This is a genomic window from Anoxybacillus sp. LAT27 (genome assembly GCF_022030075.1).
Taxonomy (GTDB): domain Bacteria; phylum Bacillota; class Bacilli; order Bacillales; family Anoxybacillaceae; genus Anoxybacillus; species Anoxybacillus kestanbolensis.
In genome coordinates, this window is sequence record NZ_JAIWYK010000445.1 from 228,844 (window position 1) to 344,186 (window position 115,343).

Genomic DNA, 115,343 nt, shown 5'->3' on the forward strand with positions numbered 1-115,343 from the left:
TCAAATAATTCAAACGCTGCTTCAACACGTGCTTTTGCTAAATCCATGCCACTATATCGATTCCAAGGACGAATAGCTGTTCCAACACCAAAAGGATCCGATCCATCTCCTACAAACGTATGCCAGTATGCCACTGAAAAGCGCAAATGCTCCTCCATTGTTTTATCCCCTATTTTTTCTTGAGGATTATAGAACTTAAAAGCAAGCGGGTTCTTCGATGTTGGCCCTTCATAAACTACCTTGTTAACGTTTTCAAAATAAACCATGTCGGATTCCTCCCCGATTTTTATAAAATCTTCAAGTTGAATTATAACAGGTTTAAGTTAGTTTGTCTATCTAATAAACAAAGTTGTCACAATTCTTTTTCCAATCGAAATTAATTGCGTCCAAAAAAGCTTGTGCAATAACCATATGCCCTGGTGCTGACGGATGAATACGGTCCCAAGCTAACGCAGCAGGATAAAAAAATTTTAGTAATCTATCAAAGGCCTCTTGTATATCGACGAATAGGCTATCTGTTTCTTTCGCGATTTTTTTTACAACTGAACCATATTGATCCATTGTACAACGCATGGCATCTAATTTGTTACTTTCTATATAAAATGGCGACATAAGAATGATCCCTTCGACTGAATGTCTTGTTTCTGTAACAAGTGTTCGCAATGTTTCTTCATATTCATCTAAGTACACATGCTTTTCTTTCATAAAAGGAGTATCGTACTGACGCCAAACGTCATTAATTCCAATTAAGATTGATAGCCAGTTCGGCCGCTCATGCATAACATCTTCTTGCCACCTCCCCTTCAAATCTCGGACATTATTTCCACTGACCCCTTTGTTAATAACACGAATCCCCATCTCTGGATAATTTACTTGCAGTAGAGCGTTTACATAAGAGACGTAACCCGCTCCTAATTCATTATCCTTGTCTTTTGTACGGTTACATTCGGTTATCGAATCACCGATAAATAACAGCTTATGCCCTCGTCCAATCTTCATTTTTATCCTCCTCCAAAATTCAAAAAACAGGAAAATAATTTAACTAAACTATTTGAAACACAGGCCTTTCACCAATAAAATGAACAGGGATATTAGGAAACGTTGACTGCAATTGCTCCGCCAAATATTTCATTCCTGGCTCTTCACTCTCAGAATGGCCAAGCACGATTAAAGACTTATGTTTATCTTGTTGTAAGGAATCTCTCACATACTCTGGAACCTCCCATTCTGGACCTTCTCCATAAATAATTAAATCTAACTTTTCTTGTTCAAATAAAGGGATGCATAATTCCCCACTCCCCCTATAACCTACTAACACTCCAATTCGTGTACAATACATAGACAAATCTCCAGTGACCCGCACAAATGGAATTTGCAACTGCCTCTTCACATATTCAACAATATCGCTTAATGTTGTAGGAGGAATGGAAATTATTGTTGTATGCAAGCGATGATTAGAAACATATTTTTCCCATCCTAAAGCACGGAGCAAGCCAAGCATTATGCCGTCGGGCTTTTGTCGATGCAAATAATCATGGAAACGATAAACCGCTATACCTGACTCTCGAATTAAGCGTAGCTTCTCTTGATATACTGAATCATTTTGGAACATTACCATATGATCACTATGACTATAAAATAATCCTTCATGTGTGATAAGAAGATTAGCCCTCCTCAGAATCGTTTGCTCTATGACATAATAAGTAGGCATAAAACTCACCGAAATCCCTTTTACTTCCATGTTGATTTTACCATACTTGAGGGAGTCTACAGTATTAGGAACTTTTTCTACTCCCTTCATTAATTGATCAACTACATGCTGAACAGTAATCCGCATACTCTTTTATCCTTTCGAAAAAATCACGTTGATTAATATCTCCGAACTATACTCCTGAATATGCTAAAAAACCGCCATCTACAGGTATAATCGTTCCTGTTACAAAACCACTCATCCGATCATCCACCAACCAAACTAATGTCCCTAACAAATCTTCTGGATTACCTAATCTTCTCATAGGGGTATGAGATATAATTTTCCTCGTGCGCTCTGTGTATGAACCATCCACATGTTTAAGAAGATGCTCATTTTGTTTTGTCAAAAAAAATCCCGGAGCTATCGCATTAACACGTACCCCCACCTCAGCCACATGTACAGCAAGCCACTTTGTGAAATTTTCGACTCCAGCTTTTGCTGCGCTATATGCAGGTACTTTCGTCATCGGCCTCGGAGCGCTCATTGAGGAAATGTTAATGATCGTTCCCCCTCTACCAATCATCTGTTTAAGGAACAGTTGCGATGGAATGAGTGTACCGAGAATATTTAAATTGAAAACATATTCAAAACCTTCCTTAGTCAAGTCAAAAAAAGTTATAATTTCTTTATTTCCTAAATCCCACAGTTCTAGAACTTCTTTTGACGTGATCCCTTTCGAATGATTACCACCTGCACCATTAATAAGTACATCACATGATCCATAAGTAGCGAGAACTTCTTCAGCAGCTTTAGTTACACTACCCACATCCAACACATTACATTCAATAGCTAAAGCTTCTCCACCACTTTTCATAATATCTTCTTTCACTTGCTCCGCCTTCTCAAGCGTTCGATTCAAAATAGCTACTTTCATACCTTGACGAGCCAACTCTTTTGCCATGTAACTACATAAAGTGCCTCCGCCACCTGTTACAACTGCTACTTTCCCTTTTAAATTTTGATGAATGGGTATCATCTATTTATCCCCTTCCCTGTCTCTCTTTTCTCGTTCTCCAAACTATCCCAAATACCTAACAAATACATAATGCCAAGAGCTCGATCATACAATCCATAACCCGGCCGTGCTTTCTCTCCCCATATTGTTCGACCATGATCTGGACGAATATAACCTTTGAAATCTAATTCATGCAAAACTTTCACAATCTCGCATATGTTTAATGAGCCGTCGCAGCTGCGATGTGACGTTTCTTCAAAATTTCCATTTTCGAAGGTTTTTATATTTCTTACATGAACAAACGGTACACGCTTTCTCTCTAAAAAATATCTAAATATTTCGACCACATCGTTATTTGGGCTTGCCCCTAATGATCCAGAGCATAGAGTCAATCCATTTGAATGGCTATCAACCATATTGGTTATTATTTCTAAATCTCTTTTATCCTTTACAACGCGAGGTAGGCCGAACACTGACCACGGTGGATCGTCCGGATGAATAGCCATTTGAACACCACATTCCTCTGCGACTGGAATAATTTGTTCCAAAAAGTAACGTAAGTGATCCAATAAATCATCCTCTGTTACCCCTTTATATAATTTGAGGAAATACTTTATTGTTTTCAATCGTTTCGGTTCCCATCCGGGAAGTAAAAAACCATTTGACCCATTCTCAATAAATCTTACTATTTCTTCTGGCTCTATTTCTTCAATCTTTTCCCTTTCATAAGCTAATACACTTGCACCATCTGGACGCACTTTCGCTAAATCAGATCGAATCCAGTCAAAAACAGGCATAAAGTTATAACAAATCACTCTCACCCCTGCTTTTGAAAGATTGCGAATCGTTTGTTTATAATTGTTAATGTACACCTCCCTAGATCGAAGGCCTAACTTAATATCTTCATGAACATTAACACTTTCAATTACATGAAGATGAAAACCTTTTTCGTTAACTCGGTGTTTTAGCTGTAATATATCTTCTAGAGGCCAAGTTTCTCCGACCGGAATATGGTATAGCGCGCCTACAATTCCTTCAACACCTGGAATTTGTCGAATGTCGTCTAGTGAAACTGTATCATTTTCTTCTCCAAACCATCGAAACGTCATTTTCATGATCTACCTACCCCTTCAATGATCGAAGTACTTTTTAGCATTGAAATAACATACATTTTGTACAATCTCCCCTAAAAAATCATAGTCTTTAGGAGCTATTCCCTCCTCAATCCAAGAGCCGAATAAATTACATAAGATTCTACGAAAATACTCGTGACGTACGTAAGATAAAAAACTTCTAGAATCAGTTACCATACCAATAAATGTACTTAATATTCCGACATTAGAAAGATCTTTTAAATGTCTTACAATTCCATCTTGATGATCGTTAAACCACCAAGCAGCCCCGAATTGGATTTTTCCTTGTATCCCTTCTGATTGGAAATTACCAATTGCTGACGCCACGATATAGTTATAGGACGGATTTAGTGTATATATGATTGTTTTAGGGAGCTGATCCACCTCATCCAAAGCATTTAAAAAATCGTTCAATGGCTTAGCCATAAAAAAGTCGTTAATCGAATCATAACCTGTATTCGAACCAATCTTCCGAAACATCTTCTTATTAGCATTCCGAACGGATCCAATGTGCAATTGCATAATCCACCCAAGCGAGTGATATAAACACCCTAGAAAATGAAGAGTAAATGTCTTATATTTTTGCTCCTCTTCATGACTCAAAATAAACCCGTCTCTCCTCTTTTGAAATAACGTACTAACCTCATAAAAATCACTCTCTACATAAGTCATTGATTCAAGACCGTGATCAGCCGCTTGACAACCAATTTCATGAAAATCATGCACTCGACTCTCAATAGCTTCCAGCAGTTGTTTATAATTCTCAATCGGTATGCCCGTAACCTCCCCTAATTTGTGCACATACTCTAGAAAATATCCGTCATTAATTTCTATAACAGCATCCGGACGAAAGGACGGAATTACCTTTACCGAAAATGACGGATCTTCATTAATCTTTTTATGGTGCACTAAATTATCGAGCGGATCATCCGTAGTTCCAATCCATTCTACATTCGACTTAAGAATGAGAGCTCGAGCAGAAAATTCTTCTTCCAGAAGCTGTTTATTACAATGATCCCACACAAATTTCCATGTTTTCTCATTTAAAAGATCGTCAACACCAAAATACCTTTTTAATTCTAAATGTGTCCAATGATATAGCGGATTGCCTATACAGTGTGGAACCACTTTTGCCCATTCCCGAAACTTTTCAATATCTGTCGCATCCCCAGTAATATATTTTTCCTCTATCCCCAACGCTCTCATTGCCCGCCATTTGTAATGATCACCTTCTAACCATAGCTCTGTCATGTTGTGAAATCGGCGATCTTCAGCGATTTCTTTTGCTTTCAAATGACAATGATAGTCTATAATTGGTAACATCTTAGCATAACCATGATACAACTCTTGAGCGTGTTTGTTTTGTAATAAAAAATCATCATGAATAAACATATTTACCCTTCTCCTTTTCACAATCCCCCAACTTCATAAAGTGTACCCCTTTCGTGTAATGGTTGTAAGTGTAAGCGCCCTTCGTGTAATTTCTTGTAATTCTCTATCGTTCAATAATCGCCTCGTGTTGACTAGGGAGTTGCCTATACCGACCGCATCTACCCCTGCTTTGATATATTTACAAATAGTTTCCTCATTTATTCCTCCCGTTACCATCAAAGGAATGTGTGGAAGGGGTTCTTTTATTTGTTGAATATACTTTGGTCCAAAAGTAGATGCAGGAAATACCTTTATCATATCCGCTCCGCACTGAAAAGCAGCGACAATTTCCGTAGGAGTCAATCCCCCGGCAACGCTAAAAATCTTCCGCTTTTTCGCTATTTGGATGACATCAACAGAGAAGGTCGGGGAAACGATGAATTGAGCTCCGGCTTCGATGACTCGTTGCGCTGTTTCGGAATCAATTACCGTTCCCGCACCAACAACCATTCCTTCTAACTCTAGCACTGCTTTTTCAAGTGCATATAATGCTCCTCTCGTTTCCATCGTGATCTCCATAATTGGAATTCCACCTTGCTGCAAAGCCAACCCTATTGGAATAATATTATCCACTGTTGCTCCTCGTATAACTGGGACAATTGTAATACTCCTAATGAATTCAAACAAATCCATGGAATCCCCTCTTCCTCATCTCGTTATATCTTCTCCTGATTGATTGACTAATCGTTCTACGTCTACGCGCTCTGGCATTCCTTCTACGTCTCCTTCCACCATCGTCACGAGTGCCCCAACCGCATTCGCTCGTCGCACAGCTTCGATTACTGGTAAACCTTCAATTAATCCAGATAACAGCCCGGCAGCAAAGCCATCGCCAGCCCCTACAGGGTCAACAACATGACTGACTGGAAAACTCGGAACGTATCCATTGCCCGTTTCTGTAAAATAATGTGCCCCTTTGGCTCCTAGTTTGATAGCCACGAGTGAAGCACCGCTTTCAATAAGCTTTCTTCCCCACTCTTCAATTGTCCCTTCCCCTAACAAAAATGAGGCCTCTTCAATTCCAGGAAGAATAATATCTGCCTGATCAATGAGACGAGACATCACCTCTTTCGCCACATCTAAATCAGGCCATAATTTCATCCGAAGGTTTGGGTCAAAAACAACTTTCACTTTGTAATATCGTGCTATCGCAATTGCAGCAAAAATAGTTTCTTGGCAGCTTCCGCTTAATGCAGGAGTAATTCCAGTAATATGCAAATACTTTGCCTTAGAAATGTATTCCTCATCTAAATCTTCAGGGGTTAACTGACTTGCTGCCGAACCATGGCGATAATAGTATACACGGATGTCATTGTGTCTTCTCTTTTCTTTGAAATAAATGCCCGTCTGTGCTTGATGAATTACCTTTGTTTGGCTAACATCTATTCCTTCCCCTTTTAAAAAGGATAAGATTGCTCTTCCAAATTCATCATCTCCTACTTTGCTAATCCATCCAACACGATGACCTAGCCGCGCTAGACCAACGGCAACATTGGACTCTGCTCCTCCAATTCTCTTTGTGAACGTACTCGCTTGTCTAATTAGTCCATCACTCGTTGGTGTAAATACAACCATTGACTCCCCAATTGTGATTACATCCATCTTATTCCTCCAACGACATTTTCTTTACATTTACAAAGGATACGAAGCTATCTCACTATCATCTAAATCGACATAACTTTCTGTCTCATCGCTCATGCATTCAATTTCAATGAGCGTCACTTCATTTTTCGTTAGAACAACCGGCAACTGAACGATGCCATTCAACCCTTTTTTACATTCTGTCAAGATATATGGATGTGCTATCTGCTTTAACGTTTCAATCTGCTTTTGACTTGGAAAACGAGGTCTCCCCATCTGCCTCCACACTCTCCACACATTCCCATGTTGTTCATTAACTATTTGACGCTTAATAAAAATATTTGAAAAAGGAACAGGAATATCGAGCTGTATCGTTCTCTCACATTCCTCTTTGCCCATTACTAAATTCCATAGTATCGCAACAATCGCTCCGTCTTTTCTTTTTGTAATAATCATTTCTGAATCCCGATAAAGCAATTCCTCTCCTAACGCCCGAAAAAATGTAAAAGCATGAAATGTTGGTTTCGGAATTAAATGAAATGCAACTAGCCCAAATCCACCATGAAATAATGATTTTGGAACGTCCATTTCTTCAAACACATCGCTAAATGTCCAATAAGAAAATGAGTCTACATAGTCTCCACCCTCGCTCAAAACGCGAGCAATATATGCCGCATTGAGCGGGGTATCGTGAATCGGATTAATGGGACTATACGATGTGTTATACTCTGTAATATGCAAAGGTAAGTGTGGAAATGGGGACTGACGAATCAAGTTGCGAACAGATCGAAATTGCTCAATCATTTCTTCAGGAGGATGAAGTTCTTGATAGTAATGTTCAAACGTTACTTTGTGTGGCGCCTTGGATGTATAGGCATGTCGACTAACAAAGTCAACTGGTACGTCCCGCTCCCCACAAAAGTTAAGAAAATCTACAATCCATTCATCACTTCCCCCACAAATTGCTGGTCCCCCAACTTTCAAATGAGAATCAACACTCTTTACAGCACGTGCTGTCACCTCATACAACTTAAAATATTCTTGTTTGTCTGCTCCCTTCCAAAAAACTTCTAAGTTCGGCTCATTCCATACTTCAAAAGGCCATTTTCTTACTTCCTCTATTCCGTATCTCTGTATGAAATGAGAAATGACTGCAACGATTAAATCTCTCCACTTGTTGTAGTCCTTTGGTGGAGTTACGTTACCCTTCCAATAAAAAACGGTCTGGTCTCCTGAAGCAAGGGCACTCGGCATGAATCCCAATTCAATAAACGGACGTATGTTTAGTGATAAATACGAATCAATGATGCGATCAATGTATGTGAAGTTATAAAACGGTCTCATTTCTCCTGCAACTTCGACCTCTCGATAAATTCCAACATCATCCGAAAGTAAGCCGTGTCCCCTAATGTGCTGGAACGATATTTTTTGTTGAACGAATTTTAAATGATCGATATATTCCTTTTGCAAAGCGAGTCCTAATCTCCCTGTTCCAACACAAAATCTCCACTTATCTTGAAACTTTTCATACCCATGTCTCGGTATTTTCACAACCTTCATAAACTTCCTCCTCATTGATAAATTTTTCGTCCGTATTGATCTTTAATGCCAGATTTACGATAAAAATAAGTATTAATAACATCACGCCACTCTTTAGCATGTTCAATTTGAATTGTTAATCGTTCTAATACGTCTTTATAACGTTTTTTATCAATTCTCCCCTCTAGCTGCTCCCACTTTTTTTTCAACTGCTTGGCTTGTTCCACCCCTTCAAAATGAGTGTCATAAATATGTTGAATGACAGTCTTTCCTGATTTCAGTCGGTGTGAATACGGTACATGGTGAAAAAACAGCAATAATTCATCAGGACAGTCCTCTAATGATTCGTATATTGTGGCGTTTTCCGGAAAGTATTGCGATGCATATCCTGTCCCACTCAATGTTGTCCGATCAACACCAATCCCATATCGATCTGCGTAATGATACGTTCCCCAATGTGAATATTCATACCCATCCACGTTTGGTCCATAATGATGTCCCGGATTTACCATCCATCCTATTCCAAGAGGAGAAGTGTAATTTTCATAAATCCTCCAGGAAGATAGAAGCATATCGCTAATCAGTTGGATGACTTGTGGATCATCTCCAAATGTTTGTATAATCCATTCCTTCGTAATTTCATCAGCTGATAAACTAGGATTCCAAGCAAGCCGGCCGAAACCGTATAAGTTCGCCTGCGCTAACGTATGACCGGTCCAATTCGGCTCATCACCAATATTAGATACTCCTGCCATACCGCTATAACGATAGTTGAATAAAGAACCATTGATTACTTTTTTAACCTCTGATCCCTTCCCTTTTGCAAACGTATCAAATTCCAATACCTCTTTCCATTGAGGAACGAGATAACATAAATGCTTCTGCTGTCCCGTATATTCTTGTGTAATTTGAACCTCCATCATTTGGTTCGTTCTCGGCATTGCACCAAACAACGGAGAAACAGGCTCTCTAACTTGAAAGTCCATTGGGCCGTTTTTAATTTGCAAGATGACATTATCGTGAAACTGTCCATCTAATGGTTTAAAGTGGTCATACGCTGCTTTTGCACGATCTGTCTTTCGATCTCTCCAATCTTGCTGACAGTTATATACAAAACACCTCCAAATAACAATACCTCCGAACGGTTCCAACGCTTCAGCCAACATGTTTGCCCCATCAGCATGACTACGTCCATACGTGAACGGACCAGGTCGAAATTCAGAGTCAGCTTTAACGATAAAACCACCAAAGTCCGGAATGAATTGATAAATACGATGAGTAATATTACTCCACCATTGTTTAACTTTAGAATCAAGAGGGTCTGCCGTTGGAAGCCCTCCAATTTCAATTGGACTAGCATAGTTGATACTCAAAAATGTTTTAACCCCATATGTCCTAAAAATACTAGCTACTTCCGATAACTCTGGTAAAAATTCATCGGTAATTAATTTTGTTTCCGTCTGATGAACATTTACATTATTAATTGAAATTGCATTAATTCCTACTGATGAAAGTAATCTTGCATAATCTTTCACTCGATTACTATTGTTTAAAAAACGACCATTATGAAAGAAAATAGATCTACCAGCATATCCACGTTCAACGCTACCATCCATATTATCCCAATGGTTAATCATACGCAGGGAATTGTTCGAATGTTCAACAATTGATAGATGATGTATATCTTCTTTCATTTGCAACAGTCGTAAAAAATGAAATACACCATACAATGTATTTGCGCTATTTTTTCCAGCAATATATATACGTAACATCCCTTTATCAATAAACGATCGGATGATATACACATCAGAACGAATACGTAATAATTCGTTATCACATAACAGTGTTTTCATTAACTCCTCATCATCAATCGTCCCAATCCAAATAAAACTTTTTGTAACAGGTCGCGATACAACATCTGGTTCGACACCAAACATTGATGTGATGCCAAATTTCAATTCTTCTAATGCGGCATATAAGATAGGATCCAATTCTTTCACAACTATTGTTTCAAAACATGCCTCTTTATAACGGTCATTTTTCTCATACCTTAGCCAACATGATTCATATCCCATCACCCAATTCACTTCCCTCTTTTTCTACTATGTCCATCAAAAAAAGAACACTCCAAAGAATAAATATTTTCACCTACGTTGGAACGTAATCCTATATTTTACTATCAAGAAGGGACTAGATAATTACTTAAACTAGCCCCTTTCATCAATTTAGTTATACAAGTTGACTAATTGCAAAGTTTTTAACAACACCTTTGCCATTTCCGCACGTGTCATTCGACCTGCTGGATCAAATGTACCGTCTGGGCGACCTTGTACGATCCCTGCTTGATATATTGCTTCAATAGATTGTCTTGACCATGCTGGCAATTGACTCGCATCACGGAAATCCGCTAGTTTCTTCGTTTCATCTTTTTCCGCCTTGTCAAAGTTGACGAACGAAAGGTTAAGAGCACGCTCGATCATGACAGCTGCTTCGGTGCGTGTAATCGGCTCATTTGGTGCAAACGTGCTTGGCGTCTTTCCTTGAATTATGCCATACTTCACCGCCGCAGCAAGTTCACCATGTTGGTTAAACCATTCTGTTCCTTTCACATCGGCAAATCGTCCATCATATGTTTCACTAGGCAACGCGAGGGCACGCACAAGCAATACGGCAAATTGTGCACGCGTCATCGGTTCATTTGGTCGGTACGCCGTCTCTGTTACCCCGCGAACGAGCTGTTTTGCTGCCAACGAATCAATATACGGCTTCGCCCAATGTTGACCGACATCCGCAAACGTCGTTGTTCCTTCGACAACAACATACGTCGAGTTCGTTAACGACTTCGCTACCGCTTTTTGATCGACGAACGTTGTCGGTACTGGAGTCAATGACCCATCATCGTTTACGCGCACAACTACCGCGCGATTTGGCTGAACAGGTTGTTTGAGCGCAATCTCTCGCTCGACATATTGAGTAAAGCGATCAATGGCTTGTTCCTTTCCATTTGCTTTTGCGACAACGTGGAACTGTACCGCATCAGACAACGTTTTAACCCGTAATTGTGGCGCATCTTTTACTTTCATCTCGATGGAAATGCTTACTTGATCTACCGTCGTTCCGAGCTGTTTAGCCACTTGATCTACTGCTTGCTTCACTTCTTTTGCCGGCAATTTATACACCGCTTGTTCACTCGCACTAACAATCGTCGCATCGGATTGTTTATTAGCTGCTTGAACAAACAACGCCGCAGGTACGTCCACTTTTGTTGCCACATCTTTAACGAGCGAACCTGTGGAAATGACGACTTGTTTCTTTTCATTTGAAAGTTCGTTGACAATCGTTGCGATATCGTTCGACGAAACGGTAGCAACTTTTTCAACAACTTTTCCATCTCTTTCTTTCACTTCCACTTTCGGCTCAACAACAACTGCACCTTTTTCTGGCGTTGTGCCACTTTCTGGTGTTGTACCGCTGCCCGGTGTTGTGCCGCTGTCTGGTGTTGTGCCGCTGTCTGGTGTTGTGCCGCTGCCCGGTGCTGTGCCGCTGTCTGGTGCTGTGCCGCTGTCTGGTGCTGTGCCGCTGTCTGGTGCTGTGCCGCTGTCTGGTTTATCTTCATTATCTAAAGTAGTTAAAAGAACAAGTGTCCCGAATACAGATGTATCCATATACGCAGTTCCAGTTGTATCATTCCAGGTTGCCACACTCTGACGCACACCATTTTTCCCATCGTTAATTTGAACATCAAACCCTATTTCGTAACCATCTTTTGGTTGTATACTTCTCAAAGGGATTTTCATCTCCACCGTATAATTAGTCCCAAATACATTAGTTTTGGACATAAATCCATTTTCAATGCTTGGTGGATTGAACGATGTTTCGTTGGCAAAATTTACTCTATATTGTCCGTCATCCTCTTGATAAAACGATGTTTTTGCATTATTTTCGTCCACAAACACCTCTACCGAATCCTGCTCCCAAGGATTTGTACTTGCCTTATCTAGCTGGTCGTCGTTAACTTGTACTAGCACATACAGATGCCCTTCATCCCAAAGAACTTTAGCAGTTCCGCTTGCACCTTGCCATGCCATTTGATAACGGTCAATAGAGATAGAAGGCACACCGTTCCAAATGGAATCGACGACTCCATCACCATCAATTACAGGTGTACCATACAAAGCAACTGCTTTCCGTGCCTCTTCCGTCACAATAGGATTTTCTTGTATAAATGTATCGGGATCAATTACAGCATAGTAACTCGGCTTGGCCTGTAAATTTCGATCAAATAACAATGGGCTTGTTGATGCACGCCAACTTGCCGCATCGTTTAATCCCCATAGCGTAACTCGGGAGATATATGGCGCTTTTTCTTTGAATATTTTGAATAATTTAGCGTATAAATAGGCTTGTGCTTTGGACTGTTCCTCCGTCAGATGATTATCCGTTCCAGCTTGAATATCGAGTTCAGTGATACTAATCTCCACACCAAGAGAAATAAATCTTTCCAACGACATTTTTACATTATCTGGATTTGTTCTTGTGTTGTAATGCCCTTGCATTCCAATTCCATCAATTAATTTTTTGCCAGGATGCTCTTGTTCAAATTTTTCATTAAGCTCTTTTACCATATGATAAATGGCTTGTGCTTTCCTTTGATTATCTTCATTGTAATCATTGTAATATAGCTTAATATCCCAACCATTTTCGTCTACAACTTGTCGTGCGATTCGGAAAGCTTGCTCAACATAATCGGAACCGATTGAATAGTACCATGGTGACTTCCTTAATGACTCCTCCCAATTATTTGGATTAGGTGGATTATCAATGATCGCTTCATTGACAACATCCCATGAAATAACTCTATTACCAAAATGTTTAATGACGGTTTCGATGTGGTTTTTTAAGTTTTCTAACGCCTCCTTCCTACTGAGAAGGCTTCCATCTTCTCTAGTGGTCATCCATTCGGGTGTCTGCTGATGCCATACGAGAACATGTCCATGTACTTTCATCCCTTCTTCTATAGCTTTATTTACAATACTATCTGCTGCTTCGAAGGTAAAGTTCCCTTTAGTGGGTTGTAAATAGCTAGGTTTCATAGCGTTTTCTGCTGTTATGCTGTTGTAATGCAACTTGAGAAGTTCGAGTCTCTCTCCATCCAAATCAGCAGCTGATACGGCACTACCAATTAAAAAGTCACTTTCATAAACGTTCTTGATAGGAAGAAGATCCTTTTGTACAGAGATAGGGTTTCCACTCTTTACTAAACGAACATCATCAATATAAAAAGATGCAGTACTACTGTTTGGGCTTTCCACGTAAATCGTTAAATATTCGCCTCCCGAACTATTGTAGCGATACTTTCCTTCAAACAGTACCCATCCATCATCAGCGCTAATTACCTTACTTAAAATATTGTTGTAACTCGCACCACTTCCACTTCCAACTTGAGTAGATAATTGAATTTGTGCATTTTCAGGTGAAATGAGTTTAACCCACAAGGAAATCGTATATTCATATCCTAGATCAATATATTTCTCGATGCGTAAAGAAGGACCATGCCAGTTTTGCGCTCTATTTTCTACCTTTAATGCGTACGTTCCCCCTTGGGTTTTGTTATCCTCGTTGGTTACAGTTAATTTCTCTGTTCCTGCACGCCCCTCAAATCCACCTAAACTTTGATCTTCAAAATCAATCATTTCAAAAGGTAAAGCCGATGGTCTTAAAATAGGAGTCTCACCATCTTCTCCTCCTACATCACTAGTTGAAATTGAAAAATACCCGACATAAAATGAAACTGTTTTACCATTATCGTTGGATTGTATACGAAGACGAGTATCTCCTTTACTCATGTCAAGAGTAAACGTTGTATTTATAGTGAACGATTCCCCGTTCTTTAAGTCGGCACTTGCTAACCATCCATATGTTTTATCTACAGTTTGCAAATACACTTGAGCTCCTGAAGGAACAACTTCACTTTCATCGACATATCCTGTAATGTTGATCGTATATGTTTTTCCATCTTGTAATCCAAGCTCTGAGAAATAGAAATCTACTCCGTCCCAGTTATTCGATCGATTACTAATATATAATGCAGTTCCATCTTCATTCCCTGTAAACAGTTTATTTTTTACTAGAGTGAGGGTTGCACCACCAGATTGAACATAGTTTCTTTGTTCACTAAATGTTTCCTCATAAACAAGGTTAGAATTCATTTGTGCATATGAGATAGGAAACGTCGGAACGATAAGCAAAAATGTAAGTAATACAAGGAAGACTTTCTTGACGCGACGCTTATACATTTTATCCTCCTCCTAATAAGTATAATTTTTTATAAAAATTATAAACATGTACAAACTTTCCAAAAAGCTGGCTTCGGCTGATGATTTTCATCAAACAAAAACGGCCAATTTTTTCTTTGCTTGACTGGAAAATTATCAAGCCATGTATAATCATCTGCAATGCCCCAAAATGTTACATTTCGAATGACATCGCTGTACTCCTTAAATAAAGAAAAAATTTGGTCATATCGCTCCGCTTGCTTATCAACCATTTGATCCGTCGGCTTTATTAAATCATTTCGATGATCATCAAACTCGAACATGGATATGTCCAACTCTGTAATATGTAGTTGGACACCAAGGGAGGCGTATCGTTCAATAGCTAAACGAATCTCTTCTAATGTTGGACGAGTCAAACTCCAATGTGCTTGCAACCCTATACCATCAACTGGTATGTGTTTTTCAAGTAGTGACTTCACTAACTTGTAAATTTTCTCCCTTTTTTCAGGAAATGACTCATTATAATCGTTGTAAAATAAAAGGGCATTTGGATCAGCTTCCCGTGCGTAGAGAAATGCCTTCTCGATGAATTCCATACCGGCTATTTCACTCCATCTAGAAATACGCAACAAATCGTTACCTTCATCCGCAACGGCCTCATTAACGACATCCCAACAGTACACTTTTCCCTTATATCGCTGTATAACAGTTGAAATATGTGCTTTCAACCGTTCAAATAACAATTCTTTTCCGACTACCTTTCCTTCTCCATCATAAAACATCCAAGGCGGAGTTTGGTTATGCCATACGAGGGTATGGCCGCGTACTACCATGTTGTTAGATAAGGCAAAATGAACAATTTCATCAGCCTGTTCAAACGTAAATTCCCCTTCTTTCGGTTGGAGATGTTCAAATTTCATATGATTTTCGGCAGTAATGCTATTCACATGGCTTACTAATAGATCTTTTTGCGTTTTAATTGTAATAGGGCTAACAGCGGCACCAATGCGAAAATGCTCTTTGTACACTTCACGTAACGACGGAATCATACTTATTTCCCTCCAAACTGTATATTTTTACTCCCCTTTTACTCCTCCTAAAGTTAATCCTTTAATAAAATACTTTTGTAAAAACGGATAAACTAAGATAATAGGCAAACTAGCAATAATTGTCATTGTGGCTCGAATCGATGCAGGGGTCACTGCGTTCGATTGTCCACTCGCATTTGCAAATGCGTCCGCTGCCGTTTTCCCTGACATTGTGGCATTCGTATTTTGTAAGATTTTCATTAATTCATACTGTAAAGTACTTAAATTGGGATTAGATGAATTATAGAGAAACACATCAAACCACGAATTCCATTGATACACAGCAACAAAAAGAGACACCGTAGCTAGAACCGGCAAGGAAAGAGGAAGTATAATTTTAAAAAATATAGTAAATTCCCCAGCACCATCAATACGAGCCGATTCAACTAAACTATTAGGAAGACCTTCAATAAATGAACGAATAACGATCAAGTTGAATACACCGATGATGCCAGGAATGATATAGACCCAAAACGTCCCAATCAAACCAAGGTCTCTCATTAATAAATACGTTGGAATTAACCCACCATTAAAATACATTGTTAAAACGAAAGCGATGGTCACAAATTTTCGAAATATAAATTCTTTCCGACTAATAACATACGCTACCATAGCTGTACAAAATACTGAAATGGCCGTGCCCAGAACGGTTCTCAACACAGAAATAAATAACGCGTTTAATAATGTATTTTCCTTCAACACATATTGATAGTTATATAATGTAAACTCTCGTGGCCAAAGATATATTCCACCTTTTATCGTGTCATTTGCATCGTTAAGGGAGATGGCCAATGTATTTAACATCGGATAAAGCATTACAATGCACAACATGATCATAAAACTGTAGTTAAATATGTTAAATAATATGTCTCCCCTAGACATGTAACGAACCTTACTCCTAAACGCTACATTGATTTTTTGCATGTCCATCTACTCCAATCTCAAAATAATCTTGCCTGTCCGAGACGTTTAGCAATATGGTTAGCACTAAACAATAAAATGAAGCTTACGACTGTTTTAAAAATTCCTGCTGCTGTAGCAAGTGAAAAATTCCCCATGGAAATACCATACTTAAGAACAAAAATATCGAGATTCTCAGAATAATCTAAGTTCATCGGATTTCCTAATAAGTACTGCGGTTCAAATCCTGTTTCTAAAATATTCCCTAAATTTAAAATGAGCAAAATAACAATGGTCGGTTTTAAAGAAGGGAGGGTAATATAGAAAATGCGTTGTAATCTCGATGCCCCATCAATTTCTGCTGCCTCATATTGCTCAGGATCAATCATTGCGATAGCAGCCAAATAAATAATTGTATTCCAACCTACATTTTTCCACACTTCGGAGACCCCGATAATGCCCCAGAAGTATTCACCGATCCCTAACCAAAGAATAGGTTCATCAATGATCCCCAATTTCTGTAGTACAATATTGACAATACCGTTCTCCAGCGATAAAGCATATGAAATGATCCCTGCTGCTACTACCCAAGAAAGAAAGTGAGGCATATAGCTAATCGTTTGTACAATTCGTTTAAACTTCCCATTATGCAGCTCATTAAACAAAATGGCTAAAGTAATTGCAGTAACAAAACCGAGGACGAGATTAATGACACTCATTGCCAATGTGTTGCGCAACACTCTTAAAAATGCTTCATCTTGAAAGAGAAACTTAAAGTGTTTCAATCCAACCCACTCTTGCTCACTAAATGGAAGTCCAGGACGATAATCTTGGAAAGCCATTGTCCAGCCCCACAACGGAACATATTTAAAAACAAATAACCAAATGAGAAACGGGAAACTCATCAAAATTAAAGCTCTTTGCTGAATAACTGTTTTCCAAAACTTCCTCTTCTTTTTCACTTTCTTCGGTAACATAGGAGGGGAAGTCTCTTTTCGAACGTTCTTTTCTAGCTCCAATTTTTAGCACCTCTTTTACTATGTTATTTACATTTGGAAAAGAAGGACCTAGTCAAACTATAAATAGTAGACCGGTCCATCTTTATCTTGAACTTTTTTTATTTTTTCCCCTTACTCTGTTCCACCTTCATTTTTACATATTTCGTAATCTCCTCTTCAAACGCCTTTATATCCAATTTGTTGTATTCTGTCACATAATCTTTCCAATTATCTTCGAATTTACTAGGTGGGTCTAAAACTAATTTCGGGAAATATTTTCTTTGTAAATCTTGTTTCTTTTGTTGATAAATTTGCGCTGGTGATCCTTGTTTAATAGGTGCACTCCATGCCGGATACCAAGGACGTTCATCAGGCTTTGCAAATAAGTCTGAGAATACTTTCGCACCGTAAGCCTCTAAAATCTTTTTATCTCCTTCGGTATAGCTTGCTTGAGCGACTTCAGGTTGCCTGCGCGGCTCCCATGCATTTCCGTCAGAAAACATACCGTTTCCACGTGGCCAATACCATTCAAAGTATGCAAATCCAAATTGTTCGCGAAATTGTTCATCCGACGTTTTTTGGATTTGCTCCTCTGTTCGATAGTAACGACCATTTTCATCAACTTCATACGTTTCCCCTTTAATTCCCCACGTCATTAATTTTTGATTTTCCTCTTTAGCCATATTATCGAAATATTTGATGATACGAATCGGATCTTTTGCACTAACTGTAATACCAATCCCTCGATTGGACGCAAAAGCCGGTGGATCTACATACTGGTCTTTGATGTTCTTGTCGAACACAATTGGAAGCGGCATATAGCGTAGATCATCATTTCCTGATTGCCTAAGGGAATTTAGTGCCTGATTTACTTGCCAACCGTAATCGAAAAAGCCTAGCACCCTTCCAGAAGCAATTTTTGCTAAATATTCGTCATAGTTAGAAACGAATGATTCTTTATCAAATAAACCTTTTGCATTAATCTCATTTAATTTTTTCAACCAACGTTTCGTATACTCCCCATTTCCATACACTTTAGCCTCGTGCGTTTGCATATCAACAATAACTTCCCCGTCGTTCGGGTAACCAGCTAAATGCGCTGGCGGGTTGGAAATAACGAAAAATCTCCAGTCATAAGTGAGTGCAGTAAAGCCAATCGTAGGCTTTCCATCTGTTTGCGGATACTTTTCTTTATATTTCTCAATCAAGTCGAAATACTCATCCAACGTTTTAATTTTTGGATATCCAAACTCTTTTAATACGCGTCTTTGAATCCAAAACGCCCCTTGGTCAATATCAGGATTCGGAACGTAACCGTGGTTGACGCCAAAAGGTAAGAAATAAATATTTCCATCCTCCGCCTTCATTTGTTCCAAATATGGTTCATATAATTTTTTTAAATTTGGAGCATGTTTTTCAATAAGATCGTTTAACGGAATAAACGCTTTGGCATCAATCAATTTATCAATAGCAGCATCAGGTACTAACGTATCAGGATACTGTCCACTGGCAATCATCGTACCAATTTTCGTATTAAGATCACCTACTAAATATTCCATTTTCACGTTAACACCAGTTTGCTCTTCGAAAATTTTTCCTATTCTCGTTTGATTTGCTTCAATATTTTTCTTCGCAGTCCCTCCGTTAAAATAAGTAAAAGTAAAAGGTGCTTTCTCATCGTTGTTTGTTGAAGATGACTCACCCTTATCGCTACCGACGTTCGCTTTTTCGTTACAAGCGGTTACTAAAAGAAGCAACAAACTTAACAGTAAAGAAACAAGTACATTCCTTCTCATTCTTCTCCCCCTTTTTCGTGTAATTGCTCTTTCACTCATCTTCTCTCCCCCTTTCTTGTAAGTGCTTTCATTATAACGTCTACACAAACGCTCGATTAACCATATAAAGTTAAGATTGTACTTAAAAAAGTTAAGTTCACCGCGATAAGTATATAAATAAAAAAGCCTCCAAAATGTGGGATTCCCCACCTTTTTCGGAAGGCTGCCATGTTTTATGTTACATACAATGTGTTAGTATGCGGATAATCTCCTCAACATATAGTCTCTATTCCTCCAGTTCCAGCGGCAGAAAAATTTTCACAACTGTTCCGTCATCATTGAAAATTTGAAAAATGAACCGATTTCCATACAACATTTTCAAACGATAATACACGTTTTTAATCCCTATATTTCCCCATTCCTCCTCCTTATTCAATGATTCAAAAAGCTTCATAAGAGTCTGTTCTTCAATTCCCGGACCATTGTCACGAATGCATATTTTCATCCACTCCTCTTCTTTTATTATTTGGACATTCACTTTTCCATTTTCTCTTTTAGTCTCCATTCCATGTTTAAATGCATTTTCAACAAAAGTGAGGATGATCATATTCGGAATTGTTTTCTCATATAACTCCTTATCTACTTGGATATCGTAGGAAATCTTATCACCAAATCTGTATTTCTGTAAATTAAGAAAAGACATCACTATGCGAATCTCCTCACGCACCGTTACCCAATCTCTTCCCCAACTAATTGATTTTCTTAAAATATTAGCCATATTTTCAATCATTTCAGCCGTTTCGTATTCTTTTTTAACTACACTTCTCATGCGAATAGTTTCTAGAACGTTAAAAAGAAAGTGCGGATTAATTTGATTTCGTAATGCTTCAAGTTGGGCTTGTTTCTTTTTTAATTCCAATTCCTTTTTTTGGATACCAACTACATACACATCTTTAATTAGTCTTTTAATTTTATATGACATATGATTGAATGCTTGAGTGAGCTGACCTATTTCATCACGATAGATGTCCGTTCGAATGGTTTCAAACTGCTCATTTTCCATTTTTTTTATATATTTAAACAATCTCTTAATACGAGCATTCAATGATCGGGAAATAGAAAAAATAATTAAAGAAGGAATAAGCAAGTTTAAAATCGTTAAATAAAAGACAAATGCCCCCGAATAATGGATCTCCTTATATATTTTCTCAGAATCAATTAATCCTATTACTTTCCAACCCTTAAAGTACTCTCCTTCCCCGTACTTATGTTCTACAATTATTTTTTCGTTCCCAACTTGAAAATGAGCAACGGTATCTTGGATGTCACTAGAAGTAGGTAAGTTTGTTGCATATTCGATTTTTCCTTTAGAATTAACCAAATAAACACTTCCTGGAAATGTTTTATTTTGAAATAAATAGTTTATTACATTTCTATCTAAATCTATTTTGACGAATTTTAATGTTTCATTATAAACCGTAAAATAATCCAATTTTCTCACAATAAAAAACTCGCCATTCACATGAATAAGGTTCGGTAACGAACTCATCTGTCGATACCATTCCGTTTGTTGTATATTCACTGTGAGTGGCTGAACTTGAGCCGAAAACATAACAGTAGGATTACTAGTGAAAAAGGTGATAGAGCGAATAAACGGATACATATAACGGTACTTATTAAACTGAGGTAGAATTTCATTGTAAGATTGTACGTATTCTGCTTCTGACTGATACTGCCGATCCAACATTTCATTAATTTGATTATCCATGTACAACAATGTTGAAATGCCCATAGCTTGCTCGACATGTTGCTTCCAATCATTTTTTATTTGCTCGATGACTAATGATGCATCGTGTATCCTTTGTTGCTTCAAATTTTGTGTGGTAACGTAGTAAAAAAGCCAATTCGTTACAACGACAGGGATAAATACTGCAAAAATATAAAGTAGCGTCAGCTTATCTTTTAACTTTATATTGTGAAAAAACTCCATGCGTCTTCTAAAAAAATTACGTGCGAATTGTTTGCTTACGATACTCAGTAGGTGTAAACCCTTCCATTTTTTCGAATTGCGTGACAAAATAATCAACACTCCCAAACCCTACTTGTTCAGCAATTTCATAAATCCTTAAATCCGTTGTCCGAAGAAGCTTTTTCGCTTGCTGAATGCGCAACTGTAGTAAAAATTTTTTAAAATAAACACCATATGTTTTTCTAAAAAGCTGTCCCAAATAAACTGGATTCATATAAAACCGCTGAGCGATATGTTTTAAACTAATATTTTTATGGTAGTTTTCTTCAATATATTTTTTTACTTTGTGAATTTCACACGTAATCATTTGTTCTCTTAACTGGGAAACTAAATTCGCGCATTCAACAACAAAATGACTAAATCGCTGTTCTAACTCATTCAAACTAACATTATAATTTCTACATTTCATTACATTTGAAAATGTTTTTAACTGTTCTGCATCCCCTCCGAACTGTTTTACAATATTAGCTACTTCTCTCACTAAATAAGTGATCGAAGATTTCACAGCCTCAACAGCAAAAAGCTTCATTCGAAATTCATCAAAAATATGATTTACAACACATAAAACGTCTGATATTCGCGATTCTTCTATATATTCAATCAATTTTTCACAAAGTTTCCCGTCAATATCACCATAATAAATGTCTATCCCTTCAATTCGTTCGTACAAGATCGGCCCTTCATCGATCACATATTTGTAACTCATCATATAGTATACTTGTTCAACAGCCTTCCGTAATTGATTAAAACCTAAAATGAAGTCGCTAGCGTACACAGTCGTGCTCAAACCTAATTGCTTCAACTGCTCATATAATATGCTTATGTTCTCAAACATTTCTGTTTCCTGTCCGGTCATTAATAACAATCCGTATCGATCTAACTCATGTTCATAAATAGGAAAGTGGAGAGGTTGTTTAATTTTCTTTTTGAAAAGATCCTCAATTTTATGCCTTGTGTAAATATTGTCCAAACATTCCACATCATTATCACGGTTAACTTCTACCATAACGTAACAGAATAAGGATGAGGCAGGAACACCAAAGCGTTGAACTTGCTCATACACGGTCCCACAGTCATTCTCTCCCTTAATTAACTTGTGAAACAATATTTTTGAAAGTTGCTCTTCCATCACTTTCGCTTGTTCCTTTTGTGCATCTAATAAACGAAAAATTCTTTCCAACGCACGTTCAAACTCCTTCTTAGAAATCGGTTTAAGAATGAAGTCGCAAACCCCATACTTAATGGCTTGTTGGGCGTAGCTGAATTCACTATGTCCGCTAATAACAATAAACTTAGGACTAATAAATTGATTTGAAGTTACGCACCGAATAAGCTCTAATCCATCCATCCCAGGCATGCGAATATCTGTAATGACCACATCCGGCTGTTCCTTTTCAATTATCTTCAACGCATCCTCCCCGTCACTAGCCTCACCACAAATCTCATATCCACAGCCTTCCCAATCGATCAACACCTTCAGTCCTTCTCTAATAAATACCTCATCATCTACAAGCACTACTCTGTACATCGCTTCTCCCCCACTTCACTTTGAACATTCCTTGAAAACAGCTGATCTCCTTACAACTTGATACAATGTATAAACTATTACGGGATGAGAAACTCTCATCTCATTTTTTCTAGCTGTGAGTAACATGGAGGACTTTATATTATTCTACTGCACATTTTCTTTTCTGTTGGACCTAAAAAATTTAATATTTACTTAAAAAACTCAAGATATTACCTATTGTTTATTTTAAAAAATATTAAAATTTTTTAAAAACATGAACTATGTTTCACTGTTAGATGAGCCCCATTTCTCTTGCTTTCTTTCAACCTTTTTAAAGACATGGAGGGCACCCGTCATCACTAGCAAGGCGAACAAACTCATGCTAAAAAAAGGAATAATTCCGGGTAAATAAAAAAATACAACGCATAATAATCCGATCGTAATTACCATCATACTCGTGATGAGCGGATTTGCCATTCCGATTAGGAACGCATATTTCAAGTATTGAAAAAACTTCAAATTATAATGAACGTAAACAGGGAAAATATATAGCAAAGTAACTGTATATAAAATAAAGCTAATGGATAGAGCAATGAAAAAAAGGGTGTGTATATTTGCTGACAAATTTGAAAGATATAACATATCCATATATAACACTATAAATATGGTAGTGAATATTAAACCTAAAGCATTCGCTTTGAAAAACTCTTGTTTATATACTTTGAAAAATGTTTTAAATATCGGAAAGTTGTGATCATGGAATAACAACCACTTCCTTACAATTGTAAAAAGAGCAACAGTTGCTGGGAAAAAACCGAGAAAGAGAACTCCTATCACTGTGAATAAAATCCATAGCACATTGATGTATGCAAGTTTTGTAATCCACTCACAAAAGCGATAAAACTTTCCTTCTAAAGTACCAAAGTTCATTGCGCATCCGTCCTATCTAAACTTTGTAACTAACATCATTATACAATAATGGGGGGATTTATCCCCCCATTATTGTAAGTTTTCTTTCCTTTCTTAAACGTCATCATTTTTATACAATTCTTTTTCCGATTGCAACAAATCACTAACAGTGACAAACTCATATCCTTGTATAAATAGCTCCTCGATAATCACTTCGACTGCCTCAACTGTTTGGGAACGATCCCCAAAACCATCATGGAAAAGCAAGATCACCCCGTTGTTTATACGCTCGCGCGTCTTAGTGATAATATGGTCTCGACCGGGCTGTTCCCAATCTAATGCATCTACATTCACCGCTCCAATCGTCTGATATTTGAAGCGACTAACAATAAGTTCTACATCCTCATTGTAACGAAAATATGGTGGCCGAAACACTTTAGGTTTTCTTCTTGTAAAATTTTCGATGATTTTATCAGCATATTGAATTTCGTGCAAACATTCATGACGATTTATTAATGTCAAGTCGGGATGTGAGTACGTATGATTTCCAATCTCATGCCCAAGAGCAACAACTGCCTCGACAATCTCAGGATACATGGCCATATGTTCACCAATCATAAAAAATGTCGCCTTTCCCGAAACGTTCTTAAATAAATCTAATATGTGTGGCGTATAGATCGGGTTTGGGCCGTCATCGAATGTTACCGCAACCATTTTACGAGAAGTTTCAACTTTCTCAATCATCCCGAATGCCCCTCCTTGAATTAATCATTCCAACGATTCAGAGAGACTTTTCACCCCCGAGAAGAGGGGAATTTGTTCCCCTCTTCTAACCATAAAATGCTCGTCACACCACGCGGATAGTATTTACTTCCACTAATCTCACCAGAAATAATTTGATCGCTCCAACTCCAGATCGAAAGCTCCGGATGGGTAAGCCATGAGACATGGGCCTCGTCGGCGCGTTTTCCTTGTTCGTTCCACTCCAAGCCTAGAAGATGGCGAGCAACGAATTGGCATAAATAAATTTTACTTAACCATGAGTTGTTACTTGTAGAGGAAATTTTCCATCCTCCATCTGAAAATAGACAAACTCCTTCCTGTAGCACATAGTTCAAGTGTGTTTTCAATGCTTGAATATACGATTTAAAACGCCCATTTTCATCCAATGCTTCATGGTTATTCGTAAAGTAAGGGAATACAAGTCCTTCAATCGCCGGAATAATTTTTGAATCATTCCCTTCACCCATTATTGCCGGAATATATCCCTCATCTGTGACATAGCTTATAATTGTTGCAGCACATCTTTCGGCTTGCTTTCCAGCTAGCATAGCCAATTGCTCGTTGCCAACATCCTTAAACAGCTTTTCTAATGCAACATAAGCTGCCCAACACTTTCCAGCTAAATATAAGTTGTTACGTGCTTGGCCAAGCGATACATCGAGACTATCATATGTCGTAATCTCTGCCCCACCCATCGTGCGGTTACTATCGAGTCCCATAATTCCATTTCGCTTTTCAGGATCCGGATGATCTCGATGAACCATACTTTCGAGACATTTCTCCAAAACCGACAGATGTTTATCGCGCCACGTCACATCTCCTGTTTGTCGAATGTATACTGCAGCACAAAGCACCCAGTTGACGAGTTGTTCGTGTGTCATATGAGAAAAACACCCGCTAATCCCATACAATTCATACGACGAATAATGTGGACGAGAAAATGTGTTTGCTACTCCCATATCGTGAGTAAAACTGATACCACCTGGGTACTCTAACTCTTCACCAGGAAACCGAACACAATCTTCATAACTATAGCGCTCGACGTATAAATCCAATACATTTCTTACAGTCCATGGATTCATCTTTAATTCAAAAAATAGCTGATCGACAGTGAGATCAAACGTGTTCATCATTCGGTACTCACCTTCATTAACAACCCAAATAGGTTTTCCCTCACATTCTAGTAGCTGCGTATTACCATAGTAACTGCGTATTGCATGAGCCATCATAAACTTTTGATCATCGGACAACCATTGTTTCTCGATGAGCGCGTTAGAGTGGAATGATTGTTCCTTTAACACTTCTACATGCTCTAACGCATAAAGAGCGACTTCTTCAATGTTTTTGAAGAAACGAGTATAAAGGTAAGAAGCATCCATTCCTGCCGTAACATAGCCACCCCGATAAAAGCAAATTGCGAATTGATATGTTTTCTTCTTCCCTGGTGGAACATCCATGATAAGTGCACCGACTTTTCCAAGACCAAATGTCCAGTTTTCTTTGAGCGGTGTTGTCAAAATATCTTCCATGCTGAAATGTAGCGCCGAATGCACATCGTCATTATTTGTAGCGATGCTAACGATTCGTCCTTGTCCGACACCCCGAATTCCAGGACACGTATCATCGATTCGCCGCATGGATGTATACGGATCGTTCCCCTCAAATCCAAAAAAAGCACGTCTTGTTCCTGTTCCTTTTGTATTATCAATCGTTATCTCAGCAATAATAGCTGGAACTATCGCCAATTTTAGCTCTTCATCATTCGCTTTTTCCGGATCAGGCACCGACTTAGCTGGAGAATAAATAGTAAGTGTCAAATCTTTTGCTTTCCATGTATCCGTTCCAACATGGAACTCTCTTTCAATTTGATCCTTCGCTATCGGAAACAAAATTTTTGGTTTTTCCGGACTCGGATCAGGATTTTCAATATCATACCTCTTACTTTCATCTTCATTCGCTATTTCTAAAAATGGCAACACATCATATATACCTGGTTCATTTAATGACTGTACACCTATAAATATATTTTGTTTTGGGGGACGGGCAAGCTCAAGATCAAATCCCCCACTTTTACCCGGGAAACCTAGTGTAAAACTCGCAAACGCTCCAACAGGTGAATGATGGGCGTTAAAGAACATGTTCGTCGGCATATTATTATTACCCCTTTCTTATCCTTTAATAGCTCCAGCAGTAATCCCTTCCATGATCTTATTACTTAAGAAAAAGAAAAGAATTAAAATTGGTAAAACACTAATCATTAAAGTTGCTCCAATTGCTCCCCAATCTGTTGTATACTGTCCAATAAAATTTTGTATTCCGACTGTGAGCGTTTTATATTCATCTGAACTGATGAAGGTATTTACAAACACAAACTCATTCCAATTGTAAATCATATTAATAATCGTTGTTGTGACAATTACTGGAGAAGTCATCGGTAAAATGACTTGGAAAAACATTCGATGAACAGAACAACCATCCATGACAGCAGATTCCTCTAGTTCTCGCGGTAACGCATTATAAAAACCTAACAAAATCATAATTGTAATGGGTAAATTAAAACCAATATTTGTTAAAACAATTGACATCGGGTGATCAATTAACTTTACTTTCATAAAAAAGTTAAACAGAGGAATGAGAGTCGAATGGATCGGAATCATTAATCCAACCATGAACAATCCAAGCACAACATGTTTTAATTTCCAATTCATTCGTGTGATTGCAAACGTCACGAAACTAGCTAACAATACAGTAAAAACAACCGATACGGTAGTAATCCATAAACTATTAAAGAAATAGCGACCAATATCCCCTTCAACCCATACCTTCACATAATTTTCCCAACGTGGAGGAGAAGGTAAAGAGAAAAGAGGGGTATTAAATACTTCATGATTATTTTTCAAAGAGAAAAATAACAGCCAGATAAGGGGGAGGATTTGTAGACCGGCAACTGCGAATAACACCATGTAAAATAGAAACATACCAGCTTTTTTTGCATATATAATCGTTCGTTTCATCGTATGAGCACCTCTTACAACGTTAGTATTGAACTTCTTCTTCTGTATGCGTTAACTTTCGAATTAACCATGTAGCAGCAATACAAAGAATCAACAGAGAAAAAGCAATGGCGCTTCCGTATCCGAAATTGAAGCTACGAAATGCTTTTTGATACATGTAAGAGGCAATCACTTCACTCGCCCCGTTTGGTCCACCACCAGTCATTACATAAATTAAATCAAAATATTTTAAAGAACCGACCACAGCTAATACGACTGTTACTTTAATCACGCCAGCAATGAGCGGCAATTTAATTTTATATGCCAATTGCCACGGATTAGCCCCATCAATAATAGCTGCCTCAATGATAGATGACGGGATATTTTTTAAAGCAGCATAGTAAATTAGTATATAGAACCCCGCATATTGCCAAATAATAGGAATAAAAACGGAGTACAGCACAATCGAAGGATCAGCGAGCCAGTTAGGCGTATCCTCCACTCCTAAGAATGAGAGAAGTTGATTCAGCATCCCGTTGGAAGGATGATAAATTCGTAACCATAGCTGAGCAATAGCTACTGAAGAAAGCAACATCGGGATTAAATAAATTTTCCGAAGTATATTCGCTCCTTTTACTTTCCCAGCAAGAATGAGAGAAACAACTAAATAGCCACCGAGACTGAAAACAGAAAAAACAGCTAGTAGAAACGAGTGATACACACTTTTCCAAAACATATTGTCTTTTAACAGTTGTCTATAGTTGTCTAACGCAATAAACGTTCTCTCTCCTATTCCATCCCATTTCATCAAGCTATAGTATCCTGTCATAACGATTGGGATATAAACTAGTATCACAATGAGCAATAAAGCGGGTAGCACGTATAATGCAATGACTCGTTTATCAGACATTACCTTGTCCATATTTTTTCCTCCTCATCCTTTTGAGGAAAAAGGACATATTATAGCAATATGTCCTTTTTCTGTTCTACATACCTAGCGTGTGCTAGAGAGCACCTCTTGATGTTGCTTTGCGAATTGCTCTGGTGTTATACTCTCGCCAAACAGTGACTGAATTAAATTTAAGTGCGTTTGGGCAGCTTCTGGATTCATTTGCACATCAGCAAACAACGTAATATTGCTTGCGTTCGCTAATTCATTTAACACGTCAATGTACATTTGTGGCAAATCGATGTTCTCAGTATTCACTTTCGTTGCTGGAATCACGCCCGCTCTTGTTACAGAACGTTCTCCCCATTTTTCAACAAAGAATTTCACGAATTGTTTCGCTTCTTCTTTATGCTTTGAATTTTCAGAAACAAATAGGCCTACTCCTGGTCCACCAACCCAACTATCGATATTCCCTTTTCCACCTTCAACAGTTGGGAATTTAAAAAATCCTACTTTTTCTCTGAATTCTTTTGGAACATCTTCATTCGTTGTAAATTGTGGCAAATCCCATGTTCCCATTAAATACATCGCAGCCTTTTCATTTGTAAATTCTGCTTTTGCCTCATCATTCGATAAGCCGTTAAATCCTTTAATAAATGCTTTCATTTTGACTAATTGTTGAATTTCTTCAGCTGCTTGTACTAAACTCGGATCTTCAAATGTACCGCTTCCATTGATCGCATTTTTTAACGTATCTGCCCCGCCAATACGATCAGCTAAATACATATACCACATTGATCCTGTCCAACGATCTTTATTTCCTAAAGCAATTGGTGCAACTCCGTTATCTACAAGTACTTGCACAACACGCTTAAAGTCTTCATACGTTTTAGGAGCTTCTAAATTGTATGTTTCAAAAATCCCTTTGTTGTAGTAAATAGGTGTGATGTTTAACTCTAAAGGAAGGGCATATGTTTTTCCATCTAATGCATAAGGCTCTGTCGTTCCTGATACAAAGTTGTTACGTAACCCACCATCCAACAAATCGTCTAAAGGAGCAAAGAGTCCTCCTTTTGCATAAGGCTCTAGAAACCCTGCAGCCCACGTCATCCCAATATCAGGAAGTTCGTTTGAAGCCCCTAACACTTTTAATTTGTTTTTATACTGTTCGTTTTCCAAAATTTCTTGTTTTACTTTTACATTTGGATTTTGCTCTTCAAACTCTTTAATAATTTCATTTACGATTATATTATGCTGTTTAGAGCTTCCCGCTGGCCAAAGGTGCATGAAAGTAAGTGTTATCTCCTCGCCCCCTTTCTCCGTCGAGCCTTTTTCGGTCGTTTTTTCCGAACACCCTGCTAATACAAGCATAAAAATTACCATCCACACTATTGTATGCGCTTTCTTTGTCATTTTCAAAATCCCCCTTTCGTTTTCTTATTTTTAATGTAGCACGATCAATTCCTATCGGTAAGGTAACGCTTATCATTTAAAATTCCATTTTCTTTAGGTACTCTTTCCGAAAACGATATGGGGTAATTCCTTCAAATTCTTTGAATATCTTAATAAAGTACTTTGTTGTCTGATATCCTGTCATCTCACTTATTTCGGCAATCGACAAGTTCGTATTCACCAGTAAATTTTTAGCTTTTTGCAATCGACATCTCGTTACATATTCGCTAAATGTCATCTTCGTCTCTTGTTTAAATAGAGCGCTAAAGTAGCTCGGATTCAAATACACTTGCTTAGCTACATCAGTTAGACTGACATGTTTATGAAGATTTTCATGAATAAACTGAATTGCATTTTTAACTGGCGAAGAAAGTTTATCCTCCTGTACTCCTATAATGTGATGATCTATAATTTGTTCAATCTTTTTTGCTTTTTCCCGACTTTCCGATATAGCAAGTGCTTGTTGCACTGCTTCAATGAGTTTATCTTTATCTACCGGTTTAAGCAAATAGTTGACAACCCCTAACGAAATAGCTTCCTGAGCGTACGCAAACTCAGAATAAGCGGAAATGATAATGACGACAGGTGCATCCTTTTGTTCTTTTAATGTTCGAATGAGCTTTAAGCCTGTAATCTGCGGCATTCGGATATCCGTTAATAACACGTGCACTTTTTTTCTTTGCAAAATAGTAATCGCCTCTTCACCACTGCTTGCACATATAATTTCGTATTTCCCCATAGACCATAGATCCAAAACTTTTTTCATTCCTTCGCGCGCCCTTGGCTCATCGTCAACAATTAAAATCGTTCTTACATCTTTCACGAAGCTTCACCTACTTTTAGGAATTTGAAATGATACGCACGTTCCCTTCCCTGCTTCGCTCTCTATACGTAACTCTCGATCCTCACCGTAGTAAAGTTGTAGCCGTCGATTTACATTCATTAGTGCGATCCCACTCCCCTTCATCGAAGAAATTGTTCTCTTTCCTAACTTTTCTTTTAATAGACGTAATTGTTTTTCATCCATTCCATTACCGTCATCTTTGACTTGAACAAGAAGTTCCTTTCCGTCTACACATTCTTTAATAATGATCCAAACGGTTCCTATCCCTGTTTTGTTTCCAATTCCATGTAACACCGCATTTTCAACAAGGGGCTGGATGAGCAGTTTCGGAATATGAACATGTAAGCAATGATTTGAAACATCTATTTCCCAAACAAATCGTTCTCCCCATCTTGCTTTCATCACTTCCATATAACGTTGAATATGCTCCATCTCTTCACGAATTGTGACCCACTCGTCTTGAGTCGAATGGCTAATTGTATAGCGAAACAGTTCAGCCATATTTAATACAAATTTCGCTAACTCTTCCTCGTTTTTTTCAATGAGGGACCAATATAGCGTATCAAGTGTATTAAAGAGAAAGTGCGGGTTAATTTGTGCTTGCAAAGCTTTTAATTCGGCTTGGCTTCGAATTAGCTCTTTTTCATAAACAACTTGTATTAAATGGTTAATGTCATTTACCAAAGAGTTGTAAGTCTCTATTAGCTCATCAATTTCGATAGTAGATGAAATCGGGGGGCTTAATTTTAACTTCCCGTTTCTGCCGCGCTGCATAATTTTTGTTAACTTTAAAATTGGTTGCGCAACGATCGTAGATAGAAAAAAGGAAAAAATAAAAAAAATGACAAAACCAAGAGCCCCCGAAAGAATGATCGCATTTTTTAAAATATCAGTGCCTTTTATAAGCGATTCTAAAGGAGTCACGATGATTACTTTCCATTTTGTAAGGGGCGATGCTTGTTTAACGACCATGTAATTTTTTTCTTCTTTTCCACCTCCATCAAGAATAGACGCGAGGTGTGACGGTAAGTTAGAAAATATTTTTTGATTACGCTCATCGATCACTACTGTATAACTTGGATTTTCCACTTTTTGATCAGAAAGGTCGTCCAGTTGAAAGTAATCGCTATGGATCCGAACTAATAAATAGCCTCCTGGTGAAAAGGAATGATCCGTCAGTCGAACTTGACGAGCTACGACGAAAAATCGAGAAGAGGTCGGATCTTTTCCAATCCAAATCATCTTTCCACGTTGGTTTTTTATTTCCTCAACCCATTGAGAACCAACACGTTCTACTAAATTCATTTCATTAAGCGGAAATACTCGTTTATAATCGTTTGTGTACAATTCAAACGATTGAACTCCATCAAAATACGTTTGATACGAGTTTACAACCTGCATTAAATATTGTCTCTCTTCAAACATCAAGCGCTCACCTTGTATCTCCTTAGAAAACGCACGCTGAACATACATATCGGTGACAATTTGAGCGGTCAATGAATTTAATTGTTTATACAAAGATTCTAATCTCCCATTTACTTGGATAATGGTCTGTTGTATTTGTTCCTCTGCATTTTTCTTTAATAACGATGAAACAATATGAAACGTAATAATTCCCACAAACAATAACACAAGTGTCATAACAAAAATGTAAATCGTTAAAATTTGATTTCGTAACGTGTTGAATCGTGCGATTTTCTGCTTAAAGCGAATGAAGGTCATTCAATCCCCCCTATCTTTCCATAGCAATAAAACATATGTTCACAATAAACAAAATCTCTTAAAATGCGAAGATGCTTTCTCTCTTCTTGCCTTACATTATAATTTCCTTTATTTTGTTTGTCTATAAAACAAACAAAGTCAACTAGAATTTTTCATACAATTATGATACATTGATAAACAGGGTGATGAACTTGACAAAAATAACTGGAAATCCACATTTAATAAAAAAAATTAATAAGGCGCTTGTTCTCGATATGGTGAAAAGCCAAGGACCGTTATCTCGGGCGGATGTCGCACAACGCTCAGGGCTAAATAAAGGTACCGTATCTTCTCTCGTAAAAGAATTAATGGATGAAGAACTTGTATATGAAATCGGACAAGGTGAATCAAGTGGCGGTCGTCGTCCTGTCCTGTTATTGTTCAATGAGAAAGCAGGATATGCAATTGGAATTGATTTAGGCGTTCATTACATCATAGGGATATTGAATGATCTACAAGGGAATATTATCCAAGAAAAAAAGGCGACATTTCATTACAAAGATTATCCAACTGTCCTCACACTTATCAAAGAGACGATTACTGATTTATTAGAACAAATGCCAAGAAGTCGCTACGGTCTCATCGGGATTGGGATTGGTGTCCCTGGGGTTGTCGATAAAGAAGGGAAACTATTGTTTGCACCAAATTTAGAATGGGTAAATATACCTTTGAAACAAGATATCGAGGAAGCTTTCCATGTGCCTGTAATCATCGATAACGAGGCGAACGCTGGGGCATACGGTGAAAAGCGAAAAGGATCTGGAGAAAATTATAACAATGTCATCTATATTAGTGCGGGCATGGGGATCGGTGTTGGTCTCATCTTGAACGGTGAATTATATCGGGGGACAAACGGCTTTTCTGGAGAGAGCGGGCATATGACGATCGAAGTTAACGGACTGCGATGCCGTTGTGGAAATATTGGATGTTGGGAGCTCTATGCGTCCGAACAGGCACTGTTAGAAAAGGCAAGGGTGACTATGAATAATGAAACATCCCTTGAAATGTTACTACAACTGGCTGAAGGCAAGAATGGGGATGTTCTACGTTTATTTGAGCACATTGGTCACTATTTAGGCATTGGTATCAATAATTTAATTAATACGTTTAATCCGGAACAAGTCGTTATTGGTAATCGTTTATCGATGGCAAAACCTTGGATCGAGCCATCAATCAAAAAAATCATTAACCAACGAACATTACCGTATCATCGCACACATGTCGTCATTGAATTTTCTAAGTTGTCTATTTATTCAACAGCATTAGGCATTTCCTTTTTTGCTATTGAAGAATTTTTAAAAAAAGGCGAAAAGGTAGAAGTATTTCTCTAAAAATCTAAAAGGCACCCAATTTTTGAAGTGACCCCTGTCAAGTAGACAGGAATAAAAAAGCACATTTAAGCAGCCTGAGTCCTATATTCATAAGGGCTCAGGTTGTTTAATTTCTTTTGGAAACGTTCGTGGTTATAAAATTGGTGTACGGCATCCTTTACCTCTTCGGCTGTGCGAAACGAGTACAGATGGAAACACTCTGCTTTGAAATGGCTAAAAAAGTTTTCCATGCAGGCATTGTCCAAACAGTTTCCTTTTCTGGACATACTGCCCTTTATATTGTATCTTTTGAGTAGTTGGTTGTATTGACGGGATGTATATTGGAATCCTTGATCATTATGTAGGAGGAGTCCATTTACATTCCGTTTTTTTATGGCCTTTTTTAATGTATCAAGCACCAGTTTGATGTCATTTCTCGAACTAATATGGTAGGCCACAATTTCATTATTGTATAGGTCTTTAAGGGCGGACAAATAGAGCGTTTGCCCATTAAAAATCAAATATGTAATATCTGTCACCCACTTCTCGTTTGGTTTGGACGCGTGGAACTCTCTGTTTAGATGATTATCCGAAATGACATAAGGCTCTTTCTTTCCGGAATAAGGCCGTTTCTTCCGAATCACAGCCCGCATTCCCATCTCCCTCATCAGCCGTTGTACTCGTTTATGGTTGATACTTAGCTTGTATTTCCGCTTCAGCCAGACTTGGACTCTCCGATACCCATAGATGCCTTTTCGTTCTTGATAGCACTCCTCGACGCTCGTCTTCTACTTGCTTCTGAGAAGGGCGTTCCTGTCGCTTGACCCACTTATAGTATCCGCTTCGAGATACACCTGCCATCTCACATAATTGTAGAATCGAACCATGACACCCAGCCATTTCTTGAATGATGGCGAATTTCTTGTCAGCAGGTACGGCTTCCATTCCCCCTTTCACATCTCTAAGAGCTTTTTTAGCATCACGACTTCCGCCTCCAGACGCTTGATTTTCGTTTCAGGATCTTCGGGACGAGTTCTTGGTCTTCCTTTGCCTGGTCCTTTGGCCTTTCCTCGTTTTTCTTCTAGACCTTGTATGCCTTCCTGTTCATAGTGTTTCACCCATCGACGTACCATGGCATGAGCAATTCCTAATTTTCTAGCCACTGTTTTGTAGCCCATGCCTTCTTTAAAATATAAATCTACTTCTTTCTTTTTAAACTTGACATCATATGTTTTTCGTATTTTTCCCATAGAAAAATCCCCTCCATAGTAAACAGAGTAGTGGACTTTCTTTTTTCTGTCTACTATAAGGGGATCATATCATTTCTTGGATGCCTCTTTTTATTTCAATACGCGCCCCTGATGAATGGATGGACTTGCTGCTTATAAAAAGCTTTTATTTTTTCTTTTTCTTCTTGGCTAAAAGATGGAACAGTCAATGCCTTTAAGTTGTCTTCTACTTGATCTGCCGTTTTGAAACCTGGAATGACACATGTTACTTCATCGTGATCCAAAATCCAACGCAACGCAGCTCTTGTCATATTCCCTCTTCCATTCGCAATCCATTTCAATTGCTCACTGAGTTCCACACCTTTTTGAAACTCAAGCCCAGCAAACGTCTCACCAACATTAAAATGACTACCATCACGATTAAAATAACGATGATCATTCTCTGCAAATACCGTATTTTTCTTAAATTTTCCTGTTAATAACCCGCTTGCAAGGGGCAATCGAGCTAAAATTCCTACTCCCTGAGCTTTCGCTTGTGGAAGTAATCTCTCTAACGGTTTTTGTCGGAAAATATTCAAGATGACTTGCAATGCTTTCACGTTTGGATTTGTTAAACAAAACAGCCCTTCTTCCACCGTCTCAACACTCACACCATAGTAACGAATTTTACCTTCTTGTTTCAGTTTATCTAACACTTCAAATACTTGACCGTCCTTCAATATTTCAAATGGCGGGCAATGGATTTGATATAAATCAATCCGTTCTCTTTGTAAACGCTTTAAACTTCCTTCGCAGTATTCCCGCACTTTTTCTTCCGAATACGTGCGGAAATCATAAATATCTCCAGCCCGACAAAATTTTGTGGCAATATAAATATCATCTTCTTTTCCTTTTGTTGCTTTGGCTAAAAGCTCTTCACTATGACCATCTCCGTACACATCTGCAGTATCAAAAAAATTAACACCCGCATCAATTGCATATTGTAATCCTTTTAATGCGTCTGTATCATTCGTCTGTCCCCAAGCTCCGCCGATTGCCCATGTGCCAAAACTTATTTCACTTACTTCCATTTCGGTATCCCCTAAGCGTCGGTAGTTCATCTATTATTCGCCTCCTGTACATAAAACGTATATTTTGTTGTCGATGAATACAATTGTCCTGCCTGCAATATACAAGACGGAAAATGAGGATGATGAACCGCATCTGGCAACGCTTGTGTCTCTAAACAAATGCCTAAATACTTTCGAGATTGTAGACCATTCATTTTTTCGCCATGAGGGATTTGGTTCCCAGTATATACGACGACACCAACTTCATCCGTTTCAACAACTAATGTTCGCCCACTTTCACGGTCAAATAAGACAATTTCTTCATCATGATGAGTATTTAAAATAAATGGATGGTCATATCCTTGTCCGACTAAACGAATTTGCGGATCAGTTGACTCAATGGCTTCTCTCAACTTTTTCCCTTGACGTAAATCAAAAGGTGTACCTGTCACATCTTTTATTTCCCCAGTCGGTATAAAATCATGATCTAACGGTAAAAAACGGTCACTTTTCATTTTTAGTTCGTGTTGCAAAATATCTTTTTTTACGTTACCGCTCAAATTAAAGTACGTATGATTCGTTAATGTAAACGGCGTATCTTCATCAGAAATGGCTTGATAAGAAATAATTAGTTCGTTTTCATTGTTTAATGTATATGTGACTTGCACATCGACGTTCCCAGGATATCCTTCTTCCCCATCAACACTCCGATGTGAAAAACGGACACCAACTTCTTCTTTTTTCGAAAATCCTGCTGCTTGCCAAATGATGTGATGAAACCCTTTCTCTCCACCGTGCAGATGGTTTCCATTTTCATTTGCATATAATCTATACGTTTTTCCATTTAACTCAAAACAACTATTTTTTATTCTCCCGGCTACCCTTCCGATGACAGCTCCTAAATACGGACGGTTTGTCAAATACGAAGAAAAGTCATCAAAAGCTAAGACAACATTTTCATATTTTCCATTTTTATCAGGAACAAGTATACTTGTAATGATGCACCCGTAGTTTAAACAAGTAACTTCCATTCCGTGATCATTCGTAAGTGTAAATGAAAAAATCGGTTGACCATCGACTTCTGTTCGCTTCTCCTGTACAATCCTCATTTTTCTCTCTCTTCCTTCCTTGTTTCAACTAATTCGATTACCTTCCCTGTTTTCGCTGAAAGGCGGCATACATCGAGCACTTTAGCTTGTTGAATGATTTCGTCATCTGAGTAGCTTGGCTTCGTTCGATCAATGACACATTGTGAAAAATGCTCCACTTGTAAACGATATTGATCGCCTTTGACAATTTCCTCCTTCACTATTCCTTCATCCGTTTGAATGATAATTAGACCGTCACCTTGTTGTATGTCCGGCCGATAAGCTCTCGGGACAACTAATTTCCCCTTTGTGCCAATAATTTCGTACTCATTGCGAGGGAACATATTAAAACTACAGTCGAATGAGGCGTGAACACCGTTATTCATTTGGAGCCACCCACTCGTAAGTGTATCTACACCATATTGATCATCATAAGTGGAACAAACAGATAGTACAATCGGCTCCGCTTGTAACAAAAATCGAATAGAATGAACACAATAACATCCCACGTCTAGTAAACTTCCGCCACCAAATGTTTCATTCATGCGAATGTTATTTTCCCGCTCAGCAAGATAGAAAGAAAAGCTTGATCGTATACTTTTTACCTCTCCAATTTCTCCTGAAGCAATCATTTCTTTTACCCGTCTGTGTTGTGGATGAAACTGGTACATAAACGCTTCCATCCAGATTACACCGTTTTCTCGACAAGCTTTCACTACTTTTCGAACATCCTCTTCACATAAGGCAGCTGGTTTTTCACAAAGAACGTGTTTCTTATGCTCTGCTGCTTTAATTGCCCATTCCATGTGCAAGTGGTTAGGTAATGGAATATATACTACCTCAACCTCCGGATCAACGAGCAATGCCTCATAAGTATCGTATACTTTCGGAATATGAAACTGTTGTGCAACGTGCCGGACTTGCTCATTGCTACTTGCAATTGCTACGATCTTGGCATTCCCTGCCCTTTGAATGGCTGGGATCATTGTCTCCCTTGCAATACGTGCTGTACTCAAAATCCCCCATCCAACCCTCTTCAATAGCTCTCTCACCCTTTCTTCAATTAAGTATAAAACGGAAGAAACAACATTCTTTACCTTTTATTATATCAATGTTTATTTAGTTCGTTCAATAAACAAACTAAATAAATTCTCGTAAGAAAAGAAATAGCCTTCGCCAATGCGGAAGCTATTTCTTTACTGTGTAGATACAACTACTTTCCCTCACAACAAGTTTTGTTGGAACAACAATTTTTTTCGGTATTTCTCTTTTCGTTTGAATTTGTTCAACAAGCAATTCAACGGCCGTCTCGCCCATAAATTCCGTATAAACTTGCACAGTCGATAACGGTGGCTGGACAAACTTCGATGTTGGAATGTCGTTAAAGCCTACGATAGCCACTTCATTTGGTACATCAACTCCAGCTTCATGAAGCGCTCGCAACGCCCCGATCGCCATCGAATCGCTGGCGATAAAGAACGCGGTTGGGCGATTTGGGAGCTGGAGTGCTTGTTTCATTAACATATATCCATCTTCTGCAATAAAGCGTCCCGTTAATACGTATTCTGGGATGAACATACCACGCAAATATAAATATTCATAAAATGTGCGTTCGCGTTCATCTTGAATGAGTTGACCGTCATCAACATATTCGCGCCCTCCGATGTAGCCGATATGTTTATGACCGAGATCAATTAAATATTGAAGAACGCGAGCTGTCGCTTTTCGAAAATCAACAACGACAGAATCAAAGCGATCTTCATCGGGTGAATAGTCGACAAATACAAGATGGTTCGTCACCGATGTAAAGAGATGAATATGTTGTTTTCCAAATTTCCCAACCGCAATAATTCCGTCCAACCCCGTTAACCACTCTGATTCGTACGAACCGTCTTTCTTAAATAACTTAACTAACTCGATTTGACGCCGAAAACATTCTTTCTCGACACCAAGTCGGATCGCCATATAATATGGATCGTCAAGCTCTTGAGATTCCGAGTACCAGTTCACAACCCCAAAGCGAAGTCGATCTTTGGCATGTAGTTGGTTACGTTCCCTCGGCGTTTTATAGTTAAGCTCTTGCGCAATTTCAAAAATGCGCTTTCTCGTTTCGTCCGATACAGATAACGTCATATCATAATTTAATACACGCGATACAGTGGCAACGGACACCCCTGCCTTCTCTGCGATTTCTTTCAATGTAGCCATTGATGCAACCCCTTTATTTATGCTAGATTTTAACGATTTGACTATCATACGGTTTGAGGGTCAAATTGTGAAACCGTTTTTCTTGATCTGTATGGTTTAAGATGAACATGTACTCACCATCATCACATACACGTCGATACACTTCGACACCTTCGTCGCTTTCTACATGCCATATGTTATGTTTTTGCACAATTTCCTTTGCAAGGTCATTCAGCACATCGTCATCTATGCCCCCACCAATATAATAAACGTTCCCATCACCATATTCATTTTCAGTTATCGCTGCGAGCGGATAAAATGGATCATCATATCGATATAACACAGTAGCCGTTGTTGGCTCAAGCAAATCGCGCCAAACGGAACACATAGCTTTTCGATCTTTCCATCGTCCTTCACCAACGATTGGAACACGACGATAAGCAAGCGACTCCACTTCGTGAATATGCGCACCAACAAGGTCGCTCACATATGCAGGTAATATATGTTTAAAATGGATGTTGTTTTGTTTATTTTTCAATCCCGTGCGGAAAGAAAATATAATCGTCCCACCGCATCGGGCAAACGTTTTCAATTTTTCGGACAACGTTTCATCGATGATTTGTAACACTGGGACGAGGAGTACTTTATATGTTGAAAAATCACGCGACACAGGAATAACGTCAATGTTCGCATTTAAACGATAAAACGGCTCATACAATCGAAGAAGCTCCGTTGTAAAATCAAACGCCTTGCTTTGTGGCTGAAAACGCCACGACCAAATGTTGTCGTAATCATATAAGACAGCTATATCTGCTTGAATAGGCGATTGTAACACATGTTCAAATTTCGGAACATGTGAAAAAACCGATTGTACTTCTTTGTATTTTCTGCCTCGTATATTACTATGATCTACAATCCCATAACAAAATTGCTCTGCCCCTCGATCCATTCCACGCCAACTAAAATATAACATATTCGTACATCCGTGGGCGAACGCCTGATACGACCACATTTTTGCTTGATTCGGCCGCGGTAAATATCCAATCATCTCATGCCCTTGCGCTCCCATAAGTTCTTCAACAATCCAATAGTTTCTCCCAAGCAATCCGCGATTAAAATCATGGCTCATCGCAATCGCTGCCGGGGAAATCGGCTCGTCTAGCCCTCCCCATACAGGGTAGTTATCATAAGACACGAAGTCCATGAGACGAACATTTTCCTCATGATCAAACCATTTGTTAAAGAAGCCACCGGATACGTTTGTTGTCACTTGCTGATGAGAACCTTTATGTTTTCTTACAATGTTTGTCATTTCATGAGCAAAACGGTTGACAGAAAATGAACGAAAACGAGCCCAATCTAACTGCAAAGATGGATTATGCGTTGTAATTGTTTTCGATGGCATTGGAATTTCTGAAAAATCGTTGTATGTCTGTCCCCAAAAAATTGTTCCGTACGCTTCATTCAACACATCAATTTGCTTATATTTCTCTTTCAAAAATTGTTGAAATTCTCGATGGCACTGTTCACAATAACACATATCACTTCCTTCATGTCCAAATTCATTATCAATTTGCCAAGCAATAATCGCTTCTTCACCTTTGTAATGTGTCACAAGCTGCTTCGTTATATTTGCCGCATATAAGCGATATGTTGTTGAATTAAAACAATATTGTCTTCTTCCACCAAAAACACGAATACGCCCAAACTCGTCTTTAGATAAAATGTCTGGATGTTTTTTTGCTAACCAAGCGGGAAATGTCGCGGTCGGCGTACCAAACATAATTGAAAGCCCATTCTCTTTCAACTTTTTCACTACTTCATCAAAAAAAGAAAAATCAATATCTCCTTCTGTTCGTTCCATTAAGTGCCAAGAAAATTCCCCGATGCGAACGATGCCGGGGGCGAAGAAAGTATGTACTTCTTTCCCTTCTTCACCGAATAATCGAGCAAAATCACGTACTAGCTCATCCATATATTTCTCCTCCTAATCGACTGCCTTTAACACCGCCAAGCAAGATACATAATCTCCAATCATGACTGTCTCCTCTGTTTTTACCGTCCCCATGTAAAACGGTGGGATAAAGAGACCGATATGCATAAGCTCATCTCCATAGAGCACTTGCGTCTGTTTCTCCATCTTTACCTCATATTTAAACGATACATCTAATCCTTTTAAGTGAAGCCTCACGAATGGAGGACTTGGTTTAGCTAAAAGACGATAAAAGACAACAATCGCCTCCTTTTTGTCATCTGAAACAACCATCCAAGCAGCATCCGTCCCTTCGAATGGACTAAGTAAACGGTAAAACGTACCGTATTGCCAAAGCTTTCGATGTTGTTTAAAAAACAAAATTTGTTCTTTCACCTGTTGTTTTTCCTGGGCGGTTAAAGCGGTGGCATCTAATTCGTACCCAAACGCTCCAAACATAGCAACATGCGCTCTTGTTTCCAAAGGGGTCACACGCCCTGTTTGATGGTTAGGTACAGCGAATACGTGTGCACCAATTGAACTAATTGGGTAGACAAGTGATGTTCCATATTGAATTTTGATACGCTCAAATGCGTCTGTATTATCACTTGCCCATAATCAATACGCGATAGCCCAAATAAACTAGAAAGCGCAACCGGGAACGTGTACATATCTGTTGACGAAACAGCAATGAGCGGCCATAAAAAACTATTCCATTGGTACATAAATAGAAAAATAGCTGTCGCTGCAAGCGCTGGTTTCATGGACGGCAATACGATGCGAAAGAAAATACGCCATTCTCCTGCCCCGTCTATTCTTGCTGCTTCAATGAGAGCATTAGGAAATGCCAACATGTTTTGCCTCATTAAAAAAATTGCAAATGGATAAGCCAAATTCGGAAAAATTAATGCTTTATACGTATTTAACCATCCAAACGCAGCCATCATTTTAAACAATGGGATAACGGTTGCATGATATGGAATCATCATCGACAAGAGAAAAATAGCAAAAATCGTATCTCTTCCTTTGAATTCGAACTTGGCAAATGCATATGCAGCCATGGTACAAACCAATAAACTAACGCATGTGTACGTTAGCGATACAAACAGCGAGTTAAACATGACCCGACTAATTCCGATGGATTCATTTAAATTTATGACATTTTCGATTAACTTCGTTCCAGGAGTAAATGAAAGCTGTTTCGAAAACAGTTTTCCACTTTCATTCGTCGCACCGATAAACGCCCAATAAAACGGAAATAACGAAATGAGCGCCCCAATGGTCAGCGTCACGTATAAACCTATTTTTTTCATCGCTCATCCCCCGATACTTTAAACTGAATAAAGCTCAAAATAGCAATTAAAACGACAATGACATATGCGATGGTTGAGGCGTATCCAAAGTCAAAATAACGAAAACCTGTTTGATATAAATACATTCCTATCGTTAACGTCTCATCGCTCGGTCCACCTTTTGTCAACGTATATGGTTCATCAAATAATTGGAGTGTCCCAATCGTTGACAAAATTGCTGTAAATAGAATGACTGGCTTTAGTTGTGGAATGGTAATTGGAAAAAATTGCCTTACCTTGCTAGCACCATCTATACTTGCAGCTTCATATAAATCTTCAGAAATATTTTGTAGAGCAGCTAAATAAATGACCATGTTATATCCAACCCAACGCCATGTCATCGCTAAAATAAGAGATGCTTTCGCCCAAAATGGATGAGATAACCACGGAATTGCTCCGATTCCTAACCACTCTAATAGCTGATTGATCAAGCCATCGTTCATTAACATAATTGAAAAAATAATTGAATACGCCACAAGCGACGTAACAGCTGGTAAGAAAAAAGATACACGAAACGCAGCTTTCCATTTCAAGAGCGATGAATGAAGAAGAACAGCTAAAATAAGAGCCAAAAAAAGCATAAGCGGCACTTGTATAAAAAAAAACTAACTCGAAACACATATGTGCTTCGAGTTAGTTTTTTGACTCTTGGAGAGAAAAGTTACAACCCTCACATCTTTATTAAACTGTTCACAAATAATCAAAAATCATCATACATTTGGAAAGAATCCTTTATTTAATGTTTAGCCAAACGAATGACGTTCCATGATAGCTTCGATAGCTTAGTTAGCAACTTTCCATCCAGCAATCGAGCATCACCATTTCGATGAGGAACAACAGGGAACGATTGTACTGAATTTGTTTGCTTTACATTGTCACACTCCAAGACAATATGTTCAATGACACAATAATTTTCAAAATTGCGAATGTCACATTCGAGTAATAATGGTGCTTCCATATCACGGTTAACCGCAAATATCGTTACTTCCTCTTTCTCTTCATTGTAAACAGCGATTGATTCTAGGTATGGGACGTCCGTAAAATCTTTACTATCATATTTCGGGCTAGAAACGATTGGATGAAGCGCTACTCCCCTTCCGTAAATAGAAGCATGCATAAATGGGTAATAAATCGTTTGCTTCCATGCTGGACCGTTCTTTTCCGTCATGATTGGTGCAATGACATTAACTAACTGAGCTAGACAAGCAATTTTCACTCGATCTGCATGTTTCATTAGTGTAATAAGCATACAACCAACAAGAAGTGCATCCTCAAAATTATAGATATCTTCCAATAAAGGTGGAGCAATCGTCCAAGGCTCAACCCGCTTATCATTTTCATTGGAATGATACCATACGTTCCATTCATCAAACGAAAGATAGATTGTTTTCTTACTGCGCTTTTTCGCCTTCACATAATCAGCAATCGCTACAACAGATCGAATAAAATCATCCATTTCCAACGACATGGCTAAGTAATTTGCCGTATCATTATCTCGGTTTCCAAAGTACTGATGTAAGGAAATATAATCAACATGCTCGTACGTGTGATCGAGAACAGTCGCCTCCCATTCCGCAAATGTCGGCATATTTCTTCCAGAACTTCCACACGCCACAAGTTCAATTGTCGGATCCACCCATTTCATCACCTTGGCTGCTTCACAAGCAATCCTTCCATATTCAACAGCTGTCTTATGACCAATTTGCCACGGGCCATCCATTTCATTACCTAGACACCATGTTTTAATTTTATGTGGCTCTTTATAGCCATGAGAAATACGCAAATCGCTGTAATACGAGCCCGATGGGTGGTTGCAGTATTCGACCAAGTTTCGTGCCTCATCAATGCCTCGCGTGCCTAAGTTGACGGCCATATTCACTTCGGCTCCGACCATCTTTGTCCAATCAATAAATTCATTCAATCCAACCTCATTTGTTTCGATCGTCTTCCATGCCAAGTCAAGCCGTCGTGGGCGTTTTTCTTTTGGACCAATTCCATCTTCCCAGTTGTAACCAGACACAAAATTTCCACCTGGATATCGGATAATTGGCACTTGCAATGCTTTCACCAATTCAATAACATCTTGACGAAAACCATTTTCATCAGCTTCGGGATGACCCGGTTCATAAATTCCTCCATATACAGCACGACCAAGATGCTCGATAAACGAACCATAGATACGTTTGTCGATTTCAGCGACTTTGAAATCTTTCTCTATGATCATCGTTGCTGTTTTTTCAGCCATCTGTCACTCTCCCTTTCTATTTTCAAACTAAAACAACATCAATAGCTATTTTGCTTAAATCTTTGTTAATGTCCCTATCCTCTGTTAAGTCTAACCTCGGATAACCATCTATATCAAAATGTACCCTCCGAATCCCAGAAGAACGAGGAGCTTTTATCCCTGGTCTTGCATGATACACGTTCCATATAACTCCATAATCATCTGATATATAGGAATTATGTCCTGGACCATATTCACCTACAACACTCATCGAGGTAAGCAATGGATAGTTACACTTTTTCCAAGAAGTAGGATCCATTAAGTCCGAACCTTTTTCAGCCGTCAACAGCCCTATAACATATGTTTCATCTATTAATGATCCAGAATATGTTAAAAATAACCTATTGTCCCTAATTAGAGCGAATGGTCCTTCAACCACAAAGACATTGTTATTTTCCCACCCATACTCAGGTTTAGTAAGTACTGTCGGATCGCAAACTAATTTCCAAGGTTCATTTGGATCAATTTTTGCAATATAGAGCCACGCTCCAAGATCCTGTGGTATAAACTCCCTCTGAGACCAGACTACATAGTACTCCCCATTCCAGGGAATTACGGTCATATCTAAAGATATTGTCCTTCCCGCTTCGCATAAATATGTGCCATCTTTCTTTAAAACACGATATGGCCTTGACCAATCATTTGCACAAGTGGGGTTACCGCCCCTTCGTAATTTCATGACATGTGATTGTTCATAGTAAAAGCCATCCGACGTTGCACCATGAAAAATGTAAAGGTCATTACCAATAATATGAAACTCTGGTGCCCACAATAAACCTTTAATATCTTCATATGTCTCTGAATCAAGTATCAGTATTTCTTCAGCATGAACTAATCCTGGAATCGTGTCTGCTTCCCTTATATATAAGGAGTGGTTTCCATCCGCATCATTCGTAGCTATAAAATAGTACTTTCCATTCCATTTCGTGATGCATGGGTCCGCTCTGTCAATGGCGATCGGAAATGGATAACGATCTTGGTGTACTGTACCGGTTACCCTATAAACCCCAGGTCTACTCCAGTCTATATCATTTTTATTCCATTTCACTCGTTTGATGTCAGTTGTGTTATCACTATATATCGCGATTGCTTTCACATTTTCCAAATCTCTTTCGGTTTTAACAATAACTTTTTCTGGAACTTCCATTTTAATGTTGACAGGTACTGTGAGCTTACAAATTAATCTGTGGGCTATTTCTTCAGAAACTTGTATAATATTCCTAGGAACAACTCCTTGTATTTTTGGTCGCATAGACCGTAGTTGAAAGGGTTCTACAGGCTCAGGATGGGAGACATCGCGTAGTTTCAAAATGTCTCCTATAAAATTCATATAATAATTTCCTAAGTGATCATTCCATTTGATTATATAGCCCTTTTTTTCATCGTCGTAATTACAAACTACATCGTTAACAAATGCGTCTCCCTTTAAATCAAGCAAGCCAATTTCTTCATATTGTAGTAAATCAGATGATGAAAAAACGAGAACTTTTCCTTTACTTTCTTCATCATTCGTACCATCTGACTCTGTACGAACAGCCACTACCCCAAAAGTCCCGTCTGCCAGGTAAAAAATATATGGATTTTTCAAACTTTTCGCATTTAGAGAGCCATTATCATTCTCGGTTGCCCTCGCAAACAAAATTCCGAAATTGTGGTTTAACGGTTCAAAATTTTCTCCATCGTCACTATAGGCAAGATGCATGCTATAGGCTAACTTTTCAGAGTAAATGATATCTTCTTCGGGTAATCTAGTATAGCAAAGTATATAATTATTTTTTTTATTTCTTTGCACAACCATTATTATCATCCTTTTTACTATGTTCTTGCATTCACCGATGGTCTATTTTATCCTTCTAACAAAATAAAATATTTTCCTTATATGTTAAAATTATAGTAAACCTTGTTTTCTACCCCAAAACACCTCATTCCATCTCAATTCATTTTTGAACGATGCGACAGAAGTATGTTCATTAATCACTACACACTCCACACCGATTATTTCCGCAAAGTCTTGCAATTGTTCTGTTGTAACCGCAAATGAGAAACACGTATGATGCGCGCCGCCAGCTAAAATCCATGCTTCAGCCGAATCGCGCAACGATGGGCGCGGTTGCCATAAAATGCGGGCAACTGGCAATTTCGACATGTTGTGTTTCGGTTTTACCGCATCGACTTCATTGACAATGAGACGGAAGCGGTGCCCTAAATCGATCAGCGAAGCATTGACCGCCGCGCCCTCGCCGCCGTCAAACACGAGGCGGGCTGGATCTTCTTTTCCGCCAATGGAAAGCGGATGAACTTCAATGCGCGGTCGCGTTGCCGCTATCGTCGGACATACTTCGAGCATATGAGCGCCGAGAATCAGTTCGTTGCCCGGCTCAAAGTGGTACGTGTAGTCTTCCATGAACGACGTCCCTTTGCCATCGGCCATCACTTTCATCAATCGGACGAGGGCGGCTGTTTTCCAATCTCCTTCGCCGCCAAATCCATATCCTTCTGCCATGAGCCGTTGAACCGCAAGTCCTGGGAGTTGCTTCATACCATGCAAGTCCTCGAACGTCGTCGTAAAGGCGGTGAAGTTGCCATCTTGCAAAAAGGCTTTTAACCCAAGCTCAATCCGAGCCTGTTCGCGGATGGATTCGCGAACAGATCCATCTTGACGGCCGGCAGGTACCATGTCATACAGTTCGACGTATTCATCAAGCAGTTCGTTAATGCTTTGTTCAGAAACACCACGAATCGATTGCACTAAATCCCCGACACCATAACCATTGACCGACCAACCGAATTGAATTTGCGCTCCCACCTTGTCCCCTTCCGTTACCGCCACTTCACGCATGTTATCACCGAAACGAGCCACTTTGAGCTGGCGGCTTTCCGCAAAGGCGATGGCCGTCCGCATCCATTTCGCCAGCCGCTCCCGGACTTCTTGGTCTTCCCAATGACCAACAACCACTTTCCGGGCCACTCCCATTCTCGCACCGATAAATCCGTATTCCCGGTCACCGTGAGCCGATTGGTTTAAGTTCATAAAGTCCATATCGATGCTGTCCCATGGAATATCACGGTTAAACTGCGTATGAAGATGCAATAATGGTTTTCGCAACTCCAACAGGCCGCCAATCCACATCTTCGCTGGCGAGAACGTATGCATCCAAGTAATGACTCCGGCGCATTGTTCGCTCGCATTCGCCTCAAGGCAAACGTTCCGAATTTCTTCTGGCGTTGTTACGACCGATTTGAAAACGAAGGAGAACGGGAACACGGAATCACGATTCAACTCATTGACGATCGTTCTCGAATGCCCTTCCACTTGTTGTAATACCTCTTCCCCATATAAATGCTGACTTCCTGTCACAAACCAAAATTCATAAGGACGTAATAATAACACGATTCTCCCTCCCTATTCACGATAAACTTATAGATTCTTTCACCGCCCGTGCGGTCTCTTTCCAATGTTTAAGCCGCTTCATCACATCGTTTTCCCCACGGCCGAAGTAGTTATGCAATTTCGTATATTCTTGATACAACTGCTCGTACATTGCCACATTCTCCGGAATCGGTTTGAACGTCTCTTCACGCACTTTTCCCATGTTTCGCGCCGCCTCAACGATTGATTCATAACCTCCGTTCTCTTTGCCGGCCGCGACCGCCGCGAACATAGCAGCTCCTACCGCTGGAGTTTGCTTCGACGCTGCAATTTTAATCTCACGGTTGGTTACATCGGCATAAATTTGCATGAGTAAATTATTTTTTTGTGGCAATCCGCCACATGCATACAGCTCATCCACATTGATACCGCTTTCAACAAAGGCGTCGATAATTTTCCGTGTACCGAAGGCCGTTGCTTCAAGCAATGCACGGTAAATTTCTTCCGGTTTCGTCAGCAACGTATAACCGATGATCAACCCGGTTAAATCCGTGTCGACCAATACTGAACGGTTTCCGTTCCACCAGTCTAAAGCGAGCAGTCCTGTTTCCCCCGGCCGATAGGCAGCGGCTCGCTTTTCAAGCCACTCATGGACACTAACTCCCTCTTTTTCCGCTGCTTCTTTCACATAAGCCGGAACGCCTTGTTCGACATACCAAGCAAAAATGTCCCCCACCGCCGACTGGCCGGCTTCGTAACCGAAATATCCGGGAATGATGCCGTCTTCCACAACGCCGCACATGCCTTCGACGTATTTTTCTTCTGTGCCCAGCAGCATATGGCAAATCGAGGTTCCCATCGCCATCACCAGTTTGCCTGGCTCGACGACTCCGACGCCTGGTACGGCCGCATGGGCATCGACATTTCCGACGGCGACAGCTGTTCCCGGAAGGAGGCCCGTCATAGCGGCCATTTCGTTCGTCAGCACGCCTGCTCTCGTACCAAGCGGAACGATCGGGCCGCGCAGTTTCGTGTCTGTCAAGTGTTCCAGCCGCGGATCGAGCGCTCGGAAAAACTCCTTGCTCGGATAGCCGTCTTGTTTATGCCAAATCGACTTATAACCGGCCGTGCAGCTGTTGCGGACGATATTCCCAGTCATTTTGAAAATGACCCAGTCAGTCGCCTCCAGAAAAAGGTCAGTTTGCTCATAAATCTCCGTGTCTTCGTTTAAAATCTGCCAAATTTTCGCAATCATCCATTCGGATGAAATTTTTCCGCCGTATCTCGGCAAAAATGCTTCGCCTCGTTTGGCCGCAATTTCATTGAGCAAGTTCGCCTCATCCTGAGCGGCATGGTGCTTCCACAATTTCACCCAACTGTGCGGACGGCTCTTGAATTCTGGCTTTAGACAAAGCGGCTCGCCAGAAGCATCAACCGGCAGCATCGTGCAAGCCGTGAAATCGATCCCCACCCCGATGACATCAGACGGACTCACTCCAGACTTTTGCAAAACGGCCGGGACTGCAGTCGCCAACACTTCGATATAATCACCAGGGTGTTGCAGCGCCCAGTCTGGTTCTAGTTGTACGTTCGATTCCGGTAACACTTCATCAATGACTCCGTGAGGATACGGGGTGACGTGGTCCGCAATTTCGTTCCCTTCCAGATCAACGAGAACGGCGCGTCCCGATTCCGTCCCATAGTCGATACCAATGACGTACTTTTTCCCCATCTCAGTTTTCCTCCCTTATTGGCCATAGTAAGCGTTTACGCCATGCTTGCGTAAATAATGGCGGTCAAGTAGCGACTGGCTGATCGGCTGTGCATTTGGATTGAGCATGTACGTTCTTGCCGCCATTTTCGCCACTTCTTCCAAAACGACAGCATTGTGGACGGCATCGGCCGGATCTTTGCCCCAAGCAAACGGTCCATGTCCATGCACCAAAATGCCCGGTACTTGTAGCGGGTCGAGAAACCGGAACGTTTCGGTGATTACTTTGCCGGTTTCAAGTTCATACGCCCCTTGAATTTCCTCGCTGGTCATCGGCCGGGTGCATGGAATTTCGCCATAAAAATAGTCAGCATGCGTCGTCCCTAGCGCTGGAATCCCTCTTCCAGCCTGTGCCCAAATTGTTGCCCAAAGGGAGTGAGTATGGACAATCCCACCAATCGAAGGAAAAGAACTATACAATACTAAATGGGTTAACGTATCCGACGATGGTTTTCGTTTCCCTTCTACAACCCTACCCTCTAGATCTACAACAACCAAATCATCCGTTGTCATTTGGTCATACGCTACTCCACTCGGCTTAATAACAACAAGACCTCTTTCCCGATCAATGCCACTCACATTTCCCCATGTAAATGTCACTAACCGATAGCGAGGCAGTTGTAAATTTGCATCTAGTACTTGCCGTTTTAACTCGTCAAGCATCTCCTCCACTCCCTAATCAAAAAAATCTTATCACCTCCATTATAATTTTGTACGTACATTTTTTCTACGGTTTTTTTAAAAATTGTTAGAACATTTTTATATATTTTTCGCCGAATCCCTAACAATCAATTCTGGTTGATAAACAATATCTTGTACTTCTCCGTTTTTCTCAAGCATCTGAATAAGTGTTTCCGCTGCTTTTATCCCCATATCTACTTTCGGATGACGAATAGTCGTCAACTTTACTTCAGTTGCTGTTGCGAACGTTGAATCATCAAATCCAACGATAGAAATATCATCGGGCACATGTAGTCCCAATTGGCGAATCACTTCCAATATCTTAATTGCTAACTCATCATTGTAACATACAATCGCCGTCACTCTTTCCCCTCTACCTTGTCGCAAAAAAGAGCGAGCTATTTCTAAAGGTTTCGTTTCCTTTTCTTCAGTTGTATAAACAATTAAATGTTCAGAGGATAGAGGTAAATTATACTCCTGATGGGCACGAATAAATCCTTTTAGCCTATTAGTCCCTTGTAAATCATCCGTTTTGAAAAAACCTGCAATTCTTCTATGACCAAGCTGTATTAAATGCTCAGTAAGCAAATAGCCACCCTTTTCATCATCCATTTTAATGACAGGACAACTCATCTCTAAGTAACGTTCGTTAATCATGACGTATGGAATATGTAAATTATTTAGTGCTAGATAGTAAGAAAGATTAGGATTGCCTTGGGCACTTTTAGTTGGCTCGATGATAAGCCCACTTAACGGTTGCTGAATCATCGTCTCCAAATGGCTCCTCTCTTTCTCTTTATCATTATTGGTACTAGCTAACAATAATCGATATCCTTTTTCACGCAACGTCTCTTCCGCCCCACGAACAATATGTGGAAAAATATAATCAGAAATGTATGTCGTTAAAATCGCCACTGTTTTCACTTCTTGTTTTCCTATTGAATTGGGCTTAGAAACGAACGTCCCACTCCCTTGAATTTTATATAACCATCCTTCATTTTCTAATTCACCTAATGCTTGTCTAACCGTGTGTCGGCTTAGTTGAAACTGGTTCGCAATTTCATGTTCTGTCGGTATTTTTTCATTAGGGCTTAGCTTCCCTGATTGAATCCAAGCTAAAATTTCTTGTTTTAATTGCAAATATTTTGGCATACTTTTTTCTTTCATAACGCTCACCTCGTTAACATATTGACGCTACCTGAACATATTAAATAGCCTACACCCATTATATCAATTTTTATTTGTACGTATATATTTGATAAAAAAACCGACTCTGTTCGAGTCGGCTCCTGTTAATCAAACGTAATTTCTTTCACTTTTTCTTCATCGAGACGCCTAATGACTTCGACTAGTAGTTTTACTGTTTGTTCGTAGTCATCGCGGTGAAGAAGGGCAGCGTGAGAGTGAATGTAGCGCGTTGGGATGGAAATGGTGAGCGCTGGAACGCCGCGCATCGTCATATGGATCGCACCAGCGTCTGTTCCACCGCCTGGCATCGCGTCAAAACGGTATGGAATGTTCATTTCTTCTGCGACACTAATGACAAATTCACGCAATCCTTTATGAGAAACGAGCGTTGCATCGTATAAGACGATATGTGGGCCCCCGCCAAGTTTCCCCATAGCATCTTTTTCTGATACACCTGGTGTGTCGCCAGCGATGCCGACGTCTACCGCAAACGCAATATCTGGTTCAATCGCAAAAGCGGATGTTCGCGCCCCGCGCAAGCCTACTTCTTCTTGTACGGTTCCGACGCCGTATACGACGTTTGGATGCTCAACATCTTTTAATTGCTTCAGCACATCGATGGCAACAGCGCAACCGATGCGGTTATCCCATGCTTTCGCAAGCAACATTTTTTCATTGTTCATGACCGTAAATTCAAAATATGGCACAATGGCATCGCCAGGGCGCACCCCCCACTCGACTGCTTCGTCACGGCTCGAAGCTCCGATGTCAATAAACATATCTTTTATTTCAACAGGCTTTCTTCTCGCTTCTACAGGTAAAATATGTGGCGGCTTCGATCCGATAACACCTGTAATGTCGCCTTTTTTCGTCACGATCGTCACGCGCTGAGCAAGCATGACTTGCCCCCACCAGCCACCGAGCGGTTGGAAGCGAATAAAACCTTTTTCATCAATTTGCGTCACCATAAAGCCTACTTCATCTAAATGACCGGCAATCATCACTTTTGGTCCATTTTCTTTTCCTACTTTTTTCGCAATGAGGCTCCCAAGACGATCAGTCGTCACTTCATCCGCATACGGAGCGATGTACGACTTCATTACTTCGCGTACTTCTCGCTCATTCCCTGGAACACCTTTCGCATCCGTTAACGCTTTCAACATCGTTAACGTTTCATCTAATTTTTTCACGTATGTCACTCCTCTCTATGTACAACACTCATTATACTAAACATTTTGACAGTTGTTAATAATTGTGACTTTGCCGTTCATGATTCACTTCGTTTTTTGCGACATACGCTCGTTCGATTTGCTCAGCAGTGAATTGAAGCGCATGACCAAGCTGTGCATACGCATACACTAATCGATCGTATGCTTGTTTGTCCATCTTTTCGCGAAACATCTGAACGGTCTCAAATACGCGTAAAAATTGCTCAACAAGCGGTTCGCTTTCTTCAACGTTTGGCCATTGAACATGCTTATCAAGAGAAAGGTCTAGTCCGAGCGATAAAATAAAATGAAGACCGTCGACATATTCCTCTAAAATCGTTTCGTCGGCCGCTTTCGGTTTTGAGCTCCAAAATTTAAAACAGCGTGTTTCATTCGCGAGTTCTCCAATTTCAACAAGAAGAGCTAACAACTTGCGCTCGACTAAACGTTCACCACGCAATCCCCGTTCTGTCTCAATTCGCTCATCCAATTGCCGTTGCATAGAAAATAATGTTTGTAAATCCATTTTTCTCCCCCCTCTTACAAAAAATGACCATCCCCTCAAGGGAGAATGGTCATTTCTTTTATTACTTGTTTAAGTTTTCTTTTGCGATGTTTGCAAGTTGTGTGAATGCTGCTGCATCATTTACTGCTAAATCAGCAAGCATTTTGCGGTTTACTTCGATTCCTGCAAGCTTTAATCCGTGCATTAAACGGCTGTAAGAAAGACCGTTCATGCGCGCTGCAGCGTTAATGCGCGTAATCCAAAGTTTACGGAAATCGCGTTTGCGTTGGCGACGATCGCGATACGCGTACATTAACGATTTCATCACTTGTTGGTTTGCTACTTTATATAAACGATGTTTTGAACCGAAATATCCTTTTGCAAGTTTAAGAATTTTTTTACGACGTCTGCGTGTGACTGTACCGCCTTTTACACGTGGCATAACATTTCCCTCCTAAAATTATTTTACGTTATCTAACAATTGACGAATGCGTTTGAAATCGCCTTTTGATACAAGTGTTGCTTTGCGAAGTTTACGTTTTTGTTTTTGTGTTTTATTTGCGAATAAGTGGCTAGTGAATGCGTGTGAACGTTTTAATTGACCTGTTCCTGTCTTTTTGAAACGCTTCGCTGAGCCTTTGTGAGTTTTCATTTTTGGCATAAGGTGTTCCTCCCTTTTGTTATTTGTCGTTTTTCGGTGCTAGCACTAAAAACATGCTGCGGCCATCCATTTTTGGAGCCGTCTCAACCGTACCAATATCCGCGCACGCTTCAGCAAATCGATCAAGCACACGCTGACCAATTTCTTTATGCGTAATCGCACGTCCTTTAAAGCGAATTGTCGCTTTCACTTTATCTCCTTTTTCAAGGAACTTCCGCGCGTTGCGCAATTTTGTGTTGAAGTCATGTTCTTCGATCGTTGGGCTTAAACGAATTTCTTTCACGTTGATTACTTTTTGCTTTTTGCGCGCTTCTTTTTCTTTCTTCTGTTGCTCGAAACGGAATTTACCGTAATCCATAATGCGACATACTGGCGGTTTCGCATTTGGTGCAACCATCACTAAGTCTAAGTTTAAACGCGCTGCAATTTCTAACGCTTCTTGTTTCGTCTTAATCCCAAGCTGCTCGCCGTTCGGATCGACTAAACGAACTTCACGTGCCCGAATGTTTTCATTAATAATAAAATCTTTGCTAATAACTAGCCACCTCCACGGTTTTTTCAAACTTGTTTGTTAAAGCAGAACGCACACAACAAAAAACGTGTGGGCACAATACACCCACACGTCTCACTCACAACATTTGTTTTGTCATGAACCTGTTAACAGCCCTACGGCGTCCATCAGGTGAGAAGCGGGTGCTTCTGCTTGTGTCAAACAAGTATTTATTTTTACTCTAACATATATACCATAAACGGGAATACATTGTCAACTAACGTTCGTTTCTCACAACAAGTAACACTATAACAAACATCGAAAAAAATTGCAACTATTTATTTATGCGTTTCTTTTGTGATGAAATCAACAAACGCATCAAGCGGCATCGTTTCGCTCTTTTGTTCCCCGTATTTTCGCACGTTTACCGCTCTTTCACTTACTTCGTTATCCCCAACAACGAGCATGTACGGGATTTTTTGCATTTGCGCTTCACGAATTTTATAGCCGATTTTTTCTTCACGCTCATCGACTTCAACACGAATACCTGCAGCTTGTAGCGCATGCTTCACCTCATACGCATAGTCCATATGGATAGATGGAGCGACTGGAATCACTTGTACTTGTACAGGTGCTAGCCATGTTGGGAACGCTCCTTTGTACTCTTCAATTAAAAAGGCAACGAAGCGTTCCATCGTCGATACGACACCGCGATGGATGACAACCGGACGATGCGGTTTTCCGTCTTCACCGATATATGTTAAATCAAAACGTTCCGGCAACAAGAAGTCAAGCTGAACAGTCGATAACGTCTCGTCTTTTCCTAGCGCCGTACGCACTTGAACATCTAACTTTGGACCGTAAAACGCCGCTTCACCTTCCGCTTCGTAATAGTCAAGCCCAAGCTCGTCCATTGCCTCTTTTAGCATGCTTTGTGCTTTTTCCCACATCGCATCGTCGTCATAATATTTTTCTTTATCTTGCGGATCGCGATACGATAGACGGAATGAATAGTCTGTTAAACCAAAGTCTTTATATACGTCTAAAATTAAATTCACGACGCGCTTAAACTCATCTTTAATTTGATCTGGGCGCACGAAAATATGTGCATCATTCAATGTCATGCCACGCACCCGTTGCAAGCCTGTAAGCGCTCCTGACATTTCGTAACGGTGCATCGTACCGAGCTCTGCGATACGAATTGGTAACTCGCGATAGCTATGAATTTTATGTTTATATACCATCATATGATGTGGACAGTTCATTGGGCGTAATACGAGCTGCTCATTATCCATCTCCATCGGTGGGAACATGCCATCCTTATAATGATCCCAATGGCCAGACGTTTTATATAATTCCACGCTACCAAGCACCGGTGTATATACGTGCTGATAACCGAGCGACAACTCTTTATCGACGATGTAACGTTCGATCGTTCTCCGAATCGTCGCACCTTTTGGAAGCCAAAGTGGCAATCCTTGTCCAACTTTTTGTGATGTCATAAATAAATCAAGTTCTTTTCCGAGCTTCCGATGATCGCGCTCTTTTGCTTCTTGTAAAAGACGTAAATATTCGTCTAAGTCTTCTTTTTTGAAAAAGGCTGTTCCGTAAATGCGTTGCAACATTTTATTTTTACTATCGCCACGCCAGTACGCGCCTGCTACACTTAACAGTTTGAACTCTTTTATTTTTCCTGTGGACGGCACGTGCACCCCGCGACAAAGATCGAAAAATTCGCCTTGTTCGTAAATAGAGACAACTTCTCCTTCTGGAATATCGTTAATCAGTTCAATTTTTAACGGATCGCCAATTTCTTCATAGCGACGAATTGCTTCTTCACGGCTTACTTCTTTACGAACGATGTCTAAGTTTTCTTTTACAATTTTTTTCATTTCTTGTTCGATTTTTGGTAAGTCTTCTGCTGTAATTGGTACATCGACATCAATATCATAGTAAAAACCATTTTCAATAACAGGTCCAACGCCAAGTTTTACATTTTTATATAGTCGTTTCACCGCTTGCGCCATTAAGTGTGCTGTGCTATGACGCAAAATATCAAGCGCCTCTGGCATATCTTGTGTAATAATTGAAATGGCGCCATCTTCTTCAATCGGTGTGCGTAAATCGATCATGCGCTCATTTAGCTTTCCTGCAATCGCTTTTTTCTTCAGTCCTAGGCTAATGGAAGCTGCAATGTCTTCCGTTGTCACTCCTTTCGGAAACTCCTTTACTGCTCCATCTGGAAATGTAATTTTTACTACATCCGCCAAAGCTATTCACTCCTTTTTTAAAAATAAAAAAACCCGTCCCAAAAACGAGGGACGAGTTGGTTTCGTGGTTCCACCCTTCTTCCCGCTTATACGAATAACAGCGAGCGTATAAACGGCTTCATTTCGATAACGGCGCAAACCGTCAGCAATTACTAAACGGGTAATCGTCCCATTGTTCACTGCTGAAGTTTAGAGGTGGTAAGTGCATTTTTCGTGTTAGGAAGGTTTCAGCCTATGCCTTCCCTCTCTGTGAACCGTAAAAATACACCCATGTCCTCATCATCACTTTTGACCTTATTCATTATGTATGTCATTATAAGCATATTTTTTTGGAAAATCAAGAGGTGTTCGAAGCTCTATTCGCTCTTGAAACACATTTTGAATCGTTTGAATCATCCCTACATCTGTGGCATCTGTATACATATATATTTTTTCCGGTGCCATCGACACGAGCGGTGCTAATACAGATGTATCAATGTACATCGGCTGACTCACCATGAGACGACGATCAATAAACTGCTTTAATTGTTGAGAAGATAAGTGAAAAAAGCAATCGTCGAAAAATTGGAACGTATCATTTTCATATACTAAATGAAGGACGTTCATTTGTGGCTGTCGTGATGAAACAATTTCGCGCAACAATTGCACGAACGCTTGATATTCTTGTTCTAGTTTGTATTCATCAATCGCTAATTCAACATAATGCATAAGCCGATCATAATATGGCTTTAAACGAAAAGTCATAAGCGACTCAAATGAAAATACGCCTTCATGTAAACATTCATGTAGAGATTTAGCAATAAGTTGTTCGCGCGGCGTACTCATTTTTTTTCCGAGACGATAGTCGTACCTTTCCCCGTCAATAAACGAGTAAGTAAGCTGTAAAATTTGTTGTTGTTCTTCTTCATTTTCATAAAAAAACGTGCGTGAAATAATTGATAAAATCCAACGTGCTTCAAATGCACGAATGATACATGAAGTCAAAATCGGAATGAATAATGCCCGCATGTACGACGCATCTGATTCATGAAAAAAAATGGTTATTGTCTTATCATCATAAAGTAACTTCCCATATGGTTGTGGTGCTTTGTTTAATTCCGTAAATAACCGTTGTGCATCTTGCCCATCTTGAAATACGATATAAATCAACGGTGCCCCCCCTTTTCCAAAAACATGCTTGTTTTATATATATGGGGAACACCGAACGTTTATCACATTTCGATTCGTCGATTTTTTCCTTTCATTTCGATCGGAGTAGCTAAATAGACAATTCGCTCAATCATTCGCGCCGCTTTCACTTGTTCTTCTTCTCCTCGTTGTGAGTGGGCAAGATGATGCGTCAGACGTTTTAAATCGAAATTTGATGTAAAACATGTCGGTAAATGTTCAAGCATGCGATATTGTAAAATTGGTCCGAGCACCTCATCGCGCCACCAGCTTGACATAAGTTCTGCCCCTAAATCATCGAGCATAAGCACAGGGACTTGTTTTGCGTATTCAATCGTATCTTGAAACGCATCCGTTTGAAGCGATGATTTTAATGAACGAACAAATTCCGGCACGTACACAAGAAATGAAGCAATATGTCTTTGAGCTAATTCATTCGCCATCGCTGCTAACAAGTATGTTTTTCCTACTCCAAATGACCCATATAAATATAGCCCTTTTATTCGTTTACCTACTTCATACGTCGATGCAAATGTATTCGCAAGTTCAATCGCTTCAATACGCCCAAGATCGTCCGTTTCTAGCTTATCAAATGATGCTTGTAACATATCACGCGGGATAAACAAACTACGAATGAGCGACTGTTGTTTTTTTCGTTCATCTTCTTGCACTTTGCGAGCACAGCGCTCGTATTGCACATCAATGTTTTTCCCTTGCCAAATTAAATGTGGTGTATAACCTTTCAGCAAATTAGGACACTGTTCTAAACTTGAACAATGCTCACAATGTTTACTTTGTTGTACAAACTCATACAATTTGCCAAGATGGCGATTTAACATCGCATCTGTCACATCATGACCACGTAAAAACGATTGAACGTGTGGATCGTTTAAAATATCGCGTTTCATTGCCTCATATCGCTCTTTAAAATCATGACGATTCATCAAATGGTGGATAGTTTCCCGAATTGGTTTCATCATTTATCCCCTAACTTTTCGGCTTTTTCAACCGTTCTTCCAACTCGCGCCGTTTTTGTTCTAGCTCTTCTTCCGATTTCATTTGTTTTCGTTCAAATTGTGAATAGTCTGTTTGTAACCAATCTGGCAACATCTCAGTACGAATCGGCTTTTTCGACCCTTTTTTCTCTTTTTCTTTCATAAATGTTTCGTATTCACGCGCCTCTTTTTTCGCCAATTCCATCGCTTGTTTGACCGTACGCACTTTTTTTCTCGCCCATGAACTAGCAATTTTTTCTACATATTTTTTCGGAAGCTTCATATCTGTACGTAACATGACATAATAAATAAGCACATTCATGACGCCTGGTGGCAGTTTTTGCTTAAACATCATTTCTTCAATTAGCTGCAAATCTGCTAACGCTGGTTCAGCTCCACCAGAAAAGTCCATAAGTAACTGTCTCGGTGAAACGGTTTCGAGCTGTTTCATTAAATATTCTTCTTCGTTTTTTGGTTCGACATGCGCCATCGTCCGCTCCGCTAACGGTTGCACGCGATCATATAGCCGCGGAAGCGCCTCACCACGTTCAAATTGATACCATTCTTGCGCCGCTTTTCTTAATGCTTCGATATCAATTTGTTCTGCGGGATCGATGACGCTCATCACAATTTTTTGCATGTCAAGCGGGCCAATGCCATATAAAAAAGCTAGCTTTTTGATCGCATCTTTCACTTTTGCAGTAATCGCACGACGTGGGACGAGATGATGAGACAGTCCTGCATAAAATGCGTCAAAATCAAATATATCATCTTGCATCGTATACATCGCTTGTTCTTTTCCTATATACTGATGCCCGTCTTGTAGCGTTACTTCTTGTTTCGCTTCGTCGCCTAACTTATGAATCATTTTTTCAGGCTGGATCGATGAAAATACATCGTGAAATGAGCGCGTCACAGGTACAAAAGAAGTGCGATCGATAGCACGATCAGAAAAAAACTTTTTCAACTTTTGAAATTTCGTTTTTCCTACACGATCATATAAAAATACATTTAACACACCATCAGTGAAAAATTGTTCTGGTGTAAGGGGAAGGCGAAGCTCGTAAATAAATACGCGTTCATCATCTGCATTCGTTCGCTTCATATACGTATTTAACAACCCGATTCCCTCAAGTTTTAAACGTTCAGCGTATATCGTTGGCAAACTGCATTGCATAATTGCCATTAAACTATGGTGTGTCGTCTCTTCACTCCATAAGCGTGTTTGCTCAAGTTCGCTCCATAACGTCATATATAAACTATACGCTTGCGCACCAATTAACGGTTGATATAAAAGTGTCAATACTTTCCGATCTAGTTCACTTAAAACACCATTGCCGTGGACAATATATCGGTCGACCGCAATTAATTCCTTCCAACTATATTCCATATTATCGACCTTCTTCATATGAAAAAGAGCATATTATGCCCTTTCTCCTTGTTCTTTTTTAATTAATTCTTTTAATTCCTCGATAAAGACATTTAAATCTTTAAACTGGCGGTATACAGAAGCAAAACGAACATAAGCGACTTCGTCAATTTTGGACAATCGTTCCATCACCATTTCACCGATCGTTTCGCTTTTCACTTCATTGATCCCGCTATTGCGCAACTCTCGTTCAATTTGTTGCGTGACTTCCTCTAGCTGTTCAAGCGCAACCGGTCGCTTTTCACACGCTTTAATAAGACCACGCAAAATTTTTTCACGGCTAAATTCCTCTCGCGTTCCTTCTTTTTTCACAACAATTAACGGTGTTTCTTCCACCCTTTCAAACGTTGTGAATCGAAAATGGCAACGTTCACATTCACGACGGCGACGAATAGAACGCCCTTCATCAACAGGACGCGAGTCGAGCACACGCGTTCCGTTGTGGTGACACGACGGGCATTTCATATGTATCAGCTCCCTAGCAGTAATTTTACTTTTATAGTAGACAAAACAAGGCGAATATACAACTACTTATCCCCATATATTCCCGATCCGATATATGGGAGTCTTTTCTCTAATTGATCATATAAACGAATAATGAGTTGGCGACTAAATCCGAAGTCAATTGGAAGCCATTTTGTTTCTGTCGTAACTGAAAAATCAATAGCTGTTTCAAATGGACGAACAGAAACAATAGTTGCGACGATAAATACTTTTCTTCCTTTCGTGAGTGATACACTTATTTCTCCTCGTTCTGCTGAGACAGCAACAATGTGACACCCGTCCATCTGTTCAAACATTTCTTTCACTACTTGTAATGCAGTGGATTGTGTCGTTTTGTAATAACGGCTTTTTAGCTGCTCATCCGGATGACGTTCAGATGTTTCATTATGATTTGTTAATATATGCTTCCATTTCACTGTTCGTCTCCTCACTTTTCAATGAATGATAAAAAAGAGGTGCAGAATCTACACCTCTTTTTCTCTTACACTTTATTATAAAGCTTTTGCTTGTTTAATTTCAATTGGACCCATACCACGAGGCAATTCAATTGTTTCACGCGTTTGCGCACCTAACGCTTCTGCAATATAGTCAGCTGCAATCGTTGGATCTAGATGCCCACATGTGTACACGTCGATGCTCGCGTAACCATGCTCTGGAAAACTGTGAATCGTTAAATGTGATTCAGAAATAATAACAACGCCACTAACACCTTGTGGTGCAAATTTATGAAACGCAACTTCACGAATTTCAGCACCAGACTTTAACGCTGCATCAACAAATGTTTTTTCAATAAACTCCATGTCATTTAACTTATCAAAATCGCATCCCCAAAGTTCTGAGATAACGTGACGACCCATTGTATCCATGATCGTATCCCCCTTTTATAAATTTTGAAAAAAATAAACGATGAATTTCTTTTGCTTTCTGGAATGTATAACTACCACGGGGGAAAGTTAGTCCAAAGAGGTCCTAACCCTTTAAGTAGTCACATTACCACGCGTTCAAGAAGTTCACGAAACATAGTATACTTCGTTTATATATTTTTTTCAATATCGTTTTTTATTTTTTTATCAAATGGGCAGAAAAATAACGCTGGGAACCCCAGCGTCATGACATCGCAACCGTTTCATTTTTTAACAATTGTTTCGCAACTAGCTTTGTTAAATCAACAACGCGACATGAATAGCCCCATTCGTTATCATACCATGCTAACACTTTTACTTTTCGATTTTCGATCACCATTGTCGATAACCCATCAACAATCGCAGAATGTGGATTTGTATTAAAATCAATGGATACAAGCGGTTCCATCGTCACGTCTAAAATGCCTTTTAACTCCCCACGAGCTGCTTGCATAAACGCTTCATTCACTTCATCGACTGTGACATCTTTTTTCACATCGACAACGACGTCAACAAGTGAAACGTTTGGTGTTGGAACGCGCAACGCCATGCCGTGCATTTTTCCTTTTAAATGTGGCAATACAAGTGCTAACGCTTTAGCCGCACCTGTTGTTGTCGGAATGATCGATTGTGCGCATGAACGTGCTCGACGTAAATCTTTATGTGGATTGTCGATGTTTTTTTGATCGTTTGTGTAGGCATGAACAGTTGTCATAAGTCCATTTTCGATGCCAAACGCTTCATCAAGCACTTTCACAACGGGCGCTAAACAGTTTGTTGTACATGAAGCGTTTGAAATGATGACGTGCTCTGGAGAAAGCATATGTTCATTGACTCCCATTACAATCGTGACATCCTCATCTTTTCCTGGTGCAGTTAAAATAACGCGCTTTGCTCCCGCTTCGACGTGCATCATCGCCTTTTCTTTTGCGTTAAACTTTCCCGTTGCTTCGATAACGATATCGATTTGAAGCTCTCCCCACGGTAATAGTCGTGGATCACGTGAATTTAATAGTTGTACTTTTTTTCCATTTACAATTAAACCATCTTCAACAGGAACGACATCCCCATCAAATTTACCATGGTTCGAATCATATTTTATTAAATGAGCTAACGTTTCAGGCGGATAGCTCGCATTAATTGCTACAATGTCAACATCATTGTCCATAATAGCCTTTCGGAACACCATACGTCCAATGCGTCCGAACCCGTTAATCGCTACTCTTGCTTTCATTATATAGCCCCTTTCAATATATGTGTTATACTATTTATCCGGTAATCACAAAAATAGTATAACATTTTTAAGGTGTTTATGCTATAAAAAAATAAAAAAAGGGCGTCCTATTTTTCAAGGATACCCCACTCAACTAAGCGTTCGTATAGTTGTCGTTTCGTTTGTTCGATCGTTCCATTATTATCGATGACAGCATCTGCTTTTTTTCGTTTTTGTTCGAGCGGCATTTGCGATTTTATACGCGCCCATGCTTCTTCAAACGAAAAGCCATTGCGTTCGCAAAGGCGCCGAAGTTGAATTTGTTCATCTACATACACAACGAGAATACGATCAACGAGATGTTCTAAATTACTTTCGAATAAAAGCGGAATATCGAGAACAACAGCTTTTTCTCCTTTTCTTGCATATTGCTCTTTTTGTTGTAGCATATGTTTACGTACGAGCGGATGAACAATGGCATTTAACTGTTTTCGCTTTTGTTCATCATGAAATACGATCGCACCAAGCTTACGTCGATCAATCGCACCATTTGAGTCTAAAATTTCGCTTCCAAACGTTTCAACAATTAGTTGATACGCTTCACCGTCGATGGCTGTGACACGGTGAGCGATTTCATCTGCATCAATGACAGGGATATGTAAGTCACGGAACATCGCCGCGACCGTACTTTTTCCACTTGCGATGCCCCCTGTTAATCCGATCGTTAACACCACCTTCACCCCTATCTCATTTTAAAAATACCAATGACAATAAGCATAATCCCAGGTAAAAACGAGTATTTTTGTAGCCAGTCATACTTTCTAAACGATTTTCCAATTTTCAACCCGCTAAATAAGAAACTAAAGCTAAGCAAGCAAACGAGAAATGTAGTAAACGCTACCGAATAGTTTAAAAGCGCCGCGCTTACGCCTGCTCCAAACGCATCGAGCGACAAGGCGATTCCTAAAAATACAGCCTCCATCCCTGTAATCGTTCCTGAACGGTCAAAATCAGCCATCGTTGGTTTGCGCAAAATTTGAATGACAATGCCGAGCGAACGAATTTCTACGTTCATTAAAAATTTTTCTTCCTTATCATCGCTTTTAAGCATAAATTGAATGAGCATCCATAATCCTAATATGATTAATACCCCCCCACCCATTGCGTTGGCAACGGTTGGCGAAAAAAACATATATAACATGCGACCAATGCCCATCGCTACTAAAAATGTCATGCATGAAAAAAACGAAATAATCAGCAACGAACGAAGCGGAACATGTACATTCCGCATACCATACGTAATACCGACAGTCAACCCATCAATGCTTACAGCAAACGCAAGCAAAAATAAAGACCATGTAATCATATACGCCCGCCCCTTCCTTGAAAAGCTACCATAGTATATGGAAGAGGTCTAGGCAATGTTCTTACACTACGTTTGACAATGTTTACAATAATGTGTGCCGCGATTGGCTACAGTTGTTTTGGAAATGGGATTTCCACAACGACGGCACGGCATGTTGGCACGACCGTATACATACAATTGCGTTTGAAACGTCCCTGTCTTCCCTTGCGTATTCACATATGTTCGAACGGTACTCCCACCTTTTTCAATCGCTTCTTGTATCGTTTGAACAATTGCCTCATGTAATGCTTCGATTTCCCGTATCGTTAACGTCGTTGCTGTCCGCTCTGGATGAATGGACGAACGAAATAATACTTCATCGACATAAATATTGCCTAATCCTGCAACAATCGTTTGATCAAGCAATGTCGCTTTTATTGTACGTTTTGTTCGTTGAAGTTGATCTGTAAGCCATGCAACCGTAAATTGCTCATCGAACGGCTCAACCCCAATACTTGATAAAGGAGGGACACGTAATTCTTCACCTTTATTAAATAAATGCATCGTACCAAATTTGCGCACATCGCGATAACGAAGTTCCGTCTGATCTGTGAATGTAAAAAAAATGTGTGTATGTTGATCAAATGGAGTATCTTCTTTTTCATATATATAACGTCCTTCCATCCGCAAATGAGAAACGAGGACGACATCATCCAATTGAAAAAGCAAAAATTTACCTCTCCGCTGAATATCGTGAATCGTCTGTCCTTTCAGACGCTCACAAAACGTAGCTACATCAGGGTGCTGAATAATTTTTGGCCAATACACTTTCACACGTTCGATCGTTTTACTAACAACAAGAGGAAGAAGTGTACGTCGTACCGTTTCGACTTCAGGTAATTCTGGCATGGTTGCTCCCCCCTTTCGTTACTTCGCATCATACCATGTTGGACCAAAATGATAGTCGACTTTTAACGGAACACGTAATGATACTGCGTTCTCCATCACATCTGGTACGATTTTTTTCAACAATTCAATTTCTTCTTTTGGTGCTTCTAAAATCAATTCGTCATGTACTTGCAGCAACAAACGAGTTTGCAGTCGTTCTTCATGTAAACGATTAGCCAAATCAATCATCGCTTTTTTAATAATATCGGCCGCACTTCCTTGAATTGGCGTGTTCATCGCTGTCCGTTCCGCAAAACTACGAACATTAAAATTACTACTTGTAATATCCGGCAAATAACGACGACGGTGAAGCAATGTCGTCACATATCCTTTTTGTTTTGCATCTTGTATGATCTCTTCCATATACCGCTTTACACCCGGATAACTTCGAAAATATCGTTCAATAAATTCGGCTGCCTCTTTGCGCGTAATGCCTAAGTTTTGCGATAATCCGTAGTCGCTAATCCCATAAACGATACCAAAATTGACTGCTTTCGCTTGACGGCGCATATGAGCGGTCACTTCGTCTTCCTTGACATGAAAAATATCCATCGCCGTTTTCGTATGAATATCGAGATCTTGGTGAAACGCGGCAATTAAATTTTCATCATTGGCAATATGCGCTAAAACGCGCAACTCGATTTGAGAATAATCGGCTGCAAAAATAACCCAATCGTCTGAGGAAGGGACAAACGCTTGACGAATTTTTCTTCCTTCCTCAATACGAATCGGAATATTTTGTAAATTAGGCTCTGTAGAGCTTAAACGCCCCGTTTGAGTCAACGCTTGTTGAAAAATCGTATGCACTTTTCCTGTATCTTTTCGGACGACTTTCATTAATCCTTCGACATATGTGGATTGTAATTTTCCGAGCTGACGGTAGTGTAAAATTTGCTCAATAATTTCATGGTATGGCGCTAACTTTTCTAAAACGTCCGCTGAGGTAGAGTAACCCGTTTTCGTTTTTTTCACAATCGGTAACTGAAGTTTTTCAAATAAAATCGTTCCTAGTTGTTTCGGAGAATTAATGTTAAACGTTGTTCCTGCAAGTTCATAAATGCGTTGCTCAATTTGTTCGAGTTGGGCAGTAAACTCTTTTCCCATCTGTTCCAAACGATCAACATCCACTTTCACACCGTAAAATTCCATTTGTGCTAAAATGAACGTCAGCGGTAATTCTAAATGTACAAGCAATTCAAATTGTTCATTTCGCTTTAGTTCTTGAATATATGTTTCTTTCAACGAAGCGATCGCTTTCGCCTTTCGTACGAGATGTTCAGCTAATACATTTGTCGGCGGAATAGCTTGTTTCGCTCCTTTTCCATATACTTCTTCGTCGCTTTGTACATCCGTATATTGCTTCGTTTTTGCAACGGCCGCCACATCCCCATTCGCATCGGTCGGATTGAGCAAGTATGCAGCTAATAATAGATCAAAATCGACACCTTTAAGTTCAATACCGTTCCACTTCAGCGCAACGATCGCTCGTTTGGCATCAAACACACTTTTTTTGCACTGCTCATCTTCAAGCCATCTTTTAAATCGTGATGAAGCGAGAGCTATGTCCGTCGGAATAAAAAAGTGTCCACGCTCATTCACAAGCGCAAAGCCAAGAATAGGCGCTTGATGATAATTCGCGTCCATCACTTCAACAACAAGTGCACCTTCTTTTGTCAACATGTGCTCATCAATCGCTTGAACCGTAACAAACGAAATATCGGTTAACGATAGTTGTTCTTGTGAAGTTTGACCAATTTTGTCCATAAGCGAAGTGAAACCGAGCTCTTGAAATAGCGTTGCTACCCGTTCTGCATCATACGACTGCCATGCTAACTCATCGAGCGATAGTGTCAATGGAACATCACGATGAATGGTTGCCAACTGTTTACTTAGTAACGCTTGTTCACGGTACGTTTGCAAGTTTTCCTTCAATTTTTTTCCGGAAATATGTTCAAGTGAGGCAAGTACATGTTCAACCGTTCCGTATTCTTTTAATAATTTTAATGCTGTTTTCTCTCCGACCCCTGGAACGCCTGGAATATTATCTGATGCATCGCCCATTAATCCTTTCAAATCAACAATTTGTGCAGGCGTTAGTCCATACTTCTCAAATACGTATTCCGGTGTATATCGCTCCATGTCTGTTATGCCTTTTTTCGTGACATGAACATGAATACGTTCCGACGCTAATTGTGTTAAATCGCGATCTCCCGAAATAATGACGACGTCAAACCCTTCTTTTTCGGCTTTGGTGGCAAGCGTTCCGATAATATCGTCTGCTTCATAATTTTCAAGTTCGTACGTACGAATGTTATATGCATCAAGCAGTTCGCGTAAAAACGGAAACTGTTCCGATAATTCCGGTGGCGTTTTTTGTCTCCCACCTTTATATTCTGTGTATACTTCATGACGAAATGTCGTTTTTCCTGCGTCAAACGCAACGAGCATATGCGTCGGCTTTTCTTCTTCAATGAGTTTCATTAACATCATTGTAAAACCATAAATAGCGTTTGTATGAATGCCTTTATCGTTATGTAAGAGCGGTAATGCAAAAAAAGCGCGATAAGCGATGCTATTGCCATCAATTAAAACGAGTTTGTTTGCCAAATCGAAAACCTCCTCTTGTATTCATTTACGCTTATTTTACCATGATTGCCTCCAAAAAAGAAAAAAGACGAGAACGTTCGCTGTCCTCGCCTATTCCAAGACAATCGGATTCTTGGATGAAGGGGTTTTCACCTGTTATGTTATCAATATTTTTTTAATATATGGTAAATCAATTGTAAATATATCGTTAAAATTATTCGTCTGCACAAGCGTCTGCACGAAAATGGACAGTGAATGTCGTCCCTATCCCCACTTCACTTTTTACTGAAATTGTTCCATGATGTGCTTCCACTAAATGTTTCACAATCGCTAATCCAAGACCCGTACCACCTGAGTTGCGACTTCGTGCTTTGTCCACACGATAAAATCGTTCAAAAATACGTGGAATTTCTTTTTGTTCAATTCCGATTCCTGTGTCACTTACATGAACGTGTAGCTCTTTATCATCTTTCTCCACATAAACCGTTACGCGTCCACCAGCTGGTGTATAAGCGATCGCGTTATTAATTAAATTAATAAAAATTTGCTTTAAACGATGTAAATCGCCATACATATAACAAAGCGGTGCATTCGATGTACATTCCAATGTGATTTGTTTATCGTTTGCTTTCGCTTCAAGCATAACGATAACTTCCTTCAATACTTCATGCAAGTCAACAACGGATATATTTAACGTAAATCCTTGCTGTTCGATTTTTGACAAATCAAGCAAATCTTGAATTAAATGTTGAAGACGCTCACTTTCCTTTAAAATAATCGTTAAAAAGTATTCAAGCGTTTTAGCATCGTGCATCGCCCCATCTAACAACGTTTCTGCAAAACCTTTAATGGACGTAATCGGTGTTTTTAACTCGTGAGAAACATTGGCGACAAAATCTTTGCGCATTTGTTCAAGTTTTTTTAGCTCAGTAATATCATGGAACACAACGATAATTCCTTTCCATTCGTCGTTTGTCCCAATAATTGGCGTTCCGTACACTTCAAAATGTTTCCGTTCAATGTCGATCGGAAGGAGCATTTGTTTACGTACATTTACCTCTGTCATAAATATTTCTTCTACAAGTGCAATCACTTCCTTATATGGGAACGCCTCATAATATAAACGATGAACATAGTCAGACGGATCGATATGGAACATTTCTTTATATGCGCGGTTCATTAATGAAATATAGCCACGTTGATCAATTAAAATTAAACCGCTCCCTATATTTTCAATAAGGGCTCGCAAACGATCTTGTTGCATTTCTTGTGTACGCACCATCTCTTGTAAATTCCGCGCCAAAATGTTTAATGACTGGCTGAGCATCCCTGTTTCATCTTCTCTACTTTCATACGTTCTCGCTTTATAATTGCCGCGCGCCAACTCCATCGCTACTTTTGTTGCCGCTTCAATCGGCTTTGTATATTGATTTGTAATTTTAATACCTAATAAAAGAATAATGAAAAAAGCAATGCTTAAGCTAAGCGTAAGCAACAGCCAAATTTGTTCATCTACCCGCTCGATCGCATCCATAGATAAACTCATGACAATATGTCCGAGCTTCTGGTCACGTTGCCAAAATGGTACAGCATAATAATATACATTTTGTTCTTCTTGAAAAATAACAGGACGATCTTCTTGTTTTAGTAACGTTCGAATGAATGTTTTATGACGTTTTTCATCAATTGATACGTAATTATTTGTATCAAACATGATCTGTCCTTCACGATCAACAATCGTGATGCGCGCCGACAACATGTCGCTAATTGCGTGTAATTGTTGCTTAAACATATTAGATTGGAACGATTTATTTTCCATGTATAAAGCCAAAAGTTTTGCCTCTTTCTCTATTCGATCATGTACCGTGTCTGCATAAAATTTTTGAAACAACTGACCTAATAACAAACCTAGGCCAAACAACACGGATAAAATGACGGAAACAAGCCCAATCAGTAGGCGAGAGCGAAATTTATTCATCCGCTTTCGGCTCCTCCAGTTTATACCCTAAGCCACGTATCGTTTTAATATACACAGGCTTTCGCGTATCATGTTCGATTTTGTCACGCAAATGACTAATATGCACATCGACAATGCGTGTATCCCCAGCAAAATCGTAGTTCCATACTGCACTTAATAATTGATCACGTGTTAAGACACGACCTTTATATTTCGCTAAGTATGCTAGTAGTTCAAATTCTTTCGGGGTGAGTTCTAATCTTTGTTGTGCAAAATAAGCTTCATAACGATCAGGGAAAATTTTTAGTTGTCCGACAACGAGCGAATCGTCACTATGATTTTGCTTTTCCTCTTGCTCATGAATCACCGTTCGACGTAAAATCGCCTTCACACGTGCTACTACTTCACGTGGGCTAAACGGCTTTGTCATATAGTCATCGGCACCTAATTCAAGACCAAGCACTTTATCAAATTCGTCATCTTTTGCTGTCAACATTAAAATAGGGGTCATCACTTTTTGTTGACGCAAATGTTTACATACTTCAATTCCATCTAATTTCGGTAGCATTAAATCGAGAATGATAAAATCAGGGCGCTCCTCTAACGCTTTATGAAGCCCTTCTTCTCCATCATAAGCTGTCAATACAATAAACCCTGCCTGTTTTAAATTGTACTCTAACAGCGTAACAATCGACTGCTCGTCATCGACAACTAACACACGTTTCGACATAGCCATCCTCCAACAACGTAAATTTGTTACATTTTTATTATAACGAGTTATTTGAAAAGAAAAAAACAAAAAAGAGGCAAAAGCCCCTTTTTAAAAGTTATCTAACGCTTTCTCTTCAACGAACGGATATGGCGGAACGACACGCAATGATCCAACTAATATTTCTTCACCATCGCGGATCGCTTGAACGGAAATATGAATTTCATTATTTTCTTCATCAACAGATGTCACTTCAAATAAAAATTCAACATGCTCATAATGATATACTGGTCGTTTAAATTCAATCGTTTGCGAAACAATATGACTTCCCGGTCCCGGCAAATATTTTGAAACAGCCGATGTAATAATACCTGTTAACATAATAGCTGGTACGATCGGACGTCGCCACGGCGTTTGCGATGCATAATCATGTTGAATATAAAGCGGATTGGCATCGTTTGTGAGTCCTAAGTATAACAATAAATCTTTATCTTCGATCGCTTCCGTTAAGACGAGCTTCTCACCAACGGAAATGTCCGAAATTAAACGTCCAATTTTGCGTTTTTTACCTAGCATCCTTGATCTCCCCTTTGTTTGACCATATGCAAAAATTCGGGGAATCACCCCGAATTTTTTACTATTGTAACACTTTCATCACATTTTTCACTGACTCTACAGATTTTGCTAACGCTGCTTTCTCTTCTTCTGTTAGCTCTAATTCGATAACTTTTTCAATTCCGTTACCACCTAAAATCGTTGGCACACCTAAATAAATTCCTTCATATCCGTATTCGCCTTCTAAATAAGCGATGGCTGGAAGAACTCGGCGCTGGTCTTTTACGATCGCTTCAACCATTTCAGCAAGGGATGCAGCTGGCGCATAATAGGCACTACCGTTACCAAGTAAGTTGACAATTTCACCGCCACCTTTGCGCGTACGTTCAACAATGGCATCTAACCGCTCTTTTGGGATTAACGTTTCAAGCGGAATGCCACCTGCATACGAATAGCGCACAAGCGGCACCATGTCATCTCCATGACCACCTAAGACAAACCCTGTAATATCTTTCACAGATAAATTCAACTCTTGTGCAACAAATGTACGGAAACGTGCGGTATCTAATACTCCAGATTGACCGATGACGCGGTTTTTCGGAAAGCCAGATTCTTTAAAAACCGTATATGTCATCGCATCAACAGGATTTGTTAATACGATAATAAAGCAGTTCGGCGAATACTTGACTACTTCTTTCGTGACCGCCTTCATAATTCCTTGGTTTGTCGTGACTAAGTCATCGCGGCTCATACCTGGTTTGCGCGCAATGCCCGCAGTGATGACAACAATATCCGAATCAGCGGTATCCGCATAATCCGATGTGCCAATAATGTTAGCGTCAAATCCGAGAACAGGGCTTGACTCAAGCATATCGAGCGCTTTTCCTTTTGTCGGATTTTCTAATTGCGGAATGTCGACAAGAACGATGTCCCCAAGCTCTTTTTGCGCTAAAATGAACGCCGTCGTCGCTCCCGTAAATCCAGCACCGATAATTGAGATTTTTTTTCGTTTCATACCCACGTTCTTCCATCCCCTTTTTTATTTTATTCTCCCATGTTTCGAATGAGAGCATCTGCGAATTCAGAACATTTCACTTCTGTTGCGCCTTCCATTAAACGAGCGAAGTCATATGTGACGACTTTTGAAGCAATCGTCTTCTCCATAGAGTCAACGATCAGTTTTGCTGCCTCATTCCAACCGAGATGTTCAAACATCATGACACCAGATAAGATGACCGATGATGGATTTACTTTATCCAACCCCGCATATTTTGGTGCAGTTCCGTGCGTTGCTTCAAAGATTGCATGGCCTGTTTCATAGTTAATATTTGCACCTGGTGCAATACCGATGCCACCTACTTGTGCTGCCAACGCATCAGAAATGTAGTCACCGTTTAAGTTCATTGTTGCAACAACATCGAACTCGCGCGGACGAGTTAAAATTTGTTGCAAGAAAATATCTGCAATCGCATCTTTCACAATGATTTTTCCTGCTGCTTCTGCTTCTGCTTGTGCGCGGTTTGCAGCTTCTTTTCCGTGCGTTTCAACGATGCGGTCATACTCCGCCCAAGTAAACACTTGATCACCGAATTCTTGCTCAGCTAATTCATAGCCCCAGTTTTTGAACGCACCTTCTGTATATTTCATAATGTTTCCTTTATGAACGAGCGTGACAGATTTGCGACCATGTTCAATGGCGTATTTAATTGCTGCGCGCACTAACCGTTTCGTACCTTCTTCTGAAATTGGCTTAATACCGATTCCCGATGTTTCAGGGAAGCGAATTTTACGCACCCCCATTTCATTTTGCAAGAAATCAATTAATTTTCTCACTTCTGGTGTTCCTTTTGCATACTCAATTCCCGCATAAATGTCTTCCGTATTTTCACGGAAAATCACCATGTCTGTATCTTCAGGACGCTTGACCGGAGAAGGTACTCCTTTAAAATAACGAACTGGGCGTAAACACACAAATAAATCGAGCTCTTGACGAAGCGCAACGTTTAATGAACGAATCCCACCGCCTACTGGTGTTGTCAGCGGTCCTTTAATGGCAATTATGTATTCACGAATCGTATCAAGCGTTTCTTGTGGCAACCATTCACCAGTCAACTTAAACGCTTTTTCACCAGCAAGCACTTCTTTCCAAACGATTTTGCGCTCCCCTTTATAAGCTTTTTCCACAGCCGCTTCTAATACGCGAGATGCGGCTGCCCAAATATCTGGACCTGTCCCGTCCCCTTCAATAAATGGAATAATCGGATAGTTTGGAACGTTTAATACCCCGTTTGTAACCGTAATTTTTTCACCTTGCATCACAATAACGACCTCCAAATCATGTAGTGTAAAAAGGTGAGAAAGGCGAGTTTCTCACCTTGAGCAACCATTGTTATGCATGTTATGCACGTTCTTCAAGCGGCACGTATACTTGTCTCGTAGGTCCTGTATATTCGGCACGTGGACGGATGAGACGGTTGTTTTCGTACTGCTCTAAAATGTGCGCAAGCCATCCAGACATGCGACTAATCGCAAAAATTGGTGTAAATAAATCATGATCAATTCCTAAACTATGGTAAACAGAAGCGGAGTAGAAGTCAACATTTGGCGGCAAACCTTTCGTCGATGTAACAATCTCCTCAATTTTCACCGACATATCATACCAGTGTGGTTCACCTGTTAACTTCGTCAATTTTTCAGACATTTTTTTCAAATGTTTCGCACGTGGGTCACCTTGGCGATAAACGCGATGACCGAACCCCATAATTTTCTCTTTGTTATTCAATTTGTTGTGAATGTATGTTTCCACATTTTCAAGTGTGCCGATTTCCGTCAACATTTTCATTACCGCTTCATTTGCTCCACCATGAAGCGGGCCTTTCAATGCTCCAATCGCTGCTGTAATACCTGAGTACACATCTGATAAAGTCGCAACACAGACACGCGCAGTAAACGTTGAAGCATTCAACTCGTGATCCGCATGAAGCACGAGTGCTTTATTAAACGCTTCCTCAGCAATTGGATCTGGCTCTTTACCCGTTAGCATATATAAAAAGTTTGCCGCAAAACTTAAATCTTTGCGCGGTGGCACAGGTTCTAATCCTTTGCGAATACGCGAAAACGCAGCAACAATTGTTGATACTTTCGCCTGTAAACGAATAGCTTTGCGATAGTTCGCTTCGGGATTCATTGCTTCCGCTTCTTCATCGTATAAGCCAAGAAATGAAATCGCTGTACGAAGCGCTGCCATCGGATGAACTTGATCAAGCGGATACATTTTAAAATGATCAATGATTTGTTGCGGAATATCGGCATGTTCCCCCAACTGCTTTGTTAACGTTTCTAGCTCTTCTTTGTTTGGCAATTTGCGATGCCAAAGCAAATAAACGATCTCTTCAAACGTAGCATGTTCTGCTAAGTCATCGATATTATACCCAACATATGTGAGCGTATCATCGATGATTGAACTAATTGTGGAAGTGGTTGCTACAACCCCTTCGAGACCGCGAGTTACTGTCATCTTACATCTCTCCTTTTTTTCTTTTATTCCCCTTTTCCCATGTTAAAACGCGTCGTCGAGCGATTGCTCAAAACGGCTGAATAAAAATGCAAAGAAAATGCTTACATTTTGTTATATATTCACCTAGTCGCTTCACGAAGCGAGCAGGGGAATATACACGATAGTTTCGTACATGCTCCACTATTATTATAAACAATTATCAGACTTTTGTGAACTAAAAGACATCATAATTCAAAAATATTATTATAAAAAAGCAATCAATCATGAAAATATATCCACTATTTTCATGATTACATAAGCAATACCTGCGCCTATTAACGGGCCGACAGCTACTCCTTTGAATAAAGATACGGCTAAAATAGTACCAAGAACGAGCGCAGTCGTTACATGCGGATCTTTCGCAAGCAATGTCACGCCTCCTTTTGCCAACAAAGCAACAGCAATACCCGATAACATCGCAATCCAAGCATAAATTGAGTGAACAGAGTCCGTTAGTTCTTTAAATCCTATTTTCCCAGTTGCAATCGGAACTAAGACCGCAATCGTAATGATTGTTACACCAAGATGGATTCCTTTTTGCTCTAAATACGGCAGTACTTTAGAACTTAATCCGATACTTTTCACAATAAGTAAAAATAGTACAGCGATTATGAGAGATTGATTTTTCGCAATGATACCGACAACGAAAAGAATAAATAAAAAAATAAATGGCTGCATGAAATATGCCCCCTTCTTTGAAACTTTTTCTTTCTTTGCATTGTATATTATAATAGTCATAAATGACAAAAGACGGGAGGTGAGGACATGTCAACTCACTACGTATATCGCTCCCTTCGCTTTTTATTTGTCATCTTTGTCATCATTGCCGGGTTAGCGAGCTTATACTATGTATCAACGCTAACATATCCGTTTTTAATTGCGTTAGCGATTGCTTTCTTTATTAACCCGGTCGTTGATGTATTAGAGAAGAAAGCGAAAATGCCAAGGGCGTTGGCGGTCATCGTTGTTTTAATTCTTTTACTTGCACTCGTTGCAGGGCTCGTTACCCTCCTTGTTGCGGAAATCGTGACTGGAACACAATATTTAGCGACAGTTGTGCCAAATCATTTTCAAAAGCTTGTCATTTATATAGAGCAGTTTGTGGCAAGCCAAATCATTCCGCTCTATAACCAACTAGCGACACTCTTTAGAAATTTAGACACGTCTCAACAAGACACGATTATGGCAAACATTCAATCCGTTGGAACAAAAATTGCTACAACGGTCGGGCAATTCATCCAAAATATATTACAAAATATTCCTTCAATCATTGGATGGTTGCCTAATTTTGCAACAATTTTTATTTTCTCGTTGCTTGCCACGTTTTTTATAAGCAAAGACTGGTATCGTCTAAAAGCATTGTTTCAAAAATTGTTACCAACCAAAGTGCAGACGAGTACGACAAAAGTATTTGCCGAATTAAAAAAGGCGCTATTTGGCTTTCTTAAAGCACAGGCGACACTCATTTCTATTACAACACTTATTGTATTAGTCGGCTTGCTTGTGTTGCGAGTAGAATACGCAATTACGATCGCTCTTATTATCGGCATTGTCGATGTTTTACCGTATTTAGGGACAGGATTAGTATTTGTTCCATGGATTGTGTACGCTGCGATGAGCGGCGATACTCATTTTGCGATCGGTCTAGGTGTGCTGTATGTCGTTGTTCTCGTACAACGGCAAGTGATGGAACCGAAGCTCCTTTCCTCGAATATCGGACTCGATCCGTTAGCAACGTTGATCGCTTTATTCGTCGGTTTCAAATTGATCGGGTTTCTCGGTTTAATCGTTGGGCCGGTATTGCTCGTCATTGGGCGAACGTTGCATCATGCTGGCGTCTTTCAAGATATTTGGAACTTTATTATCGGAAAAAAAGAAGCATAAGCGGCGAGCTTATGCTTTTATTTTCGAATGTAAATCCATGTTTTTTCATAGAACATCCTCTTCCATAGGCGCACAAGCCACGGTTTTATTTTTTCACGCGCAAATGGGAGAAGTAAAATAAAACCTACTGTATCAGTAATAAATCCTGGCGTTAACAATAACGTCCCACCAACTAAAATACAAACACCATCTAATAGCGCATCGCTTGGTATGCGCCCGTTCATGAACTCATATTTTGCCCGTTGCAACGTATGCAAACCTTGTTTTTTTGCTAAAAATGCACCGATGATGCCTGTCAAAACAATTAATACAAACGTTGGCCATATGCCAATTGCTTTTCCCGACAAAACAAGAACGACAATTTCTAGCGCTGGAATAACGATAAAAAGAAGAAAAAAGATGTTTCGCACACACATCCCTCCAAAATAATAAAGAAGGGGATGTCCCCCTTCTTTATTATAGCACGCTCGCATGACCGCGATAAATAGCACCGAAGCTTGCATCTACCGTAATGTCTTGTCCATCTTTTAAAATAGATGTCGCATGGTTTACCCCAACAATTACCGGGATCCCTAAGCTTAAACCAACAACAGCCGCATGGCTTGTTAAGCCGCCTTCTTCTGTAATGATCGCCGCAGCTTTTTCTAACGCTTTCATCATGTCTGCATCCGTTGCTGGAGCAACTAAAATGCCGCCTTCAACCATTTTTTCGAGCGCTTCTTCTGCTGTTTTCGCTACAACAACTTTCCCGAATGCGGATTTACGGCCGATCCCTTGACCTTTTGCAATCATATCACCGATCATATGCACTTTCATTAAGTTGGTTGAACCTGTTTCTCCAACTGGAACACCCGCTGTAATCACAACGAGATCACCATGTTTCACGATGCCTGTATCAAGGGCTGCCTCAACAGAAATATCGAGCATTTCGTCCGTTGACGTTGCGTGTTGAGCGACGCGTGGATAAACACCCCAAACAAGTGCTAATTTACGTGATACAGCTTCATTTGATGTCACGGCGATAATTGGCGCTTTTGGGCGATATTTCGAAATCATCCGGGCGGTATGACCGCTTACTGTCGGCGTCACAATCGCTGCGACATCTAAATTTAATGCGGTATGAGCAACCGATTGCCCGATTGCATCTGTAATCGTCGTACCGCTCTGTTTGCTTCGTTTCGATAATAAGTCGCGATATTGTAACGCTTGTTCTGTGCGCAAAGCAATGCGATGCATCGTTTGTACCGCTTCGACTGGATAAGCCCCTGCTGCTGTTTCACCTGAAAGCATAATCGCATCTGTTCCATCAAAAATGGCGTTTGCCACATCGCTTGCCTCAGCACGAGTCGGCCGTGGGTTGCGTTGCATCGAATCAAGCATTTGTGTCGCCGTAATGACCGGTTTTCCGAGCGCATTACATTTTTTAATTAACTCTTTTTGGACAAGCGGCACTTCTTCCGCTGGAATTTCGACGCCTAAATCCCCGCGCGCAACCATTAAACCGTCTGCCACTTCTAAAATTTCATCAATGTTGTCTACCCCTTCTTGGTTTTCAATTTTCGGGATAATTTGAATGTGTAATGCGTTATGTGCTTCAAGCAACTCGCGAATTTCAAGCACGTCGGAAGGGCGTCGAACGAACGATGCAGCGATGAAATCAATCCCTTGTTCAATACCAAAACGAATGTCCTCTGCATCTTTTTCCGTAATACCCGGTAGTTTTACTTTTACACCTGGGACGTTTACACCTTTTTTATTTTTTAATACGCCGCCGTTCAACACTTTTGTTTTGATCTCTTTTGCTTCTTTATCAACAGCTAATACTTCTAAACCAATGAGTCCGTCGTCTAACAAAATCGTTGAGCCGACATGTACATCATCAATGAGTCCTTCATAAGTAATCGAAAATTTTTCTGATGTGCCAAGCACTTCTTTCATCGAGATGGTAACTTCAGCACCTGCTTTTAACTCAACTGCACCATTTTCCATGTTATGCGTACGAATTTCTGGACCTTTCGTATCCAATAAAATCGCAACGGTTTTTCCTGTCATTTTTGCCGCTTCGCGAATGTTGCGAATGCGTGCTGCATGTTCTTCATGACTTCCATGGGAAAAGTTGAGACGAGCCACATTCATTCCCGCTTCAATCAGTTGCACAAGCTTTTCTACACTTTCACTCGCAGGACCGATTGTACAAACAATTTTCGTTTTGCGCATAAATACCCTCCTACACTTTGCATATGGAAACGATACCATAAATATACATTAAATTGAAAGTTCTTTTGATAGTTGATACATTTTTTGATCGACTGTATGGGTTTGGGCTAATGCTTCAATAATATCGTGGTCAACAAGTTGGTTGTTTTGAATACCGACACAACGTCCGCCTTTTCCTTCAAGCAACAATTCTACGGCACGAGCACCTAAGCGGCTCGCAAGCACACGGTCAAACGCTGTCGGTGAACCACCGCGTTGGACGTGACCGAGTACTGTCACACGCGTTTCAAATCCTGTTGCTTCCTCAATGCGCTTACCGAAGTCTACACCGCTGCCGACACCTTCCGCAACAATAATGATACTATGTTTTTTGCCGCGTTCATGTCCACGTTTGAGACGCGCGACTATTTCGTCCATATCATAGTCTGCTTCTGGGATTAAAATACTTTCTGCTCCGCCTGCAAGACCTGCCCAAAGCGCAATATCCCCCGCATGACGTCCCATGACTTCAATCACATATGTACGTTCATGAGATGTCGCTGTATCGCGAATTTTGTCAATGGCATCAATGACCGTATTTAACGCTGTATCAAAACCAATCGTAAAATCTGTTCCTGGAATGTCGTTATCAATTGTTCCCGGCACACCGACACACGGATAACCGTGTTCTGTTAACTTTTTCGCACCTTGATAAGAGCCGTCACCACCGATGACAACAAGTCCTTCAATCCCATGTTTTTTCAACTGCTCAATTCCTTTTAACTGTCCTTCTAACGTTTTGAATTCTGGGCAACGGGCAGTATATAGCATCGTTCCACCACGATGAATAATATCGCCAACATCCCCGATTTCAAGCTTTTTAATTTGACCGGCAATTAATCCTGCATATCCGTGATAAATGCCGTACACTTCTAATCCGTGATAAATTGCTTTTCGAACAACGGCACGGATAGCAGCATTCATTCCCGGCGAATCGCCACCGCTCGTAAGCACACCAATTCTTTTCATCGCTCTTCACCTCTTTAAAAAAATAAAATAAGAAGTATGACCTCTTACTTTAAGATAACACGAAGGTATATCGAACACAATACATAATGAAATGTTTCACAAAACGTTGATTTTTTTTCACTACAAAAAGTTTACCCAAAGTCGTCTATTTCATGTAAAAAAGGCCATCGACATGGATGACCTTTTACATGACCGGCACATGTTGCTGAGATTCAACAAAGTCGCCAATCTTCTTATATTTTTCATATCGCTGCGCAATCAACTGTTCAGCATGTAGTGGGAGCAATTCACGCAAGGAACGTTTAAGCACATCGTCAATATGTTTCGCTTGTTCATCGACATTTCGATGCGCACCACCGCGCACTTCTGGAATGATTTCATCGATAACACCAAGCTGTTTTAAATCTTTTGCTGTAATTTTCATCGTTTCGGCAGCTTTTTTTGCAAGCGATGCATCTTTCCATAAAATTGCTGCTGCCCCTTCCGGTGAAATTACGGAATACGTCGAATTTTCAAGCATGTGAACGTAGTTTCCGACACCGAGGGCAAGCGCACCACCGCTTCCTCCTTCGCCAATAACAACGCATACAACTGGAACTGTCAACCCTGCCATTTCAAATAAGTTCCGTGCGATTGCTTCGCTTTGCCCCCGTTCTTCAGCAGCCTTTCCTGGATACGCCCCCTTCGTATCAATAAAACAAATAATCGGACGCCCAAATTTTTCAGCTTGCTTCATTAAACGAAGCGCTTTTCGATATCCTTCTGGATGTGGCATACCAAAATTGCGACGAATATTTTCTTTCGTATCTTTCCCGCGTTGATGGCCGATGACAGTCACAGGTAATCCATGATATTTTGCAATTCCTCCTACGATCGCTTCATCATCACCAAAACAACGGTCACCGTGACATTCGAAAAAGTTTGTAAACAATCGTTCAATATAATCAAGCGTTGTTGGTCGATTCGGATGGCGCGCAATTTGCACACGATCCCACGGGCTTAAGTTCGCATAAATGTCGTTTTCCAGCTTTTCAAGTCGAGCTTCTAATTTATTAATTTCATCGGAAAAGTCAACATCGCGATGCTTTGTAAATTCTTTTAATTCACTAATTTTTTTTCGCAATTCTACAAGTGGTTTTTCAAATTCTAATTCGTATGCCATTCGTCTCCACCTCGCGATTGGTGAATGTCTAATACATTCGTTAATGTGTCTTTTAGTTCATGACGCGGGATCACCGCATCTAGTTGTCCATGTTTCAATAAAAATTCCGCTGTTTGAAAGTCATCTGGCAATTCCTCACGAACGGTTTGTTCAATGACGCGCCGTCCTGCAAAACCGATGAGCGCCCCTGGTTCAGCAAAATTGTAATCTCCAAGCGAGGCGAAACTTGCTGATACACCACCTGTCGTCGGATGAGTCATCACTGAAATAATAAGCCCGCCTTGTTCACTAAACAGTTTTAACGCAGCACTTGTCTTCGCCATTTGCATCAAACTTAATACACCTTCTTGCATCCGCGCTCCACCGGAAGCGGTAAAAATAATAAAAGGTACCGATTTTTCCATCGCTCGCTCAATAGCACGTGCAATTTTTTCTCCGACAACTGATCCCATACTGCCCATACGGAAACGAGAATCCATTACGGCAATAACGATAGGGAAACCGTTTATTGTTCCTTCACCGGTCACGACTGCTTCATTTAATTTTGTTTTTTCGCGATCCTCCTCAACTTTTTCCATATATTGAGGGAAATCGAGCGGGTTTTTAGAAAGAAGGTGACGATCGTATTCATGAAACGTTCCTTCGTCTAACAAACACGCAATGCGTTCAGGAGCAGACATCGGATGATGATAGCCGCACGATATACAAACGCGTAAATTTTTCACTAGTTCTTTCGTGTACATGATTTTTTTACACTTCGGACATTTCGTCATAATGCCTTCTGGCACGTCTTGCTTCGCTTGTTCAGATGGAATGGTAGCATATTTCTTCTTTTTGGAGAACAAATCTTTCAGCACATGTTTCCCTCCCCTACTTAGTCCATTTCTACTTTACCGAATAAAAACAACTTTGTTTGTCATATTGTGTCAGTTCTCTTTCGACATTTTTTGCATCACGTATTGTTCATACATCGCTATTGCTTCTTCGCACGACCGTTTTTGTAGCGCCACCCACATTTGTTCATAAAATTCGGAAGGGAGAGTCAACGTATAGATGTGTTTAAAAAAGTCGGTTAATACGAGCCAAATGCGCAACAATAAATAGTTATCGGTTGCTTCTACAATTCGCCGAAAAAATGAATGATACGTATGTTCCTCCCGTTTGATACGCTCAAGCTTCTCATCCGTCAGTCGTTCGCAGGCAAGCTGCAAACATATTCGTTCGATAAGAACTTTTGTTTCGATTAAATCTCGTTTTTCCCGATTTCCTTGTAAAATAAACGAGCCGAGAAGCTGAATAAGCTGATGGTCACCAAACGGTTTCATAAACGTTCCTTCCCCACGACGCGTTTCAATTAATCCGAGCAACTCCAACGCCCGCAACGCTTCACGAACAGAAGAGCGTCCGACTCCTAATCGGTCGGCTAGCTCTCGTTCAGATGGCAACCGGTCTCCAGGTTGAAGACCTGCTTCTTCAATCATGCGATGAATTTGCCAAAACGTTTCGATGTACACTTTAGAAGTAGTCATGTTCATGCTCACCTGCAATCACAGCTAATTGTCGTGTTCGCTTTTCTACTTCTTTTGGATCAACAATCACTTGCGCAACCCCTGTTTCCATCGCAGCTTTCGCCACAGCAGCGGCAACGGCTGGAGCGACACGCGGATCGAACGGAGCAGGGATGACATAATCCGCACGTAGCTCGTCCTCTGTAATTAAGTTGGCGATTGCCTCAACGGCTGCCATTTTCATTTGTTCATTAATTTGCTTGGCGCGCACATCAAGCGCCCCTCTAAAAATACCTGGAAATGCTAAAACATTATTCACTTGATTCGGATAATCAGAACGCCCGGTGCCAACAACAGTTGCACCTGCTTGTAACGCGTCTTCCGGCATAATTTCTGGCGTTGGATTTGCCATCGCAAAAATAATGGCATCTCGATTCATCGTTTCGATCATGCTCATTGTCAACGCTCCAGCAACAGACACACCAATGAATACATCTGCACCAACAATCACTTCCTGTAACGATCCAGACTTTCTCTCATAGTTTGTCCACTGAGCAACGTCTCGCTTCATGTCATTCATTCCGTACGGTCGCCCTTCATAAATTGCCCCTTTGGAATCGCACATGATCATATGTTTCACTCCGTAACAACGAAGCAATTTAATAATCGCTATTCCTGCCGCCCCTGCCCCGTTAATGACAACTCGAATGTCTTCTATTTTTTTATTCACTAACTTTAATGCATTTACTAAACCAGCAACGGTTACAATCGCTGTTCCATGTTGGTCATCGTGAAAAACAGGGATATTTAATTCCTGCTTTAAGCGCTCTTCAATGATAAAACAGTGCGGAGCCGCAATATCTTCCAAGTTAATGCCACCAAATGTCGGCTCGAGTAGCTTTACTGCTTGAATGATTTGTTCCGTGTCGGATGTATTTAAACAAATTGGAAACGCATCAACTCCAGCGAAAGTTTTAAAAAGCACTGCCTTTCCTTCCATCACGGGCAGCGCTGCCTCTGCCCTGATATTCCCAAGTCCTAACACCGCACTTCCATTCGATACAACAGCCACCGTATTCGCTTTTAACGTATAATCGTATATTTTGCTCGGTTCTTGATGGATCACCTTGCACGGTTCTGCTACACCGGGAGAATAAGCTAAGCTTAAATCGTAAGCGTTTTTTAGCGGCACTTTCGCCTTTACTTCTAATTTTCCTTGATAGCGCTCATGCATATGAAGCGCTTCTTCAAACAACGACACGGCATCTTCCTCCTCACAAAGCGACCACCACTGGTCTGACCACTTAACTTCTATAAAAATATAATAAAAATGAAAAATAGTAAAGCATTTTTATTTCACTGCGACATTCTCATCCCCAAGCAATGTTACTAATTGCCGAATGCATACATCGTTTGGAGAAACAGCGTAGTCATGGGAAAGCTGTACTTTTTTTCGTTCCGTTTCATAATACAAAATGACAGGTGCATGTCCACGATGAGCGGTTAGCACATCCTTCAACTGCTTTAACACAACTGGCGACGCATGTTGTTCATCGATTTTGATATACACACATACCGGCTTTCTCACTTGCTGTACAATGAGATGCCAACCGCCCGAGCGCTGCTCTATTTTCCCTTCTATATACAATATACTTCCTCGTTGCAATAAATCGTGAAATTGCCGATAACTCGTCGGAAATACGATCGCTTGCCACTCGTCGCTATCATCACAAATTGTAACAAACGCCATTTCTTCCCCTTTTTTCGTCCGCTTTTTCGTCACCTCCTCAACATATACAATTACTTTGCCATGATTCGCTTTTTCTTTCGTCCATTCATACATGCGCTTTGCTCCCCACATCGAATAAAAATGTGAAAATGATTCAACTGGATGAGGGGACACGTATACGTTCAGCCATTGTTTTTCATATTTTAGTTGATCGATAAGCGATAACGGCTCAGCATGAACGTATTTTGGCTGTACATGAAGAGAGAAATTCATCAACTCCGCATGCTCAATCGCAACATCAATGCTTGCGTAAAGGGTGGCACGTTCAATATGAAACTCGTCAAAACAACCTGAAAAAATAAGCGCCTCGATCACTTTTTTTTGTGAAGATTCCATACGTAGTCGTGAAACGAAATCAAAAAAATCGGAAAATGGACGTTTTTGACGCTCTCGAATCACTTCTTTGACAAAAGCAACGCTCACTTGCTTAATCGCTAACAACCCAAAGCGAATACCGTTATCATCAACGGTAAAGTGCCCTTCGCTTCGTGCAATGGAAGGAGGGAGTAGCCGTATTTTTTTGCTCCGAAGTTCGTGTACACATTGCGTCATTTTTTCTTTTTGTCCACTTACGTTTGTTAGTACAGCAGCATAAAAATCAAGCGGATAATGTGCTTTAATATACGCGAGCATATATGCGATGTAGCTATATGCTACCGCGTGGCTACGGTTAAACCCATATCCAGCAAAACGAACGATAAGCTCATACAATTCGTTTGCGAGATGCGCATCATACCCATTTTGTATGCATCCCTCAATGAAGTGTTTTTTCTCTTTTTCCATTTGTCCAACGTCTTTTTTACTTATTGCTCGACGTAATAAATCTGCCTGAGCTAATGAAAACTTCGCCATTTGTTCAGCAATTTTCATAATTTGTTCTTGATACACGATGACGCCATATGTCGACTGCAAAATCGATTGCAAATCATCATGCATGTAACGAATTGGGTCACGGCCATGTTTACGAGCAATATATGTTGGAATTTGTTCCATCGGTCCTGGACGAAATAAAGCGTTTACTGCAACAATATCCTCAAACGTTGTCGGTTGTAATTCGCGCAATACCCGCTTCATTCCTTCTGATTCAAGCTGAAATACCCCAAATGTATCTCCTCGGCTTAAAAGTGCATACGTTTTTTGATCATCAATTGGCATGTTTTCAAAACTCAAACGATGACCTGTACGTTGTTCAATGCTTTGAATCATTTGTTCGATCATCGTTAAATTTTTAAGCGCAAGTAAATCGAATTTTAGTAGTCCTAGTCGTTCAAGCGCATCCATTGCATATTGTGTCACATATGTTGTCGTCTGCCCGCTTTGAAGAGGAATGATGTCCTTTAATGGACGGGGGCTGATCACAATACCGGCAGCATGAACGGACGTATGCTTCGGTAATCCTTCAATTCGTTGTGCAACGTAGTGCCATGGGCGCGTACGATCAAAGCTTCCGGTTTCTAGCGTTTGTTGGATTTCGCGTTCGTCGACCTCAAAAACACGACCAACTTCACGAATAGCAGAACGCATCCCGAAAGTTCCAAACGTCACAATTTGTGCAACGTGGTCGGGTCCGTATTTTTGTTCAATGTAACGAATCACTTCTTCACGACGATCATCAGGAAAATCGATATCAATATCTGGGAGAGATAAACGTGCTGGATTTAAAAAACGCTCAAACAATAACCCATATTGCAACGGATCCACTTGGGTAATACCGAGTATGTAAGCGACGAGCGATCCAGCGGCTGATCCACGTCCCGGTCCCGTTAGTATGCCTCGCCCACGAGCAAAACGCACAAAATCAGCAACGATTAAAAAATAGTCACTAAAATTCATCTGTTGAATGATTTGCAGTTCATATTGCAATCGAGCGACATATGCTTGTGGTCGATCAGGAAACCGTTTCGTTAGTTGCTCCCAACACCACGTTTGCAAATATTCGTCAGCTGTTTTCCCCGAAGGAACAGGATAGCGCGGCATAAACCATTTTTTAGACTCAAACGTCACATGACATCGTTGGGCAATGCGTACCGTCTCCTCGACCGCTTCATAACCATTTGAAAATAACGCGGCCATTTCATGAGCGCTTTTTAAATGATATTCATTTGTTGCTAAACGCGGACGTGTCGGGTCAGCCATTTTCTTTCCGTGTTTCATCGCAAGTAAACATTCAAAAGCAAGTGCATCTTCTTTATACATGTAGCGTACATCGTTTGTCGCCACAAGCGGAATGTCCCATCGTTTACTATGTTCAAAAAGTAGTGACAGCAAATGCTCTTGTTCTTGTAAGCCATGTCGCTGCACGTTTATATAAAAATCGCCACGTTGAAACAGCTTCGCATACGTTTGAACGATCGCCTCGGCTTGCTCAATTTCGCCGTTCAATAAATGTTGCTCCACCCGACCGTATACCCCACTTGTCATACCGATGAGTTCGCTCGTATGATGTGAGAAATCAAGCAAAGAAATGCCCTTTCCATCATTCATTTGAATGGCTGTAGCAATATGGACAAGTTGACGATACCCGTCGTTATTTTTTGCTAACAACACGAGCTGATCAGTATGGCCATGTTCATCCATAATCGTTGCCATCATGCCGATAATTGGCTTAATTCCATGCGCTTGACACGCCTCATAAAAAGGCATAACGCCATACAGGACGTTTTCATCTGTTAAAGCGATTGCTGGAAATTGAAGTTCACGTGCGCGCGTGACAAGTTCCTCTATTTTGACTGTGCTACTTAATAAGCTATAACCACTCCGCACTTGTAGATGGATAAACGACAATGTGTCTCCCACCTTTTCTATTTTTTTCTATTATATGCTCTATAAAAGCTGAAAAGCAAAACATACCTTGTTTATTTGTCCCATATACATAGTATACAGAAGGAGTGAGCGAGATGGAGATGAAAACGGCGTTTTTACCTGCTTTTATTCAAAGCTATTTCATTGCTTTAGGCGTGTTAGTTGGAGGGGCACTCATCGGAGGATTCGGGGCTTTTTTGTCCGGTGAACCGCCGCTGACGATGATGTATCGCTTTGCGAGCAGTTTAAAAATTTGGGCGTTAATTGCAGCTATTGGTGGTACGTTTGATACGTTTTACAGCATGGAACGCGGATTTTTCCAAGGGGAAACGCGTGATGTCATTAAACAATTTTTACTTATTTTATCGGCAACTGGCGGGGCACAAACAGGTATGACATTCATTCGCTGGTTTACACAGGAGCATGGCGCATGAGAGTTCCACCGTACACACGCGATCCAGGCTGGCAACGCTTTTTCGCTGGAGCGGCAATTGGTGCACTTATCAGTTGGATCGTTTTCTCACAAATCTTTGGCATTTTACAAGAAAAACAAGTGCGCCTGCTCAAAATGCAACAAGAAATTATTGCTCAATTAAAACACGATTTAAACATTTGGCAACAAGATTACATTCAGCTAAACAAAGAAAATAAAAAGCGACTAACAATCCAATCAATTGATGTAAAAGTGATCAATGCCAAATCTTATGGTATCGATACGTATACAACTTTTCGTATAGAGGAAGATATAAAAAAAGATATTCAACATATCACCGCAAAAGATATTGAAACAGTATATAAAAGTAGAGAACTATTAAAAAAAGCAATTGAAAATAAAACGTACATCATCGACAATCAGAAATACCATCTCGATATCGAAACGATTTTATTTTTCACTAATATATCTATTGAACTAAAATTAAAGCAACAGTAGAAAGCGCTCTACTGTTGCTTGCATACTTCGTTTAAATCTGCCAATACGTGTTTAACTTCTTCCCACGAATAAATCGACGCACCTGCTGCTAGCGGATGACCTCCGCCACGGTATTTTTTCGCCACTTCATTGACAATCGGACCTCTCGAACGAAGACGAACACGAATTTGATCATCTTCTTCCACAAAAAACACCCATGCTTTAATCCCTTCAATATTTCCAAGCACGCTCACAAGTTGTGAAGCCTCCGATGGTGTTGCATCATACTGCTTCAACAACTCTTTTGTTAATACAATATGAGCCACTCCATATTCAGATAGCTCGAAATTTTGCAACACATATCCGCTTAAATGTGCGATCGATAATTTCGTTCGATAAAGTTGATCGTATAAATCGACAAACGAAAACCCGTATTCAACTAACTCGCTTGCGTATTTGAATGTTTTCGGATTCGTACTTGGGAAAAGAAAGCGGCCTGTATCACCGACAATGCCCGCGTAAATGAGCCGAGCAGCTTCTTTCGTTAAAATGAGACCTTGTTCTTTTCCAATTAAGTATAACTCATAAATCATTTCGCTAACGGAGCTTGCATTTGTATCGATCCATAAGATGTCGCCGTACGGATCTTCATTTGGATGGTGGTCGATTTTAATAATCTTTTTCCCTAGCTTATAGCGTTGATCGCATACCCGTTCTTCGTTTGCTGTATCGCAAACAATGACAAGTGCATCGTTATACATTTCATCCGGAACAACATCCATCTTACGTAAAAATTCAAGCGACGGTTCATCTTTCCCAACCGTATATACTCTTTTTTCTGGAAACGACGCTTGAATAAGCTCCGCTAGTCCTCCTTGTGAACCGTACGCGTCGGGATCAGGACGGACGTGACGGTGAATAATAATCGTATCAAATTGTCGAATATGATCAATAATTTCCAGCATTTTTTGTTCCATGGCGCTTCTCCCTTTTTTTCTCCATTAAAACATATTTTATTATGATTCGAAAAGATGTAAAATAATCACGCAACAATTTTTTCTTTTGGAGGACTGGATATGCCGATATTTGTTATACTTATCATTTTTTCACTTTCGTTTTATTTGTATTACAAAATAAAATATGTCCGCAGTAAAAAACCGATGGAACGGAAATGGATTAGCGCAAAATCAAGCATGGCGCTCGGCTCATTTGTATTTTTCTTTGCGATCAACCAATTTTTCATTCATCGGTCGACGGTATCTCTCATCGTTGGCATTGTGCTTCTTCTCGTCGGTGCAGGGAGCATATGGGCAGGATACCGAGCTCATCGCTATTATTTTCCGCTTGCTGTAAAAGAAGCGGAAGAAACGAAATAGGCTGCCGTACGCAGCCTATTGTCGTTCAAGCAACTGACACATCATTAATGCCTTTCCGACAAGCGTCCCCTCATTAAACACTTCAACGTCAACTTTCCCAAACTTACGTCCAATTTCTAACAATTTCGGTTTAATATCGATCACGCTATCAATTTGTACTGGTTTAATAAAATAAATAGTAACGTTCTCCACAACCAAATCACCTCGTTTATGTAAACGAAGCGCGCGCGTAGCTGCTTCAGTTACAATCGTCGTAAATACACCGTACGATAATGTTCCTAAGTGATTTGTCATTTGCGGAGTAATGTTACAACGAAAAATACCGTCAACTGTTTCAGTTAAAAATTGGGTCGTTACAATATCGTCAATCGTCTCACCCACTTGCGGCTGACGCTGGACCATTTGCAACGCTTTTAATACATCTTGGCGACTAATAATCCCTTGAAGTCGATGATACTCATCCACTACAGGCAGCACTTCGATCCCTTCCCACACCATCATATGTGAAGCGGAAGCGACTGACGTTTTCCCGCTTACCGTAATCGGATGTTTCGTCATTACTTTTTCAATAAGCACATCGCGCTCATACCCCATCACATCTTTTGCCGTCACGATTCCTTGCACTTTTAATTGTTGATCAATGACTGGAAAACGGCTATGCTTCGTTTCACGATTGAGCTCATACCACCGCTCGATTCGATCTGTCACATACAAATATGCTGTTTTTTCAAACGGCGTTAAAATATCCTCAACGAGCACGATTTCTTTTTTAATCAACTGGTCATAAATGGCGCGATTAATCATCGTGGCAACCGTAAATGTATCGTAACTTGTCGAAATAATCGGCAACTGTCGCTCATCCGCTAATTTTTTTACATGTTCCTCTGTATCAAAACCACCTGTAATTAACACGCCCGCCCCGGCCTCAAGCGCTAATTCGTGCGCTTTCGTTCGGTTCCCAACAATCAACAAATTCCCCGCACCTGTATAGCGCATCATCGCTTCGAGCTTCATTGCGCCAATCACAAATTTATTTAACGTTTTATGTAATCCTTCTTTTCCCCCGAGCACTTGCCCATCCACGATATTGACGACTTCAGCATACGTTAACCTTTCAATATTTTCTTTCTTTTTTCGTTCAATTCGAATCGTTCCAACACGCTCAATTGTACTTACATAGCCTTTTGTTTCAGCGTCTTTAATGGCACGATAAGCCGTTCCTTCACTTACTCCCATTTCTTTCGCGATTTGACGAACAGATATTTTTTCTCCAACCGGTAAGCTTTCGATATATTGTAAAATTTGTTCATGCTTCGTAATCGTCAAGTTGTCCCACCCTTTTTCGACAGTTTCTTACTTTATATTATAAGGGTGTACATGGTTGCATTCAATGAACGTTTTTACAGTTCGATGCTTTCGCCAATTCGTAAGACGCGACCAATCCCTTCAATCATTGACACAAACTGTTGTGGATCTTGTTGAATGACAGGGAATGTATTGTAATGAATTGGAACAACCATTTTCGCCTTTAACCATTTTGCTGCGATCGCCGCATCTTTCGGTCCCATCGTAAAATTATCACCAATTGGCAAAAACGCCACATCAATATCATTCATTTCACCAATAAGTTTCATATCAGAAAATAACGCTGTATCCCCGGCATGATAAATCGTTTTTCCTTCGGCCTGAAATAAAATACCGCTCGGCATTCCTGTATACACAATCGTTTCATTTTCTTCTACGTAGCTAGAGCCGTGAAATGCTTGGGTGAATTTGATCTTTCCAAAATCAAACGTAAATGATCCACCAATATGCATCGGATGGGTGCGAACACCTTTCCAGCTCAAATACGTAGCTAATTCATATGGAGCAATGACGAGGGCATCGCTCTTTTTCGCTAATGAGACCGTATCACCGACATGATCATTATGGCCATGTGTTAATAAAATAACATCGACATGAACGTCCTCTGCTTTTAGATCGGTTAGCGGATTTCCTGTAATAAAAGGATCAATGAAAATTGTTTTGCCGTTCGTTTCAATTTTTACAACAGAATGTCCGTGATAAGTGAGCTTCATCTTTCCTTCTCCTTTCTTCGTTTTTTACATGATTTTGTTTCTTCGTTTTTGCACTATTTCCTTCTTTTTTCATTCGTGATAAGCTGAAAAAGAAAGGATGTGAACAGGATGGAACGAATAAGTAAACTCCAACAAAAATTGAAAGAAACAAATGCATCATGGGCGTTCATTACATCGACAGCAAACGTTTTTTATTTTAGCAACTTTTACAGCAATCCACATGAACGATTGTTAGCTATTGTTATATTTCCAAATGACGAACCGTTTCTCATATGTCCAGAAATGGATGCAAATCAAGCGAAGCAGGCGGGGTGGCCATATGCGATCGTCAGCTATGATGATGTACATAATCCGTGGCGTATGTTGAGCAATGAATTGAACAAGAGAAATGTACAAACAGAACAAATCGGCATCGAGAAATCTCATATGGCTGTAAGTCGTCTCGAACAACTCCAATCATATTTCCCGCATGCCTCATTCGCCGATTTGACCGATACGCTTCATGAGTTACGAATGATCAAAGATGAAAAAGAACTCCAAACGCTTCGTCAAGCGGCTGAATTAGCCGATTTTGCTGTCGATATCGGTGTTCATTCCATAAAAGAAGGAAGAACAGAATTAGAAATCATTGCTACAATTGAGTACGAGTTAAAGAAAAAAGGAGTGCGCACGATGGCATTTGATACGATGGTCCTCGTTGGAACAAATAGCGCACATCCCCACGGTGTCCCAGGAATGAATCGCATTCAATCGGGGGATTTTGTTTTGTTTGACCTTGGTATCGTGCTTGATGGATATTGTTCCGACATTACGCGCACGGTCGTATTCGGGCAACCAACAGAAGAACAAAAACGCATATACAACACCGTCTTACAAGCACAGCAAGCTGCGATTCATGCATGTCAAATTGGTGCATCCATCGGAAGCATTGACAAGGCAGCTCGTTCACGAATTGAACAAGAAGGTTACGGGGCGTACTTCCCACATCGAATTGGTCATGGCCTCGGTATTGATGTTCATGAATATCCGTCAATGAACGCAACAAATACCATGCCACTTCAAGCAGGAATGGTATTTACAATTGAGCCCGGTATTTATGTCCCATCAGTCGGTGGCGTACGCATTGAAGACGATGTATATATGACTGAAAAAGGACCTCTTCTTTTAACAACATATCCAAAAGAACTACAAATTATATAGGCTGTCACAATGGCAGCCTATTTTCGATAACGATGAATGACATCAAGACCACCTGTCACTTCAATGACTGCTCCTGTAATCATATCAGAACAATCATCACATAAAAACTCCACAACACGAGCAATATCCTCTCCCGTCCCTGAACGGCCAATCGGCGTTATATCGTCTTTCATCTGGCGAGCATATGCAATTGTTGCTTCTTTCATTTCTCCAATAATATTCCCCGGACAAACCATATTCGCTGTAATGCCATACTCCGCTTCTTCAAGTGCAATCGTTTTTGTTAATGAAACAAGCCCAACTTTTGCCGCACTAAATGCTGAACGGTACATCCATCCTGGTGCGTGATCTGCTCCTTGAAAACCGTATGTCACAATGCGCCCAAAACGTTGATTTCGCATAATTGGTACAACCCGCTTAAATAAATGAAACATCGCACTTAAATTTCCTTCAATCATTTCATACCATTCGTCATCCGTATAATCGGCTAACTTTTTTCGCTCAAATATGTAAGGACCTGCATTATGAATTAAATAATCGATGCGTCCGAATTTGGCAACAGCTTCATCAACAATGCGAATTAAATCTTCTTTCTTCGTCACATCGCCTCGGACAAAATGAAGACGCTCATGACAGCCACGATACATTTCTTTTAACGCTTCAACAGCCTTTATGTCGCTCCGATAATGGACGGTAACAGCATATCCTTTGTTTAAAAATCGTTCTGTCACTTTTTTCCCGAGCCCTTTCGCCCCTGCCGTTACAATAGCATGCCTCACATTCATCCCTCCATCCATGCTTTGCTATGTTTATCGTACTACAAACAGGCGGAGGAACACACTTATTATGCTTGTTAGAAACAAAAGAGGCATCATCGCCTCTTTTGTTCCCCCTCTTGTTCAATGACCCCACTAATGTAAGCGTCTGTAATTTGCTCAGTTACTTCTGAAACGCCATTTTCATCATAATAAAGTTGTTCTTTTTGTTCCTTCTCACGCATCGTTCTACCCCTTTCGTCATAAATTTTTCGACAATACGTAGTGTTTGTTTTACAAAAAATGATATACTTGAATTGTAAGGAAAATTTTTTATTGGGGGAGTATATATGTACAAGTATAAAAAAATTTTAGTGGCAGTTGACGGCTCAAAAGAAGCAGAATGGGCGTTTAAAAAGGCAATTGAAATTGCCAAACGCAACGAGGCGTCACTCGTTCTTTCGCATATTATCGATGTTCGCTCATTTGCGACCATCGAAGCATACGATCGAACAGTGGCAGAGCGAGCAGAAAAATTCGCTAAAGAATTGTTGCAATCGTATGAAAAACAAGCTGCTGATGCAGGCGTCAAAGAAGTAGTCACAGATATTGAGTACGGTTCCCCAAAAGTGAAAATTTCAAAAGAAGTCGCTCCAAAATATGAAGTTGATTTAATCGTTTGTGGTGCAACAGGAATGAGTGCTGTAGAACGTTTTTTCATCGGAAGCGTTTCCGAACATATTACACGGTATGCGAAATGCGATGTACTCGTCGTACGCACACCAGAACAAACAGAGGCATAAAAGCGTTCGCTTTTATGCCTCTATCATTTGTTTTGCTTTTTCGATGGCTTGCTTCACTTCTTGAAATCCAGTTCCACCTGCACTCATGCGACGGTTAACAGCTGTATACGGATCAAGCGCTTCATAAATATCTTCCTCAAACAACGGTGAAGCTTGTTGATATACATGAAGCGGTAAATCGGCTAAAAAAACGCCTCGTTCAATGCATGTAAGCACAAGCTTTCCGACGATTTCATGCGCCTCACGAAACGGCACACCTTTTTTCGCTAAATAATCTGCCAGTTCGGTAGCATTTGAAAAGTCTTGCTTCGTTGCTTTTTCCATCACATCTTGACGAACTGTCATCGTTTCAATCATACCCGCAAAAATTTTTAAGCTGCCGATGACCGTCTGAACGGCGTCAAACATTCCTTCTTTATCTTCTTGCATATCTTTATTGTAAGCGAGTGGCAATCCTTTCATAACGGTAAGCAATGCCATTAAGTGACCGTATATTCGTCCTGTTTTTCCCCGAATAAGTTCCGCCATATCTGGATTTTTCTTTTGTGGCATGATGCTACTTCCTGTCGCAAACGTGTCATCCATTTCAATAAACTGAAACTCTTGACTCGACCAAAGAATGAGTTCCTCACAAAAACGGGATAAATGCATCATTAAAATAGAGCTATTACTTAAAAATTCAATAATAAAATCGCGATCACTTACCGCATCTAAACTGTTTTCATATATGTCATCAAAACCGAGAAGTCGGGCGGTGAGGTGGCGATCGATCGGAAATGTCGTCCCAGCGAGCGCTCCAGCGCCAAGCGGTGATTTGTTAATTCGTTTGAGCGATTCAGCGAAACGCTCGCGATCTCGTTCAAACATCCATACGTACGCCATGAGATGATGAGCAAACGAGATCGGCTGCGCGCGCTGCAAGTGCGTGTAACCCGGAATAAGCGTTTCGATATGTTGTTCTGCTTTTTCGACAAGCACACGTTGCAATTGCCGAATCAATTCAATAATCTCTATCACTCGTTTTCGTAAATATAAATGCATATCTGTCGCCACTTGATCGTTTCGGCTTCTCCCTGTATGAAGCTTACCACCAACAGGACCGATTTCATCAATTAACATTTTTTCAATGTTTAAATGAATGTCTTCATAAGCAACAGAAAAAGAAAGCTCTCCTCGTTTCGCTTTTTCTAATAGTTTTGTTAATCCTTGTTTGATCGTTTCAACATCTTCTTTTGGCAAAATGCCACATTCACCAAGCATCGTCACATGCGCGATACTTCCTTCGATATCTTCTTCAACAAGTTGTTGATCAAAATGGATCGATGCACCAAAGTCATCGACCCATTGTGCTGCTGTTTTTGTAAATCGTCCCCCCCATAACTTTTTCACACGTTCACCTTCTTTTCTCCATTGACGATGCTATATACTTTTGTAGGCAAGCCAAATAGAGAAATAAATCCGACAGCCGCTTGATGATCGAATTCATCTTCTGCTGTATACGTCGCTAATTTTTCATCATATAACGAAAACGGTGATTTCCGACCTTCTACAATCGCATGGCCTTTAAACAATTTCACGCGTACAACGCCTGTAACATTTTTTTGTGTTTCCTTTAAAAACGCAACGAGCGCATCTTTTAGTGGTGAAAACCAAAGGCCGTTATAGATGACTTCTGCGATTTTTTGCTCAATGATCGGCTTGAAGTGAGCGACTTCTTTAACAAGTGTTAAATCTTCTAACTCTTTATGCGCTTTAATGAGCGTCATCGCGCCAGGACATTCGTACACTTCACGCGATTTAATGCCAACGAGTCGGTTCTCAACATGATCGATGCGGCCGACGCCATGTTTCCCTGCTAATGCATTTAATTGTAAGATGAGCTCTGCAAGCGAATATGCTTTTCCATTAATTGTCTTCGGCATCCCTTGCTCAAAGCCGATTTCAATGATGTCTGGTTCATTCGGTGTATGTTCAAGCGCAACTGTTAACTCGTATGCTTCTTCTGGCGGCGCAGCCCACGGATCTTCCAAAATGCCACATTCGTTACTTCTTCCCCATAAGTTTTGATCGATGGAAAATGGACTATCTAAATCGATTGGAATCGGAATGTGATGTTGTTTCGCATATTCGATTTCTTCTTCACGTGACCATTTCCACTCCCGAACAGGTGCAATCACTTTTAAATTTGGATTTAATGCTTGAATCGATACTTCAAAGCGCACTTGGTCATTTCCTTTTCCTGTGCAACCGTGCGCAACGGCAACCGCTCCTTCTAATTCAGCAATTTCAACAAGCTTTTTTGAAATTAGCGGACGGGACAACGCAGAGATAAGTGGGTATTTTCCTTCATATAGCGCATGGGCTTGTAAAGCAATTAACGCATATTCATTCGCAAACTCTTCTTTTGCGTCAATCATGTATGACTTGACAGCACCAACTTTTAGCGCTTTTTCTTTTACAAATTCTAAGTCTTTTCCTTCACCCACATCTAAGCAACAAGCAACAACATCATATCCTTGTTCTTGTAGCCATTTAATCGCTACCGATGTATCTAAACCTCCTGAATAAGCGAGCACCACTTTTGGATTTGCCATAATCGTTCCTCCCTAAAGAATAAAAATACTTATATATTTATATTTATTCATTTCGCATATTAATAATGTAACAGCTATTTTTCTTTTTTTCAATAACTATTTTGATTAAAATAAAAATTAATAAGCGAAAAGGATGGGAGAATAATATGAGTGCACATTTTATATATGATGAACGCCTTGGCATTCGCCTGCCACATTTACAAAAAGAATGGGATATGTACACAAAAGAAGAACAAGCAGAAATTTTATTAGAATGGGAGACGATTCGTGGCAAAATTCCTGATCGAATTATCGAGCTAGAACAACAAATTAATGAAAAGCAACGACAGCTTGGAGAAGAAAATGATTTCGCTCGCTCATGCACGCTCAACTTTGAAATTGCAGCGCTCGCGTCCATCATTAACGATTTATGGATTTGGTATCGAATGAATCAAACCGTTACAAATCGCATACATCAATAAAAAAGGTGCCCATACGGACACCTTTTTTTACGCTAAATTCGCCAATCTCATCACATCACGGGCGATCATAACCTCTTCATTCGTTGGAATGACCAATACTTTTACCGGAGAATGCGGATAACTAATAAACGCTTCTTTGCCGCGCACTTTATTTAATGCCGGATCCCAGTAAACGCCCATAAATTCAAGACCACGCAATACTTTTGCACGGACGACATCACTATTTTCTCCAATACCTGCTGTGAAAATAATCGCATCGACGCCGCACATGCGCGCTGCGTATGAGCCGATGTATTTATGAATGCGCCCAGCAAACACTTCGAGCGCTAATTCTGCGCGTTGATCACCTTTTGCAGCTGCTTCTTCAATATCGCGTAAATCGCTTGAAAAACCAGTTAAACCAAGCATACCGCTCTTTTTATTTAAAATATCAATGACTTCCTCGGCTGTTTTCCCTGTTTTTTGCATAATGTACGGGATTAGCGCTGGGTCAATGTTGCCGGAGCGCGTCCCCATCGCTACACCTGCAAGCGGTGTAAAGCCCATCGATGTATCAATCGATTTCCCGCCTTCTACCGCTGCAATACTTGCTCCATTTCCTAAATGACAAGAAATTAAACGAAGTTGCTCAATTGGGCGGCCTAATAGCTCAGCTGCACGTTGTGTCACATATTTATGTGATGTGCCGTGAAACCCGTATTTACGAATGCCGAACTTTTCGTAATACTCATATGGCAAGCTATATAAAAACGACTGTTCTGGCATCGTCTGATGGAATGCTGTATCAAATACTGCAACCGCTGGTACGTTCGGTAACACTTCACGAAACGCTTTGATGCCGACAACGTTTGCTGGGTTGTGCAATGGCGCTAAATCAGATAAGTCTTCAATTTCTTTTAACGTCTCATCTGTAATTAAAACGGAGTCGCTAAATTTCTCTCCACCATGTACCACACGATGACCAATTCCTTCGATTTCGTCAAACGATTGAATAATACCAAGTTCAATTAATTTATCAAGCAACATTTTTACAGCAACCGCATGATCCGGAATTGGCGTTACTTCTTTTATTTTTTCACCATTGACTGTAATATTAAAAATCGCATCTTCAAAACCAATTCGCTCAACAACACCTTTTGTTAATACTTCCTCGCTCGGCATGTTGAACAATTGAAATTTTAACGAAGAACTTCCTGCATTGATCGCAATGACTTTTGGCATTTGATTAAACAGCTCCTTTAACATCGTTCACAATTATTGTATGCAAATATGCGAATTTCATCGGTACGTCTCTCATTTTACGGGTCGTTCATCGCCCTTTTCAAGTATACAAATTGGACGAAAACGTTTTCTTCACATATTTGTTATATTCAGAAGGTTATGAACGATTTTCTTTCAGCCATTGTTCAAGCTTCACGACCATCGCTTGCATCGCCTCTTTATTTGAGAAGCTAGGGAGCTGTGCGAGCAATGCTTGTTTCGGTGCTTTTGCATGCGCGCCTTTCTTTTGCAAAATAAAAATACTTTTCGCTGCCTTTTCATTTTTAAACATCGAAAGCGGAAGTTGCAACAAGCCTTGAATAAACGTTTCTTCTTTGATGAAAGCATGCAGTTGTTTTGATTCGTCTGATGTAAACAGCGTATTTGGAATTACGACAAATACATACCCGCCTTCTTTCGTATAACGAATACTTTGCTCAATAAACAAATAATGAGCGTATGAATGACCGCTTTTTGCATGTAAACGAAATGACTTGGCATTTTCATCGTCTGGATAATATCCGATCGGCAAATCGCACACCACTACATCAACCGGCTCAATAAACAACGGCTTTAAGCTGTCTTGATGAAATAATTGAATTTCATGTTGTTGTAAATTTGCATTCACATAAGCGAGCTTTAATAGTAGATCGTCTACATCCGCCCCATAACTTCTTACTTTTTTATTCGTCAGTTGATTCAACACAGCTGTCATTAAATTTCCTGTACCAATAGCAGGATCGAGAAGCGATAACGAAAAATACGTTTTTGTAAATTCATCAACTAAATAGCCAATAAATACTGAGACCGCATCCGGTGTCATTTGATGGTGTGGCTGTACGTACTCCTTCATTCCTTTCAACATCGCTAATTGCAACGCTTTACGGATGTGTTCATTTTTCCATTCGTGCAAATGAACAGATGCATACGCCTTTTGTAACCGTTTCTTTAAAAACTCGCTCACTTCTTCTTGCAAGACATCCTCATGAAATAAGTTTTCACCTGTTTCCGCAACTGCCTCTAAATACGAACATTTTAATTCTTCTTGTAACCATGTCGCCGTTTCATCAATGACTGTAAATAGCTTTTCCAATACACTTCACTCCTTTCTGTCCGACATTTTATTTTAGAAAATATAAACGAAAAAGGCTATCCCTTTTTGAGATAGCCTCAAATCATTATTGTTGAGCTGCTTGTTTTGCCGCTTCAATGGCCGCTTCATAGTTTGGATGATTCGTCGCTTCTGATACATACTCAACATATGTCACGCGATCGTTGCGATCCACCACAAATACAGCACGAGCAAGTAAACGTAGCTCTTGGATGAGTACACCGTATGCTTGGCCGAATGACACATCACGATGGTCAGATAATGTCACAACGTTTTCTAATCCGTTTGCTGCGCACCAACGCTTTTGTGCAAATGGCAAATCGACGCTAATCGTTAATACTTTTACTCCTTCGATGCTTCCTGCTTCTTCATTGAAACGACGTGTTTGGGCATCACAAACGCCTGTATCAATAGATGGCACAACACTAATTAAACGAACAAATCCTTTTGTATCATCTAATGTCACTGGTGATAAATCGTTAGCAAGCACCGTAAAATTCGGAGCTGCATCACCGACTTTCACTTCGTTACCGATTAATGTGACAGGATTTCCTTTAAATGTAACCTTCGCCATAGTAAGCCTCCTCGTTATATAAGATACAGGCTCATCATAACGTAATTAGATGAAAAATTCAATTATTTCGATTGAGACTAAATATCAAAATCTGATGCTTCATGTTGCTGCTGCGGCTTTTCTTTTTTCTCAAACATTTGTTGAATTTTTTCAATCGCTTGCGGGGCTAAGTCTAAAATTTTCTCGTATAAATGCGTGCTTTCGTCCACATGCAACAATTTCACACCGGAGCTGTTCACAATTAAAAAAGCAATTGGCGTAATGGATACTCCACCACCACTTCCTCCGCCGAACGGATGAGCTTCTTTTTGTTGTTCATGCCCGCCATTTAACATAAACTCACTACCGCCTGCCGCAAAGCCGAAACCGACTTTCGAAACGGTTAAAATGACACTTCCATCAGGTGTCTCGACAGGATCACCAATAATCGTATTCACATCGATCATTTGTTTTAAGTTTTCCATCGCTGTCGTCATTAGTCCTTCAATTGGATGTCCACTCATGTTCATTCCTCCTAGAAACTTTTGCCCCTTTTTTCCAATGTTTAACGACCTTCAGTCCTGCTAATATAGCATAACCGATTCGAAAACGGATCATACATGTAAACGACATACGCGACAATGCCCCTTGAAAAAAAGGCACGATAGAAATGGAAGGAGTGCTACAAACGTTCATATATTTACTAATCATCGCCACCATCCAATATTTTACTGACCATCCAGTCCCAACAAGCATCGCTGTTTTTGCTGCGTCCCCAACCCCGATTTGTGTATGCCATTGAAACTGTAAAACCGACACATGTTGCAAAAACTTTTTCATGATTGTATGTAAATGAACGATTTGGTTTAGCCATTGTTTCAATTGCGCTAGACGTTCGCGAGCGTCGGTGACAGTAAACGTTGTTTTTTCGTCTTTTCCTGTTGTTGTTTTTTGCTCTGTCACTACTCCAGCTTCCTTTTTCGATATTTCAATGAGCGGAACAACAAATCGGTAATGGAATATGCGAAGGATACGAACATCAATGGTGAATTGATCATTATCTTGTGCATGTTGAAATTGAATCGTCATGTATACATGTAAAAAAGGAATGAACGTTAAGAAGGCAATAAAGATGATGGCAATAATAAAAATCATCGGTTTTTCACTTCCTTCCCGATGACATTTTCGACAAAAACGAGCAAAATTAAACGAATAAATTCGCAATGAATGGAAAATAAATGATAAAATAAACGTGAGGACATTTTAACGGAGGGAAAACGATGACTGAACGCCGTAATCGCATGTACTTTTTTCATAAACATGATGAAGAAACGACAAAGCAAGTCCAACCGCTTATTGAACTCGCCAAACAGTATGGATTTCAAGTCATGGACGATGCGAAGCATGCAAACATTATTGTAAGCGTAGGTGGCGATGGGACATTTTTACAAGCCGTCAGAAAAACAGGCTTCCGTGACGACTGCTTATATGCCGGTATTTCGACGTCGGGTTCATTAAGTATGTATTGTGATTTTCATATTCATGATACGGACAAAATGATTGAGGCGATGACAACCGAACAAATTGAAGTGCGTAAATATCCAACGATTTACGTTACAGTAAATGACTCTACATCATTTTATTGTTTAAATGAATGTACGATTCGTTCAAGTATTATTAAAACATTTGTCATGGACGTATTTATTGACCATTTGCATTTTGAAACATTCCGTGGGGATGGCATGATCATTGCTACACCGACGGGAAGTACCGCCTACAACAAATCGGTCAATGGGGCAGTCGTAGACCCGATGCTTCCTTGCTTTCAAGTAAGCGAATTAGCATCGCTAAACAACAATCGTTATCGCACCCTCGGTTCATCATTTATTTTAAGCGGAAACCGAAAACTTACATTAAAAGTCGTACAAGACGGAAACGACTATCCAATTATCGGGATGGATAATGAAGCATTAAGCATTCAACATGTTGAAAAAATTGATATTGCATTAAGTGGAAAAGTCATAAAAACGGTCAAGTTAAAAGATAACTCTTTTTGGGAAAAAGTAAAACGAACATTTTTGTAAAAAGAGGCATAACGCCTCTTTTTACCATTTTCTTCGATCAACAAGACACCGTTCCTCTTCGTTTATACGATGTACAGAAACGAATGTTGGAGTCACACGAATGACGTTGTTAATTTTTTGCTTCGCTTCTTCACCCAGTTCTTTTTCGGTGTAAATCGTTAATTGATCACGGTCGTTTTCGTTTGTCACAATGGCCTGGAATATCGGACACCCCACTTCCGTCATCACTTGCTTTAACTGTTGTTCATGAACAAACATTCCTTTCACTTTTACACTAGTTCCGACACGTCCAAGCACACCGACGATACGCTCTCCTTTGTAGCCATCAACCCACCGTGAAACATCTCCCGTACCAAACCGAACGAGCGGATACGTCCGATCAAATATCGTAACAACGATTTCCCCTTCTTCATCAAGCGGTACGCCTGTAATCGGGTCGCATAATTGCACGATCGCACGTGAACTAATTTTTAAGCCCGATCCCTCTCGATCTTCAAACGCGATACATCCGCAATCAGCTGTGCCATATCCTTCAAAAACGCGAATACCTCTTTGTTCAAACTGTTCACGCATGCTTTCTGTTAACTTCTCTGCGGTAAAAAACGCCTTTTCTACTGCGACACGCACTCTCTTTTCATCCGCGTACTGCAACAATAAATGTAAAAAACTTGGTGTACCGACATATCCCGTCACTTGTAAATCGCTCATAAGTTGCACTTGCAGTTCGCGATTGCCCGGTCCTGCAGGAACGACTGTCGCTCCGATCTGACGAAGGGCGCTATCAAACATAAAACCTGCTGGAGATAAATGATAAGAAAACGTATTTTGAACAATATCATCTTTCGTAAAACCTGCTGCTTGAAGCGCCTCTGCAAATCCCCAAACGTCTTGATCGTCTCCTTGTGGATCGTAAATCGGTCCTGGAGACATAAATATGCGCGCCAATTCATTCGATCGTTTTGTAATCATATTTCCAAATGGCAACGCATGTTTTTGGAAAAGAGGCAATTGTTCCTTTTTTAATACAGGAATACGATGAAGTTGTTCAATCGCTTCTAGTTCATACGGATCGATATTTTCAGCGTCTAATCGCTTGCGCAATGCAGGCGACTGCTCATACGCCTCAATTAAAAATGATTTCCATCTTTCCACTACAACCACCGCTTTCTCCGTTTATACGACTTCACTTCCCGATAATTTTTTCGTCCTTTTTCACTTATGCCGAGGTAAAATTCTTTTACATCTTCATTTTCAAGCAGTCTCTCAACAGGACCATCCATGACAATGCGACCGTTCTCCATAATGTATCCGTAATGCGCAATCGACAACGCGATATTGGCATTTTGTTCAACGACGAGAATGGTCGTTCCTTCTTCTTCGTTAATTCGTTTAATGATCGAAAAAATTTCTTTCACAAGTAGCGGAGCAATTCCTAACGACGGTTCATCAAGCAATAAAATTTTCGGTTTTGCCATCATTCCTCGACCAATCGCTAACATTTGTTGTTCTCCACCTGATAAATATCCAGCTTGTCGATGACGTAACATATGAAGCTTCGGAAAGTAATGATATACTTTTTGCAAATCAGCTTTTATGTTTTGGCGATCTTTACGCGTATGAGCACCGACGATTAAATTTTCTTCTACCGTCAAATGTTCAAACACCCGCCTTCCTTCCATACATTGAAAAATACCTTTTTTCACAATTTCTTCTGCATCTTTTCCTTCGATTCGTTCCCCATATAGCTCAATATAACCATCAGTCACTTCACCGTCTTCACTTCTTAACAGTCCCGAAATTGCTTTTAGCGTTGTTGTTTTTCCTGCCCCGTTACTGCCAAGCAACGCGACAATTTTTCCTTCTGGAATGACCATCGACATTCCTTTAAGCACGAGAATGACGCGATTATACATCACTTCCACGTTGTTTAACGTAAGCATCCGTCTCCCCCTTTCTGAAAGTAAAAGGGTGCTTCCCGTTGAAAACACCCTTTCATTCACTTTAATATCCGAAGTAGTCTGTAAACACTTTAAACTGTCCGTTTTCTACTTTTGCTAGACGAATTTGATTTGTTCCCGCATGGTTGTCAGCCGTAAACGTAACTGGTGCAGCTAAGCCTCCCAAATCAAGATCTTTTAATTTTTCTAATCCTTGACGAATGCCTTCTCCACTCGTTGGATCGTCCGCCTGCTTAATTCCTTCCACTAAAATTTTTGCTGTCACCCATCCTTGAATAAACTTTTGGTTTTTATCCTCTAACTTTTCACCTTTGCTCGCTAAGTACTCTTTCACTTCAGCCATGCCTGGTAAATCTTCATATGGAAACGCATGCGTGACAACGCCGATGAACCCTTCTGCCGCATCCCCTGCAATTGGAAGCAATCCTTCACCAGTTGTCCAGTTTAAACCAATAAATTGTGTTTCAATGCCTAGTTTTTTCGCATCTTTTAAAATCGTTGCTGTCGCTCCCCATGTTTGTTGAATAATCGCATAATCCGGTGCTTTTTTCTTCATATTTAGAAGCTGGGACGTCGCATCAAGCGCTTTTAAGTCAACAATTTGTTCATCCACAATCTCTACTCCAATTTCTTTCGCGAAATCTTTTGCATCTTGAATTGGCGACTTTCCAAATGCGGTGTCGTTGTAAATGAGCGCAACTTTTGGCGTGCCGCCTGTATGATTTTCTTTAATCCAACGGAGCACCGAACGAGCTTGATCGGAATACGATGCAGCTGTTAAAAAGTTGTATGGACTTTCTTTCATATTTTTTAAATTTTCTGAATAAGAAGCGGAGAAAAACGGTAGCTTATCCGCTGCCACTTGTTGTCGTAACGCTTCTGTATCGGCTGTTCCCCATCCTAAAATGGCGGATACTTTGTCGCTTGACTTGTATTTTTGATACAACTTTTGTGCTTCAGGAATTTTATACGCATAATCTTGACCAACAAGCTCAATTTTGTAGCCGTTTACTCCCCCCTTTGAGTTAATGTATTCAATATACGCTTTCTCTCCTTCTGCATACGGTGTACCAACATCACCGGTTGCACCTGTAATATCAAACAGTGCACCAATTTTAATCGTTCCTTGCTCTTTTCCACCCTCTTTTGTCGGTTCTGTCGCTGCCTTGTCACCTCCTGAACATCCAAACAACATGCTTGCACCAAGAAGCAATGTGGCGAGTAACGCACCTTTTTTCTTCATTCATTCATCCCCCTTATGTTTTCTCATTTTTATATAAAGCGGTTATCCCGCTTTATTACTTCGTATAAGAAAATGGCCAGAGGCGAAAATAATTTTTTATATTGGACCAAATTTTATTTAGTCCATCTGGCTCATACACGAGAAATAAGATGATCACAACCCCGAAGACAACTTCTTTCATACCAATGAGAACAGCTTCTAACCCAGGAAACGTACCGCTTAATACATCGACAACGCTCCGTAAAACAACTGGCATAAGCGTAATAAACACAGCTCCATACAATGAACCGAACACGCTTCCTAAGCCACCGACTAAAATCATCGCTAAATATTCAATTGAAACGGAAATGCTATAAAGTTCTGGGCTAACGATCATCGTGTAATGCCCAAGAAGCGCACCAGCAATACCAACGAAAAATGAACTAACGAAAAAGGCAAGCACTTTGTATTTAAATAAATCAATCCCCATCACTTCGGCAGCAATATCGCGATCGCGCACAGCGATGAATGCGCGTCCGACACGCGTGCGAAATAAATTCAGAGAAAAAACAATCGTGATAAGTAAAACGACAAACATTAAGTAATAATAGCTCGTTTCACTCGTAAACGTAAACGAACCGATTTGTGGACGACTCAACACAAGCCCCGCTGTACCTCCAGTTAACGAGTCCCAACGTGAAATGACAAACAAAATGATTACTTGTGCGGCCAGCGTGGCGATCGCTAAATATAGCCCTTTTAAACGCAGTGATGGGATCCCAAATAAAGCACCGACAAGCGCTGTAATGAGACCAGCAAGCGGGAAAGCGATCCAAAAGCTAATGCCTAGCTTTGTCGTTAAGATGGCGGATGTATATCCTCCTACTCCTAAAAATGCACCAACCCCGATTGAAATTTGACCAGTAAACCCTGTCAAAATATTTAATCCGATGGCTCCAATGGCTGCGATACCACATAATGTCGCCAAACCGACTACGTAGTCTGTCGCAACCATAGGAAAAAGTGCAAATAGCGCAACAATCGTTACAATACGCCAGCGCACACGTGCAATTTTCCAAATCGCCATATCTTGCTTATAATCGACATGGAACTCACCACATTGCATCACAAACGGATTTCGCACCATTTCTCACACCCTTTCAATTTCTTTTTTACCAAATAATCCGTACGGTTTGACCATAAGAATGATGACGAGAATGACAAACGGAATGACTTCTTTCAAACCGCCGCCGACAAGCGGATCTAAATATCCTCCTGTCATGCTTTCAATGATCCCGATGAAAATCCCACCGATAATTGCCCCAGGAATGCTGTCAAGCCCACCTAAAATAGCAACCGGTAACACTTTCAATCCGATCAGCGAAAGCGAAGAGTTAACTCCATTAATATTTCCTAATAGCACTCCGCCAACTGCTGATACAATTGCTGCAATCGCCCATGCAATTGCGAAAATCGTTTTTACGCTAATTCCCATAGACAAAGCTGCTTGTTGATCGTCTGCCGTCGCCCGCATCGCGATCCCAAACCGTGAATATTTGAAAAATAACGTAAAAATGATGAGCCAAATCATTACGATGACAAATGACCATGCATATACAGGAGCAATAATGACTTCACCAAACTGCAATGGCTTTTCAGAAAAAACAGGTGGATATACACGCGTTTCATGTCCCCAAATGATATGGACGATTCCTGCAAGTACACTCGATAGCCCGATCGTTGCCATAATCATAGAAATGACCGGTTTTCCAATGAAAGGACGCAACACTACTTTCTCTACACTCCAACCGAGCAATGCACTAAACGCTAGAGCAAGCAATAGCGCCGCAATAAATGGAACGTTATAGCTAGCAACAAGCGTTAAACAAACGTATGTTCCAATGAGTAAAAACTCGCCTTGCGCAAAATTAATGGCATCACTCGATTTGTAAATGAGTACAAACCCTAGCGCAACAAGTGCATATACACTCCCGACAACGATGCCGGTTACAAGCATTTGTAAGAAAAAAGCCATTTACGCTGCTCCCTCCCCTTCATCAATCGAGACGACTTTTAACGTCGTTTTAATGACTTGTTCTTTGCCATCGCGATATTTGATTGTTCCTTCTACAGCGATATGATCTGTCTCTGAATACATCCCTTCAATAAGTGAAGCATATTTTTTGGCGATAAATTGACGACGCACTTTTTTCGTTCTTGTTAACTCTTCATCATCTGCATCGAGTTCTTTATAAAGCAACACAAATTTTTTCACACGCGCTTTCTCTGGAAGCGATTGATTAATTTCGTTTACTTGTTCTTGAATAAGTTGAATCACTTCTTGTTTCGCAGACAAATCAGAATATGTCGTATAAACGAGTTGATTTTTTTCTGCCCAACGCCCGACGTTCGCCATATCGATGTTAATGATTGCCACAACGTATGGACGATCGCGACCAATAGCCACAGCTTCTTGAATGTACGGGCTAAATTTCAATTTGTTTTCAATAAATTGTGGCGAAAACATCTCACCCGTTTGTAAACGAATGACATCTTTCAAACGATCAATAACATACAAATGACCGGTTTCATCTATATACCCTGCATCGCCTGTATGCAACCAGCCGTCCTCAATCGTTTCTTTCGTTGCTTTTTCGTTTTTATAATAGCCACAACATACACTCGGGCTTTTTAATAAAATTTCACCTTGCTCAGAAATTTTCACTTCCGTTTCTGGGATTGGCAAGCCAACGCTATCCACTTTAATGTCCCCATCGCGATGAACAATCGCAATGCCTGATACTTCGGTTTGACCATAAATGCTTTTCACATTCACACCGATGCTATGGAAAAAGCGAAATACATCTGGACCTAACGGGGCGCCACCTGTATATGCCCGCTTTAAACGCAACAACCCAAAATGATCTCGAATGGCACTAAACACGAAATAATCAGCCAATTTATACAAACATTTCGTCCAAAATGAAACATCGCTTTTCGTAAAATGAGCTTCTGCTACTTTTTCTCCGATTGGTCTGCACCATTCATACATTTTTCGTTTGAACCAACTCGCATCTTGAATGCGCACTTGAAATTTTGAAACAATATCTTCATAAATGCGCGGTGGTGAAAACATGACGTGTGGTCCAATTTCTCGTAAATTTTCAAATACTGTTGAAGGCTCTTCTGGGAAGTTCACAACTATGTTGCAGTGGAATGCCATAGAAATGGTCATCATTTGTTCGCCTATCCAAGCGAGCGGTAAAAATGAAAGGTATTCGTCTTGTTCGTCAAGTGGGTCGATTTTTGCGAGGTTCTTTGCCATTTCAAATAAGTTGCGATAAGAAAGCTCCGTTCCTTTTGGATTGCCTGTCGTTCCAGATGTATACGATAAAATGGCAATATCATCATAGCATCCTTTCTGCACTTCATCATCAAAATATGTTGGATGCGTTTGTTCAAATTGACGACCGAGCGCTTGCACATCTTGAAAGTATAATAGTTTATCGTGTTTGTAGTTTCGCATACCACGTGGATCATAGTAAATAATATGTTTCACTTTTGGAAGATTTTTTTCTACTTCAAGCACCTTATCCACTTGTTCTTGATCTTCAACGACGACAAACGTTGCGTCACAATTGTCAATAATGTAAGCAAGCTCATTCGGTAACGACTCTTGATAAATGCCGACAGACACCCCTCCTAAACTTTGCGTTGCGAGTTGGCTAAACACCCATTCAGGTCGGTTATCCCCGATGATCGCAAGTTTATCGCCGCGGCGAAACCCGAGCGAAGCAAGCCCTAATGCGAACGCTTTCACTTGTTCGTAATAGTCGCCATACGTATATTCGTTCCAAATGCCGTAATCTTTTTCACGCAATGCGACTTGATTTGTTTTTTGCCGCGCACGAACGGTTAATAGCTGCGGAAACGTCATTTGTTCCATAAAACTCCCCCTTTACACCGCATGTTCTTCTCCTAAATACGCTTCAATGACGCGCGGATTTGTTTGTACTTCTTTTGGCGTTCCGTACGCAATCAATTTTCCAAAATCCAACACAGCAATATGATTGGATAAATCCATGACAACACCCATGTCGTGCTCAATTAAAATAATTGTCGTCTTTTTTTCTTCGTGAATATCGATGATATAGCGCGCCATATCTTCTTTTTCTTCGTTGTTCATGCCGGCCATTGGTTCATCGAGCAACAGTAAATCTGGTTCCATCGCTAATGCCCGACCGACTTCTACCCGCTTTTGTAAACCGTAAGATAGCGTACCAACAGGCACATTGCGTACATGTTCAAGCTCTAAAAAATCGATCACTTCTTCGACTTTATAACGGTGCTCTACTTCTTCTTTTTGCGCTTTTCCCCAGTACAATCCCCCCGCAAGCACGCCTGTTTTCATGCGCACATGTCTGCCAAGCATAAGATTGTCCAAAACAGATAAATGAGGAAACAATTCGATGTTTTGAAACGCCCGTGCAATCCCTAAAGCTGCACGTTTATGTGGTTTGACATGCGTGATTCGTTCACCTTTGAAAAAAATGTCCCCCTCTGTCGGTTTGTACAAGCCGCTAATACAGTTCAACATGCTCGTTTTCCCGGCTCCATTTGGTCCAATAAGGGAAAAAATCTCCCCTTCTTTTACTTCGAAAGAAACAGCATCAAGCGCTAAAACACCACCAAAACGAATAGATACGTTTTGCACGTTTAATATGCCCATTTCATCCCCCCCTTTTTTTCTTTATTTCTCTCTCTTTCGATAACACTTTATGGGCGTTTTCATATGTTTATGACCTTACACATCGAAAAACCAAAATGTAAGCGTTACCAAAAAGAGAGATAAAAACATTTTCTTAATTTTAAGAAAATTCTAAAAAGAATAATACAAAAAATTTTTTTGTTCGTCAAGCTTTTTCCGCTCCGAATAAATCGGAGCGGAATATATTACTTTTGCATAGCTTTCATTTCACGCTCACGCAATTCAACACGACGTATTTTCCCAGAAGTTGTTTTTGGTAGATCATCAACAAACTCGATTTTGCGCGGATATTTATACGGCGCTGTTAGTTGTTTCACGTGCTCTTGAAGCTGCGGAATTAAATTCGGGTCGTTTTTATCTACCCCTTCTCGTAGCACAATAAACGCTTTAACAACGTGTCCCCGAATTTCATCTGGGCTAGCGACAACCGCACATTCTTTCACAAATGGATGTTTCACTAACGCATCTTCCACTTCAAACGGACCAATCGTGTAACCTGAGCTAATAATAATATCGTCGCCACGACCTTCAAACCAAAAATAACCTTCTTCGTCTTTTTTCGCTTTATCGCCAGTAATATAATATTCTCCACGAAACTGCATCGCTGTTCGTTCTGGGTCTTTATAATAACACTTAAATAAAGCTGGCGTTTCGACGTGAACCGCAATATCTCCGACTTCTCCAACCGCACAAGGCTCACCGAACTCATTAATAATTTCAACACGATTCCCTGGTGTCGGTTTCCCCATCGAACCTGGCTTTATTTTCATTCCTTTCATCACGCCGACAAGCAACGTATTTTCTGTTTGTCCATATCCATCGCGGACTTGAACACCAAAATATCGCTCAAACGTATCAATGACTTCTCGGTTTAACGGTTCACCTGCAGATACAGCGCTATGCAAGTGCGGCAATTTATATTGGGAAATCGCCGGGACTTTAGCCATCAAACGATATTCTGTCGGTGTACAACAAAGTACGTTAATATTATATTTTTCTAAAAGCTGCAAATATTTTTCTGGCTCAAACCGACCGTAGTACACAAATCCTGTCGCTCCAGAGCCAAGCGTCGATAAAAACGGGCTCCATACCCATTTTTGCCACCCTGGACTTGCTGTTGCCCACACAAGGTCTCCTTCTTCAATACAAAGCCAATTTTTTGCTGCTGTTCGCAAATGCGCATATGCCCAAGCGTGCGTATGCACTACACCTTTCGGATTGCCTGTCGTCCCCGATGTATAAGATAAAAACGCCATATCTTCACAAGACGTCTCTACAGCAACAAATGCATCACTTTGTTTTGCCATTTCTTCATGTAAATCGAGCCATCGCTCAGTCGAACCGCCGACCGAAAATGCGACCATATTTTCCATACCCTCAATAGGAATGAATTGCTCAACATATGGAAAATAAGCAATAACCCCTTTCACTTCCCCATGCGAAATCCGATATTGCAAATCTTTTGTACGCAACATCTCGGAACTCGGAATAACGACAAGCCCGGCTTTCAACGCACCTATATATACCGCATACGCTTCTAACAAACGCGGGAGCATCACAAGCACTTTATCTCCTTTTTGCAATCCATGATTAACGAAAGCGTTTGCAATTTTATTCGCCTGTTTCATTAGCTCAACATATGTAAGCTCTTTTGTTTCTCCCGATTCACTCTCCCATTTCAACGCCATTCGGTTTGGATCGTCCGCATACTTTTCAAACTCGCTTGTTAAATTGTACTTTTCTGGTGCAATTAAATTCATTTTCCTCTCCCCCTTACCGTATGATACAAAAAAATTATACAAAAAAATCGAATAATTTTGTATAACTTTTCTAAAAATTTTTAAAAAATAAAAAACTCGGTAGGATGAACTACCGAGTTTTGTCACCTAACATTTATTTTTGGCTACTCAATTGTTGTTCTGCCATTTTCACAAGACGTTTCGTAATCTCGCCACCGACAGAACCGTTTGCTCGCGCAGTTGTATCTGGGCCTAACTGCACGCCAAACTCTTGAGCAATCTCATATTTCATTTGATCAATCGCTTGTTGCACACCAGGGACGAGCAATCGATTTCGATTTGCCATTTGTTTTCACCCCCTCGCAACTATAGGTTGTGCAAAACAAATGAACTTCATACGTCTAAAAGAGCTCGTCCAATGGCTCATTCGGTTTTAACGTGATCGTTTCAACACGCGCAACCGTTTCTGTAATCATTTCATCTAAAGGCAAAAACTTTTCGTATTGGATAATTTTTTCTTTTTTTGGCTTCGTCTTCGGTGCTTTTGGCGTAAAAATCGTACAACAATCTTCATATGGACGAATAGAAATGTGATGTGTACCAATTCGTTCAGCAATCGCAATAATTTCCGTTTTGTCCATTGAGACGAGCGGACGAAGAATTGGCGTCGTTGTAACATCGTTGACAACGACCATACTTTCAAGTGTTTGACTAGCAACTTGCCCTAAACTTTCCCCAGTTACAATCGCCAATCCATTTTCTTTTTTGCGAATTTCATCTGTAATGCGCAACATCGCACGCCGCGTAGCGATCAACGAATAATTTTCCGGCACTTGTTTATAAATCGCTTGTTGCAACTCGGTAAACGGTACAATATGAAGACGAATCGTACCACCAAATTCCGTTAAACGCTGCGCTAAGTCGATCACTTTTTGCTTCGCTCGCTCACTTGTGAATGGGGGGCTAAAAAAGTGAACAGCCTCAATTTGCAAGCCTCGCTTCATTGCCAAATATCCAGCTACTGGACTATCAATTCCACCAGAAAGCATAAGCATCGCTTTCCCACTCGTTCCAACAGGTAAACCACCCGCTCCTGGTACGTCATATGCAGTAATGTACGTTCCTTCCTTTCGTACTTCAACACGAACGTCAATGTCTGGATGATGGACGTCGACCGTTAAGCCCGTTGTGTTTTTCAGCACATAACTACCGAGCTCATAGTTTAATTCATTTGTTGTGATCGGAAATTGTTTATCCGCTCTTCTTGCGGATATTTTGAATGTTTTCCCTTCGTATGGAAATTGTTTCACGAAAAATAATGTTGCTTCTTTTATTTTTTGCAAGTCGCTCTCTGTCTTTAATGCCAAACTTAACGATTGAATACCGAACACTTCTTGCAATTTTTCAATGACAGGTTGCGGTGGTGTATGATGTAGTCGAATGTACATCCGATCGCGCAACGCTTCAATTTGAAGGTTCGGAAAATGTTTCAATTTTTTTGCTATATTTCGTTTTAAACATCGTACAAATTGTAAACGATTTTTTCCTTTTGTCGACATTTCACCGTAACGAATTACAATATGATCATACGTCATTTCGTTCCCCTCACTACTATTTTTAATCGTTCATATGCTTGCTCAATGGCTTCAATAATGATTGGGACATGCTCCATTTGTTGTTCGTATGATAAACTTATGCGAATCGAACGCTCCGCCCGCGTTTTTTCGATTCCCATCGCTAACAATGTTTTACTTGGCGCTTTTTTACGAGATGAACAAGCTGATGTTGTCGATACGTATATATGTTGCTTTTCTAATTCGTGAACAAACGTTTCTGATTTTATTCCTTTTAGTGAAAAATGAATAATATGTGGAGCTGATTGTTCAAATGGCGTGTGAACACGAATACCTTCAATCGTTTGTAAGCGTTCGATGAGCGCTCGTTTCATTTTCTCAAGTCGATCATATGCCTCATGATACTTTTCCACCGATAATCGTAACGCTTTCGCCATCGCAACAATAGCAGCGACATTTTCTGTTCCTGAGCGCAATTGCATTTCTTGTGCCCCTCCCGATAAAAGCGGAGAAAGGCGCACACCTTCGCGAACGTACAAAACTCCTGCTCCTTTTAATCCATGAAATTTATGAGCAGATATCGTATATAAATCCACATTCGCACGTTTTAAATGAAGCGGCAACTTCGCCGCACCTTGCACTCCATCAACGTGAAACAACACTTTCGGATATTTTTTCAACATCGCACCAATTTGTTCAATCGGTTGAATAGAGCCTACTTCGTTATTTACATGCATGACAGAAACGAGAATTGTATCATCGCGCAACGCTTGTTCAATATGTGTTGGAGAAACGATACCACGTTCATCAACAGGTACATATGTAACTTGAAAACCGAGTTGTTCTAGCTGTCTGCACGCCTCGGTGACAGATGGGTGTTCAATCGCTGTTGTAATGATGTGGCGGCCGCGCTGCTGATGTTGCCAAGCCGCACCTTTAATGGCTAAATTGTTTCCTTCCGTCCCACCTGATGTAAAAATCACTTCGGTCGGCTTCACCTCGAGCAAACGTGCGATTTGTTCTCTCGCTTGCGTGAGCAGTCGCTCGGCTTGCATACCTAGTCCGTGTAGCGAAGACGGATTGCCAAAATAATCGCTCGCGACTTTTAAAAAAGATTGTAGCACTTCTGGAAACGGTTTTGTTGTGGCGCTATTATCTAAATATATCATCGCCCAAACCTCCATTACGTTCGTATACAAACAGCCTTCTTATATTATCACATCTTTATTCAAAAAAGAAATGATCAAAGAATATTTTAAAGATTGAAACTTTTGATAAAAACGACAAAATTTTTATTTTGTATGGTAGTATATAGGCTGGTACGGAGACAACAAAGGAGGAGCAGTATGTCGAAAAAAGATTTAATGGCTATCGGTTTTATGTTATTTGCTTTATTTTTCGGCGCTGGCAATATGATTTTTCCTCCTGCCCTTGGACAAGCAGCAGGAGAA

105 protein-coding genes, 1 pseudogene and 1 other annotated feature (2 of these 107 only partly in view) are annotated in these 115,343 nt (G+C 40.2%); of the genes and pseudogenes, 10 read left to right on the forward strand and 96 right to left on the reverse strand.

What is annotated here, in order from left to right; translation table 11 throughout:
• The 25 genes from xylA to LD028_RS16840 all read right to left on the reverse strand — a co-directional run.
• Positions 1 to 266 carry the start of a xylose isomerase gene (xylA, locus tag LD028_RS16720; RefSeq protein ID WP_237812434.1) on the reverse strand. Its footprint begins 1,060 nt before the window's first position, so 266 of the gene's 1,326 nt are visible here — the first part of the coding sequence; it begins with the start codon at positions 264 to 266; the stop codon falls past the left edge of the window.
• Between the two features lie 70 nt (positions 267 to 336).
• A complete protein-coding gene (locus LD028_RS16725) occupies positions 337 to 999 on the reverse strand; it encodes an SGNH/GDSL hydrolase family protein (RefSeq protein WP_237812435.1) in 663 nt (220 codons plus the stop codon).
• Positions 1,000 to 1,042: 43 nt separating this feature from the next.
• The gene (locus LD028_RS16730) at positions 1,043 to 1,837 is read right to left on the reverse strand and encodes a Nif3-like dinuclear metal center hexameric protein (protein WP_237812436.1); all 795 of its coding nucleotides are present in this window, start codon (positions 1,835 to 1,837) and stop codon (positions 1,043 to 1,045) included.
• A 46-nt stretch (positions 1,838 to 1,883) separates the two neighbouring features.
• The gene (locus LD028_RS16735) at positions 1,884 to 2,729 is read right to left on the reverse strand and encodes an SDR family oxidoreductase (RefSeq protein ID WP_032100304.1); all 846 of its coding nucleotides are present in this window, start codon (positions 2,727 to 2,729) and stop codon (positions 1,884 to 1,886) included.
• A complete protein-coding gene (gene uxuA, locus LD028_RS16740; protein ID WP_219985242.1) occupies positions 2,726 to 3,823 on the reverse strand; it encodes a mannonate dehydratase in 1,098 nt (365 codons plus the stop codon). The genes LD028_RS16735 and uxuA overlap by 4 nt, the downstream gene beginning before the upstream one ends.
• Positions 3,824 to 3,838: 15 nt before the next feature.
• Positions 3,839 to 5,233 carry a glucuronate isomerase gene (gene uxaC, locus LD028_RS16745; RefSeq protein ID WP_237812437.1) on the reverse strand — a complete coding sequence of 465 codons (1,395 nt, stop codon included), beginning with the start codon at positions 5,231 to 5,233 and terminating at the stop codon, positions 3,839 to 3,841.
• 33 nt (positions 5,234 to 5,266) lie between these two features.
• Positions 5,267 to 5,905: a bifunctional 4-hydroxy-2-oxoglutarate aldolase/2-dehydro-3-deoxy-phosphogluconate aldolase gene (locus tag LD028_RS16750; protein WP_237812438.1), complete on the reverse strand. Its 639-nt coding sequence runs from the start codon at positions 5,903 to 5,905 to the stop codon at positions 5,267 to 5,269.
• A 15-nt stretch (positions 5,906 to 5,920) separates the two neighbouring features.
• Positions 5,921 to 6,874 carry a sugar kinase gene (locus LD028_RS16755; RefSeq protein WP_237812439.1) on the reverse strand — a complete coding sequence of 318 codons (954 nt, stop codon included), beginning with the start codon at positions 6,872 to 6,874 and terminating at the stop codon, positions 5,921 to 5,923.
• A gap of 30 nt (positions 6,875 to 6,904) precedes the next feature.
• A complete protein-coding gene (locus tag LD028_RS16760; protein ID WP_237812440.1) occupies positions 6,905 to 8,413 on the reverse strand; it encodes a GH39 family glycosyl hydrolase in 1,509 nt (502 codons plus the stop codon).
• Positions 8,414 to 8,424: 11 nt separating this feature from the next.
• Positions 8,425 to 10,467, reverse strand: coding sequence for an alpha-glucuronidase family glycosyl hydrolase (locus tag LD028_RS16765; RefSeq protein ID WP_237812580.1), 2,043 nt, complete (start codon positions 10,465 to 10,467; stop codon positions 8,425 to 8,427).
• Positions 10,468 to 10,617: 150 nt separating this feature from the next.
• Positions 10,618 to 14,688, reverse strand: a complete 4,071-nt coding sequence (locus tag LD028_RS16770) for an endo-1,4-beta-xylanase (RefSeq protein WP_237812441.1) — start codon at positions 14,686 to 14,688, stop codon at positions 10,618 to 10,620.
• A gap of 38 nt (positions 14,689 to 14,726) precedes the next feature.
• Positions 14,727 to 15,716 carry an endo-1,4-beta-xylanase gene (locus LD028_RS16775; protein ID WP_237812442.1) on the reverse strand — a complete coding sequence of 330 codons (990 nt, stop codon included), beginning with the start codon at positions 15,714 to 15,716 and terminating at the stop codon, positions 14,727 to 14,729.
• Positions 15,717 to 15,743: 27 nt separating this feature from the next.
• Entirely contained in the window at positions 15,744 to 16,679 is a 936-nt protein-coding gene (locus LD028_RS16780) for a carbohydrate ABC transporter permease (protein ID WP_042534849.1), read from the reverse strand.
• Positions 16,680 to 16,696: 17 nt separating this feature from the next.
• Complete coding sequence (locus LD028_RS16785; RefSeq protein ID WP_042534847.1) at positions 16,697 to 17,632, reverse strand: ABC transporter permease; 936 nt, start codon at positions 17,630 to 17,632, stop codon at positions 16,697 to 16,699.
• 140 nt (positions 17,633 to 17,772) lie between these two features.
• Positions 17,773 to 19,449: an ABC transporter substrate-binding protein gene (locus tag LD028_RS16790; RefSeq protein WP_370642795.1), complete on the reverse strand. Its 1,677-nt coding sequence runs from the start codon at positions 19,447 to 19,449 to the stop codon at positions 17,773 to 17,775.
• Between the two features lie 265 nt (positions 19,450 to 19,714).
• A complete protein-coding gene (locus LD028_RS16795) occupies positions 19,715 to 21,517 on the reverse strand; it encodes a sensor histidine kinase (RefSeq protein ID WP_237812444.1) in 1,803 nt (600 codons plus the stop codon).
• Positions 21,435 to 22,985: a response regulator transcription factor gene (locus tag LD028_RS16800; RefSeq protein ID WP_237812445.1), complete on the reverse strand. Its 1,551-nt coding sequence runs from the start codon at positions 22,983 to 22,985 to the stop codon at positions 21,435 to 21,437. Before LD028_RS16800 ends, LD028_RS16795 begins: the two co-directional genes overlap by 83 nt.
• A gap of 258 nt (positions 22,986 to 23,243) precedes the next feature.
• Positions 23,244 to 23,894, reverse strand: coding sequence for a YesL family protein (locus tag LD028_RS16805; protein WP_237812446.1), 651 nt, complete (start codon positions 23,892 to 23,894; stop codon positions 23,244 to 23,246).
• Positions 23,895 to 23,987: 93 nt separating this feature from the next.
• The gene (locus LD028_RS16810) at positions 23,988 to 24,617 is read right to left on the reverse strand and encodes a polysaccharide deacetylase family protein (RefSeq protein ID WP_042534823.1); all 630 of its coding nucleotides are present in this window, start codon (positions 24,615 to 24,617) and stop codon (positions 23,988 to 23,990) included.
• A gap of 50 nt (positions 24,618 to 24,667) precedes the next feature.
• Positions 24,668 to 26,806 (reverse strand): glycoside hydrolase family 52 protein, encoded by a 2,139-nt coding sequence (locus LD028_RS16815; RefSeq protein ID WP_237812447.1) that lies wholly within the window; start codon positions 26,804 to 26,806, stop codon positions 24,668 to 24,670.
• 18 nt (positions 26,807 to 26,824) lie between these two features.
• Positions 26,825 to 27,634 carry a carbohydrate ABC transporter permease gene (locus LD028_RS16820; RefSeq protein ID WP_370642794.1) on the reverse strand — a complete coding sequence of 270 codons (810 nt, stop codon included), beginning with the start codon at positions 27,632 to 27,634 and terminating at the stop codon, positions 26,825 to 26,827.
• A 58-nt stretch (positions 27,635 to 27,692) separates the two neighbouring features.
• Entirely contained in the window at positions 27,693 to 28,571 is an 879-nt protein-coding gene (locus tag LD028_RS16825) for a carbohydrate ABC transporter permease (protein ID WP_032100318.1), read from the reverse strand.
• Between the two features lie 72 nt (positions 28,572 to 28,643).
• Positions 28,644 to 29,951, reverse strand: coding sequence for an extracellular solute-binding protein (locus LD028_RS16830; protein ID WP_237812449.1), 1,308 nt, complete (start codon positions 29,949 to 29,951; stop codon positions 28,644 to 28,646).
• Positions 29,952 to 30,027: 76 nt separating this feature from the next.
• Positions 30,028 to 30,813 carry a response regulator transcription factor gene (locus tag LD028_RS16835; RefSeq protein WP_237812450.1) on the reverse strand — a complete coding sequence of 262 codons (786 nt, stop codon included), beginning with the start codon at positions 30,811 to 30,813 and terminating at the stop codon, positions 30,028 to 30,030.
• 6 nt (positions 30,814 to 30,819) lie between these two features.
• Positions 30,820 to 32,556, reverse strand: coding sequence for a sensor histidine kinase (locus LD028_RS16840; RefSeq protein WP_237812451.1), 1,737 nt, complete (start codon positions 32,554 to 32,556; stop codon positions 30,820 to 30,822).
• A 185-nt stretch (positions 32,557 to 32,741) separates the two neighbouring features.
• Between LD028_RS16840 and LD028_RS16845 the strand changes: the two genes are divergently transcribed.
• Positions 32,742 to 33,926 (forward strand): ROK family protein, encoded by a 1,185-nt coding sequence (locus tag LD028_RS16845; RefSeq protein WP_342754216.1) that lies wholly within the window; start codon positions 32,742 to 32,744, stop codon positions 33,924 to 33,926.
• A 65-nt stretch (positions 33,927 to 33,991) separates the two neighbouring features.
• On the opposite strand, the gene LD028_RS16850 is transcribed toward LD028_RS16845, so the two are convergent.
• The 40 genes and pseudogenes from LD028_RS16850 to LD028_RS17045 form a co-directional block, all read right to left on the reverse strand.
• Complete coding sequence (locus tag LD028_RS16850; RefSeq protein WP_342754261.1) at positions 33,992 to 34,654, reverse strand: IS3 family transposase; 663 nt, start codon at positions 34,652 to 34,654, stop codon at positions 33,992 to 33,994.
• Positions 34,655 to 34,858: 204 nt separating this feature from the next.
• Positions 34,859 to 35,155, reverse strand: a complete 297-nt coding sequence (locus tag LD028_RS16855; protein ID WP_237812453.1) for a transposase — start codon at positions 35,153 to 35,155, stop codon at positions 34,859 to 34,861.
• 95 nt (positions 35,156 to 35,250) lie between these two features.
• Positions 35,251 to 36,234 carry an aldo/keto reductase gene (locus LD028_RS16860; protein ID WP_237812454.1) on the reverse strand — a complete coding sequence of 328 codons (984 nt, stop codon included), beginning with the start codon at positions 36,232 to 36,234 and terminating at the stop codon, positions 35,251 to 35,253.
• The gene (locus LD028_RS16865; RefSeq protein WP_237812455.1) at positions 36,231 to 37,292 is read right to left on the reverse strand and encodes an aldose epimerase family protein; all 1,062 of its coding nucleotides are present in this window, start codon (positions 37,290 to 37,292) and stop codon (positions 36,231 to 36,233) included. Before LD028_RS16865 ends, LD028_RS16860 begins: the two co-directional genes overlap by 4 nt.
• Positions 37,289 to 38,287 (reverse strand): Gfo/Idh/MocA family protein, encoded by a 999-nt coding sequence (locus tag LD028_RS16870; protein WP_255706768.1) that lies wholly within the window; start codon positions 38,285 to 38,287, stop codon positions 37,289 to 37,291. Before LD028_RS16870 ends, LD028_RS16865 begins: the two co-directional genes overlap by 4 nt.
• A 172-nt stretch (positions 38,288 to 38,459) precedes the next feature.
• Entirely contained in the window at positions 38,460 to 39,479 is a 1,020-nt protein-coding gene (locus LD028_RS16875) for a LacI family DNA-binding transcriptional regulator (RefSeq protein ID WP_003397820.1), read from the reverse strand.
• Positions 39,480 to 39,501: 22 nt separating this feature from the next.
• Complete coding sequence (locus tag LD028_RS16880) at positions 39,502 to 41,433, reverse strand: beta-galactosidase (RefSeq protein ID WP_237812456.1); 1,932 nt, start codon at positions 41,431 to 41,433, stop codon at positions 39,502 to 39,504.
• A 12-nt stretch (positions 41,434 to 41,445) separates the two neighbouring features.
• Positions 41,446 to 42,012 carry an alpha-galactosidase gene (locus LD028_RS18130; protein WP_342754262.1) on the reverse strand — a complete coding sequence of 189 codons (567 nt, stop codon included), beginning with the start codon at positions 42,010 to 42,012 and terminating at the stop codon, positions 41,446 to 41,448.
• The gene (locus LD028_RS16890) at positions 41,919 to 42,743 is read right to left on the reverse strand and encodes a carbohydrate ABC transporter permease (RefSeq protein ID WP_237812457.1); all 825 of its coding nucleotides are present in this window, start codon (positions 42,741 to 42,743) and stop codon (positions 41,919 to 41,921) included. The genes LD028_RS18130 and LD028_RS16890 overlap by 94 nt, the downstream gene beginning before the upstream one ends.
• Positions 42,740 to 43,378: pseudogene (locus tag LD028_RS16895) on the reverse strand (carbohydrate ABC transporter permease); the annotation flags it as partial. The pseudogene LD028_RS16895 and the gene LD028_RS16890, both read right to left, overlap by 4 nt.
• A gap of 140 nt (positions 43,379 to 43,518) precedes the next feature.
• Positions 43,519 to 45,027 (reverse strand): arabinosylfuranosidase ArfA, encoded by a 1,509-nt coding sequence (gene arfA, locus LD028_RS16900; protein ID WP_237812458.1) that lies wholly within the window; start codon positions 45,025 to 45,027, stop codon positions 43,519 to 43,521.
• A 22-nt stretch (positions 45,028 to 45,049) separates the two neighbouring features.
• A complete protein-coding gene (locus LD028_RS16905) occupies positions 45,050 to 46,864 on the reverse strand; it encodes a family 43 glycosylhydrolase (RefSeq protein ID WP_237812459.1) in 1,815 nt (604 codons plus the stop codon).
• Positions 46,865 to 46,954: 90 nt separating this feature from the next.
• Positions 46,955 to 48,457 (reverse strand): L-arabinose isomerase, encoded by a 1,503-nt coding sequence (araA, locus tag LD028_RS16910; protein ID WP_237812460.1) that lies wholly within the window; start codon positions 48,455 to 48,457, stop codon positions 46,955 to 46,957.
• A gap of 16 nt (positions 48,458 to 48,473) precedes the next feature.
• Positions 48,474 to 50,168, reverse strand: coding sequence for a ribulokinase (locus LD028_RS16915; RefSeq protein WP_237812461.1), 1,695 nt, complete (start codon positions 50,166 to 50,168; stop codon positions 48,474 to 48,476).
• Positions 50,169 to 50,183: 15 nt separating this feature from the next.
• A complete protein-coding gene (gene araD, locus LD028_RS16920) occupies positions 50,184 to 50,870 on the reverse strand; it encodes an L-ribulose-5-phosphate 4-epimerase (RefSeq protein ID WP_237812462.1) in 687 nt (228 codons plus the stop codon).
• Between the two features lie 96 nt (positions 50,871 to 50,966).
• Complete coding sequence (locus LD028_RS16925) at positions 50,967 to 52,055, reverse strand: GntR family transcriptional regulator (protein ID WP_041637944.1); 1,089 nt, start codon at positions 52,053 to 52,055, stop codon at positions 50,967 to 50,969.
• Positions 52,056 to 52,180: 125 nt separating this feature from the next.
• A complete protein-coding gene (locus LD028_RS16930) occupies positions 52,181 to 53,266 on the reverse strand; it encodes a M42 family metallopeptidase (protein ID WP_237812463.1) in 1,086 nt (361 codons plus the stop codon).
• 55 nt (positions 53,267 to 53,321) lie between these two features.
• The gene (locus LD028_RS16935) at positions 53,322 to 53,810 is read right to left on the reverse strand and encodes a dUTP diphosphatase (protein ID WP_237812464.1); all 489 of its coding nucleotides are present in this window, start codon (positions 53,808 to 53,810) and stop codon (positions 53,322 to 53,324) included.
• Positions 53,811 to 53,871: 61 nt separating this feature from the next.
• A complete protein-coding gene (gene rplT / locus LD028_RS16940; RefSeq protein ID WP_003397837.1) occupies positions 53,872 to 54,231 on the reverse strand; it encodes a 50S ribosomal protein L20 in 360 nt (119 codons plus the stop codon).
• A gap of 18 nt (positions 54,232 to 54,249) precedes the next feature.
• Positions 54,250 to 54,450 (reverse strand): 50S ribosomal protein L35, encoded by a 201-nt coding sequence (gene rpmI / locus LD028_RS16945; protein ID WP_003397838.1) that lies wholly within the window; start codon positions 54,448 to 54,450, stop codon positions 54,250 to 54,252.
• A gap of 19 nt (positions 54,451 to 54,469) precedes the next feature.
• Positions 54,470 to 55,012, reverse strand: coding sequence for a translation initiation factor IF-3 (infC, locus tag LD028_RS16950; protein WP_006323512.1), 543 nt, complete (start codon positions 55,010 to 55,012; stop codon positions 54,470 to 54,472).
• Between the two features lie 25 nt (positions 55,013 to 55,037).
• Positions 55,038 to 55,161, reverse strand: a sequence feature (ribosomal protein L20 leader region).
• Between the two features lie 117 nt (positions 55,162 to 55,278).
• Entirely contained in the window at positions 55,279 to 57,210 is a 1,932-nt protein-coding gene (thrS, locus tag LD028_RS16955; protein ID WP_237812465.1) for a threonine--tRNA ligase, read from the reverse strand.
• A gap of 294 nt (positions 57,211 to 57,504) precedes the next feature.
• On the reverse strand, positions 57,505 to 58,359 hold the full coding sequence (gene ytxC / locus LD028_RS16960) for a putative sporulation protein YtxC (RefSeq protein ID WP_237812466.1): 855 nt from the start codon (positions 58,357 to 58,359) through the stop codon (positions 57,505 to 57,507).
• Between the two features lie 62 nt (positions 58,360 to 58,421).
• Positions 58,422 to 59,354, reverse strand: coding sequence for a primosomal protein DnaI (gene dnaI / locus LD028_RS16965; RefSeq protein WP_237812467.1), 933 nt, complete (start codon positions 59,352 to 59,354; stop codon positions 58,422 to 58,424).
• A gap of 10 nt (positions 59,355 to 59,364) precedes the next feature.
• A complete protein-coding gene (locus LD028_RS16970) occupies positions 59,365 to 60,762 on the reverse strand; it encodes a replication initiation and membrane attachment family protein (RefSeq protein WP_237812468.1) in 1,398 nt (465 codons plus the stop codon).
• A 33-nt stretch (positions 60,763 to 60,795) separates the two neighbouring features.
• On the reverse strand, positions 60,796 to 61,266 hold the full coding sequence (gene nrdR, locus LD028_RS16975) for a transcriptional regulator NrdR (protein ID WP_077429315.1): 471 nt from the start codon (positions 61,264 to 61,266) through the stop codon (positions 60,796 to 60,798).
• A 62-nt stretch (positions 61,267 to 61,328) separates the two neighbouring features.
• Positions 61,329 to 61,721 (reverse strand): cytosolic protein, encoded by a 393-nt coding sequence (locus LD028_RS16980; RefSeq protein ID WP_237812469.1) that lies wholly within the window; start codon positions 61,719 to 61,721, stop codon positions 61,329 to 61,331.
• 75 nt (positions 61,722 to 61,796) lie between these two features.
• Positions 61,797 to 62,171, reverse strand: a complete 375-nt coding sequence (speD, locus tag LD028_RS16985; protein WP_012574217.1) for an adenosylmethionine decarboxylase — start codon at positions 62,169 to 62,171, stop codon at positions 61,797 to 61,799.
• 241 nt (positions 62,172 to 62,412) lie between these two features.
• A complete protein-coding gene (locus LD028_RS16990) occupies positions 62,413 to 63,441 on the reverse strand; it encodes a glyceraldehyde-3-phosphate dehydrogenase (RefSeq protein WP_006323528.1) in 1,029 nt (342 codons plus the stop codon).
• 107 nt (positions 63,442 to 63,548) lie between these two features.
• Entirely contained in the window at positions 63,549 to 64,154 is a 606-nt protein-coding gene (gene coaE, locus LD028_RS16995) for a dephospho-CoA kinase (RefSeq protein WP_237812470.1), read from the reverse strand.
• Between the two features lie 8 nt (positions 64,155 to 64,162).
• Complete coding sequence (gene ytaF / locus LD028_RS17000) at positions 64,163 to 64,786, reverse strand: sporulation membrane protein YtaF (RefSeq protein WP_237812471.1); 624 nt, start codon at positions 64,784 to 64,786, stop codon at positions 64,163 to 64,165.
• Positions 64,787 to 64,852: 66 nt separating this feature from the next.
• On the reverse strand, positions 64,853 to 65,674 hold the full coding sequence (mutM, locus tag LD028_RS17005) for a DNA-formamidopyrimidine glycosylase (RefSeq protein ID WP_237812472.1): 822 nt from the start codon (positions 65,672 to 65,674) through the stop codon (positions 64,853 to 64,855).
• 18 nt (positions 65,675 to 65,692) lie between these two features.
• Positions 65,693 to 68,320, reverse strand: coding sequence for a DNA polymerase I (gene polA / locus LD028_RS17010; RefSeq protein WP_237812473.1), 2,628 nt, complete (start codon positions 68,318 to 68,320; stop codon positions 65,693 to 65,695).
• A gap of 193 nt (positions 68,321 to 68,513) precedes the next feature.
• Positions 68,514 to 70,277, reverse strand: a complete 1,764-nt coding sequence (gene pnpS / locus LD028_RS17015) for a two-component system histidine kinase PnpS (RefSeq protein WP_237812474.1) — start codon at positions 70,275 to 70,277, stop codon at positions 68,514 to 68,516.
• Positions 70,270 to 70,986 carry a response regulator transcription factor gene (locus LD028_RS17020; RefSeq protein ID WP_237812475.1) on the reverse strand — a complete coding sequence of 239 codons (717 nt, stop codon included), beginning with the start codon at positions 70,984 to 70,986 and terminating at the stop codon, positions 70,270 to 70,272. The genes pnpS and LD028_RS17020 overlap by 8 nt, the downstream gene beginning before the upstream one ends.
• A gap of 90 nt (positions 70,987 to 71,076) precedes the next feature.
• Positions 71,077 to 71,541: a MaoC/PaaZ C-terminal domain-containing protein gene (locus LD028_RS17025; protein WP_237812476.1), complete on the reverse strand. Its 465-nt coding sequence runs from the start codon at positions 71,539 to 71,541 to the stop codon at positions 71,077 to 71,079.
• Positions 71,542 to 71,602: 61 nt separating this feature from the next.
• Complete coding sequence (gene mdh / locus LD028_RS17030; RefSeq protein WP_237812477.1) at positions 71,603 to 72,541, reverse strand: malate dehydrogenase; 939 nt, start codon at positions 72,539 to 72,541, stop codon at positions 71,603 to 71,605.
• A gap of 23 nt (positions 72,542 to 72,564) precedes the next feature.
• The gene (icd, locus tag LD028_RS17035; RefSeq protein WP_041637930.1) at positions 72,565 to 73,839 is read right to left on the reverse strand and encodes an NADP-dependent isocitrate dehydrogenase; all 1,275 of its coding nucleotides are present in this window, start codon (positions 73,837 to 73,839) and stop codon (positions 72,565 to 72,567) included.
• Positions 73,840 to 73,918: 79 nt separating this feature from the next.
• Positions 73,919 to 75,037, reverse strand: coding sequence for a citrate synthase (gene citZ / locus LD028_RS17040; RefSeq protein WP_237812478.1), 1,119 nt, complete (start codon positions 75,035 to 75,037; stop codon positions 73,919 to 73,921).
• A 261-nt stretch (positions 75,038 to 75,298) separates the two neighbouring features.
• Complete coding sequence (locus LD028_RS17045) at positions 75,299 to 75,754, reverse strand: DUF441 domain-containing protein (protein WP_237812479.1); 456 nt, start codon at positions 75,752 to 75,754, stop codon at positions 75,299 to 75,301.
• Between the two features lie 87 nt (positions 75,755 to 75,841).
• Between LD028_RS17045 and ytvI the strand changes: the two genes are divergently transcribed.
• A complete protein-coding gene (ytvI, locus tag LD028_RS17050; protein ID WP_237812480.1) occupies positions 75,842 to 76,960 on the forward strand; it encodes a sporulation integral membrane protein YtvI in 1,119 nt (372 codons plus the stop codon).
• Positions 76,961 to 76,977: 17 nt separating this feature from the next.
• Here ytvI and LD028_RS17055 read toward each other — a convergent pair whose 3' ends face one another.
• The 8 genes from LD028_RS17055 to dnaE form a co-directional block, all read right to left on the reverse strand.
• Positions 76,978 to 77,370: an FxsA family protein gene (locus tag LD028_RS17055; protein ID WP_309240418.1), complete on the reverse strand. Its 393-nt coding sequence runs from the start codon at positions 77,368 to 77,370 to the stop codon at positions 76,978 to 76,980.
• A 46-nt stretch (positions 77,371 to 77,416) separates the two neighbouring features.
• A complete protein-coding gene (gene pyk / locus LD028_RS17060) occupies positions 77,417 to 79,177 on the reverse strand; it encodes a pyruvate kinase (RefSeq protein WP_237812482.1) in 1,761 nt (586 codons plus the stop codon).
• A gap of 48 nt (positions 79,178 to 79,225) precedes the next feature.
• On the reverse strand, positions 79,226 to 80,185 hold the full coding sequence (gene pfkA, locus LD028_RS17065) for a 6-phosphofructokinase (RefSeq protein ID WP_006320859.1): 960 nt from the start codon (positions 80,183 to 80,185) through the stop codon (positions 79,226 to 79,228).
• Positions 80,186 to 80,369: 184 nt separating this feature from the next.
• Entirely contained in the window at positions 80,370 to 81,347 is a 978-nt protein-coding gene (gene accA / locus LD028_RS17070; protein ID WP_237812483.1) for an acetyl-CoA carboxylase carboxyl transferase subunit alpha, read from the reverse strand.
• The gene (accD, locus tag LD028_RS17075) at positions 81,332 to 82,204 is read right to left on the reverse strand and encodes an acetyl-CoA carboxylase, carboxyltransferase subunit beta (protein ID WP_237812484.1); all 873 of its coding nucleotides are present in this window, start codon (positions 82,202 to 82,204) and stop codon (positions 81,332 to 81,334) included. The genes accA and accD overlap by 16 nt, the downstream gene beginning before the upstream one ends.
• Positions 82,205 to 82,273: 69 nt before the next feature.
• Positions 82,274 to 82,876: a FadR/GntR family transcriptional regulator gene (locus LD028_RS17080; protein ID WP_171700401.1), complete on the reverse strand. Its 603-nt coding sequence runs from the start codon at positions 82,874 to 82,876 to the stop codon at positions 82,274 to 82,276.
• Positions 82,863 to 84,116, reverse strand: coding sequence for an NADP-dependent malic enzyme (ystJ, locus tag LD028_RS17085; protein WP_237812485.1), 1,254 nt, complete (start codon positions 84,114 to 84,116; stop codon positions 82,863 to 82,865). Before ystJ ends, LD028_RS17080 begins: the two co-directional genes overlap by 14 nt.
• Positions 84,117 to 84,206: 90 nt before the next feature.
• Complete coding sequence (gene dnaE, locus LD028_RS17090) at positions 84,207 to 87,428, reverse strand: DNA polymerase III subunit alpha (protein ID WP_237812486.1); 3,222 nt, start codon at positions 87,426 to 87,428, stop codon at positions 84,207 to 84,209.
• Between the two features lie 113 nt (positions 87,429 to 87,541).
• On the opposite strand from dnaE, the gene ytrH reads away from it, so the two are divergent.
• Together ytrH and ytrI are read left to right on the forward strand one after the other, a co-directional pair.
• Positions 87,542 to 87,880 carry a sporulation membrane protein YtrH gene (gene ytrH, locus LD028_RS17095; RefSeq protein ID WP_004889062.1) on the forward strand — a complete coding sequence of 113 codons (339 nt, stop codon included), beginning with the start codon at positions 87,542 to 87,544 and terminating at the stop codon, positions 87,878 to 87,880.
• On the forward strand, positions 87,877 to 88,377 hold the full coding sequence (gene ytrI, locus LD028_RS17100) for a sporulation membrane protein YtrI (protein WP_077429296.1): 501 nt from the start codon (positions 87,877 to 87,879) through the stop codon (positions 88,375 to 88,377). Before ytrH ends, ytrI begins: the two co-directional genes overlap by 4 nt.
• An 8-nt stretch (positions 88,378 to 88,385) precedes the next feature.
• Here ytrI and LD028_RS17105 read toward each other — a convergent pair whose 3' ends face one another.
• Positions 88,386 to 89,333, reverse strand: a complete 948-nt coding sequence (locus tag LD028_RS17105; RefSeq protein WP_237812487.1) for a DHH family phosphoesterase — start codon at positions 89,331 to 89,333, stop codon at positions 88,386 to 88,388.
• A gap of 99 nt (positions 89,334 to 89,432) precedes the next feature.
• On the opposite strand from LD028_RS17105, the gene LD028_RS17110 reads away from it, so the two are divergent.
• Positions 89,433 to 89,732 carry a YtpI family protein gene (locus tag LD028_RS17110; RefSeq protein ID WP_237812488.1) on the forward strand — a complete coding sequence of 100 codons (300 nt, stop codon included), beginning with the start codon at positions 89,433 to 89,435 and terminating at the stop codon, positions 89,730 to 89,732.
• 15 nt (positions 89,733 to 89,747) lie between these two features.
• Here the strand turns inward: LD028_RS17110 and LD028_RS17115 are convergent, their stop codons facing one another.
• Together LD028_RS17115 and LD028_RS17120 are read right to left on the reverse strand one after the other, a co-directional pair.
• Positions 89,748 to 91,058 carry a CBS domain-containing protein gene (locus tag LD028_RS17115; RefSeq protein ID WP_237812489.1) on the reverse strand — a complete coding sequence of 437 codons (1,311 nt, stop codon included), beginning with the start codon at positions 91,056 to 91,058 and terminating at the stop codon, positions 89,748 to 89,750.
• Positions 91,059 to 91,132: 74 nt separating this feature from the next.
• Positions 91,133 to 91,810 carry a metal-dependent hydrolase gene (locus LD028_RS17120; RefSeq protein WP_237812490.1) on the reverse strand — a complete coding sequence of 226 codons (678 nt, stop codon included), beginning with the start codon at positions 91,808 to 91,810 and terminating at the stop codon, positions 91,133 to 91,135.
• 108 nt (positions 91,811 to 91,918) lie between these two features.
• Between LD028_RS17120 and LD028_RS17125 the strand changes: the two genes are divergently transcribed.
• Positions 91,919 to 93,010: a M24 family metallopeptidase gene (locus LD028_RS17125; protein ID WP_237812491.1), complete on the forward strand. Its 1,092-nt coding sequence runs from the start codon at positions 91,919 to 91,921 to the stop codon at positions 93,008 to 93,010.
• A gap of 17 nt (positions 93,011 to 93,027) precedes the next feature.
• Here the strand turns inward: LD028_RS17125 and LD028_RS17130 are convergent, their stop codons facing one another.
• Together LD028_RS17130 and LD028_RS18065 are read right to left on the reverse strand one after the other, a co-directional pair.
• Entirely contained in the window at positions 93,028 to 93,807 is a 780-nt protein-coding gene (locus LD028_RS17130) for an SDR family oxidoreductase (protein WP_171700397.1), read from the reverse strand.
• Between the two features lie 74 nt (positions 93,808 to 93,881).
• On the reverse strand, positions 93,882 to 94,010 hold the full coding sequence (locus LD028_RS18065; protein WP_255706740.1) for a hypothetical protein: 129 nt from the start codon (positions 94,008 to 94,010) through the stop codon (positions 93,882 to 93,884).
• A gap of 105 nt (positions 94,011 to 94,115) precedes the next feature.
• On the opposite strand from LD028_RS18065, the gene LD028_RS17135 reads away from it, so the two are divergent.
• Complete coding sequence (locus LD028_RS17135) at positions 94,116 to 94,568, forward strand: universal stress protein (protein WP_237812492.1); 453 nt, start codon at positions 94,116 to 94,118, stop codon at positions 94,566 to 94,568.
• 12 nt (positions 94,569 to 94,580) lie between these two features.
• Here LD028_RS17135 and argH read toward each other — a convergent pair whose 3' ends face one another.
• On the reverse strand, positions 94,581 to 95,957 hold the full coding sequence (gene argH, locus LD028_RS17140) for an argininosuccinate lyase (protein WP_006320830.1): 1,377 nt from the start codon (positions 95,955 to 95,957) through the stop codon (positions 94,581 to 94,583).
• On the reverse strand, positions 95,954 to 97,162 hold the full coding sequence (locus LD028_RS17145) for an argininosuccinate synthase (RefSeq protein WP_237812493.1): 1,209 nt from the start codon (positions 97,160 to 97,162) through the stop codon (positions 95,954 to 95,956). The genes argH and LD028_RS17145 overlap by 4 nt, the downstream gene beginning before the upstream one ends.
• Before the next feature lie 146 nt (positions 97,163 to 97,308).
• Between LD028_RS17145 and LD028_RS17150 the strand changes: the two genes are divergently transcribed.
• Positions 97,309 to 97,623 carry a hypothetical protein gene (locus LD028_RS17150; RefSeq protein WP_012574186.1) on the forward strand — a complete coding sequence of 105 codons (315 nt, stop codon included), beginning with the start codon at positions 97,309 to 97,311 and terminating at the stop codon, positions 97,621 to 97,623.
• Between the two features lie 27 nt (positions 97,624 to 97,650).
• Here the strand turns inward: LD028_RS17150 and LD028_RS17155 are convergent, their stop codons facing one another.
• The 5 genes from LD028_RS17155 to LD028_RS17175 form a co-directional block, all read right to left on the reverse strand.
• Positions 97,651 to 98,844: an acetate kinase gene (locus tag LD028_RS17155; RefSeq protein WP_035050616.1), complete on the reverse strand. Its 1,194-nt coding sequence runs from the start codon at positions 98,842 to 98,844 to the stop codon at positions 97,651 to 97,653.
• Positions 98,845 to 99,001: 157 nt separating this feature from the next.
• Positions 99,002 to 99,976, reverse strand: a complete 975-nt coding sequence (locus LD028_RS17160; RefSeq protein WP_237812494.1) for a class I SAM-dependent methyltransferase — start codon at positions 99,974 to 99,976, stop codon at positions 99,002 to 99,004.
• 85 nt (positions 99,977 to 100,061) lie between these two features.
• Complete coding sequence (gene tpx / locus LD028_RS17165) at positions 100,062 to 100,568, reverse strand: thiol peroxidase (protein WP_006320821.1); 507 nt, start codon at positions 100,566 to 100,568, stop codon at positions 100,062 to 100,064.
• Positions 100,569 to 100,645: 77 nt separating this feature from the next.
• Positions 100,646 to 101,071 (reverse strand): GerW family sporulation protein, encoded by a 426-nt coding sequence (gene ytfJ, locus LD028_RS17170; protein ID WP_237812495.1) that lies wholly within the window; start codon positions 101,069 to 101,071, stop codon positions 100,646 to 100,648.
• Positions 101,052 to 101,702, reverse strand: coding sequence for a DUF2953 domain-containing protein (locus tag LD028_RS17175; protein ID WP_237812496.1), 651 nt, complete (start codon positions 101,700 to 101,702; stop codon positions 101,052 to 101,054). The genes ytfJ and LD028_RS17175 overlap by 20 nt, the downstream gene beginning before the upstream one ends.
• Positions 101,703 to 101,827: 125 nt before the next feature.
• Between LD028_RS17175 and LD028_RS17180 the strand changes: the two genes are divergently transcribed.
• Positions 101,828 to 102,631, forward strand: coding sequence for an NAD kinase (locus tag LD028_RS17180; RefSeq protein ID WP_035020096.1), 804 nt, complete (start codon positions 101,828 to 101,830; stop codon positions 102,629 to 102,631).
• Positions 102,632 to 102,652: 21 nt separating this feature from the next.
• On the opposite strand, the gene LD028_RS17185 is transcribed toward LD028_RS17180, so the two are convergent.
• The 11 genes from LD028_RS17185 to LD028_RS17235 form a co-directional block, all read right to left on the reverse strand.
• A complete protein-coding gene (locus LD028_RS17185; protein ID WP_237812497.1) occupies positions 102,653 to 103,783 on the reverse strand; it encodes a phenylacetate--CoA ligase family protein in 1,131 nt (376 codons plus the stop codon).
• Entirely contained in the window at positions 103,783 to 104,571 is a 789-nt protein-coding gene (locus LD028_RS17190; RefSeq protein WP_035020094.1) for an ABC transporter ATP-binding protein, read from the reverse strand. Before LD028_RS17190 ends, LD028_RS17185 begins: the two co-directional genes overlap by 1 nt.
• Positions 104,572 to 104,632: 61 nt before the next feature.
• Positions 104,633 to 105,832, reverse strand: a complete 1,200-nt coding sequence (locus tag LD028_RS17195; RefSeq protein ID WP_237812498.1) for an ABC transporter substrate-binding protein — start codon at positions 105,830 to 105,832, stop codon at positions 104,633 to 104,635.
• 55 nt (positions 105,833 to 105,887) lie between these two features.
• Positions 105,888 to 106,958 (reverse strand): branched-chain amino acid ABC transporter permease, encoded by a 1,071-nt coding sequence (locus LD028_RS17200; RefSeq protein ID WP_237812499.1) that lies wholly within the window; start codon positions 106,956 to 106,958, stop codon positions 105,888 to 105,890.
• 3 nt (positions 106,959 to 106,961) lie between these two features.
• Entirely contained in the window at positions 106,962 to 107,846 is an 885-nt protein-coding gene (locus tag LD028_RS17205; RefSeq protein ID WP_006320798.1) for a branched-chain amino acid ABC transporter permease, read from the reverse strand.
• A complete protein-coding gene (locus LD028_RS17210) occupies positions 107,847 to 109,757 on the reverse strand; it encodes an AMP-binding protein (RefSeq protein WP_237812500.1) in 1,911 nt (636 codons plus the stop codon).
• Between the two features lie 12 nt (positions 109,758 to 109,769).
• Complete coding sequence (locus LD028_RS17215; RefSeq protein ID WP_006320796.1) at positions 109,770 to 110,540, reverse strand: ABC transporter ATP-binding protein; 771 nt, start codon at positions 110,538 to 110,540, stop codon at positions 109,770 to 109,772.
• Positions 110,541 to 110,764: 224 nt separating this feature from the next.
• Complete coding sequence (gene mbcS, locus LD028_RS17220; protein ID WP_237812501.1) at positions 110,765 to 112,339, reverse strand: acyl-CoA synthetase MbcS; 1,575 nt, start codon at positions 112,337 to 112,339, stop codon at positions 110,765 to 110,767.
• Positions 112,340 to 112,472: 133 nt separating this feature from the next.
• The gene (locus tag LD028_RS17225; protein WP_012574180.1) at positions 112,473 to 112,664 is read right to left on the reverse strand and encodes an alpha/beta-type small acid-soluble spore protein; all 192 of its coding nucleotides are present in this window, start codon (positions 112,662 to 112,664) and stop codon (positions 112,473 to 112,475) included.
• Positions 112,665 to 112,719: 55 nt separating this feature from the next.
• Positions 112,720 to 113,913 carry a tRNA uracil 4-sulfurtransferase ThiI gene (thiI, locus tag LD028_RS17230; RefSeq protein ID WP_006320793.1) on the reverse strand — a complete coding sequence of 398 codons (1,194 nt, stop codon included), beginning with the start codon at positions 113,911 to 113,913 and terminating at the stop codon, positions 112,720 to 112,722.
• Positions 113,910 to 115,061: a cysteine desulfurase family protein gene (locus LD028_RS17235; RefSeq protein ID WP_237812502.1), complete on the reverse strand. Its 1,152-nt coding sequence runs from the start codon at positions 115,059 to 115,061 to the stop codon at positions 113,910 to 113,912. Before LD028_RS17235 ends, thiI begins: the two co-directional genes overlap by 4 nt.
• A 177-nt stretch (positions 115,062 to 115,238) precedes the next feature.
• Between LD028_RS17235 and brnQ the strand changes: the two genes are divergently transcribed.
• Positions 115,239 to 115,343: the beginning of a branched-chain amino acid transport system II carrier protein gene (gene brnQ, locus LD028_RS17240; RefSeq protein WP_237812503.1), read on the forward strand. Its footprint extends 1,224 nt past the window's final position; only the first 105 of its 1,329 coding nucleotides appear in the window; its start codon is at positions 115,239 to 115,241; the stop codon falls past the right edge of the window.

Bases quoted from the DNA above. Each gene is read 5' to 3' on its own strand.
- LD028_RS16725 (WP_237812435.1), bottom strand. From the start codon at position 999: ATGAAGATTGGACGAGGGCATAAGCTGTTATTTATCGGTGATTCGATA.
- LD028_RS16730 (WP_237812436.1), bottom strand. From the start codon at position 1,837: ATGCGGATTACTGTTCAGCATGTAGTTGATCAATTAATGAAGGGAGTA.
- LD028_RS16735 (WP_032100304.1), bottom strand. From the start codon at position 2,729: ATGATACCCATTCATCAAAATTTAAAAGGGAAAGTAGCAGTTGTAACA.
- uxuA (WP_219985242.1), bottom strand. From the start codon at position 3,823: ATGAAAATGACGTTTCGATGGTTTGGAGAAGAAAATGATACAGTTTCA.
- uxaC (WP_237812437.1), bottom strand. From the start codon at position 5,233: ATGTTTATTCATGATGATTTTTTATTACAAAACAAACACGCTCAAGAG.
- LD028_RS16750 (WP_237812438.1), bottom strand. From the start codon at position 5,905: ATGGATTTGTTTGAATTCATTAGGAGTATTACAATTGTCCCAGTTATA.
- LD028_RS16755 (WP_237812439.1), bottom strand. From the start codon at position 6,874: ATGGATGTAATCACAATTGGGGAGTCAATGGTTGTATTTACACCAACG.
- LD028_RS16760 (WP_237812440.1), bottom strand. From the start codon at position 8,413: ATGAAGGTTGTGAAAATACCGAGACATGGGTATGAAAAGTTTCAAGAT.
- LD028_RS16765 (WP_237812580.1), bottom strand. From the start codon at position 10,467: ATGGGATATGAATCATGTTGGCTAAGGTATGAGAAAAATGACCGTTAT.
- LD028_RS16770 (WP_237812441.1), bottom strand. From the start codon at position 14,688: ATGTATAAGCGTCGCGTCAAGAAAGTCTTCCTTGTATTACTTACATTT.
- LD028_RS16775 (WP_237812442.1), bottom strand. From the start codon at position 15,716: ATGATTCCGTCGTTACGTGAAGTGTACAAAGAGCATTTTCGCATTGGT.
- LD028_RS16780 (WP_042534849.1), bottom strand. From the start codon at position 16,679: ATGCAAAAAATCAATGTAGCGTTTAGGAGTAAGGTTCGTTACATGTCT.
- LD028_RS16785 (WP_042534847.1), bottom strand. From the start codon at position 17,632: ATGTTACCGAAGAAAGTGAAAAAGAAGAGGAAGTTTTGGAAAACAGTT.
- LD028_RS16790 (WP_370642795.1), bottom strand. From the start codon at position 19,449: ATGAGAAGGAATGTACTTGTTTCTTTACTGTTAAGTTTGTTGCTTCTT.
- LD028_RS16800 (WP_237812445.1), bottom strand. From the start codon at position 22,985: ATGTACAGAGTAGTGCTTGTAGATGATGAGGTATTTATTAGAGAAGGA.
- LD028_RS16805 (WP_237812446.1), bottom strand. From the start codon at position 23,894: ATGAACTTTGGTACTTTAGAAGGAAAGTTTTATCGCTTTTGTGAGTGG.
- LD028_RS16810 (WP_042534823.1), bottom strand. From the start codon at position 24,617: ATGATTGAGAAAGTTGAAACTTCTCGTAAAATGGTTGCGGTAACATTC.
- LD028_RS16815 (WP_237812447.1), bottom strand. From the start codon at position 26,806: ATGCCGACGAACATGTTCTTTAACGCCCATCATTCACCTGTTGGAGCG.
- LD028_RS16820 (WP_370642794.1), bottom strand. From the start codon at position 27,634: ATGTTTCTATTTTACATGGTGTTATTCGCAGTTGCCGGTCTACAAATC.
- LD028_RS16825 (WP_032100318.1), bottom strand. From the start codon at position 28,571: ATGGACAAGGTAATGTCTGATAAACGAGTCATTGCATTATACGTGCTA.
- LD028_RS16830 (WP_237812449.1), bottom strand. From the start codon at position 29,951: ATGACAAAGAAAGCGCATACAATAGTGTGGATGGTAATTTTTATGCTT.
- LD028_RS16840 (WP_237812451.1), bottom strand. From the start codon at position 32,556: ATGACCTTCATTCGCTTTAAGCAGAAAATCGCACGATTCAACACGTTA.
- LD028_RS16845 (WP_342754216.1), top strand. From the start codon at position 32,742: ATGAACTTGACAAAAATAACTGGAAATCCACATTTAATAAAAAAAATT.
- LD028_RS16855 (WP_237812453.1), bottom strand. From the start codon at position 35,155: ATGGGAAAAATACGAAAAACATATGATGTCAAGTTTAAAAAGAAAGAA.
- LD028_RS16860 (WP_237812454.1), bottom strand. From the start codon at position 36,234: ATGAACTACCGACGCTTAGGGGATACCGAAATGGAAGTAAGTGAAATA.
- LD028_RS16865 (WP_237812455.1), bottom strand. From the start codon at position 37,292: ATGAGGATTGTACAGGAGAAGCGAACAGAAGTCGATGGTCAACCGATT.
- LD028_RS16875 (WP_003397820.1), bottom strand. From the start codon at position 39,479: ATGGCTACATTGAAAGAAATCGCAGAGAAGGCAGGGGTGTCCGTTGCC.
- LD028_RS16880 (WP_237812456.1), bottom strand. From the start codon at position 41,433: ATGGATGAGCTAGTACGTGATTTTGCTCGATTATTCGGTGAAGAAGGG.
- LD028_RS16890 (WP_237812457.1), bottom strand. From the start codon at position 42,743: ATGAAAAAAATAGGTTTATACGTGACGCTGACCATTGGGGCGCTCATT.
- arfA (WP_237812458.1), bottom strand. From the start codon at position 45,027: ATGGCTGAAAAAACAGCAACGATGATCATAGAGAAAGATTTCAAAGTC.
- LD028_RS16905 (WP_237812459.1), bottom strand. From the start codon at position 46,864: ATGGTTGTGCAAAGAAATAAAAAAAATAATTATATACTTTGCTATACT.
- LD028_RS16915 (WP_237812461.1), bottom strand. From the start codon at position 50,168: ATGGGGAAAAAGTACGTCATTGGTATCGACTATGGGACGGAATCGGGA.
- araD (WP_237812462.1), bottom strand. From the start codon at position 50,870: ATGCTTGACGAGTTAAAACGGCAAGTACTAGATGCAAATTTACAACTG.
- LD028_RS16925 (WP_041637944.1), bottom strand. From the start codon at position 52,055: ATGAAAGAAAAAAGTATGCCAAAATATTTGCAATTAAAACAAGAAATT.
- LD028_RS16935 (WP_237812464.1), bottom strand. From the start codon at position 53,810: ATGGATTTACAAACATTATTTTCTATGCAACGGCAATTGGATGAGCGA.
- rplT (WP_003397837.1), bottom strand. From the start codon at position 54,231: ATGCCACGTGTAAAAGGCGGTACAGTCACACGCAGACGTCGTAAAAAA.
- rpmI (WP_003397838.1), bottom strand. From the start codon at position 54,450: ATGCCAAAAATGAAAACTCACAAAGGCTCAGCGAAGCGTTTCAAAAAG.
- dnaI (WP_237812467.1), bottom strand. From the start codon at position 59,354: ATGAAACCAATTCGGGAAACTATCCACCATTTGATGAATCGTCATGAT.
- LD028_RS16970 (WP_237812468.1), bottom strand. From the start codon at position 60,762: ATGGAATATAGTTGGAAGGAATTAATTGCGGTCGACCGATATATTGTC.
- nrdR (WP_077429315.1), bottom strand. From the start codon at position 61,266: ATGAAATGCCCGTCGTGTCACCACAACGGAACGCGTGTGCTCGACTCG.
- speD (WP_012574217.1), bottom strand. From the start codon at position 62,171: ATGGATACAATGGGTCGTCACGTTATCTCAGAACTTTGGGGATGCGAT.
- LD028_RS16990 (WP_006323528.1), bottom strand. From the start codon at position 63,441: ATGAAAGCAAGAGTAGCGATTAACGGGTTCGGACGCATTGGACGTATG.
- ytaF (WP_237812471.1), bottom strand. From the start codon at position 64,786: ATGATTACATGGTCTTTATTTTTGCTTGCGTTTGCTGTAAGCATTGAT.
- mutM (WP_237812472.1), bottom strand. From the start codon at position 65,674: ATGCCAGAATTACCTGAAGTCGAAACGGTACGACGTACACTTCTTCCT.
- pnpS (WP_237812474.1), bottom strand. From the start codon at position 70,277: ATGAATAAATTTCGCTCTCGCCTACTGATTGGGCTTGTTTCCGTCATT.
- LD028_RS17020 (WP_237812475.1), bottom strand. From the start codon at position 70,986: ATGTCGAAACGTGTGTTAGTTGTCGATGACGAGCAGTCGATTGTTACG.
- LD028_RS17025 (WP_237812476.1), bottom strand. From the start codon at position 71,541: ATGCTAGGTAAAAAACGCAAAATTGGACGTTTAATTTCGGACATTTCC.
- citZ (WP_237812478.1), bottom strand. From the start codon at position 75,037: ATGACAGTAACTCGCGGTCTCGAAGGGGTTGTAGCAACCACTTCCACA.
- LD028_RS17045 (WP_237812479.1), bottom strand. From the start codon at position 75,754: ATGCAGCCATTTATTTTTTTATTTATTCTTTTCGTTGTCGGTATCATT.
- ytvI (WP_237812480.1), top strand. From the start codon at position 75,842: ATGTCAACTCACTACGTATATCGCTCCCTTCGCTTTTTATTTGTCATC.
- pyk (WP_237812482.1), bottom strand. From the start codon at position 79,177: ATGCGCAAAACGAAAATTGTTTGTACAATCGGTCCTGCGAGTGAAAGT.
- pfkA (WP_006320859.1), bottom strand. From the start codon at position 80,185: ATGAAAAGAATTGGTGTGCTTACGAGCGGTGGCGATTCGCCGGGAATG.
- accA (WP_237812483.1), bottom strand. From the start codon at position 81,347: ATGGCATACGAATTAGAATTTGAAAAACCACTTGTAGAATTGCGAAAA.
- LD028_RS17080 (WP_171700401.1), bottom strand. From the start codon at position 82,876: ATGACTACTTCTAAAGTGTACATCGAAACGTTTTGGCAAATTCATCGC.
- ytrH (WP_004889062.1), top strand. From the start codon at position 87,542: ATGGAGATGAAAACGGCGTTTTTACCTGCTTTTATTCAAAGCTATTTC.
- ytrI (WP_077429296.1), top strand. From the start codon at position 87,877: ATGAGAGTTCCACCGTACACACGCGATCCAGGCTGGCAACGCTTTTTC.
- LD028_RS17105 (WP_237812487.1), bottom strand. From the start codon at position 89,333: ATGGAACAAAAAATGCTGGAAATTATTGATCATATTCGACAATTTGAT.
- LD028_RS17110 (WP_237812488.1), top strand. From the start codon at position 89,433: ATGCCGATATTTGTTATACTTATCATTTTTTCACTTTCGTTTTATTTG.
- LD028_RS17120 (WP_237812490.1), bottom strand. From the start codon at position 91,810: ATGAAGCTCACTTATCACGGACATTCTGTTGTAAAAATTGAAACGAAC.
- LD028_RS17125 (WP_237812491.1), top strand. From the start codon at position 91,919: ATGGAACGAATAAGTAAACTCCAACAAAAATTGAAAGAAACAAATGCA.
- LD028_RS17130 (WP_171700397.1), bottom strand. From the start codon at position 93,807: ATGGATGGAGGGATGAATGTGAGGCATGCTATTGTAACGGCAGGGGCG.
- LD028_RS18065 (WP_255706740.1), bottom strand. From the start codon at position 94,010: ATGCGTGAGAAGGAACAAAAAGAACAACTTTATTATGATGAAAATGGC.
- LD028_RS17135 (WP_237812492.1), top strand. From the start codon at position 94,116: ATGTACAAGTATAAAAAAATTTTAGTGGCAGTTGACGGCTCAAAAGAA.
- LD028_RS17145 (WP_237812493.1), bottom strand. From the start codon at position 97,162: ATGGCAAATCCAAAAGTGGTGCTCGCTTATTCAGGAGGTTTAGATACA.
- LD028_RS17150 (WP_012574186.1), top strand. From the start codon at position 97,309: ATGAGTGCACATTTTATATATGATGAACGCCTTGGCATTCGCCTGCCA.
- LD028_RS17155 (WP_035050616.1), bottom strand. From the start codon at position 98,844: ATGCCAAAAGTCATTGCGATCAATGCAGGAAGTTCTTCGTTAAAATTT.
- tpx (WP_006320821.1), bottom strand. From the start codon at position 100,568: ATGGCGAAGGTTACATTTAAAGGAAATCCTGTCACATTAATCGGTAAC.
- ytfJ (WP_237812495.1), bottom strand. From the start codon at position 101,071: ATGAGTGGACATCCAATTGAAGGACTAATGACGACAGCGATGGAAAAC.
- LD028_RS17175 (WP_237812496.1), bottom strand. From the start codon at position 101,702: ATGATTTTTATTATTGCCATCATCTTTATTGCCTTCTTAACGTTCATT.
- LD028_RS17180 (WP_035020096.1), top strand. From the start codon at position 101,828: ATGACTGAACGCCGTAATCGCATGTACTTTTTTCATAAACATGATGAA.
- LD028_RS17190 (WP_035020094.1), bottom strand. From the start codon at position 104,571: ATGCTTACGTTAAACAACGTGGAAGTGATGTATAATCGCGTCATTCTC.
- LD028_RS17195 (WP_237812498.1), bottom strand. From the start codon at position 105,832: ATGAAGAAAAAAGGTGCGTTACTCGCCACATTGCTTCTTGGTGCAAGC.
- LD028_RS17200 (WP_237812499.1), bottom strand. From the start codon at position 106,958: ATGGTGCGAAATCCGTTTGTGATGCAATGTGGTGAGTTCCATGTCGAT.
- LD028_RS17205 (WP_006320798.1), bottom strand. From the start codon at position 107,846: ATGGCTTTTTTCTTACAAATGCTTGTAACCGGCATCGTTGTCGGGAGT.
- LD028_RS17210 (WP_237812500.1), bottom strand. From the start codon at position 109,757: ATGGAACAAATGACGTTTCCGCAGCTATTAACCGTTCGTGCGCGGCAA.
- LD028_RS17215 (WP_006320796.1), bottom strand. From the start codon at position 110,540: ATGGGCATATTAAACGTGCAAAACGTATCTATTCGTTTTGGTGGTGTT.
- mbcS (WP_237812501.1), bottom strand. From the start codon at position 112,339: ATGAATTTAATTGCACCAGAAAAGTACAATTTAACAAGCGAGTTTGAA.
- LD028_RS17225 (WP_012574180.1), bottom strand. From the start codon at position 112,664: ATGGCAAATCGAAATCGATTGCTCGTCCCTGGTGTGCAACAAGCGATT.
- thiI (WP_006320793.1), bottom strand. From the start codon at position 113,913: ATGACGTATGATCATATTGTAATTCGTTACGGTGAAATGTCGACAAAA.
- LD028_RS17235 (WP_237812502.1), bottom strand. From the start codon at position 115,061: ATGATATATTTAGATAATAGCGCCACAACAAAACCGTTTCCAGAAGTG.